The organism is Flavobacterium palustre, from assembly GCF_014639535.1.
In the GTDB taxonomy this organism is placed as follows: domain Bacteria; phylum Bacteroidota; class Bacteroidia; order Flavobacteriales; family Flavobacteriaceae; genus Flavobacterium; species Flavobacterium palustre.
The window spans coordinates 115,343-230,685 of sequence record NZ_BMGA01000004.1 but is presented as its reverse complement, the minus strand read 5'-3'; the positions used below and the strand labels follow the sequence as shown (position 1 = coordinate 230,685).

Below are 115,343 nucleotides of genomic sequence, written 5' to 3'. Positions count from 1 at the left end.
GGAGATTTCATTTCGATACCTTTGTATTTTTTTAAAGGCTATACTTTTACGAGTTTGCAATATTTAATCTTTACAATTCTGGCTATATACGGTTATTTTGAATGGAAGAAAATTTTAGCAAAACAAGACACAGAGAAGGAAGAAATGGTCGTTTTAGATTAGTAATTTTAGAATATTTGATTGCAATTACATGAGTGAAATAAAAGATTTGGTACAAGAGAAATCAATTGATGATTTAAATAAAATTAAAGCTATGGGATTGTCAGAACAGGATTTTGAACAAATCAGAGAACACGGAGTTTCATTAGAAAATATCAAAAAAGAATTGGCAATTTTTAAAAAAGGAATTGCTAAGATGGAATTGGTTGAAGCTGCAACTGTTGGGAACGGAATTTTGAGACTGACAGAAGAGGAATTTGTTGAAAATGCCAGTTTTTTTGATGATCATAAATCCAATTTAAAGTTATTAAAGTTTGTACCGGCATCGGGAGCGGCCAGCAGGATGTTTAAATTTCTAACGGCTTTCCTGAATGATTTTAATATTGAAAAAGAAAGTATCAATGCTTATATCAATAGAAAAAAGGAGACCAAACTGCCTGTTTTTATAGTAGGAATGGAGAAATTGCCTTTTTTTGAAATGATTTATAAAAAACTCAAAGAAGAGATTCAGGATTTTGACTCACTTTCACGTGATTATAAAAACTATTATTTTATCAAATTCATGTTGGATGCAAAGTATTTTGATTTTGCTTCAAAGCCAAAAGGGATTTTGCCTTTCCATAAATATGCGACTAAAATTGCTACACCAATTGAAGAGCATTTGTACGAATGTGGTTATTATTCAAGCACCAATAATAAATCTTATTTGCATTTTACGGTTTCTGAATCACATCAGGAACAGTTTGAGCAAATTATAGATAGTGAGAAGGCTAAGGTTGAAAATGAAACGCAAACCAGTATTGAGGTGACTTATTCTTATCAGGATAAAAGTACTGATACTATTGCGGTGAACATGAATGATAAGGCTTTTAGAACCCAAGAGGGTAAATTATTATTCAGACCCGGAGGTCATGGGGCGCTGATAGGAAACTTAAATCAGTTGGATGCAGATATTATCTTTATTAAAAATATTGATAATGTTATTTTGCATAACAATGAAAAAATTGCGCTTTATAAAAAAGCATTGGCTGGTGTTTTATTAGAATTGCAACAGCAAATATTTGCCTGCCTGAATTTAATTGATCTTTATACAGTTGAAGAAAATCAAATTGAGGAAATTAAAAAATTCCTTTCAGCCAAATTGAATGTGGAAGTTAAATCCGATTTTGATCTATATACTTTCGAAAATAAAATAAAATTTCTGAAAAATATTTTAGACCGTCCTATCAGAGTTTGCGGAATGGTTATCAATGAAGGTGAGCCCGGAGGAGGTCCTTTTTGGGTAAAGAATGGACAAAAAGAGGTTTCGTTACAAATTGTTGAGTCTTCTCAGGTGGATTTGAGCAATAAAAAGCAGGCTAAAATCATGGCTAATGCGACTCATTTTAATCCGGTAGATTTAGTTTGTGCGACTAAAAATTATAAAGGGGAAAAGTTTGATTTACATCAGTTTGTGGATGAAAACAGCGGTTTTATAGTGGAAAAAAATTATCAGGGAAAAGATATTAAAGGCTATGAATTACCGGGTTTGTGGAATGGAGCAATGGCAAACTGGCTGACTGTTTTTGTTGAAGTGCCTTTGATTACTTTTAATCCGGTGAAAACGGTCAATGATTTATTAAAAGAGGCACATCAGTCGTTGTAAATAATGGAAATCCAAAAAATCATATCGGAGCTGCAATTTAAAGCTGTGCGAAGCAGTGGTGCCGGCGGACAAAACGTAAATAAGGTTTCGTCTAAAGTGGTATTGTCTTTCGATTTGAAAAATTCTCAGGCTTTATCTGAAGAAGAAAAGTTACTGTTAGAAACCAATCTTTCGTCAAGATTAACTACTGATTTGGTTTTGATTCTGAATTGTGATGAAGACCGAAGCCAACTTAAAAATAAAGAAATTGTCACGAAACGTTTTTTAGAATTGATTAGAAAAGGACTTATTGTTCCCAAAATTAGAAAGGCTACAAAAGTTCCAAAATCAGTAATTAAAAAACGAATTAAAGACAAAAAGAATCTTTCCGACCTAAAACAATCGCGTAAAAAACCAAACTTGGATTAAAAACCAAAAAAATAAATTCCAATTTCCAATAAAAAATGTTTAAAAGTTAGGTTTTGGAATTTAATTTTTGGGATTTGTTTTTTAACATTATCTTTGCACCGTCTCAAAGGGGTGCTCTAAATAACGAGCTGAGATCATACCCAACGAACCTGAGCAAGTAATGTTGCTAAGGGAAAATGTGATAAATGAGTAGTAGTACTATTGATTTATTTTAGTTGAACAAATCTTTTATAATTTAACAAAAAGAATAATTGCCCCTTTTATTCGTAAAACAATTACGGATGAAACCATTAATTAAAATTTCAAATCTAAAATTCCAAATTCCAAAGACAGTAGGTAATCGATCTACACTATTCGTTATTGCTTTCTGTCTGTTGTCTTTTATATCTTTTTCTCAGGTAAAAGATACCACTAAGGTCAATCAACTCGATGAAGTTTTGGTTTCTGCCATTCGTGTTACAACAAAAACGCCGGTTAGTTTTTCTAATTTGGACAAAAAAGAAATTGCTCCACGCAATTTAGGTCAGGATATTCCGGCTTTGATGAATTTTATGCCATCGGTGGTGACAACGTCTTATGCAGGAAACGGAATAGGTTATGCTGGGATTCGTGTTCGTGGTAGTGATGCAACCCGTGTAAATATTACGGTTAACGGAATTCCGTATAATGATTCGGAAAGTCATGGAACTTTTTGGGTTAATATGCCGGATTTTGCTTCTTCGGTAGAGAATATGCAATTGCAAAGAGGAGTAGGGACTTCTACTAACGGATCGGGTGCTTTTGGGGCTAGTTTGAACTTATTGACTGATGCTTATTCGAAAATAAGTAGTGGAGAGATTTCTAATTCTTTTGGAAGTTTCAATACCAGAAAACACACTGTTAAATTCAGTTCGGGTTTAATGAACGATCATTTTGAATTGGCTGGACGTGTGTCGGCTTTAAAATCAGTTGGTTATGTGGACAGAGGAAGTTCTGATTTAAAATCGTATTTCCTGCAGGGAACTTATGTTGGAAAAACAACATTAATCAAGGCTTTGGTTTTTGGAGGAACCGAGAAAACATACCAAGCCTGGAACGGAATTGATGCGGCAACTTTAGCTTCAGACAGAACATTTAATTTTGGTGGAATTTATACAGATGAATCAGGTAATACCCGTTTTTATGATAACGAAACCGATAATTACCAGCAAGATCATTATCAGTTGCATTGGAATGAGAAATTGTCCTCTAGTTGGAATACCAATTTGGCTTTTCATTATACAAAAGGAAAAGGATATTATGAAAATTACAAAGAAGATGCTGATTTTGCTGATTATGGTTTGAATCCGGTAGGTTCGGAAGTAACAACTGATTTAGTGCGCCAAAAGTGGTTGGATAATGATTTTTACGGAACTACTTTTTCGGCAAATTATAAAAATGAAGAGTTGGATGTTATCTTGGGCGGAGGCTGGAATAAATATGAAGGCGATCATTTTGGTAAAGTTATTTGGGCACGATTTGCTTCTCAAAGTGAATTAGGAGATCGCTATTATGACGATTTTGCTTCAAAAAAAGATGGGAATGTTTTTGCAAAAATCAATTATCAGATTGGGTCTTTTGTTAATGTTTATGTTGATGCACAGCTTAGAAATGTACACTACCAGGCTAATAGCGCAGAAACGGGTTTGGTAAATGATAATTTTAATTTCTTTAATCCTAAGGCTGGTTTGAATTTTACCCTTAATAATAAAAATGCAATTTATGTTTCTTATGCCAGAGCTAACAGGGAACCTAATCGAACGGATTATGAAGGCGGAAATGTGAAACCGGAAAGAATGGATGATTTTGAATTGGGCTGGCGATTTGTAGCTCCAAAAACACAGCTAAACATCAATGGTTATTATATGAAATACAAAGACCAGTTGGTTTTAACAGGTGAATTGGACGATGTAGGGAATCCGGTTCGAACTAATGTGGGCGAAAGTTATCGTTTAGGTTTGGAAGTAGATGCCAGATTTCAATTGGATAAAAAATGGGCAATCCGACCTAATTTTACCCTGAGTGATAATAAAAATATTGATTTTGTATTGGATAACGGAAGCGGTACAGCCAATTTAGGAAATACCAATATTGCTTTTTCTCCAAAATTAATCGCTGCCAATAGTGTGGTGTTTTCTCCTGTAGCTAATTTGCAATTGAACTTGTTGTCTAAATTTGTTGGAAATCAATATTTAAACAATATTAATGACGGACAAGGAAAATTGAACGATTATTTTGTAAACGATTTTAATGCTACCTACACCATCTTTCCTAAAAGTGTTTTTAAGTCGATTACTATAAGTGTGTTAGCTAATAATATTGCCAATAAACATTATGTTTCTGACGGTGCTGATTATGGCGGAGGATATGTGTATTATTATCCACAGGCAGGAGCCAATTTCTTAGCCGGATTGACATTGAAGTTTTAATATCGTGTAGTTCTATATTTTAAAAGCCTGAGAAATTCAATTTCTCAGGCTTTTTGATTTTTAATTATAAACCCGCAGAATGTTTCCATTGAGTTCTGCACGATATTGTTTTAAGGGATATTTTAATTTTCCCTGTCCCGTAAATAAGCTGTATTGTTCGTCATCACAAGGGCATTGAAGATAGATGCCGTCGAGTGTCAAAGTTGAACAGCTGCTTAGTGCCTGATTAGGGCAGGCTGCATCAAAAGCATTGTAGCCGCTTCCGGTGTTAAATACATAAATGCCTTTAGGGCCTACTTCGGGACCGGAATAATAAATAGCATTGCTTACGTAATTAAGATTTGAATACTGAGGTAAACTCAGATTGAATGTTACTGAAAAAATATAGTTGGGGATGTAAGGATTGTTGTTGTTAAATCCGTTGTCTGAACACGAAAAAAACAAAAGACTAATCAGGAAAAGTGAGACAATTTTTTTCATGTTTTTTAATTTGTAAAAGTATTAGTGAAACAAATTTAATTTATTTACATTTGAAATAATAATGGTTAACATATAATTATACACTATAAAAAAATATATTATCTTTGTGGAAAGAAATCCCGTCCCGATGGGATTTTTTCTATTTTATAAAATGATGAAGTTATGAGTACAGTATCTTATTACACAGCAGAAGGACTTAAAAAATTAAGAGAAGAATTAGATTATTTAAAAACCGTGATGCGTCCTAAAGCATCTCAAGATATAGCCGATGCAAGAGATAAAGGAGATTTATCTGAAAATGCAGAGTACGATGCTGCTAAAGAGGCACAAGGAATGTTGGAAATGAAAATTGCCAAATTAGAGGAAATTCATGCCAATGCCCGTTTAATTGATGAATCCAATCTTGATTTGTCTAAAGTTTTGGTATTATCAAGCGTGAAAATTAAAAATCAGGCGAATGGTATGGAAATGAAATATACCTTAGTTGCCGAAAGCGAAGCCGACTTGAAAACAGGAAAAATATCTGTAACTTCTCCAATAGGGAAAGGATTATTAGGGAAATCAATAGGCGAAGTAGCAGAAATTAAAGTGCCTAACGGTGTTTTGAAATTTGAAATTCTGGAAATTACAAGAGAGTAATTATAAGTATTCAGTGTTCGGTTTTTTAGTGTTCAGTTAGAAAATACAAACTCTTTTGAATTTCCTCTATTCTAAACTCTTAAATCTAAATTCTAAAATCATTCCAATGAGCTCGATATTCACCAAAATAATAAACGGAGAAATTCCATGTTATAAAATTGCTGAAGATGATAACTATTTTGCTTTTTTAGATATTAATCCTAATGCCAAAGGACACACACTGTGTATCCCAAAAGTGGAAGTCGATAAGATTTTTGATTTGGACGAAGAAGTGTATTTAGGATTAATGCAGTTTTCGAGAAAGGTGGCTATAGCTTTGGAAAAAACCATTCCTTGTAACCGAATCGCGATTTCGGTTATTGGAATTGAAGTTCCGCATGCTCATGTGCATTTGATTCCGTTAAACACAATGGATGATATTCGCTTTCAGAAAAAGGTAGCTTTGAGCAAAGAAGAATTTGAAAACTTAGCTCAGGAAATTAGAGCTAATTTGTAGTTTTTATATTGAAATTAATATAAAAAAACGTTTAGAGATTAGTTTCTAAACGTTTTTTTATGATTTACTGTCTGAATCAGAGTTTTATATATTTGTAGAATTAATCTTAATTTATATATTTGGTGCAGTAAAGCTTTTTTTGCCATGAAATACACTTTTTTATTTTTTGCTTGTTTTTGTTCTTTTATGGTTTTGGCACAAAAGAAACAAAAGATTCAGAAAAATTATGATTTGATTGATGCTAGAATGGATAAAATGCCAGTAGGTTTTAATCAATCGATGGATAGTATTGGTAATTATATCAAAAGTAATTTTCAAACAGAAAATGATCGAATTCGTGCCGTTTTTTATTGGACAGCTTCTAACATTAGTTATGATGTGCCCAATATGTTTGCACCAAATCAATTGGAAACTGTTCAACAAAAAATAGAAAAAACATTAAAAACCAGAAAAGGAGTTTGTATTCATTATGCTGAAGTTTTTAATGATATTTCAAATAAAGTTGGAATTAAATGCCGAATAATTGAAGGTTATACCAAACAAAATGGGGAGGTAGATAATTTAGCTCATGCCTGGTGTGCCGCCCAAATAGACAATAAATGGGTTGTGTTTGATCCTACCTGGGGAGCAGGAGGTATAACGAATGGGAAGTTTGTAAAGAAGTTAAACAATACTTATTTTAAAGCAGAGCCTTCTAAAATTATTGCTTCGCATATGCCGTTTGATTATATGTGGCAATTCCTGAATTATCCTGTTACCAATGCGGAATTTTATGGAGGGAAAACGCAATTGGATAAAACCAAAAAATATTTTGATTTTGAGAAAGAGATTGCTCTTTATTATAAAATATCAGAGAACGATCAGTTGTTTGAATCGGCTGCGCGAATAGAAAAAAACGGTTTGAAAAATGCGATGATTTTAGAGTATTATAACATGACAAAAAAACAGTGGAATAATACAATGCAAAATGCCAATATTGATAAATTGAATGTTGTTGTAAATGAATACAATGAAGCATTACTGTTATTAAATGATTTTATAATGTATCGAAACAAGAAATTCAAACCTACTTTTCCGGATGAAAAAACCCAACAAATGATTCAAACTCCAAGAGAGAAATTGGCAAAATGCCAAAACGATATTTTTAAGATTGGAACAGTGGGTAGTGAAAATGCGTCCAATATGAGTTCATTAAAAAGAAATATTGCAGAAGCATTGATTCAGGCAGATGAACAGGCTTCCTTTGTAAAGGACTATTTGAGTAAGTCTAAATTGGTTAGAAAAACAATGTTTTCAAAAGTATCTTGGTTTGGAATACCATTAAACTAGACTAGTTTTTTCAAACTGATTTGCATAGTTGTTCCTTTTCCAATTTCAGAATGTAAAACTTTAATGCTGCCTTTGTGGTATTCTTTTACAATGCGTTTGGTTAAAGAGAGTCCCAGTCCCCAACCTCTTTTTTTAGTAGTGAATCCAGGTTCAAAAATAGTGTTAAATTGATTTTTGGGGATGCCGCTTCCTGTATCAGTTATGTTTATTTTTACAGTTACGGAATCTTCCTCAATACTAACAGTGATTTTTCCTTTTCCTTTCATGGCATCAATTGCATTTTTTATTAAGTTTTCGATTGTCCAGCTATGTAAAGTTGGGTTCAACATAGTGTATATTGCCGATTTTGGACTATCAAAAGAAAATTCAATTTGTTTGGAAAATCGGGATTGAAGGTAGTTATAGGTTTTTAAAGTTTCTTCTATAATGTTGCTTTTTTCTAAAACGGGTTCGGAACCTATTTTCGAAAAACGATCGGTAATAGTTTGCAATCTATCGATGTCTTTTTCGATTTCGATAGTGGTGGTTTCGTCAATGTTTTCGGTTTTTAGAATTTCAACCCAACCTATTAAGGAAGAAAGTGGTGTGCCAATTTGATGCGCTGTTTCCTTAGCCATTCCGGCCCAAAGTTTGTTTTGAGTAGCAATTTTAGTACTTCGGTAAAAATAATAAATCAGTGCTGAGAACAGGAAAATAATTAAAAGCAAAGCGATGGGATAATATTTCAATTTGTTCAGTAAAGCTGAGTTGCCATAATACCATTTCTGGTATTTGTCAGGCGCATATTCAATAATAATTGGATCGTTTTCCTTTTTTAACTGAGACAAAAAATCCATGGCTTTCGTTTTGTCTTTTAGTATTGCTTCATCAATATTGATGGTATTGATAATGCTGTCGTTTTCGGTAAGAATAACAGGGATAGAAGTATTGTTTTTAAAAATTTGCAACGGAAGTTCTACATCGGTATTTTCATCGGCATTGATGAGTGTTTTTTGAGCTTTCGCCAAAAGATTCATTTTTAGCCGTTCTTCGTTTTTGAAAATTTGAAAAAAAGTGTAGGTATTCCATAGAATTAAGGAAATGATAAGAAATGAAGCAAAAATAAGTATCCATCTTCCGGTACTTCTTTTATCAGAAAATTGCATAATTCATATTTTGAACCATAAATATAACCAAATATAAGTACTATTGCTTTGTTCGCTTTAAAGTTTTAGGTGGTTTCGCATAGGGAAAGTAATATCATTCACATTGAAATCTGCTTGTTTGACAAGGAATTAAAAATTAAAATTGAAATTGTAAAACAAACGTTATTGTCAGATAGAAGAAGTTGTTATATTTGTATATCAAATGTTTTTCTATTATGTTTTTGTATTCAATTGATTTTGAAGCTATAAAATTCAAAAGAAAAGCTTGTTATTCTGGTTTAGGAATACTTTTGAAAAAATAATAATTATATAACGATTAAAATAACGAAGATGGAAGTTACAGGGAAAATTAAAGTTGTTAATCCAGAGCAACAAGTTAGTGCATCATTTAGAAAAAGAGAATTAGTTGTAACTACAGAGGAACAATATCCTCAACATATATTGATTGAGTTTACACAAGATAAATGTGATTTGTTGAACAATTATAATATTGGTGAAGCAGTAAAAGTATCGATTAATTTAAGAGGAAGAGAGTGGGTAAATCCACAAGGAGAAACAAGATATTTTAACAGTATCCAAGGTTGGAGAATCGAAAAAATGGCTACTGAAGCTCCTGCTGCTGCACCTATGCCAGCTGCACCGGCATTTGCACCGGCAACCAATTTAAACGAAGACGAACCGGACGATTTACCGTTCTAATTCGACAGCATAAAATTATTTAAGCCTTGGATTAATTCAAGGCTTTTTTGTTTTTAAAACGAAGGTTTAATAACAGCTCCAATTCCTAATTGATTTCCTATTTGAGGATAAATAAACGCTGAGGTTTTATTCTTTTTCCCAAAATTAATTTTTTGAAAAGGATTATAATAAGAAACTAAAATCCCGGAAGCTAACCCAATTCCGGCTCCCGTCAATATATCTGAAGTATAATGTTTGTTATTAGCAACACGCAATATTCCGGTAGCAGTTGCAAATACAAATCCGCTGCTGGCATACCAAAAATTAGAATCTTTGTATTCCTGATATAAAAGAGCAGCATTAGTAAAAGCAAGAGCGGTATGTCCTGAAGGAAAACTAAATCTATCGGAGTCATCAGGACGGTTGGCTTTGACCGAATGTTTTATTGCTGTTACTATAACGTAGCTAAGGGTATTGGCTGTAGCCAAATCTATAGTTTGATGTTTAAACGTATTTCTAGGATTAAAACCTAAAAATTTCCCGGCGTAAATTTGTGCTGCAGGAACAAAAAGAGTAAAATCGTCAATTCGGGTATTAAAATTCGAACCAAAAAAAGAGTTCGCATCTTTTTGAATATTATTATTCAGTTGGCTATTGAATAAAATCACTCCTGAACCAATTAGAGCGGTAGGAATTATAAATGATTTATAGCTTAGTTTTTTGTGATTTGTAACTGAATCCAGTTGCTGCCCATTTACTTTTGGCATCAAAAAAAGCAGCATAAGTAGGAATAATATTTTTTTCATTAATTAGAAATTGAAAGTTTTAGTAAGCTAACTAAATAAAGTAAATTACATTTGTCAAATGTAAGAGTATATACTTTCAATTTAATAGTTATGTTTTATTTATCTGAAGATTTATTTTTTCCACCTGTTCACTTAGCTCATTCGTCAGGAATTGTAGGTTTGGGTGGCGATTTGTCTTCAGATCGATTACAATTGGCCTATAAAAGTGGCATTTTTCCCTGGTTTGAAGATGGAGAACCCATCACTTGGTGGTCACCTAATCCCAGAATGGTTTTGTTTTTAGATGAATTGATAATTTCTAAAAGCATGCGGAATATTCTCAATCGAAAAGTCTTTAAAGTCACTTTTAATCAAAATTTCAGAGAAGTGATTTCACATTGCCAAAATGTGAAACGCGAAGGTCAAAACGGAACTTGGATTACTAATGATATGATTGAAGCTTATTGCAAACTACATGATTTAGGAATTGCAAAATCTGTTGAAGTTTGGCAAAATGACGGACTCGTAGGCGGATTGTATGGTGTTGATTTAGGACATGTTTTTTGTGGAGAAAGTATGTTTTCTTTGGTTTCTAATGCTTCAAAAGTGGCTTTTATTGCTTTGGTAGAAAAATTAAGAAATGAGCATTACAAATTGCTCGATTGTCAGGTTTATAATTCTCATTTAGAAAGTTTAGGCTGCCGCGAAATTGAACGGGAAGAGTTTATGACGATACTAAAAAAAGATATTTAACCGTAAAGTAGGCAAAGTTTTTCGCAAAGATTCACAAAGAGAATTTTTAAGATTTCTCCAATCTGCGTTCCAAAAAACTAAAAACGTAATTTAGTAAAACTCCAATCTAAAGTTTTATACAAAATCAATTCATTATTCAAACTTGGCAAACCAATTATTAATTTCAAAGTCTCGTGTGCCATCATCGTACCAATCATTCCTGGCAAAGTTCCTAAGACTCCATTAAAACTACAATTAGGTACATCTTTAGGATTAGGCGGTTCAGGAAATAAATCTCTTAAATTTTTACTTCCCTGATGGTTGAAAACCGCAATTTGTCCTTCAAAACCCAGAATACTTCCATAAACCAAAGTCTTTCCTAAAGTAACACAAGTATCATTGACTAAAAACCGCGTACTAAAATTATCAGAACCATCCACTACAATATCAAAATCGGCAATGATTCTGGAAGCATTTTCAGCGGTTAGTTTTTCTTCGAAAGCTAAAACGGCAATTAACGGATTTAGTTTTTCAATGGTTGTTTTTGCAGTCAAAGCTTTTGATAAACCTATTTGGTCTTCGGTATATAAAATTTGGCGGTGGAGATTGTGGATTTCAATTTTGTCAAAATCAACAATTCCTATGGTTCCCACTCCGGCAGTGGCAATGTATTGCAAAATAGGACAACCTAATCCACCAGCACCAATTACAAGTACTTTGGCTTTTTTTAACTTGGCTTGTCCTTCATCACCAATTTCAGGTAAAATTACTTGTCGATTGTATCTTAAAAAATCTTGTACTATACTCATCACATCTGAAATCTAAATCGTTAATCTAAAATCTAAAATTTTTATCCCAGTCTTTCCAAACGGGTTCATAGCCTTTTTGCTGGATGATATGCGCAATTTCGGCAACCGAACGGTCATCACTAATTTCAAATTGTTCCAAAGATTGCGGATCGACAACATAACCTCCCGGATTAGTTTTAGAACCCGCACTCATGCTTGTGGTACCAATTGGGATAATATTGTTTCTGAATTTTTCATTTTCGCGGGTCGAAATCGAAATTTCTACATCTTCATTCCACAAACGATACGCACAAATTAATTGGGTTAAATCCTTATCGTCCATGATAAAATTAGGTTCAATAATGCCTTCAGCAGGACGCAGTCTTGGAAAAGAAACCGCATATTTTGTTCGCCAATAGGTTTTTTGCAAATAATCCAAATGCAAAGCATTAAAGAAACTATCGGTACGCCAGTCTTCCAATCCTAATAAAACACCCAAACCAATTTTATGAATGCCCGCTTTACCAATTCGGTCAGGAGTATCGAGTCTGAAATCAAAATTGGATTTCTTGCCTTTGGTGTGGTATTTTTTGTAAACTTCCTGATGATAGGTTTCCTGATACACTAAAACGGAATATACCCCGGCTTCATGCAATCGTTCATATTCTTCCTGAGAAAGTGGTTGCACTTCTACAGAAATGATTGAGAAATCGTTTTTGATTTGTTCAATTGCATTTAGGAAATAATTGATGTTTACGGTATAATTGGCTTCGCCTGTCACCAATAAAACATGATCAAAACCCATTTTTTTCAAAGCTTCGACTTCCTGTTTTATTTCGGAATCCGAAAGTGTTTTTCGCTTGATTTTGTTGTCCAGACTAAAACCGCAGTAGGTACAAATGTTTTGGCATTCGTTACTCAAATACAAAGGCGCATACATTTGGATGGTTTTTCCAAAACGTTTTTTGGTCAATTCATGACATTCCTGTGCCATTTGCTCCAAATAAGGCTGAGCAGCAGGAGAAATCAATACCAAAAAATCATCCAGATTTCTTTTGGCTTTCGCCAGACTAGCTTCAACCTCTTTTGAAGTGGTTTGATATATTTTTGATTGAATTGTATTCCAATCGTATTGTTCAAAAACCGATTTGAATGTTTTCATAGTTTTTAACGCCAAGAGCGCAAAGTTTTTTCGCAAAGATTATAAAGGCTTTGCGCTCTTAGCGTTTTTTACCTTTGTGTACTTTGCGGTTAAATAATTATTCGTATAAAAATGCAGTCAATGGACTCGAAGCCACTGCTTGCTTGGTTTGCTGTCCCAGTTTAGCTTCAAAGGCTTTTCTTCCTGCGATAACGGCTTCTTTGAAAGCCTCTGCCATCATTTTTGGATTTCCGGCTACGGCAATTGCAGTGTTTACCAAAACAGCATCGGCTCCTATTTCCATAGCTTTTGCAGCATCCGATGGTGCTCCAATTCCGGCATCAATAATTACAGGAACTTTACTTTGTTCTATAATAATTTCCAGAAAGTCAATCGTTTTTAGTCCTTTGTTACTTCCTATTGGTGAACCCAATGGCATTACTGCCGCAGTTCCCACATCTTCTAATCTTTTGCATAAAACTGGGTCGGCGTGGATGTAAGGCAATACAATGAAACCTAATTTTGCTAATTCTTCTGTAGCTTTTAAGGTTTCTATTGGATCGGGAAGTAAGTATCTTGGGTCGGGATGAATTTCCAGTTTCAACCAATTGGTTTCTAAAGCTTCTCTGGCCAGTTGTGCAGCAAAAATGGCTTCTTTAGCATTTCTTGCTCCCGAAGTATTGGGTAATAAATTGATTTTGGGATCTTTCAAATGCGACAAAATTGCATCCGTATCGGTTTCTAAGTCTACTCGTTTTAGAGCTACGGTCACTAATTCGCTTCCGGAAGCTAAAATGGCTTCTTCCATTTGGCTATTCGCACCAAATTTCCCTGTCCCTAAAAACAATCTTGATTCGAAGCTTTTATCGCCTATATTAAACAATGACGTTTCCATATAATTTTTCGTTAAGTTCGGTAATAAGTTGGGTTTTTGTCTCGCTTTCAGTAATTAATCCTGATACAGCGATGCCGTGAATTCCTGTTTTGATGATGGCTTCCACATCATCAGTTTGAATGCCTCCAATAGCGTAAACCGGAGTTGTAATTTGTGCTTGCTGCATTTTTGTCATTAGCTCAGCATAGCCTTCTAATCCTAAAATCGGGCTTAGTTTTTCTTTGGTTTTTGTAAAACGAAAAGGCCCCAAACCGATATAGTCACAACCATCATTGCTGTGTTTTTGGATGTTTTCAAAAGTGTTGGCTGTACCGCCAATAATTTTACTACTTCCCAGAATTTCTCTGGCTTTAGAGATTCTCATATCGCTTAATCCTAAATGGATTCCGTCAGAATCAATTTCGCTGGCCAGAGCTACATTATCGTTGATGATAAAAGTGGCTAAATATTCCTGACATAAGATTTTTACGGCTTCCGCCAAGGTAAAAGTATCTTCGGAAGTGGCATTTTTAAAACGCATCTGAATCCAGTCGCAACCATGATCCAAAGCCTGATGGATGTTGTACAGCTGTTCCTCAACTGTATTTCCTTGTGATATATATTGTAAGCGATTAAACATAGTGATTTCCTAATTGGGTTGGGTTGGACAATAAAAAGTTTTCGGTGTAACTTTTAGCATTTTTACAGGCATGCAGAAGGTTTTGTTTCAATGCCAGATTTGCTGTTATAGCCGCTGATAAAACACAGCCGGAACCGTGTTTTGGATATACTTTGGTGTTATTTGGCGAAAGCCTGAAAAACTGATTTTGCATATGTAAAAAATCAGTGCCAATTTCGGTAGGATGATGTCCTCCTTTTAGTAAAACAGCACAGTATTTTGAAAGCATTTCAATGCTAATTTCTACTTTTTTTTCTGTTGGAATCAATTTTAAAATTTCGTTGTAATTGGGAGTTATTAAATCGATTTGGTTTAAAATACTGATTAAGTCTTCTTGATTTTGAATGTTCAAAAAGTCAAATTCCGTAGTCGATTTTAAAACCGTGTCCCAAACTATTTTGGTTTTTGGCGAAAGTATTTTTATCAAAAAAACAATCGATTTTAAATAGTCCAGCGAAGGTATTATCCCAATTTTAACCGCCTTGATTTCATAAGCCTCAAATAAGGTTTCGATGGATTGCAATACAAAACTAAGTTCCGTCCATTGAATGGCAACAAACTCATTTTCGGTTTGAATAGTATTGGCGGTATTGATGGCAAAACCATATACCTGATGCTGCTCGAAAGTTTTGATATCAGCCAAAACACCGGCACCAGCTGAAGGGTCAAAGCCCGCAATACTTAAAACGAAAGGACGATTTGTTGACATGATTTGAAATTTTCTATTGGATTATTGCTGTTCCAAATGCTTCCTAAAAGCGCTACATTATTAAAACCTATTTCCATAGCCTGATGAATGTTTTCGGATTGAATTCCTCCTAAACCGATAAGTTTTGTTTTAAAATGAATTCTCTTTTCTATTTCAGTTGACCAGTTTACATTGGGCTCATAATTTTCTTTGGAAATACTTTTGAATACAGGACTCAAAAAAGCATAATCAAAATCTTCAGACAACGCATTGAATTCTTCGATTGAATGTGTCGAAGTAGATATTGAAAAACCTTCAGTTTTTTGAAAGTTATCAGGTCTGTTTGTTGAAGAAAAATGAAGACGCTTAATTCCAAATTCTTCAGCCAAATGATGATAACTGTGTAAAACCAAACGATTCCTATATTCCAATCCAATTGCAGTCACAAAAACTTTCATTTCTTCTTCAGAAAAGTCAGGCTTTCGAATATGAAATAATTCCATTCCATTTTCAAAAAGAGAATGGATGAGCTTGATTTCATTTGCTACCGCAGTTGGATTGGATATGATGATCATTTTTATGTGGTATCAAGATTTGAGTATTAAGAATTAAGAAATCTGAAATTCATTCAATCTTCATCTTAATACTTAATACTTTCATCTTAATTCTTTTTAGATATAAATCTCTTTTCCTTGCTCGATAAATTCCTCTGATTTCTCCAGCATTCCTTTTTTAGCTTCTTCCACATCACGGATTTCCTGTGATATTTTCATAGAGCAGAATTTAGGTCCGCACATAGAGCAGAAATGCGCTACTTTGGCTCCGTCAGCCGGTAAGGTTTCATCATGGAATTCTCTTGCTGTATCCGGGTCAAGTGCCAAATTGAATTGATCTTCCCAACGGAATTCAAAACGGGCTTTACTCAAGGCGTTGTCACGGTATTGCGCTCCCGGATGTCCTTTGGCAAGGTCGGCAGCGTGAGCCGCAATTTTATAAGTGATAACTCCGTCTTTTACGTCTTTTTTATTTGGTAAACCAAGGTGTTCTTTTGGTGTTACATAACATAACATTGCGCAGCCATACCAACCAATCATTGCTGCACCGATAGCTGAAGTAATGTGATCGTAACCCGGAGCAATATCAGTAGTTAATGGTCCAAGAGTGTAAAATGGAGCTTCTGAACAATGTTCTAACTGTTTGTCCATATTTTCTTTAATCATGTGCATTGGCACGTGACCAGGACCTTCAATAAATGTTTGAACATCGTGTTTCCAGGCAATTTTTGTCAGTTCGCCTAGAGTTTCTAATTCGGCAAACTGAGCAGCGTCATTAGCATCGGCAATAGATCCCGGACGTAATCCGTCTCCAAGAGAGAAAGCAACGTCGTATTGTTTCATGATTTCACAGATTTCCTCGAAATGCGTGTATAAGAAGTTTTCTTTGTGGTGGAACAAACACCATTTTGCCATAATCGAACCACCACGAGAAACAATTCCGGTAACACGATTAGCAGTTAAGTGAATGTAACGCAATAAAACTCCGGCGTGAATAGTGAAATAAGAAACTCCTTGTTCCGCTTGTTCAATTAAAGTATCACGGAAAACTTCCCAGGTTAAATCTTCAGCAATTCCGTTTACTTTTTCAAGAGCCTGGTAAATTGGTACGGTTCCAATTGGCACCGGAGAGTTACGGATAATCCATTCTCTGGTTTCGTGGATGTTTTTTCCGGTAGATAAATCCATAATCGTATCAGCTCCCCAACGACAAGCCCAAACGGCTTTTTCTACTTCTTCTTCGATAGAGGAGGTTACAGCACTGTTACCGATATTAGCATTGATTTTTACCAAAAAGTTACGTCCTACAATCATCGGTTCACTTTCAGGGTGGTTGATGTTGTTAGGGATTATCGCACGTCCTGCAGCAACTTCAGAACGAACAAATTCAGGAGTGATTTTAGATTTTGGCGTATTAGCACCAAAACTATGTCCAGCATGCTGACATTGCATTGCTTTTTGAGCAGTTTCTAATTGCTCGATACGTTGGTTTTCACGAATGGCAATGTATTCCATTTCTGGAGTGATGATTCCTTTTTTAGCATAATGCAATTGAGAAACGTTAGCTCCTTTTTTGGCACGCACCGGTTTGTGTAAATATTCAAAACGCAGGTGGTTTAGTTTTTCATCACTTAAACGCTCTTTTCCGTAATCAGAAGAGATTTCGGTTAATTCTTCTACATCATTTCGGTCTAAAATCCATTGTTCGCGAATTCGCGGCAATCCTTTTCTAACGTCGATTTCGATATTAGGATCGGTGTAAGGTCCTGAAGTATCGTAAACCGTTACAGCCGGATTTTTTTCTACACCGCCTTTAGCTAGTTTGGTGTCAGATAATTGGATTTCACGCATAGCTACTTTTATCGGGTGGATTTCACCATCGATGTAAACCTTAGTCGAATTAGGAAAAGGCTGTCTTGATATTTTTTCTTCGTTGTTCATATGTTTAATTATGAGTTGTGAGTTATGAATTATGAGTTGTGGAAGGTTTACTGAATACTGCGACTGAATATTGGAATCAACCGCCTTGAGTGGCAGAAATAATTAATATATCATCAGTTTCTTGTAGAATGTGGGAATTCCAGTTTAATTTTGGAATCACACGACTGTTAATGGCTACGGCAATGCCGTTTTGTTTTTGAGGAATTTCAATATCGAGCAAGGCTTGAATGCTTAGGGCATCTGCTTGAAATTGTTTTGTTTGGTTGTTGATTTTTAGTTCCATTCCGTTACAATTTAGTGTAAATTATACTTTAGGAATGGCTACAAAGTACCCATAAATGGGACTATGGAAGTCATCTTACTTTTCCCTACGCTAGTATTAACCAGATCAGGTTCAGAGGGTAAAATCTCAGCCTGCGATTGCAGACACCCCTAAAGTGTGCGACAAATGTAATCAAAAAGTTGGAAGTTGGATGTTAGAGATTAGAAGTTTAACAATTTTGTGCGGAATACTTCTAAACTAAACAGGGCTTACTGAGCTCTTGTCCAGCAACTTTCTATGTGGTCGTTAACCATTCCGGTGGCCTGCATGTGGGCATAGACTACAGTGGAACCAACAAATTTAAAACCGCGTTTTTTTAAATCCTTGCTGATGGCATCAGAAAGAGGAGTAGTCGCAGGAATGTCTTTTAGTGATTGGAGTTTGTTGTTGATAGGTTTTCCGTCAACAAATCCCCAGATGTATTTGGAAAAACTGCCAAATTCTTCCTGTACTTTCATAAAAGCTAAGGCGTTAGAAATGGTTGCTCTTACTTTTAATTTATTACGAATAATTCCCGGATTTAGTAATAATTCCTGAATTTTATCTTCGGAATAGTTTACAATTTTTTTATAATCGAAATTGTCAAAAGCTAAGCGGAAATGCTCTCTTTTTGCCAAAACTGTGTACCAACTCAATCCTGCCTGAAAGGTTTCAAGGGTTAAAAATTCGAATAATTTTGCGTCATCATAAACAGGAATGCCCCATTCTTCATCGTGGTATTTTCTGTATAAATCATCTTTTTCGCACCAGGCGCAGCGTGTTTTGTTTTCCATGATTATTTGTTATGAAGGTATTTTTCGATGAGGTGATGTCCAAGGTAAATCATTGGTGTCAATGCAATAGCCAAAATTAATTTGAAAGTGTAACCTGTTATAGACATATTGAGGTATTGGCTCGTTGTAATTTTTCCGGTTAACCAAAAAGCGATTCCCGAAACGATAAAACTGTCTATGAGTTGGGAAATCAGCGTAGAACCTGTGCTTCGAAGCCAAATCATTTTTTTGCCGGTTTTATTTCGTAAAAACCAGAAAATGGAAACATCAATTAATTGGGAAACCATAAAAGCAATAATACTGGCAACCATAATAAAAAGACCCTGACCGAAAACAGCATAAAACTGTTCGTCGTTGACGGTTTCTTTAGTGATAAGAGCAGGGATTTTTGTTCCAATGAAAAGAATAAGAATACAATAAGCAATAAGTCCCGCGGTAATAAAAGAGAGTTTTTTGACTCCTTCTTTGCCAAAATGTTCGTTGATAATATCGGTGGTAATGAAAACGATAGGCCAGGGAAGAATTCCAAGACTCATTATAAAAGGACCAATTTGAATGAGTTTTCCACCGATTAATTCGGCAACTACGGCATTGGTAATAAAAATTCCGGCGAGAATCAGGTAAACAGTGTCTTTTTTGGATTGAAACATTATTCTGAATTTATAAAATCAAATTTAGTTTCTTTATTTTGAATTTGACGATGCAGTGAAGGCAAAAAAACAAAAAAAATCCTATTCGAATGAACGAATAGGATTTTAGTATGTTGTAATCTAAATTAGATTAACCTAAAGTAACTCTTTTGAAACCTGTGATTTCAACGTTGAATCCTTTAACGTAATCACCAACTTTTTTACTGTCATCTTTGATGAAGTTTTGATCTAATAAAGCTTTTTCCTGATCTAAAGTAGTGTTGTCAGAGATAAAACGTTGTACTTTTCCAGGGATAATTTTGTCCCAGATTTGCTCTGGTTTCCCTTCAGCTTTTAATTCAGCTTTAGCATCTTCTTCAGCTTGTTTGATAACTTCAGGAGTTAATTGAGAGAAAGAGATGTATTTAGGAACATTTTTTAAAGTTTTTCCTAAACGTTTTGCTTCTTCATTATCTTTTTCGATTACAGCAATACGAGCAGCAAGTTCAGATTCAACGAAAGCAGGATCAAAATCTTTGTAAGATAATGTATCAGCTCCCATAGAAGCAACTTGCATAGAGATATCTTTTGTTAAAGTCTCAGCATTAGCGATTGGAGAAGAAATAGCTGTTAAAGCAGCGATTTTGTTAACGTGAACATAAGATCCAACGAAAGCACCTTCTAAGATTTCAAAACCACCAATTTCGATTTTTTCACCGATAACACCTGTTTGCTCGATTAATTTCTCAGCAACAGTGATTCCGTTGAAATCAGAAGCTAAAAATTCTTCTTTAGAAGAGAAGTTGATTGCTTTTTCAACTAATTCTTTAGCCAAAGTTACGAAAGCCTCATTTTTACCTACGAAGTCAGTTTCGCAGTTTAAAGTGATGATAGCTCCTTTAGTGTTGTCTGCATTGATGAAAGAAACAGCAGCTCCTTCAGAAGAGTCACGGTCAGAACGGTTAGCAGCAACTTTTTGTCCTTTTTCTCTAAGGTTTTGGATAGCTTTATCGAAATCTCCTTCAGCTTCAACTAAAGCTTTTTTACAGTCCATCATTCCGGCACCTGTAGCTTGTCTTAATTTGTTTACGTCTGCAGCCGTTATAGTTATAGTTGACATATTTTTTTATTTTTAAGGTTTAAAAGTAAAAATTCCAATCTTCAAATCCCAAATTCCAACGTTATCAGATGGTTAAAAATCTGATTTTGGAATTTGGAATTTAAAATTTGGAATTTAAAATTTGATTTATTCTTCAGTAGCAGGAGCAACCTCAGTTTCAGCAGCAGGAGCAGTTTCCTCAGCAGCTTCAACTTCTTTTTCAGAACCTCTTTCAGAAAGTCCTTCAACAACAGCAGCAGTTACTATAGATAAAATTTTCTCAATTGATTTAGAAGCATCGTCATTGGCTGGGATAACGTAATCTACTTCACGTGGATCAGAGTTAGTATCAACCATTGCAAATACTGGAATGTTTAATTTTTGTGCTTCTTTTATTGCGATGTGCTCAGCTTTGATATCTACTACGAACAATGCAGCTGGAAGTCTAGACATATCAGCGATTGAACCTAAGTTTTTTTCTAATTTAGCACGAAGACGATCTACTTGCAAACGCTCTTTTTTAGATAGCGTGTTGAAAGTACCATCTTTCTTCATTTTATCAATAGAAGACATTTTTTTAACTGCTTTACGGATAGTAACAAAGTTTGTTAACATTCCACCTGGCCATCTTTCAGTGATGTAAGGCATGTTTGCAGCTTTTGCTTTATCAGCAACGATGTCTTTTGCTTGTTTTTTGGTAGCAACGAATAATATTTTTCTACCTGATGCAGCGATTTTTTTCAAAGCTTCGTTAGCTTCTTCGATTTTAGCTGCAGTTTTATATAGATTAATGATGTGAATACCATTACGCTCCATATAAATGTAAGGAGCCATGTTTGGATCCCATTTTCTAGTCATGTGTCCGAAGTGAACACCTGCTTCTAGTAATTCTTTTACTTCTACTTTGTTTGCCATTTTTGTACTAGTTTACGTTCTGTTGATTAGCAATGTATAAATGGCGATTTCTCTGGCTTTATACATTTAGATGCTAAACTATATCCTACCTCGATAGGAGAGCAACAATAACTGTGTTTTTTAATTTCAATAAATAATTGATAATGTCTTGTCCCATCTGAACAAGACAGGTAATATTAACGTTTAGAGAATTGGAATCTCTTACGAGCTTTCTTCTGACCGAATTTCTTACGTTCAACCATTCTAGGGTCTCTGGTTAATAAACCTTCTGGTTTCAAAACTCCTCTGTTTTCAGCATTTACTTCACACATTGCGCGAGCGATTGCCATTCTTACAGCTTCAGCTTGTCCAGTTACACCACCTCCGTAAACATTTACTTTTACGTCAAAGTTAGATGCGTTTTCTGTCATAGACATTGGTTGCAAAACTTTGTACTGTAAAGTAGCTGTAGGGAAATAAGTTGCAAATTCTTTTTTGTTTACAGTGATTACTCCTGTTCCTTCTGAAACATAAACACGTGCAACAGCGGTTTTTCTTCTACCGATTTTGTGAATAACTCCCATTACTTAAGATCGTTTAGGTTAACAGTTTTTGGTTTTTGAGCCGCTTGTTTGTGCTCAGAACCAACAACAACATTTAAATTTCTGAAAAGTTCAGCTCCTAATTTGTTCTTAGGTAACATTCCTTTTACTGCTTTTTCTACTAAGGCTGCAGGGTTTTTAGCTTGCAATACTTTAGCAGTTAAAGTTCTTTGTCCTCCTGGATAACCTGTATGACGCATGTAAATTTTCTCGTCCATTTTGTTACCTGTAAGGTTGATTTTCTCTGCGTTGATAACAATTACGTTATCTCCACAGTCCACGTGTGGGGTATAGCTAGGCTTGTACTTTCCTCTTAAAATCATAGCGACTTTAGAAGCAAGACGTCCTAAGTTATGACCCTCTGCATCTACAACGATCCACTCTTTGTTAGAGTTTGCCTTTGTAGCTGAAATTGTCTTGTAGCTTAATGCGTTCACAATAAAAATTTTTTAATTAAACATTCCGTCCCCAATAAAGGGGTTGCAAAAGTACAATTAATTATTTTAAAACCAAATACCTTAAATGAATAATTTTTTTAGGTTTTGGTGCTGATAATCAATCGGATATTTAGATTGCTTTAAGCTACTTCTTTTTTGTATTTCTGTTAACCGCTTTGATTCTAAATTTATCATACATTTGATTTGAAAAATAAAATGATTATCTTGCAATCTTGCGATGTAAAGAATACGGATAAACAGGATTTATTTTTTAGATAAATCCGGGTGTTTTTTTAAAAAATAAGTCGCAGCTTTTCAAAAAATAAAGACAATACTATCCATATGAAAGTTAAAGCAACACTGAAGCAAATTGCTAAAGAATTGAATGTTTCTGTTTCTACAGTTTCTAAAGCACTGAATGACAGTCCGGAGATTAGTAATCAAACTAAGGTTAAGATAAAGGAATATGCTAAACTAAAAAACTATAAACCAAATATTATTGGTTTGAATCTAAAGAATAGAAAAACAAAAACAATTGGAGTTATTATTCCGAATATTTTAAATTCCTTTTTTGCTAAGGTTTTCAGCGGAATTGAAAAAGTAGCCGATGCAAAAGGATATAATGTGATTACTTGTATTTCGAATGAATCTTTAGTGAAAGAAATCAATACTTTAGACATGTTGAGCAATGGAACTACCGATGGTTTTATATTATCGGTATCACAGGAAGCTCAAAAACTTCAGGATTACTCTCATTTTAACGATATTATTAATGAAGGAACTCCAATTGTGATGTTTGATCGCATTGCAGATGAAGTTGAATGTGATAAAGTTGTTGTAGATGATTATGATTCGGCATTAAATGTTACCCAACGTTTAATTGATACCGGTTGCAAAAACATTGCTTTAATTTCTTCGGTTGATGATTTAAGTGTGGGGAAATTAAGAACCGAAGGTTATTTGAAAGCCTTGGCTGATAATGGCATTCCGGTAAATGAAAATATTATTCTTCGTACTAATTCTGAAGATGATATGAAGAAAAAAATTGAAGCTGTTTTCGAAAATAATACAATCGATGGTGTTTTTGCTTTAGACGAACGTGATTCAGTGGCAGCATTGAAACTGGCTATCAAGAAAGGCTATAAAATTCCTGAAGAGTTATCCATCATTGGTTTTGCTGATGGAATTTTAGCTTCCCGACGTTTGACACCAAGTCTGAGTACGGTGAGTCAGCACGGAGTAGAAATTGGAGAAGTAGCTGCCAAACTGCTTATCGACCGTTTGGAAGCCAATGAAGAAAACGAAGCGCCTTATCAAACCGTGGTAATTAAAACCAATTTGAAAGAAAGAGAATCTTCCAGAACAAAAAAATCCATCCCGAAAACTTTCGGGACTAAGAAATAAGAAATGGATTTTTTGTTTAAAGTAGTTTTTTTGAGTTTTACTTTTCTTGTAAAAATATTTTAAGAATGTTTTCAAATTGGATTTAAAAGTTAAATTTGATTTTTGAATTTCATTTCTTACATTATGACAAAACCTAGATTGTTATCCAACTTACCAATTGAAGATTTAACTTCTGAAACTGATTATTTAGGAATAATTGACAAAGGAGATTTAATTAAAGCTTTTTTAATTGGCAATAAAGACCAATTCAACGAGATTAAAATGTTTTCTCTTTACGGCGAATGGGGAAGTGGAAAAAGTAGTTTAATGAAATATCTTGAAAAGGAATTAAAATCTGATTTCAATACTTTTTTCTTTGAAGCATGGGAATTTGAAAAAGATGAAAATCTAGCAATGTCTTTGTTGGAATTCATAACTTCAAAAAATATAGATATTACAGAAGAACTATATTCTGAAATTCTTAAATATGGAGGAAGAATTCTACGCGGTTTAGGAAAATCGATAAAAATGAATATTCCTTTATATCCTAATGGTCCAGGAATTGAATTAGATCCTTCTGCATTTGTTCAAGAACTTTCGAAAAATGAAGAATTGACTTTCTATAATGCTTTAGAGAAATTTAAAACTGAATTCAGGCGTTTCGAAGATAAAATCACAAATGGTGAAAACCCTAAATATAATATTGTTTTTATCGATGATTTAGATCGTTGTGAACCGGAACAGGTTTTAAATTTACTATCGGCAATAAAACTCTTTTTTATTTACGGACAGAAAACTATTTTCTTTTGTGGAATTGATAAAAAAGCCGTTGGGCAAGCAATTAAAACTAAGTATGGAGAAATTGTAAAATCGAATGAATATTTAGAGAAAATATTTGATGTTTCTTTTTCCATGCCAGAACATGATGATGTTTTAAAATTAATAAGTGTTTATTTTGATAACAGGGAAATAAAACTTGATAAGTTTGAAGGGAAATTAAATAAAAAAATTGGAGAGTTTTTCATAGAAATGAAATTTACTAATCCTCGAAGATTAAAAAAGATATTGAATAAATATTTGATACTTTCAAATTTTAAAACCGTCTTAAAAGACAATCCAAAGCATGAAAATAGTATTCCAAATATTTTTATTAATGGTGATAATGAAGGGAATTTTTTTGAAACCATTCTAACTTTGTATTTTTTGTGTTTGTATGAGTATGAAAGAGATTCTTTTGAGCTTTTCAATAATATGAATTTAAAAAAGCAAGCTTTAAAGTTAGCAGTAGAAAGGTTTCATAGTCATAGTCAAAAAGAAATTTCCTCAACAGTAACAAATATTGTTGATGCAGTAAGATTTGAAGCTTATACTTTAAGTCTTAGTTCTTTAATGGGACGATATGTTAAAGGAGAAGAGCTGCGTGGTGGGCAGGATTTAACATCATATAGAAGAAATATAAAATTTTATTTCTTTATACAATTTATAGATGGCAATGGAGCTGAAATTGGATCAGGTAGATTTATAGATGGATATTCAGAATTTAGTTCATATTACAGGGTAACTACCAAAAAAATAGATTATTTCTTTAGTAGTTATTTGGTTAGAAATTTTGATAATTTAATTCAACAGGATAATTTTTCGAATTTTTCATTGTCAAAATATAAAGATATGATTGAAAAGCTACTCTGAATTTGAATGATTAGTGAAATATCATTGAAACTAAAAAATCCATTTCTAAGAAATAAGAAATGGATTTTTTAGTTTCTGTATACTGCTACTGAATACTGCATTCTAAAATCTGCATTCTAAAATCTGCATTCTGCAATCTAAAATCTTAATGGGCTTCCAGCCAGTCTTTCCCTATACCTAAATCAACAACCAAAGGGACTTCCAGTTTGAAGGCGTTTTCCATTTCAGCTTTAATCATCGGTTGGATTCGTTCTAATTCTGAATTATGGACATCAAACACAAGCTCGTCATGTACCTGCAATAACATTTTTGATTTCCAATTTTCGGAAACCAATTTATGATGAATGTTAATCATCGCAATTTTGATAATATCGGCAGCCGAACCCTGAATAGGAGCATTTACCGCATTTCGTTCGGCACCGCCACGTACCACAGCGTTTTGCGAGTTGATGTCTTTTAAATAACGACGACGACCAAGAATAGTTTGCACATAACCATGATCTCTGGCAAAATCAATTTGCTCATTAATAAAGGATTTCAATCTTGGGTAGGATTTGTAATAAGCATCAATCAATTCGGCGCTTTCAGAACGCGAAAGGTTGGTTTGGTTAGAAAGACCAAAAGCCGAAACCCCGTAAATAATCCCGAAGTTGACCGTTTTAGCATGGCTACGTTGTTCGCGGCTAACTTCTTCTAAAGGTACATTGAAAACCTTAGAAGCAGTCGATTTATGAATGTCTTCGTTGTTTTGAAAAGCCTTAATCATATTTTCTTCGCCGCTTAGTGCTGCGATGACACGCAATTCAATTTGAGAATAATCGGCAGAAACTAAGGTGTGATTTTCATCGCGGGCAATAAAAGCTTTACGGATTAATCGTCCTCTTTCGGTACGAATAGGGATGTTTTGTAGGTTCGGATTATTCGAACTCAAACGTCCTGTAGCAGCTACTGTTTGCATATAATCGGTATGAACACGACCTGTTTTTGGGTTGACCTGATTAGGTAAAGCATCAATATAAGTGCTTTGTAGTTTTACCATTTGGCGCCATTCCAGAATATCGCGTACAATTTCGTTATCATTGGCAAGATAACTCAGGACTTCTTCGCCAGTGGCGTATTGACCGGTTTTTGTTTTCTTTTGTTTAGCTCCGCCAATTTTTAATTTGTCGAATAAAATATCTCCGAGTTGTTTTGGCGAAGCCAAATTGAATTTTTCTCCGGCAGTTTCGTATATTTTTTGTTCCAGTGCCTTGCTTTCGGCAGCCATTTCGACCGACATGCTTTTCAAAAACGGAACATCGAGATTAATTCCTTCGGTTTCCATTGCAGCTAATACAGGAACTAGCGGAATTTCGATTTCGTCAAATAATTTTTGGGTTTCAGTCTTTTCAAGTTCAACTGCAAATAATTCTTTCAATTGAAAAGTGACATCGGCATCTTCCGCGGCATATTCTTTAATGTCTTCCAAAGCTACTTCGCGCATCGATTTTTGATTTTTGCCTTTCTTTCCAATTAAATCTTCAATTGATTTTGGCGAATATTTCAAATAGGTTTCTGATAAAATATCCATATTATGACGCATATCCGGATTAATCAGATAATGCGCAATCATCGTATCAAATAATTTTCCGGCTACGCGAATACCATAATTAGAAAGGATTTTTAAATCGTATTTGATGTTTTGACCAATTTTTTCAATTTCAGAATTCTCAAAAAACGGAATGAATTTTTCTGCCAAAGCTTTGGCTTCTTCCTGATTTTCCGGAAAGGGAACGTAAAAAGCTTTTCCTTTTTCATAAGAGAATGACATTCCAACGAGTTCTGCATGTAAAGCATCCAGTCCTGTTGTTTCGGTATCAAAACAAACAGCTGTTTGTTTTAGTAAATTTTGCAATAACAATCGAACGCCTAAATCGCCCTGAATAATCTGGTAGGAATGCGAGGTGTTTTCTAATGTATTGTAAAACTGATGATGCCCGCTTGTGGTTTCTTCATCTGCGATTGCACTCCCAAAAAGATCAAATTGATCTTCGTTTTTAGGCGACGGTTTTTTATATAATTTAGCTTCGTTAATTGGGGTTTCAACATTTTGAGAAGCCTGAGATGGATTTTTGAAGATGGCATCAAATTGCTCTGCCATTCTTCTAAATTCCAATTCGTTGAACAAAGCATCGGTTTTTTCTACATCAGGTTTCGAAAGTTCGTAGTCTTTCTCATCAAAAGTAACAGGACAATCCAGTAAGATGGTAGCCAGTTTTTTGGATAATAATCCCAGTTCGGCATTGGCTTCAATTTTGGTTTTGATAGCGCCTTTTAATTGGTCGGTATTCGCTAAAAGATTTTCCAGTGAACCGTATTCGGCTAAGAATTTTTTGGCGGTTTTTTCGCCCACACCCGGTAATCCCGGAATATTATCAGCAGAATCGCCCATCATTCCTAAATAGTCAATTACCTGTTCCGGTCTTTCGATTTCAAATTTTTCCAAAACTTCAGGGATTCCCCAAATTTCGATTCCGTTACCCATTCGGGCCGGTTTGTACATAAAAATATTTTCGGTAACCAATTGGGCAAAATCCTTGTCCGGAGTCACCATATACACCTGATAGTTTTGTTTTTCGGCTTGTTTGGCAATGGTTCCTATCAAATCGTCTGCTTCGTAACCGGCTACTTCAATAATAGGAATGTGCATCGCACGCAATAATTCCTGAATATAAGGAACAGCAATTTTTATCGCTTCGGGAGTGGCATCACGATTCGCTTTGTATTCCGGGAACCATTCGTTGCGCAAATTACTACCGCCTTTGTCAAAAGCTACCGCCAAATGATCTGGTTTTTCACGCTTAATTACATCCATTAGCGAATTCATAAATCCCATAATGGCCGATGTATCCATGCCTTTAGAGTTGATTCTGGGATTTTTGATAAAGGCATAATAGCCTCTAAAAATTAAAGCATAAGCATCGAGTAGAAAAAGACGTTTTTGAGCTGACATAGTGAAATAATTTGGACGTAAAAATAAACAAAGGTTTTTAAAATTGTCTTTTTTGAGAGAATGATTTAATTAAAGAGCGTGTCTTCAATAAAATACAAATTGAAAGCGAGTTAACAGTTGTGTTTGTTTTCTGGATGTTAAAAAGTAGTTTGAAGGCATTGGTAATTGTAATAATTTTCCCTGTTGCAATACTTTATTTAGAAAAAACACTTACATTTACAAGGATTATTTTGTTGTTGTTATGGGTAAAATACTACTTTTTATTTTCTTTTTATTTTCTTTCAATAGTTCTGCCCAGGGAGAAAGCAATATTTGGTATTTTGGAGAATTTGCCGGGCTAGATTTTAATAGTGGCAGTCCGGTAGCTCTCACAGATAGTAATATAAGTAATTTTTCAGCTGCTGCTAGTATTTGTAACTCGAATGGACAATTATTATTTTATACTGATGGAAATACTGTTTGGGATAAAAATCATCAGCTTATGCTTAACGGAACCTTTTTATTAGGTAGTACTTCAACTTCACAGGGGAGGACGATTGTTCCTAAACCTGGAACCTCAAATTTATATTATATCTTTACGATAGACTATCAAGGAGGTTCGAATGGGTTAAGATATTCAGTAGTTGATATGAATCTTAATGGAGGACTTGGAGCAGTTACGTCTGAAAAAAATGTATTGGTTTATACTCCTACTACCGAAAGGTTTTCGATAGTTAAACATGCTAATAATATTGATTATTGGATAGTTACCCATGCTGTCGGTAATAATACTTTTTACAGTCATTTACTTACTTATGATGGCTTGAGTTCTAATCCTGTAACGTCAAATATAGGTGCTTTTGAAGCTTCAAAAAATTCACAAGGGTATATGAAAATATCGCCTGATGGTTCGAAGTTAGCGATTTATCATAATTTACTGAGTTTTGAATTATTTGATTTTGACCAAGCTACAGGAGTGATTTCAAATCCTATAGTTTTAAGGACTGTAAGCGATATCGATGTAAGTGACATGTATGGAGTAGAATTTTCTCCCAATAGTAAGGTGTTATACCTTACTATTCATGAGACTGAATTAACTCAAAGTAGTGTAATCCAGTATGATTTAATTTCAAGCGATATTGTAGGGTCTGCATTTACGATTTTGACTCCAGGTATAAGACCAATGGCTCTCCAGCTTGGTCCTGATGGGAAAATTTATATAGCGCAAAACAGGAAATTAGGAGTTATTAATAATCCTAATCTTTTAGGTACAGCCTGTGATCTTAATATAAATGCTGTTGATTTAGCTGGAAGGAGAGCTCATAATGCTTTACCTCCTTTTGTTTCATCTTTTTTCTTTCAATCCGATATTGAAGCTGAAAATTTATGTTTTGGTCAAAATACTCAATTCAGCTTAAATAGTGGTCATATCATAACATCTGCTGCTTGGGATTTTGGAGATGGGAATACATCTAATGATTTGACTCCCAGTCATAATTATGCGACGACAGGGACTTACACAGTTTCAGTCATAGCAGCTAGTGCGGCTGATACAAGTACAAAAACAAGAGAAATAACTATTTCGCCAATTCCAACAGCAACTCAGCCTCAAGATCTTTTAGTGTGCGATGATAATAATGATGGTCTTTTTAGTTTTGATTTAAGTTTACAAAGTACAGCCATTTTAAACGGTCAAGATCCTAACTTATACAATATTAAATATTACGCCAATGCTGTAGATTACGGGAATAAAATCGCTATTCCATCTCCTAATAATTATATTAATAAAATGGCTTATCAACAAGAAACTATTACTGCAGAGGTTTCTAATAAAGTTAATGGTGAATGCAAAAGCACCACTACATTTACTATTGATGTATTTGATATGCCATTACCTAATTTGCCTTCAGCTATCCCAGATTTGACAAGTTGTGACAACAGTACAATAGGAACAGATGTTGATGGCAAAGTAATTTTAGATTTAACCCAAAGAGCTACAGCTATATTAAAGGGGCAATCAGCTGCTGAGTTTTTAATATCCTATTACAAAGATTCCAATTTATTACACCCAATTTTGACTCCTGAAGTTTATCAAAATGCAAATGCAACCGAAACGATATATGTAAAAGTCTTCCATAAAGACAATCCTGATTGTATGGCGACAACTTCATTTAAAATTGAAGTTTTTGCTTTACCTGTTATTGCTACGGTAGTTGACCTAAAACAGTGTGATGAAGATACAGATGGATTTAGTGTTTTTAATTTAGAAGAATCCATTAATAAAATAATAGCTAATGCTGCTACAGAGACAGTAGTTTTTTTTGAAACACTTTTAGACGCCCAAAACAATAGTAATCCTATTTTAAATCCAATAAATTATACCAATAAAATTGCTAGTATTGACCAAGTGTTTGTTAGAGTATCGAATGCAAATGGCTGTTTTAGAATTTCGCAATTGAATCTTGTAGTGTCTACCACCCAAATTCCTTTAACTTTTAAGAAAGATTTTAGGCAATGTGATGATGCAGTTTTGGGTACTAACACAGATGGGATTGCTGCATTTGATTTTAGTGAGGTTACCAATCAAATTTTAAATATATTTCCAAGTGGACAACAAGTTGATATTAGTTATTATAGAAATTTAACCGATGCACTTGCGGAAAAAGACCCTATTTTGGATATTTCAAACTACAGAAATATAGGATATCCCAACACGCAAAATATTTATATTCGGGTAGATGATCGATTGAATAACGATTGTTTAGGATTGGGGAATTACATAACCCTTACTGTAGAACCTATTCCTATTGTAGCACCAATGACAATCAATCATTGCGACGACAATCAAGATGGAATCTATGCTTTCGATACTTCGGTGATTCAAGCTAATTTATTGAGTGGACTGACTAATGTTACGGTTTCTTATTTTGACCAAAATAACACTCCGTTGCCAAGTCCGTTGCCAAATCCCTTTACGACAGCTTCCCAAAGCTTAAAAGTAATCGTTACAAATATCACTACAACGGTTTGTTCATTTGAGACTACTTTACAGTTTATTGTTGATGATTTGCCTGAAGCTTTTCCTATTGCTGCATCCGTGACATCTGCTTGCGATGATGAAACTGATCCTCTTTTGCAAGACGGAAAATATGCTTTTGATACATCAGGATTTCAAACAGTAATATTGGGGGGTCAAACAGGAGTAAAAGTCGCTTATTTTGACGAAAATAACAATCCATTACCAAGTCCTCTACCCAATCCTTTTGTAACTGCAACGCAAGACGTAAAAGTAGAGGTTGTAAATATTATAAACCCATCTTGTAAGGCTACTACAGTTATTTCATTTGTGGTTCATTCAGTTCCAAGTATTCAGTTAATGGGGAGTGATTTAGTTTGCAGTGATTCACCTACGTTTACTAAAATCATCAATGCAGGCTTAATCGATGAGACTCAAAAAGGTAATTTTACTTATTTATGGTCATTAGATGGAAGCCTAATAGAAAACGAAACAGATTATGAATTAACAGTCAACAAAAAAGGGGATTATCAAGTAGAAGTAATCAATAATCAAGGTTGTTCTAGGACAAGAACCATTACTGTTAATGCCTCTGATAAGGCTACTGTAAATATTGAAATTGTAGATTTGTCTTCCGAGAATAGTATTAAAGTTTTGGCAATAGGGGCAGGTAATTATGTTTTTTCTCTAGATGATGAAAACGGATCTTTTCAAAGCAGTAATGAATTTGTAAATGTTCCGGCAGGGATACATACTGTTTATGTAAAGGATTTAAACGGTTGTGGAATTGTTTCTGAAGAAGTAGCGGTTTTAGGTATTCCAAATTATTTCACTCCTAATCAGGATGGGTATAATGACAGCTGGAATATAAAAGGGGTTAATGCTGATTTTAATGTTAAAACAAAGGTGCAGATTTTTGACAGATATGGCAAATTGATGAAAGAAATCACTCCGTCAGGAAATGGTTGGGATGGTAGTTATCAGGGAATTCTAATGCCTTCTTCAGATTATTGGTATGTTATTCGACTTGAGGATGGAAGGGTTTTCAAAGGGCATTTTGCATTGAAGAGATAGATTAGTTTAGACTTCAGGAATTCTTTAATTTTTGATTTAAGCATTAAGAAAAAGTTTTCAAATAAACATAGAAATAACTTTGTCTAGTTAAATTTTAATTAACAGATTCTAAATTAAGCGGTAGAAGTTGTTATTTTGTGTAAAAATGTATTACAATGGGTTTTAGGTTGCTGTTTTTTATTGTTTTATTGTTAGTTGTTGAAATCTATGCTTTTCAGGCTGTTAAAACGAATGTTAAGGATAAATGGTTTTTAGTGACGTATGGTTTGCTGAGTTTGGCTGTTTTGGTTTACATAGTTTATGGTTTTTTTAGTTTTGACCGTTCGGTGGGGCAAACTAAGTTTACTTTGTTTACAATGGGACTGATGCTAGTGGTTTATCTTCCTAAGATGGTGCTGGCTGTTGTATTGTTGTTGGAAGATGTTTTCAGGATAGGAGCGGGTGTACTTAATTATTTTGCAGAAAATGACAATGAAGATTTTCTGAATTCAAGGCGTAAATTTGTTAGCCAAATTGGTTTAGGCTTGGCGGCAATTCCGTTTTTTTCCTTGCTTTATGGAGTTACTATAGGGAAATACAATTATAAGGTTTTCAAACAGCAAATTTTCTTTCCTGATCTTCCGGATGCTTTTGATGGTTTTACGATTACTCAAATTTCAGATGTGCATTCAGGAAGTTTTGATAATCCGGAGAAGATTAATTACGCAATTGATTTGATTAATGAGCAAAATTCGGATATGATATTGTTTACGGGCGATATTGTTAATACACATGCCAAAGAAATGCACCCTTGGATTGCTACTTTTAACCGAATTAAAAAACATGAATACGGAAAGTTTTCTGTTTTAGGGAATCACGATTATGGCGAGTATGTGGCCTGGCCTTCTGAAGCTGAAAAAAGACAAAATTTCAATGATATCAAAAAATTATATGGGCAAATAGGTTTCGATTTATTATTGAACGAGCATACTTTTGTTGAAAGAGGAAATGATCGAATTGCTGTTGTAGGAGTAGAAAACTGGGGGCATAATTTTAAGAAAGCCGGCGATTTGAACAAAGCTTCTGAGGCTTTGAATGAGAAAGATTTTAAGATTTTGATGAGTCACGATCCGAGTCATTGGGATCATGAAGTTAAAAATCACGACAGAAATTTTCATTTAACTTTTTCGGGTCATACACATGGAATGCAGTTTGGAATCGAAATTCCGGGGTATTTTAAATGGAGTCTGGCGCAATATGTTTATGCGCAGTGGGCAGGTTTGTATGAGCATTTAGGGCGCTATGTGTATGTAAACAGAGGTTTTGGTTTTCATGCTTATCCCGGTAGAGTAGGAATTATGCCTGAAATTACGGTTATTGAACTAAAAAAAGGTGAGAAAGTAGCATAATTCGTTAAAAATGCTACATTTGTATTAAAGAAACACGATTTTTTATTAGATTTAGAAAAAATAATTCGTTGGTTTATGTCAAAATTTGGAGAACTTATAAGTGCAAAAGTGCCTGTGTTAATTGATTTTTACACAGACTGGAATGAATCTTCTGTTGCTATGCACGAGGTGATTAGAGATGTTGCAGCTGCCTTAGGAGATAAAGCAAAGGTGATAAAAATTGATGTTGATAAAAACCAGGAACTTGCCGATGCACTACGAATTAAAGGTTTGCCTACTTTAATGGTGTACAAAGAAGGTCAGATGGTTTGGAGAAAATCAGGAGAACTAGATGCTAATTCTTTGATTACTATTGTACAGGAACTGCTGGTTTAGTCTGTTATAACTTCAAATGAAAAGTGGTTTTCGGCTAAATGCCGGAGTACTTTAGGGAGTACATATTCCAGATTTTTGAATGCTTTTACGCTGTCGTGAAATACAATGATACTTCCCGATACAGTGTTAGACAGTACATTGTTTAAGCATTCTTCTTTAGAAATGTTTGGGTCAAAATCGGCGCTCAAAACATCCCACATAATTATTTTATATCCTTTTTGTCTGAGCTTTTTAGCCTGGGCTGATTTTATTTTGCCGTAAGGCGGACGGAAGATTTTTGATTTTAGTTCCGAAGCTTCGGAATTGATTTCAGATTTTTGATTTGAAATGACTACTTCACATAATTTAAGATTTTCCAGATATTCATCAGTAGTTGTTTTCCATCCATTCAAATGGTTGTAGGTGTGATTACCTGTGCTGTGTCCTTTTTGTATAATTCGATTAAAGATTTCAGGGTGAGCTGCTATGTTTTTGCCGATGCAAAAAAAAGTGGCTTTGGCGTTGTATTGTTCTAATTGATTGAGAACCCAATTGGTGATTTCGGGCGTAGGACCATCATCAAAGGTGAGATAGATTTTATTTTCTTTGTTTGGGATGTCCCAAATAAAATTAGAAAATAACATTTTAATGATGCGGTTAGTCTTAATCCAATAAGGTTTCATTTGAATTGAATTTGATATTAAAGATAAAAAAAATGTAGCAATCTTTATTGTGTTAGGATTGCTACATTTTTTATGAAATAGATTGTTTGTTATTCTTTATCGCGTCCAAAACGTTGGAAGATATCAATATAAGTATTGAATGTCACTCGGTTCTTTTGAAAGAAAGCGGTGTCGTTATTTTTCTTCATTACTTCCAGTAAAGCTCTGTATCTTTCGATGTCAGTAACAATATCTATTGCTATGTCTGACTGATCAGATGCGCTCATTTTACTGTAGTAGTTTAGGTTTTCTTTGTACTTGCCAATTAGTTTATCAAGGAGTTCGTGCGCTTTTGCTTTTTCACCTACTTGATAATAGTTGTTGGTAAATGGTTCCAGTAAAGAGTAGTAACCAAATTTGTCAAATGGCATTTTTTGCATAGCCAACTCAATTACCTTTTTGGCTTTTTCTATTTTGTTTTCTTTAATCAGTTGGTCGGTCAATCTGGATAGATTGGTTCTGTAAGTGATGCTTTCTCTGCGTGTTTCCGGATCATGGTATATGTTTCCGTCGCTGTTACCCCAGTCCCATTTCATAATGATGTTGTACATTTTATCCGCATCGATTTGTCCCATTTCCATAGGATTTCCGTCTTTAGGAATGCTTGTTTTAACAGGGATTAATTTGTAAACCATACCGTCTAGTTGCAGGTAATCTTTCATCCATAAATATTCTTCATCTTCAAAAGCACCACCGCTGAAATAAATAGGTCTTTTCCAGTTGTTGTTAGCAATAAGATCTAACATCATCAGTCGGTTTTTGTACAAAGCACTTCCTTTGATGTCAATATCGATATAAGGAACAATCGAGTCGTAATCTTTTGCGGCGACCATTTTGCTTTTGATGATGCTGTTTTTGTCCACCGGAATTCTAACCTGATTTGTAGGGTAGAAATGAATGGTCTGACCATTGGCCATATCAACAGTAGATTTAGGATGTTTTATAAAGTCCATAAAACTTTTTACAGTCCATCGGCTTTTTATTTTTGGAATACTTACTACATAGTCTAGTTTGTCTCCTACATATTGATCGTGTGTAAACGAAATAGGTAACGGTTCTGACTCGTAGGTTTTCGTTTTCATTTGATCGATGTACCAGTCTGTCATAAAAAGACTGGTGTTGACGATTTTTATATCGGTCCTGATGCCTTCAATTTCTTGTGCATACCATAGCGGGAAGGTATCGTTGTCTCCTATGGTGAACAAGATGGCATCTTTATCACAAGAGTTTAAATAGTTCTTTGCCATGGCAAGAGCAGTGTATTTGCCTGAACGGTCATGATCGTCCCAGTTTTGTGCAGCCATTAAAACAGGAGCCGTCAATAAAGAGGCTGCTATAATAGCTGGTCCGGCAATTTTTGGGTTTACATATTTTTTGGCGCTTTCATATAATGAATAAACGCCTAGTCCAATCCAGATAGCAAATACATAGAATGAACCTACTAAGGCATAATCTCGCTCACGAGGTTCAAAAGGTCTTTCGTTTAGGTAAATTTTTAATGCTATTCCGGTAAAAAGGAATAAAACAGCTAATACATAAAAACTTTTTAGGTTTTTGCTGGCGTGGTGCATTAGTCCGATAAGCCCAAGAATAAAAGGAATAAAATAATAAACATTGCGACCTTTATTGTTTAAAGCGTCAGTAGGTAAGTTGTCTTGTGAGCCTAAATGAATTTCGTCAATAAATTTAATTCCGCTTAGCCAGTTTCCATCCTCATTCCCGTATCTTCCCTGATTGTCACTTTGACGTCCTACAAAATTCCACATTAAGTATCTCCAGTACATATAGCCAAATTGATATTCGACCATGAAACTAAGATTGTCGGTCATGGCAGGTTTTTCAATGATTAAGTAATCGCTGTAGCTGCTTAAGAATTTGACATAGCCTTCGTTGTCTATTTGTTTTTGAGCATAAGCCTGTCTGAATTCTGAGACTGTTTTTTCTACTTCGTTTTTTAATTGAGCTATAGCACGATTGTAATCTTCTTCAGAGAGTTTACTGGCATCAATACCGTATTTTACCAAATCATTTTCGTAAGGATAGTTAGGATTGATGGTAAACTGTGGTGGGTTTGTAAAATTAATGTAGTTTTCAATATTGCCTGTACTCCACATTCTTGGTAAAAATGATTTCTGAGCATCGTCACTGTTCTGTTCGGCATTTTTATAATTGTTTACAATAACATATTTTCCTGTTTTGTAATCTCTTTCGTAGTTAGGTGCTTTGTCGCGGTAAGGGTTTTCAGGATCCAGTCCGGCAAAGGCTTCTGTGTATTGTGGGCCGTAAAACAATGGGTTGGAGCCATATTGTTCACGGTTGTAGTAAGCTAGTACTTCTCGTGCATCTGAAGGTTTGTTTTCGTTAATAATTACATTGGCATTGGCACGAATAGGCAACATTAACCAGGTAGAGAAACCAATTAAGATGAATAATATGCAAAGTATAAGTGTGTTGTAAGTTACCAAACCTTTGTTTTTGGTGTATTTTAATCCAAAATAGAAAGCAGCTATTAATGCTAAGGCAGCTAGAATAGTTCCTGAGTCAAAAGGCATTCCAAGGCTGTTTACGGTGAAAACCTCTGTTTTGGCAAAAAATGCCATTGTTAAAGGGAGTAATAATTTGAAAATAAATAACAAAACTGAAATTACTACTACATTGGCAATGATGAAGTTTTTTACAGTTATCGTTTTGTAGTTTTTAAAATAATATAAGAATCCTATTGCCGGGATGGTTAATAATGCCATAAAGTGAACACCAAATGATAAACCGGTTACTAAGCAAATAATGAGTAGCCATTTGTTGCCTCTTGGTTTGTCCATATCCTGTTCCCAGCGCAGTCCCAGCCAGAAAAGTAAAGCGATGAGTAAGGATGCCATAGCGTAAACCTCGGCCTCTGTGGCATTGAACCAAAAACTATCGGAAAAAGTGTAGGCTAAAGCACCTACGAGTGAGCTTCCTAAGATTGCGATATCATTGTTTTTGTTTGGTTCTTCATCGTTATCGACTATTTTTTTTAAAATAATAGTTGATGACCAAAACATAAAAAGGATTGTAAAAGCACTGGAGAAAACGGAAGTCATGTTGACCATCAGGGCGATGTGTTCTGCACTTGAAGCAAACATGGCAAAAAAGGCACCAATCATTTGGAATAAAGGAGCTCCCGGTGGGTGACCTACTTCTAGTTTTGCTGCTGTGGCAATGTATTCTCCACAATCCCAAAAACTCATTGTGGGCTCAACAGTAAGAGAATAGGTTATTAATGCGATTCCAAAAGCAATCCATCCTATGATTGTATTCCATCTTTTGAAATTGAAAGACTCCTTGTTCATGTAGTAAAATTTAGTTAATTTTTCGAGTTACAAAGAAAATGTTTTTTTATTTAAGGTTGTAGGCATTAACAAAATTTTCTAGAAAACAAATGGGATTTTTAATGTGTTGATTTTGAGTATGGTTTTTGTTTTTTGAATTTTTTTTCGAAAAAAAACCAAAAAAAATTTGCGGAAACTAGAAAATGCTCTAAATTTGCACTCGCTAAACAAAACAACAGTGATGTAAGGCAAATAAGGAATGGCCTATGGTGTAATGGTAACACTACGGTTTTTGGTGCCGTCTTTCTAGGTTCGAGTCCTAGTAGGCCAACAAAAAAGTCCCGATTTAATCGGGACTTTTTTTATGCGGTAAACTTTTGTTTTATATTTTTAATACTAAAAGAGGTTTGGATGCGTGATTGGCCAGGTCTTCGCTGATACTTCCTGTAAAGAAATGAGAAAGACCTGTTCTTCCGTGTGTGCAGAGACTGATTAAATCGGTGTTGATGTCTTTTGCAAAATGAATGATGCCTTTTTCTATGTTTAAATCGTTGTAAATATGGAATGAATAGTTCTTTACTTCAAATTTACTAATAAATTCATTTAGTATTTTATTGGCGATAGCGGTGGTTTTAAAGCTGTTCGGGGTGCATATTGTTACCAGATTTAGTTTGGCGTCAAATAATTTAGCAAAATCAAGGATTTTTTGGAATGGTTTTTTTATTTCTTCCGAAAAATCAGAAGCGAAAACTATATTAGTCGGATTGAAATCATTGATTTCTTCCTTAATAACAATTACGGGAACCGGAGATAGTCGGACTACTTTTTCAGTATTGGATCCTAGTATAAGTTCTTCAATTCCTGAAACGCCATTAGATCCCATAACAACTAAGTCTATTTCTTCTTTGTTGATAAAGGATAGGATGCCATGAGAGGCCTTTTCTAATTGAATAAAATCGATTACAGTGATTCCTTGCAGGTAGTTTTTTTCTTTAATGAACTGCATAGTTTCTTTTGCTTTTTGTAGAAACAACATGATTTCCGGAATGGCAGCTCCTCCTGTGATGGCGTCATTCATTTGGCTTGGTATTTCCAGCATGTGCAAAAGGTGAATTTCGCAATTGTTCTTTCGGGCTATTTGAGCTGCTGCTTTTAAAGCGTTTTCAGCTCGTGTTGAGAAATCGGTAGGTACAAGGATTCGTTTCATGGTTTTGCTCTTTGGAAGGGTTTAGAAGTTGGGTTTTTAAAGTAATAATAAAGGTAAGGAATAATTTTACAGCAATCAATTATTTTTGGTTTATAAAAATAAACACTATATTTGTGCCGTTATTTATTAAAATCTAGATAATGAGGGGACTAAATGTCCCCTCTTTTTATAAAAAATATGACATTTAAAGAGAAAGTAAATACGTTATTGGAGAAGGCTCTTGAAGAAAGACCTACGCTTTTTTTGATAGATCTTACTATTACTGACGCATTTAAAGTTATGATAACTTTAGATGATGATAATGGTGTAATTTTGCAGGACTGTATTGATATTAGTCGGGCAATAGAGAGTAATCTGGATAGAGAAGAGCAGGATTATTCTTTAGAGGTGGCTTCGGTAGGTGTAGGATCTCCATTAAAGATGGTTCGTCAATACGTGAAAAATATTGGTAGAACCCTGATTGTGACTACAAATACTGAAAAAATTGAAGCTGAATTAGTTGATGCTAATGAAGATTTCATAATTTTGTCTTGGAAAGCAAGAGAGCCTAAAAAAGTAGGGAAAGGAAAAGAAACAGTACAGAAAGAACAACAAATACCTTATACAGAAATCAAAGAGGCAGTTGTTACAGTAACATTTTAATTAAAGAATTCGCATGGAAAATTTAGCATTAATCGATTCATTTTCAGAGTTTAAAGATGATAAACTTATTGATCGTGTAACGCTTATGGCAATTTTAGAAGATGTATTTAGAAATGCATTGAAGAAAAAATACGGTTCAGATGATAATTTCGATATCATTATCAATCCTGATAAGGGAGATATGGAAATTTGGAGAAGAAGAGTAATCGTTGCTGATGAAGATTTAGATTTCGAAAATGAAGAGATTACTTTAACTGAGGCTAGAAAAATCGAAGCAGATTTTGAAATTGGAGAGGAAGTTTCTGAAGAGGTAAAATTGATTGATTTGGGAAGAAGAGCTATTTTGGCATTGCGCCAAAACCTGATTTCTAAAATCCATGAACATGATAATACAAATCTTTATAAGCAATTTAAAGATTTAATTGGTGATATTTACACCGCCGAAGTACACCACGTAAGACCAAGAGTTGTTATTCTTGTGGATGATGAAGGAAATGAAATTGTTTTGCCAAAAGAAAAACAAATTCCATCTGATTTCTTCCGTAAAGGAGATAATGTACGCGGAATTATTGAAAGCGTTGAATTGAAAGGAAACAAACCTCAGATTATTATGTCCAGAACTTCTGAGAAGTTTTTGGAGAAATTATTTGAGCAGGAAATTCCGGAGGTTTTCGACGGTTTGATTATGATTAAAAAAGTAGTGAGAATTCCGGGTGAAAAAGCAAAAGTAGCTGTGGATTCTTATGATGACAGAATTGATCCGGTAGGGGCTTGTGTGGGAATGAAAGGTTCCCGTATTCACGGAATTGTACGTGAATTAGGAAATGAAAACATTGATGTTATCAATTATACTAATAATATTCAATTGTTTATTACAAGAGCATTGAGTCCTGCAAAGGTTTCTTCGATTAAAATTAATGAAGAAGCTAAAAGAGCTGAGGTGTTTTTAAAATTAGAAGAGGTTTCAAAAGCTATTGGTAGAGGAGGACACAACATTAAATTAGCAGGTTTGTTAACAGGTTATGAGTTGGATGTTATCAGAGAAGGAGATGTTGAAGGAACTACCGCAGATGAAGATGATGTTGAATTAACAGAGTTTTCAGATGAAATCGAAGAGTGGATTATCGAAGAATTTGCAAAAATCGGATTGGATACTGCAAAAAGTATTTTGAAACACGATGTAGAAGATTTAGTAAGAAGAACTGATTTAGAAGAGGAAACAATTCTGGATGTAATGAAAATATTGAAAGAAGAGTTCGATAGTTAGTCCTATGTACTTCTAGCAACACAACGAAAATAGGTAATATTAAAAAGGTTATATGTCTGAAGAGAGAGTAATAAGAATAAACAAAGTTTTAAGGGAATTGAATATTTCTTTAGAAAGAGCTGTGGATTATCTTAAAGATAAAGGGATTGCGATAGAGTCCAATCCGAACACAAAAATTTCTAATGAAGTGTACGATGTCTTGTGCGGTCAGTTTGCGGGTGACAGAGGGAAAAAAGAGGCTTCGAAAGAAGTGAGTGAGGAGAAAAGAAAAGAAAAAGAGGCTTTACGTATTGAGCGTGATAAAGAAGTAGAAGAGAAACGTAAGCAAGAGGAAGAATTACAAAGACAACAACAGGAGGTAATTAAAGCAAGAGCTGTAATTTCAGGACCTGTACAAGTTGGCAAAATTGATTTGAATCCTATAAAAACTACTCCTCCTGTAGTTGAAGAAAAAACAGTAGCTCCTAAACCTGAAGTTGCAGAAGATAAACCAGCTGCTAAAACTAGTTCTCCGGAGAAAATCGAATCAGACAAAAAAGAAGAAAAACCTATCGTTGCTGAAGCTGCTAAGGCTGTTGTAGAAAATGTGGCTCCTAAAGAGGAACCTAAAAAAGAAGAGAAAGAAAATTTAGCTAAGCCGCAACTTAAAGAAACAGTTAAAGTTGAGAAAGAAACTCCAAAAACTGACGAAGCACCGGTTGAAGAAGCAATAGCTACTCAATACCAAAAACTTTCAGGTGCTACTCTTACAGGTCAGGTAATCGATTTGTCTCAATTCAATAAACCTAAGAAGAAAAAAGAAGATCCTAAAATAGCTGCCAACAAGCCGGGTACTCCTGGTGCTGCCGGAGCTAATGCAAATAAAAATAAGCGTAAGAGAATTGCGCCTAAGCCGGGAACTCCAACTGCTCCTAATACATCCAATGCTCCCAGAACTCCGGGTGCTCCAAATCCAAATAAAATAACACCTAACACAGGTGGTGGATTTAATGCTAATAGAGGAGACAGAGGTGCCAGACCGGGATTTGTAAAAGGAAATCGTCCTGCTATTGTGGCTAAGGTTGAGCCGACAGAAGAGGAAGTTAAAAATCAAATTAGAGAGACTTTAGAAAAACTTCAGGGTAAAAAAGGAGGAAAATCTAAAGCGGCTAAATACAGAAGAGATAAAAGAGATACACACCGTCAGAAATCAGATGACGAACAAAGAGCTTTAGATGAAGAAAGTAAAATTCTTAAAGTAACTGAGTTTGTAACTGTAGGTGAAATCGCTATCATGATGGATGTGCCTATTACGAAGGTAATTGGAACTTGTATGTCTTTAGGAATCATGGTTACGATGAATCAACGTTTGGATGCGGAAACATTAACAATTGTTGCAGACGAGTTTGGTTATGATGTTGAGTTCATTACTGTAGATATCGAAGAAGCTATCGAGGTTGTTGAAGATAAAGAAGAAGACTTAGTAAACAGAGCACCGATTGTTACGGTAATGGGTCACGTTGACCATGGTAAGACTTCCTTGCTGGATTATATCCGTAAAGAGAATGTAATTGCTGGTGAGTCAGGTGGTATTACACAGCATATTGGAGCTTATGGAGTAACTTTGGATAATGGTCAAAAAATTGCTTTCTTAGATACACCAGGTCACGAGGCGTTTACAGCGATGCGTGCCCGTGGAGCTCAGTTAACGGATATTGTTATTATTGTGATTGCGGCTGATGATGACATCATGCCACAAACCAAGGAAGCAATTTCTCACGCTCAGGCTGCTGGTGTGCCAATTATTTTTGCAATTAATAAAATAGATAAACCAAACGCGAATCCAGATAAGATTAAAGAAAGATTAGCTGGTATGAACTTGCTTATCGAGGAATGGGGAGGTAAAATCCAATCTCATGATATTTCTGCTAAAACAGGTCTTGGTGTAAAAGATCTTTTGGAAAAAGTATTGTTAGAGGCTGAAATTTTGGATTTGAAATCAAATCCTAATAAACCTGCCCAAGGAGCTGTAGTAGAGGCATTCTTAGATAAAGGAAAAGGATACGTTTCTACTATCATGGTACAACATGGAACTTTAAAAATTGGAGATTATTTGCTAGCAGGTAAACATCATGGTAAAGTGAAAGCGATGCAGGATGAACGCGGACATGTGATTACTGCAGCGGGACCTTCAACTCCGGTATCTATTTTAGGTTTGGATGGAGCACCTACAGCCGGTGATAAGTTTAATGTATTTGAAGACGAAAAAGAAGCAAAACAAATTGCTGCTAAACGTTCTCAATTAATGCGTGAGCAGTCAGTACGTACACAACGTCATATTACGCTTGACGAAATTGGACGTCGTATCGCATTAGGTCAATTTAAAGAATTGAACGTAATCCTTAAAGGAGACGTGGATGGTTCTGTTGAGGCATTGTCTGATTCGTTCTCTAAATTGTCAACTGAAGAAATTCAAATTAATATCATTCATAAAGGAGTTGGTGCCATTACCGAAACTGACGTTATGTTAGCTTCTGCTTCAGATGCCATCATTATTGGATTTAACGTTCGTCCTGCCGGAAATGCAAGACAGCTTGCTGATAAAGAAGAAATCGACATCCGTTACTACTCAATTATCTATGCGGCAATTGATGACTTGAAAGATGCAATGGAAGGAATGCTTGCTCCTGAAATGAAAGAGGAAGTATTAGGAACTGCTGAAATTAGAGAGATTTTCAAAATTTCTAAAGTTGGTTCTATTGCAGGATGTATGGTTACCGATGGTAAAATTACACGCCAGGCAAAAATTAGAGTTATCAGATCCGGAGTGGTAGTTCACGAAGGTGAATTAGTTGCATTGAAACGTTTTAAAGACGATGTGAAAGAAGTAACCAAAGGTTACGATTGTGGTATTCAGATTAAAGGATTCAATGATATTGAAGAATACGATGTTATTGAAGCTTACCACGAAGTAGCAATCAAGAAAAAATTGAAATAATATTTCAATCATATATAAATTCATAAGAAAATCCCGATTCTTCGGGATTTTTTGTATTTTAGACTTTTTGTAAAGTTTTTGTTGATGAGTGATGTTGTAAACTTTACAAATTGGTATATAAAATAAGATGTGTCACACGAAAGGATTCGTGCGGCAGCGAATTGTTAGTCAATTTTTGTTGAGCTTATCAATACTAATAGTTGTGTAAAATATAATGTAGGTTAAGAGAAGTTGTTTGCTAGTTTAAAAGAAGCTGCTAAAATGAAAAAAATATTAAGTGTAATCAGTGTTTTATTTGTAATAGTTTTTTCCTCCTGTAATAATACAGAAGTTGTTAGAGAGAAAAATATTTATTACAAATTGTATTCTGAAAAGGATAGTTTGATTGGATTTTCTTTAAGAAAATATATATTTAGTCAAGATACAATTAAGGAAAAATATTTGACTATTGACTTGAAGGGGAAAAAGACATATGATCATAAACGGTCATTTTATAAAAAAGAAGGAGATTTTTTTATTTTTTCAAACATAAAAAATGATAACGCTAAATTTTTATATTTTTCTCCTGCTAAAAAAGATACTTGTTTTCATGTGAATAGGAGGATAGAAAAATTTTATCTATGTAATAAAGGAAAAGTAAAATTCAAAAATTATAAAAATGCCTATAAAGTTTATTACGATGAGAGAGGTTATGATTCTAGAAAAGAGACTTTGATATTAGATAGTGATTATACAGTATTGGCTAGGTTTGAAGATTGCTATGACTATAGAAAAGAAATTATTGTAGAAAATAATGATATAAGCGAAGATGTAAAATTAAAACTTGAAAGTGCTAGTAAATTAATTTTATGGTGGTAGTTAGTTTTTTATCCAATTTTTGCGAGGTGGCTTAGCTTGTGTTGATGAAATGAATAATTTAGGTTTTGAACAAGGTTTGAGTGTTTTATGATTTATTGAAATGTTGAAGCTAATAAAAACAGCCTGAATAAACTCAATATTGAGTTTATTCAGGCTGTTTTTTATAACAAAAAGTGTTGAAATTTATTTTTTGGGCTTAATCAAAAAAGCATTTGGGTAGCTTTTTTTGAGTTCGGTCAAATTTCGTTCTGCGTCAATTCTGGTTTTAAAATTGCCAATCCAGACTTTATAATTGGGCGTGTTGAATACAATGGTTCCGTCTAAGTTGGGAAAATTTAATTTGCAGTCATTTAATGCTTTTTTTGCTTTTTCACTTACACCACTGAAAATTTGAATTTTATATCGCTCATTTACAGCTATTGAGGGGTTTGTTTTTCTTTTTTCGTTTAATAATTGTTCAAATTTAGGATTTTGCTGAATGTTAATTTTTGTTTCCTGAGCGGATACTTTAAGGCTAAAAATACTTAGATAGGCAATGCAAAAAATGCTGTTTCGAATAGTTAAAATTCTCATAATGTGAAGATTTTTAAGTAAAATTACTAATTATATACTTAATGTGAAATAAAAAACTTATTTAGAATTGATATAAATTGTTGTTTGGGTTGTTTTAGGGTTTTGAGAATAGTTCTTAAGTCGTATTTTTGTGGCTGTTTAAAATAAAGGGACGTTTTTATATGAAATTGTTGTATAAAAAATTGTGCCAATTTTTAGTAGATAATCATTATACTTTATGAAAAAGGTGGGTAACCATAATTCGAACTCAAGGAAAATGTTTTTAAGTTTAGCGATGATGCTGGCTTTTTCCTTCTCTTCATTTGCGCAAGATGCTGCTCCTGCAGCTCCAACCGAGGCTGCTCCTGCAGCTGCTACAGCTGGTGGTGATCCGGTAAAAGGTAAAGCGCTTTTTAATTCTAATTGTGCTGCTTGTCATAAGCTTGATGCTAAATCAACAGGGCCTGCTTTAAGAGGGGTTGCTGATAAGCATGATGCAGAATGGCTTTACAAGTGGATTCATAACAGTTCTGACATGATTAAGTCAGGTGATGTTGCTGCTGTTAAATTATTTGAAGAAAATAATAAGGCTGTGATGACCTCTTTTCCTCAATTATCTAATGAGGATATTGATAATATTATAGCATATACTTCAGAGCCAAAAGCAGAGCCTGCTGCTGGTGCTGCAACCGGTGCTGCTACTCCTCCAGGAACTGATGTTAGCGGAGGTAGTTCTAATAATATGATATTAGGAGTGCTTGCTTTGGTTTTAGTTGTTTTAGTAGTGATGTTGTTTATGGTAAACAATGTGCTGAGAAAAGTAGCTAAAGCAAATGGTATTGAAGTTGCTGCTGTTAAAGAGCGTACTTCAATTTGGAAAGCTTTTGTTAAAAATCAATTTCTAGTATTGGTTTCCTGTATCTTCTTATTGCTTGCCAGTGGTTATTTTGTGTATGGCTATTTGATGCAGGTGGGTGTTGATCAGGATTATGCTCCAATTCAGCCAATTCACTATTCTCATAAAATTCACGCTGGTGATAATGAGATTAACTGTAAATATTGTCACTCTGCTGCCAGAGTTAGTAAAAATGCAGGTATTCCTTCTTTGAATGTTTGTATGAACTGTCATAAGAACATTTCAGAGGTTGCTGAAACTACAGCTACTCCTGAGTACAGCAAAGCTTTCTATGATGCTCAGATTCAAAAATTATACGATGCAGTTGGTTGGGATAAAACGACTCAGTCTTATACTGGAAAACAGCAACCAGTTAAATGGGTTCGTATTCATAATTTACCTGATTTCGTTTATTTCAATCACTCACAACACGTAACAGTGGGTGGTATTGAATGTCAAACTTGTCACGGTCCTGTTGAGACTTATGAGATTCAAAAACAATTTGCTCCTTTAACTATGGGTTGGTGTATTGATTGCCACAGAAAAACCGATGTTAAAATGGAAGGAAATGGGTATTATACTAAGATACATGAAGAACTTTCTAAGAAATATGGTGTGGATAAATTGACTGAAGCACAAATGGGAGGTTTAGAATGTGGAAAATGCCACTATTAATCAAATTATTAAGATTTTAATATATATATACAATGTCATCAAACAAAAAATACTGGAAAAGTGTTGAGGAACTAGAAAATGGTTCTATTGTTGAGGCGCTTAGAAATAACGAGTTTGTCGAAGAGATTCCTGCGGATGAATTTTTAGGGAATGCTGATGCAATGGCATCGTCTTCAACATCAAGACGTGATTTTCTAAAGTACGTTGGGTTCAGTACTGCAGCAGCTACACTTGCAGCATGCGAAGGGCCTGTGAACAAGTCGATTCCTTATGTATTACAACCGGAGCAAATCATTCCTGGAGTAGCTGATTATTATGCAACTTCTGTATTTGATGGTTTTGATTTTGCAAATCTACTTGTTAAAACACGTGAAGGGCGTCCTATTAAAATAGATAATAATACTATTTCGGGAGCTAAATTTGCTGCAAATGCCAGAATTCATGCCTCAATATTGTCATTGTATGATAATATGCGTTTGAAAGAACCAAAAGTTGAAGGTAAAGATTCAGTTTGGTCTGTAGTGGATTCAAAAATTAAATCAAGTGTTGCTGAAGCGAAAGCTAAAGGTGGTCAGGTGGTTTTCTTGACGAATACTTTAGCGAGTCCTTCAACAGAAAAATTAATTGCTGATTTTATTGGAGCAAATCCAAACGCAAAACATGTAATTTATGATGCTGTTTCTTCTTCTGAAGCTTTAGATGCTTTTGAAGCTGTTTATGGAGAAAGAGCTTTAGTAGATTATGATTTTTCTAAAGCGTCACTTATTGTTTCTGTAGGAGCTGATTTTCTTGGAGATTGGCAAGGTGGAGGATATGATGCAGGTTATGCTCAGGGCAGAGTTCCTAAAAACGGAAAAATGTCCCGTCACTTCCAGTTAGAAGCTAATATGACATTGTCTGGTGCAGCTGCTGATAAGCGTTTGCCTATGTCAGTTGCTAATCAAAAACAAGCATTAGTACTTATATATAATATAGTAACAGGTTCTTCTGTTGCTGTAAATTTAGCACCTGAATTAAAAGCGGAAGTTACTAAAGCGGCTCAGCAATTGAAAGCTGCTGGTTCTAAAGGACTTTTGGTTTCTGGTATTCAGGATAAAAATGCACAATTATTAGTTTTAGCTATTAACCAAGTGTTGGCTAGTGAAGCTTTTACTACTGTAGGTGCAAGACAAATAAGAAAAGGTTCTGATGCAAATGTAGCTCAGTTGATTAATGATATGAAAGCAGGTAGCGTTCATACTTTGATTATGAGCGGAGTGAATCCGGTTTATACTTTGGCTGATTCGGCTTCTTTTGTTGAAGGTCTTAAAAAAGTAAAAACTTCAGTTGCTTTATCTTTGAAAGAAGATGAAACGGCTTCTGTTGCAACTATTGCTGCTCCGGTACCTCATTACTTAGAGGCTTGGGGAGATTTAGTTTTGACTAAAGGAACTTATAGTTTAACACAGCCAACTATTCGTCCATTGTTTAAGACAAAACAATTTCAGGATGTTTTAATGTCTTTAAATGGTCTTACAGGAACTTACTACGATTATTTAAAAGCTTATTCTTCATCATTTATTGCAGGTTCAACTTGGAATAAGGTTTTACATGATGGAATATTTGTTGGAGCTCCTGTTGCTTTGTCTGGTGGTACAGCTGATTATGCCGGTGCTGCTGCTGAATTAGCAAAATCAAAAGCTGCTAACGGATTAGAATTGGTATTATATACTAAAACCGGAATGGGAGATGGTCAACAAGCTAATAACCCATGGTTACAAGAGTTTCCTGATCCTATTACAAGAGTTTCCTGGGATAATTATGTTACTGTTTCTAATGCTGATGCAAAAACATTAGGATTGTCTAATGAAATTGTTGCTAACGGAGGTTTGAATGGAAGTTATGCTACTATTACAACTACTGATGGTGCTAAATTAGAAAATGTTCCGGTTATTGTTCAGCCAGGACAGGCGGTTGGTACTGTAGGTTTAGCTTTTGGATACGGTCGTAAAGCGGCTTTGAAAGAAGAAATGCAGGTAGGTTTAAATGCTTATACTTTATATAAAGGTTTTAATGATGTTCAGTCTGTTGAATTAGTTAAAGCAGCTGGAGAGCATGAGTTTGCTTGTGTTCAGGGTCAAAAAACTTTAATGGGTAGAGGAGATATTATTAAAGAAACTACTTTAGAAATCTTCAATACTAAAGATTCTAAAATTTGGAACGAAACTCCAAAAGTATCTTTAGATCATAAAGAAGTTGAAGCTACTTCAGTTGATTTATGGGAATCTTTTGATCGTTCAGTAGGTCATCACTTCAATCTTTCTATTGATTTGAATGCTTGTACAGGTTGTGGAGCTTGTGTAATTGCTTGTCATGCTGAAAACAATGTACCTGTTGTAGGTAAATCAGAAGTAAGAAGAAGCCGTGATATGCACTGGTTGCGTATCGACAGGTATTATTCTTCTGAAGAAACTTTTGAAGGAGATAATGAAAGAAAAGAAGGAATTGCAGGTTTGTCAAGTTCTCTTTCTACTTTCAATGAAATGGAAAAAGCTTCAGATAACCCACAAGTTGCTTTCCAACCAGTAATGTGTCAACACTGTAACCACGCACCTTGTGAAACAGTTTGTCCGGTTGCTGCGACTTCTCACGGTCGTCAGGGTCAAAACCACATGGCTTACAACAGATGTGTTGGTACTCGTTATTGTGCTAACAACTGTCCTTATAAAGTACGTCGTTTTAACTGGTTCTTGTACAACAAAAACAGTGAATTTGATTACCACATGAATGACGATTTAGGACGTATGGTCTTGAATCCGGATGTAAACGTACGTTCTCGTGGGGTTATGGAAAAATGTTCTATGTGTATCCAAATGACACAAGCTACAATCTTAAACGCTAAGAAAGAAGGTAGAGAAGTAGTTGATGGTGAATTCCAAACGGCTTGTTCTGCAGCTTGTTCTTCAGGAGCAATGATATTTGGTGATGTTAATAATAAAGAAAGTAAAGTAGCTAAATTAGTTGCTGACGAAAGATCTTACCACTTATTAGAGCATGTTGGAACTAAACCAAATGTGGTTTATCACGTAAAAGTTAGAAACACTTAAGAAATAAATTTAAAATCAATATAAAGGAATATGTCTCATATATACGACTCTAGTATTAGAAAGCCTTTAGTTATAGGTGATAAATCTTATCACGATGTAACAGTAGATGTGGCAGCGCCTGTCGAAGGTTTGGCTAATAAACATTGGTGGATTGTATTTTCAATCGCTTTAGCAGCCTTTCTTTGGGGAATAGGATGTATAGTTTATACGATATCTACAGGTATTGGAACATGGGGATTAAATAAAACAGTTGGTTGGGCTTGGGATATCACTAACTTCGTTTGGTGGGTAGGTATTGGACATGCCGGTACACTTATCTCTGCAGTATTATTGTTGTTCCGTCAAAGATGGAGAATGGCAATTAACCGTTCAGCAGAGGCGATGACAATCTTCTCAGTTGTACAGGCAGGTTTGTTCCCAATTATTCACATGGGTCGTCCTTGGTTAGCTTACTGGGTATTACCTATACCAAACCAATTCGGATCTCTTTGGGTTAACTTCAACTCTCCATTACTTTGGGACGTATTTGCAATCTCTACTTATTTATCGGTATCATTGGTTTTCTGGTGGACTGGTTTATTGCCTGACTTTGCAATGCTTAGAGATAGAGCGATTACTCCATTTAATAAAAGAGTTTATTCAATCTTAAGTTTTGGATGGAGCGGAAGAGTAAAAGACTGGCAGCGTTTTGAAGAAGTATCTTTGGTACTTGCAGGTTTAGCAACTCCACTTGTACTTTCTGTACACACGATTGTATCTATGGACTTTGCTACTTCTGTAATTCCTGGATGGCATACTACAATTTTCCCTCCTTACTTCGTTGCAGGAGCAGTTTTCTCAGGATTTGCGATGGTTAATACCTTGCTTATTATTATGAGAAAAGTTTCTAACTTAGAAGCTTATATTACTTTACAGCACATCGAATTGATGAACATTATCATCATGATTACAGGTTCTATTGTAGGTGTGGCTTATATTACTGAGTTGTTTGTGGCTTGGTATTCAGGTGTAGAGTATGAGCAATATGCTTTCCTGAACAGAGCAACAGGACCTTACTGGTGGGCATATTGGGCAATGATGACTTGTAACGTTTTCTCTCCACAATTTATGTGGTTTAAAAAATTAAGAACAAGTATCATGTTTTCATTCGTAATTTCGATTGTTGTAAACATAGGAATGTGGTTTGAGCGTTTTGTAATTATTGTAACTTCTTTACATAGAGATTATTTACCGTCTTCTTGGACAATGTTCTCTCCAACATTTGTTGATATTGGAATTTTCATTGGAACAATAGGTTTCTTCTTTGTGTTGTTTTTATTGTATTCAAGAACTTTCCCTGTAATTGCTCAGGCAGAGGTAAAAACAATTCTAAAAGCAACAGGAGATAATTACATTAGAGAAAGAGAAGCAAATAAAGATTCACACCATGAGTAGTAATAAAGTAATTTACGCCATTTATAATGACGATGATATATTGATGAATGCTGTTAAAAAAACCAGAGCAGCACACCATCATATTGAAGATGTTTTTTCTCCATTCCCTGTTCATGGTTTGGATAAAGCTATGGGAATAGCGCCTACACGATTAGCAATTTGTGCATTCTTATACGGATGCGTTGGTATTTCTGTTGCTACATTTATGATGAGTTATATTATGATTCATGACTGGCCGCAGGATATAGGTGGTAAACCTAGTTTTAGTTATATTCAAAATATGCCATCTTTTGTGCCAATTATGTTTGAGATGACTGTATTTTTTGCTGCTCACTTAATGGTTATTACTTTTTATATGAGAAGTAGATTGTGGCCTTTTAAAGAAGCTGAAAATCCTGATGTAAGAACTACTGATGATCATTTCTTAATGGAAGTAGCTATTAAAGACAATGAGGAAGAATTGGTTTCTTTTTTCAAAAGTACAGGTGCTGTAGAAGTTAAAGTAATAGAAAAGAATTAATTTAGATATGAAAAGGGTATATAAAATAACACTATTATTAGGCATAACTATTTTAGTAGCTTCATGTCATAATGATAAAGAGCCGAATTATCAGTATTTTCCAAATATGTATGAGTCTGTAGGCTATGAAACTTATTCAGAATCTAAAGCTTTTCCTGATGGTAAAGAAGGTTTGCTTCCTGCTCAAGGAAGTATTAACAGAGGTTTTGAACCTTATGAGTATCCAAATACTACGGAAGGTTATGAATTAGCTAAAGCAAATTTAAAATCGCCGCTTGATTCTTTAGATAGAAACTCTGATAAAGGAAAAGAACTTTTCGATATCTATTGTATTAGTTGTCATGGTGCAACTGGTAATGGTAAAGGAAAATTAGTTGAGAGAGAGAAATTCCTGGGAGTACCTAGTTATGCTGACAGAGAAATCACTGAAGGAAGTATATTTCACGTTCAGACTTATGGTTTAAATTCAATGGGTTCTCATGCCAATCAATTAAGTGTTCATGAACGTTGGTTAATTGCTGACTATGTTCTTAAACTTAAAAGCCAATTATAATTGTTGAACAAACTGATCGTAATAGATATGTACACATTTTCAAGTAAATTAAAAACTTTTTCTATCATCTTAATGGCCGTTGGTGTATTAGGTATAGCTTATGGTTTTTTAAACGCACCAAAAGATATTCATGAAGTTGAGAAAATCCTCGCTGCTGAATCTCACGGAGGTCACGGAGAAGCGCATCATGAAGAAGCTAAAGCAGAAGGAGCTCACGCTGCTGTAGCTCATGGAGAAGAAGCTCATAAGGCTGTTTCTCATCATGCTAAGGCATATGAAGCTAAAGAAGCATCGGAGCACGAAGAGCATTTAACTCACGTTTTGCACCAATTGCAAAATAAACCTTGGGCAGCTTTATATGTTGCTTGTATTTTCTTTATGCTTGTTGCAATGGGAACTTTAGTTTTTTATGCAATTCAGCAGGTAGCTCAAGCTGGATGGTCTCCGGTATTATTTAGAGTTATGCAAGGCATTACAGCTTACCTTCCTTATGGTTCTGTAATATTCTTTATTATATTAGTTTTATGTGGTCTTCATTTTAATCATTTGTTCACTTGGTTGGCTGATGGGGTAACTGATCCTAAAAGTGCTAATTATGATGAATTGATTGCCGGAAAATCAGGTTATTTAAATTTTGGTTTTTGGATTGTAAGAGCAGCTATTTTCTTATTAGGATGGAATTTATACCGTCACTATTCTCAAAAGAACTGTTTGGCTCAAGATGAGGCTAATGATAATACTTTTTACAAAAAGAACTTTAAATTATCAGCTGGATTCTTAGTTTTCTTTATCGTTTCTGAGTCTATTATGTCTTGGGATTGGATTATGTCATTTGATCCACACTGGTTTTCTACATTATTTGGATGGTATGTATTTGCAAGTTTCTTTGTGAGCGGTATTACTATGATTGCTATGGTAACTGTTTATTTGAAATCAAAAGGATATTTAGAATATGTAAATACTAGTCATATCCATGACTTAGCTAAATTTATGTTTGGAATTAGTATCTTTTGGACTTACTTATGGTTTTCTCAATTTATGTTAATCTGGTATGCTAATATTCCTGAGGAGATTACTTATTTTGTAACTAGAATTAACTTATACAATCTTCCATTCTTTGGAGCTGTTGTTATGAACTTTGTTTTCCCGATATTGATTCTTATCAATACTGATTTCAAAAGAATTACATGGGTAATTGTTATGGCAGGTATTGTAATTTTAGCAGGTCACTATATTGATTTCTTTAATATGATTATGCCTGGTACTGTAGGAGATCAATGGTTTATTGGTGTTCCTGAAATCTCATCAGTTCTTTTCTTCCTTGGATTGTTTATTTTTACTGTATTTACAGCATTAACTAAAGTTCCTTTATTAGCAAAAAGAAATCCTTATATCGAAGAAAGTAAACATTTTCATTATTAATTTTTAAAGAGATAAACAGATGACAAGTTTGTTGGTAATTATAGTTTTAGTTTTATTAGCTGTTGCTTTATGGCAATTGACTAAAATATTCGACCTTACTCAAGTGGGTTCTTCTTCAGATAGTTCTCAGGTAGCTAATGATAAAGACAATAATATTCAAGGATATTTGATGTTTGGTTTTTTAGCATTCTTATATGTATTTACAATATATGGTTTGTTAGCCTGGGGTAATTTACCTCTTCATACTCCTGCTTCTGAACACGGGACAGAAGTGGACAGATTAATGAATATTACCTGGGTTTTAATTTTTACTGTTCAGGCAATTACTCAGGTGTTATTACATTATTTTGCTTTTAAATATAAAGGTAAAAAAGATCAAAAAGCTTTGTATTTTGCTGATAATAACAAGTTAGAAGCTCTATGGAGTATTATTCCTGCAATTACATTAGCTGGTTTGATTCTTTACGGATTGTATGCCTGGACTAATATTATGTTTGTTGATGAAGATGAGGATACTATCGTAATCGAATTATACGCTCAACAATTTAAATGGACAGCAAGATTAGCTGGTGAAGATAATGTTTTAGGTAAGGCTAATGTTAGATATATTGAAGGTGTAAATGCTTTAGGTGTTGATTTAGCTGATCCAAATGCACAAGATGATATTGTGGTTTCTGAATTACACATACCAAAAGGTAAAAAAGTACTTTTTAAGTTCCGTTCTCAAGACGTATTGCACTCAGCTTATTTTCCACACTTTAGAGCACAAATGAACTGTGTGCCTGGTATGGTTACTGAATTTGCTTTTACTCCTACTTACACGACTGCTGAGTATAGAGAGTTACCTTATATGATTGAAAAAGTGGCTCATATCAATGAATTAAGAGCGAAGCAAAGTGTTGAGTTAATTGCTAAAGGTCTTCCGGGTTTAGATCCTTATACTTTTGATTATTTGTTGCTTTGTAATAAAATTTGTGGTTCTTCTCACTACAATATGCAAATGAAAGTTGTGGTTGATACACCTGAAGATTACAAAAAATGGTTAGCAGATAAAACTACTTTAGTTAATGAGGTGAAAGCTTCATTAGAAAAACCTGCTGATGACGCATCAGGAGAAGCTAAAAGCAATGATACACTAGCAGCTGCTGCTAATGAAGTTGCTGTTAAATAATAATTTATTAAGAAAATTTAAAGTTTAATATATGTCAGCAGAAGGTCACGATCACGCTCACGATCACGAACACGAACACCACCATAAAGAGACATTCATTACTAAATATATCTTTAGTATTGATCATAAAATGATTGCTAAACAATACCTTATTACAGGTATTATTATGGGAGTTATTGGTATTAGTATGTCTTTGCTATTTAGAATGCAATTAGCATGGCCAGAAGAATCTTTTAAAATTTTCAACGTTTTATTAGGTGATAAATTTGCTCCGGAAGGTGTTATGGCTAACGATGTTTATCTTGCCTTAGTTACTATTCACGGTACCATCATGGTATTCTTTGTATTGACAGCCGGACTGAGTGGTACTTTTAGTAACTTATTGATTCCGCTTCAAATTGGTGCCCGAGACATGGCATCCGGGTTTATGAATATGATTTCTTACTGGTTGTTTTTCTTGTCAGCCGTAGTAATGTTAAGTTCATTGTTTGTAGAAGCTGGTCCTGCATCAGCAGGTTGGACAATTTATCCGCCATTAAGTGCTTTACCACAGGCAATTCCTGGATCAGGTGCTGGTATGACACTTTGGTTAGTATCGATGGCTTTATTTATCGCATCATCTTTGATGGGGTCTTTAAATTACATCGTAACTGTTATCAACTTAAGAACTAAAGGAATGTCTATGACAAGACTTCCTCTTACAATCTGGACATTCTTCGTAACAGCTATTATTGGTGTTATTTCGTTCCCTGTATTATTATCTGCAGCATTATTGTTGATTTTCGATAGAAGTTTTGGTACTTCATTCTTCTTATCTGATATTTATATTGCTGGTGAAGTTTTACACTACCAAGGAGGTTCTCCGGTATTGTTTGAACATTTATTCTGGTTCTTAGGTCACCCTGAGGTTTATATTGTAATCTTGCCTGCGATGGGTCTGGTATCTGAAATTATGGCTACCAACTCTCGTAAACCAATCTTTGGTTACAGAGCGATGATTATGTCAGTTCTTGCAATTGCGTTTTTATCTACAATTGTTTGGGGTCACCACATGTTTATTTCAGGTATGAATCCATTCTTAGGATCTGTATTTACATTTACTACATTATTAATTGCAATTCCATCTGCTGTAAAAGCGTTCAACTGGATTACAACTTTGTGGAAAGGTAACTTACAATTAAATCCTGCTATGTTATTCTCTATTGGAATGGTTTCTACTTTCATTACCGGAGGTTTAACAGGAATCATTTTAGGAGATAGTACTTTAGATATTAACGTTCATGATACTTACTTTGTAATTGCTCACTTTCACTTAGTAATGGGTATCTCTGCACTTTACGGAATGTTTGCCGGTATTTACCACTGGTTCCCGAAAATGTACGGTAGAATGTTAAATAAAAATTTAGGTTACGTTCACTTTTGGATTACCGCTGTTTGTGCTTATGGAGTTTTCTTCCCAATGCACTTTATTGGATTAGCTGGTTTACCAAGACGTTACTATACAAACACTAACTTCCCGTTATTTGACGATTTGCAAAATGTTAACGTGTTAATTACAACATTTGCATTAGTTGGTGGAGCTTTCCAATTAGTATTCTTGTACAACTTCTTTAGCAGTATTTTCTACGGTAAAAAAGCAGTACAAAATCCATGGAAATCTACTACTTTAGAATGGACTACTCCTGTAGAACACATTCACGGTAACTGGCCAGGTGAAATTCCTGAAGTTCACAGATGGGCTTACGATTACAGTAACCCTGAGCACGAAGAGGATTTTGTTCCTCAAACTGTTCCAATGAAACCAGGTGAATCAGTTTTACACCACTAAAAATATTTTAAAAAGACCTTCTGAAAAGAGGGTCTTTTTTGTTATTCCAAGAAATAAAAAATAGTAATGTTTTAAATTCCAAATTCAAATGATGTTTAGTTGTACATTGAGATTTGGAATTTTTTATTTGAAATTTAACTGTTTTACAAACTGATTACTTTGTCTATCTTTGTTACATGAATGAAAATTTAGACCCAACAAACAAACGATTTAATTCGGAAGAGCTTGATCTTGAAAAAAGATTAAGACCGCTTTCTTTTGATGATTTTGCAGGACAAGATCAGGTTTTAGAAAATCTCAAAGTTTTTGTGGCTGCGGCTAATCAACGTAATGAAGCTTTAGATCATGCTTTGTTTCATGGACCTCCGGGACTAGGGAAAACGACTTTAGCAAATATTTTAGCTAATGAATTAGGAGTTGGAATCAAGATAACTTCTGGTCCTGTATTGGATAAGCCTGGAGATTTAGCAGGTTTACTGACTAATCTTGAAGAAAGAGATGTTTTGTTTATTGACGAAATCCATCGTTTGAGTCCTGTAGTCGAAGAATATTTGTATTCGGCTATGGAAGATTTTAAGATTGATATTATGATTGAATCGGGGCCTAATGCGCGAACGGTTCAAATTAATCTGAATCCATTTACCTTAATTGGAGCTACAACCCGTTCAGGTCTTTTGACAGCACCTATGCGTGCACGTTTTGGTATTTCTTCCAGATTACAATATTATACAGTAGAATTATTGACTACGATTGTACAGCGAAGCGCTTCTATTTTGAAAATGCCTATTTCTATGGAAGCGGCTATTGAAATTGCAGGAAGAAGCAGGGGAACACCGAGGATTGCCAACGCTTTGTTGAGAAGAGTTCGTGATTTTGCCCAAATAAAAGGAAACGGTACTATTGATATCGAAATTTCGAAATATGCCTTAAAAGCATTGCACGTTGATGCCCATGGATTGGACGAAATGGATAATAAAATCCTGAATACGATTATTGATAAATTCAAAGGTGGGCCTGTGGGATTGACTACTCTGGCAACCGCAGTTTCCGAAAGCAGTGAAACGATTGAGGAAGTTTACGAGCCCTTTTTAATTCAGGAAGGTTTTATCATGCGTACTCCACGTGGACGTGAAGTTACCGAGAAAGCTTATAGGCATTTAGGAAAAGTCAGGGCAAATATTCAGGGAGGGCTTTTTTAAAGAACCAATTTATTTATATCATAGACTTAAGAAACAAATATTCACAGCTTATAAAATCCGAAGCCAAACGCCTCGGATTTTTATCTTGTGGTATATCTAAGGCAGGTTTTTTAGAAGAGGAAGCACCAAGATTAGAAAACTGGTTGAATAAAAACCTAAATGGCAAAATGAGTTATATGGAAAATCATTTTGACAAACGGCTTAATCCTACTTTACTTGTTGATGATGCTAAAAGTGTGGTATCTCTATTACTGAATTATTATCCGGAAAAAGAACAAATTTCCGATTCGTATAAGATCTCCAAATATTCTTATGGCAAAGATTATCACTTTGTCATAAAGGAAAAATTAAAAGAACTTCTTTTCTCAATTCAAGAAAATATAGGTGAAGTTTCGGGTCGTGCGTTTGTGGATTCTGCGCCAGTTTTAGACAAGGCCTGGGCTGCCAAAAGCGGTTTAGGCTGGATTGGGAAAAACAGTAATTTATTGACTCAAAAAGTAGGTTCTTTTTATTTTATAGCCGAATTAATTATCGATCTAGATTTAGAATACGATCATCCTGTCACCAATCATTGTGGCAGTTGTACTGCTTGCATCGATGCCTGTCCTACACAAGCCATTATTTCTCCTTATGTTGTTGATGGCAGCAAATGTATTTCTTATTTTACAATAGAACTCAAAGAAAATATTCCTAACGAAATGAAAGGGCATTTTGATGACTGGGTCTTTGGATGTGATACCTGTCAGGATGTTTGTCCTTGGAACCGATTTTCAAAAAGTCATAATGAGCCTTTGTTTAATCCTAATCCGGCTTTGCTTTCAATGACTAAAAAAGATTGGGAAGAAATGACGGAAGAAACCTTTAAAATCGTTTTTAAAGACTCAGCAGTTAAGCGAACTAAGTTTCAAGGTTTGAGTAGAAATGTTAATTTTTTAAAAGAATAATAAAAATACCCCTTTAAAATTAAATTATTCTCGAACGGTTTTTTGTTAATTTTTTTTAAATTTATTATTCTAAAAATTTTCAATATGACTGTAAATCAAATATTAAGCACGAAAGGGGATACAGTGTATTCAATCGTTTCGACTATTAGCGTTTATGATGCTGTTAAGATAATGGGTGAGAAAAACATAGGTGCAATACTCGTTATTGAAGATGATTTGTTAAAAGGTATTTTGTCTGAGAGAGATTATGCCAGAAAAATTGTTCTTAAAGGAAAATCTTCCAAGAGTACTTTGGTTCAGGAAATCATGGTAAGCAAAGTGATTACTGTGAAACCTACAGACGATTTAGATTATTGTATGGAATTGATGAGTTCTAATAAAATTCGACACCTTCCTGTTGTGGATGATAATAGAGTCATAGGATTGATTTCTATTGGAGATGTTGTGAAAGTGATTATCGAAAAACAGAAAGAAACAATTCATTTATTAGATTCTTATATTAATGGAAGTCAGGTTTAGTTTTAATTTTGTAAATAAAAGATCTTTAGCCACAATTTTGTGGCTTTTTTTATGTTATCATTTTTTAGATTCTTATAAAAGAATTATGAAAATGTTAACTTTTTAAGTTAAGACTTCTATCTTTGTATATAAGATAAAACTGCTATAACCGCAAGTGGGAAACTAGCAGAAAATTAGGAAGAGGAATTTAAAATATATTTTACAAAAAAATATTAGATGATTGCACATTTACAGGGGAAGTTGGTAGAAAAATCGCCAACACAAATTGTTATTGATTGTGGAGGTGTGGGTTATGAAGTTCACATATCATTACATACTTATTCTTTACTTCCTGCGTCAGATTTTATAAAAGTGTTTACTCATCTTCAGATAAAAGAAGATGCACATACTATATTTGGTTTTGTTGAGAAGTCAGAAAGAGAGATTTTTAAATTACTGATTTCGGTTTCGGGTATAGGTGCAGGAATTGCAAGAACCATGTTGTCATCATTAGATCCAAAACAAATTACTAATGCAATAGCATCGGGTGATGTGAGTACGATTCAGTCTATAAAAGGAATTGGAAGTAAAACAGCGCAAAGAGTAATTTTAGATTTAAAAGACAAGGTGTTGAAATTGTATGATTTGGATGAAGTTTCAGTTATGCAAAATAATACCAACAGAGATGAAGCTTTATCAGCATTAGAAGTTTTAGGATTTGTTAAAAAATCTTCAGAAAAGCTTATCGATAAAATCATAAAGGAGAATCCGGAGGCATCTGTAGAATCTATTATCAAACAAGCATTAAAAAGCTTATAAAGCATAGTAAAAACCAATTGTATGTATAAAATCTGTATTTTTTTAGCGGTTTTATTATGTGGTTTTGTATCACCGGCTCAAGTAAATGAAGTCGTTCAGGATACAACAAAAAAAGGCTATTCATTAGGTAAAATTGAAATCAAAGACCCTAAGAGTATCCTGTCGGCATATACTTATGATCCTAAAACAGATCGCTATATTTACACCAGTTCAGTCAATGGATTTTCAATTAAATATCCTTTAATATTAACGCCCAAAGAATATGAAAATTTGGTTTTGAAAGAATCAATGAAAGATTATTTCAAAAAGAAATCGGATGCTATTGACGGAAAAAAAGAAGGAAGTGAAGCTGCTAAGAAAGATTTATTGCCCCGATATTATGTGAAATCGGGCTTGTTTGAATCTATTTTTGGAAGTAACACCATTGATGTTAAACCGACAGGTTCTGTTGAAATGGATATGGGTGCACGTTTTACCAGACAGGATAATCCCTCGTTTTCACCCAGAAACAGATCCAATCTGGCTTTTGATTTTGATCAAAGGATTAGTATGAGTTTGATGGGAAAAGTAGGGACAAGGTTGAATGTAAATGCTAATTACGATACCCAATCTACTTTTGCTTTTCAAAATTTATTAAAACTGGAATATGCTCCAACAGAAGATGATATTATTCAAAAAATAGAAGTTGGAAATGTAAGCATGCCTTTAAATAGTTCTTTGATTAGGGGGGCACAGAGTTTGTTTGGGGTCAAAGCCCAATTGCAATTTGGAAAAACGATGGTTACAGGGGTTTATTCCGAACAAAAATCACAAACTAAAACGGTAGTTTCTCAAAACGGAGGAACTGTTCAGGATTTTGATATTTTTGCTTTAGATTATGATAATGACAGGCACTTTTTCCTGTCTCAGTACTTTAGAAACCGATATGATGCTGCGTTAAAAAGTTACCCTTTTATAGACAGCCGGGTGCAAATTACAAGAATTGAGGTTTGGGTAACCAACAAACAAACACGTTTGAATACAACTTCTAACAATCTTAGAAATGTTATTGCGCTTCAGGATTTGGGTGAATCACAACTAACCGGATTGGCTGATAGTGAAGTAGTGGTTTTGGATCCTTCAACAGGAATGTTTAATAATCCGGCCGATTCGCCTTCGGATAACTCCAATAACAGATACAATCCGGCTCAAATTCTAACAGGTGGCGGCTTGTTGAATTCTAATATCCGTGAAATGGCAACTTCAAGTTCCGGATTTAATGCTACCGTAATAGAAGGACAGGATTATTCGAAATTAGAAAATGCCCGAAAGTTAACTACTAATGAGTTTACATACCATCCGCAGTTAGGTTATATTTCTTTGCAGCAAAGATTGTCTAACGATGAAATTTTGGCGGTGGCTTATGAATATACCATCGGAGATCAGGTGTATCAGGTTGGGGAATTTGGTAATGACGGAGTAGATGCTACCTTAGTTACCGGAACGCCACAATCGACTCAGGCGGTGATTACACAAAGTTTGATTTTGAAGATGCTGAAAAGTAATTTGACAAATGTTAAAAATCCGGTTTGGAATTTGATGATGAAAAATATTTATCAGATTCCCGGAGCTTATCAAATCAAGCAGGAAGATTTTAGATTTAATATTCTTTTTACCGATCCTTCGCCTTTAAATTATATCTCTCCGGTTCCAGGGAGTTCTTTTCCTTCAAATCCTTCTCCCGAAAATAAAGTGGCAGAAACGCCTTTGTTGAATGTTTTTAATTTGGATAAATTAAATTATAATAATGACCGTCAAATAGGTGGTGATGGTTTTTTTGATTTTGTTCCGGGCTTAACGATGGATGCACAAAATGGACGTATTATTTTTACCGCTAAGGAGCCATTTGGAGAATTGTTGTTCTCTAAATTAGCTAATCCAAATTCTGCGGAAGATTATAATAATTCTACAACTTACAATCCTAATCAGGCAAAATATGTATTCAGAAGTATGTACAGAAATACACAATCAGGAGCATTGCAGGATAGTGAGAAGAATAAGTTTTTGTTGAGAGGAAGGTATAAATCTTCTGCCGGAGACGGAATTCCTATTGGTGCATTTAATGTTCCGCAAGGTTCGGTTGTAGTTACAGCCGGAGGTAGAATTTTAGTTGAAGGTGTGGATTATAGTGTGAACTATCAATTGGGAAGAGTTCAAATTTTGGATCCTTCATTACAGGCATCGAATACGCCAATCAATGTTTCGCTAGAAAACAATTCGATTTTTGGTCAGCAGACCAGACGATTTATGGGGGTGAATGTAGAGCATAAATTTTCGGATAAATTTACCTTAGGCGGGACTTTCTTAAAAATGACCGAGAGACCATTTACACAAAAATCCAATTATGGTCAGGAATCGGTTAATAATACCATTTTTGGGTTCAATACTAATTTCTCAACAGAAGTTCCTTTTTTTACCAGATTAGCTAATATGCTGCCTAATGTTGATACGGATGTTCCATCAAATTTATCCATCAGAGGGGAAATTGCTTTTTTAAAACCTGATACGCCAAAAGCAGATCAATTCAATGGTGAATCAACTTTGTATGTAGATGATTTTGAAGGTTCTCAATCTACTATTGACATGCGTTCGGCTTATGCCTGGAGTTTAGCATCAACACCGGAGGAAAACACCAATAGTGCTTATAATTTTAATGCCAAAGCCAATGATTTGACTTATGGGCATAAAAGATCCAAATTAGCCTGGTACACCATAGATCCTGTTTTTTATGTGCAGCGACCATCGGGGATTTCCAATGATGATATTTCGTTAAACGCTACCAGAAGGGTTTATAGCAGAGAATTGTATCCAACATTGGATATTGCACAAGGACAAACTCAGGTGATTAATACTTTAGATTTGACTTATTATCCGTCTGAGAGAGGGCCGTATAATAATAATCCGAGTTTTAATTTGAATCCAAAAGAAAATTTTGGAGGTATTATGCGTTCAATTAGTTCAACTAATTTTGAGCAGGGGAATGTCGAATACATTCAGTTTTGGGTATTAGATCCTTATGTGGGTAATGGAAGTGCGGCATCTACTAATACCGGTAAAATTTATTTTAACTTAGGAGAAATATCAGAAGATATCTTAAAAGATGGTCGAAAACAATACGAGAACGGTTTAGGGCCAGATCAGGTTTTGGTGAACCCAAGACCAATATGGGGAGATGTTCCTGCATCACAATCTTTGATTTATACATTTGATGCAAATACCCAAAACAGGAAAAATCAAGACGTTGGATTAGATGGTTTGTCTAATAATACTGAAGCGGTTGTTTATGATAATTTTAATTCCGAACCCGATCCGGCTGCTGATGATTATACTTTTTATCTTAATGCTTCTGGAGGAGTAAAAGAGCGTTATAAAAACTATAACGGAGTTGATGGTAATTCAGCTGTTGATATCAATGATCCTAATAGGGGAGCAACTACATTTCCGGATGTTGAGGATGTTAACAGAGATAATACGATGAATACGATTAATGCGTATTATGAATATAGTATTGATATGAAGCCGGGAATGCAAGTAGGACAGAATTTTGTAACCGATGTCAGAGAAGCCGATGTGACCTTACCTAATGGAGGAACTACTACAGCCAGATGGATTCAGTTTAAGATTCCTGTTTCGCAGCCTCAGAATAAAATAGGTAGTATTGAAGATTTCAGATCCATTCGTTTTATGCGAATGTTTATGACAGGATTTGAAGATGAAGTAACCATGCGTTTTGGAGCCCTGGATTTAGTGCGTGGTGAATGGAGAAGATATGTTACAACATTAGATCCTAATGACCCTAATGTGGATGATGATAATACCGAGTTGGATGTTACTGCGGTAAATGTTCAAGAAAATGATACAAGATGTCCGGTAAATTATATTACGCCTCCGGGAGTGCAAAGGGAGCAGTTGTACAATAACAATACTTTGATCAATCAAAACGAACAATCGTTGTCTTTGAGAGTAGCCGGAGACGGTCTTGAGGTTGATGATTCCAGAGCTGTATTTAAAAATGTAAGTGTAGATATGCGTCAGTTTAAGAAACTGAAAATGTTTTTACATGCCGAATCTTTAAAAGGAGAAATTCCGTTAGCCGATGATCAAATGGTTGGTTTTATTCGTTTTGGTAATGATTTTACACAGAATTTCTATCAAATTGAGATTCCGTTAAAAGTTACCGAAACAACAGATGGTGTTTGTAAATATACAGCAGATGGTGTTTGGCCTGAAGCCAATGAAATTGATTTGTCATTATCCTTGCTTACTCAATTAAAAGTACAGGCAATGTCAGTAGATGCCAGTACGCTGCCATTGGATGGAATTTATTATAAGAACGAAGATGAATTAGACGGAAGTTTAGCTAATAAAAGCAATAAATTACGATTAGGAATCAAAGGAAATCCTAATTTTGGTTTGGTGCGTACTTTAATGGTAGGTATAAAGAGCAATGAGTCTCATCAGAAAATTAAAGGGGAAGTATGGTTTAATGAACTTCGTCTGGCCGAAATGGATAATCGCGGAGGTATGGCTGCGGTGTTGAATGTAGATACTAATTTTGCTGATTTAGCCACTATTTCTGCCACCGGAAAAATGAGTACTGTAGGTTTTGGTACTATCGAACAAGGACCAAATGAAAGAAGTCGTGAAGACATTCAGCAATATAATATTGTTACAAATATCAATTTAGGGAAGTTGTTGCCTAATAAATGGGGTATTAACTTACCTTTTAATTATAGTGTGGGTGAAGAAACAATTAAGCCGGAATACGATCCGTTTAATCAGGATATTAAATTAAAGCAGCTATTAAGTGAAACCAGTAATGCCGATGAAAGAGCTAATTTGAGAAATCGGGCCATTGATTATACAAAGCGTACCAGTATTAATTTTATTGGGGTAAGAAAACAAAGAGCAGCAGAACAAAAACCACATATTTATGATCCTGAGAATTTTACTTTTTCTCAGTCGTTCAATAAAGTAGAACATCATGATTATGAGGTTGAGGATTATCTGGATCAGCAGGCCAGTACTTCGGTGGATTATGCTTACACTTTCGAGAACAAAGCGGTAGAGCCTTTTAAGAAAACGAAGTTCATGAAAAAAAGTGCTTATTGGAAATTATTAAGTGATTTTAATTTTAACTTTTTACCTTCTAACGTTACCTTTAATACTAATATTAACAGGCAGTACAATCGTCAGCAGTTCAGACAGGTAGAGAATGTTCCCGGTCTGGAATTGAATCCGTTGTACCGCAGAAATTTTGGGTTTAATTATAATTATGGATTTAATTACAATTTAACAAAATCTCTGAAATTCAGTTATGCGGCTTCTACCAATAATTTAGTAAAGAATTATTTGGATCAGGATGATCAGCCTATTGACAGTTTTTCTATTTGGGATAGCTATTGGGATATAGGAGATCCTAACCGCCATACCCAGCAGCTAATTGTGAACTACGATATTCCTATTAATAAAATTCCGTTGTTTGGTTTTGTTAAAGCAAATTATTCTTATACGGGAGATTATAGTTGGCAAAAATCAGCCAATGCGCTGTCTGAAATTGAAGTAGGAGGTACTGCATACAACTTAGGAAATACGGTTCAAAATGCCCGTACCAATAATTTGAATGCTACTTTCAATATGGATATGTTGTACAAATATTTAGGTTTGTCCAAAAAACCAAAAATAGCTGCCAGACCTACAGTTGCTCCAAGGCCAGGGCAAAAAATCACGAGTGTTCCGGTTAAGCCACAAGCTCAGGCTAATCCATTTGTTGATGGATTGCTGGGAGTTTTGACTAGTGTTAAAAACATTCAGATTAATTATTCTGAAAATAGTGGTACATTGTTGCCTGGTTATATGCCAAGTATAGGTTTTCTGGGTTCTTCAAGACCGTCATTAGGATTTATTTTTGGAAGTCAGGATGATGTGCGTTATGAAGCGGCTAAAAATGGCTGGTTGACCACTTATCAGGAATTTAATCAAAATTATACTCAGGTAAGTAATAAGGTATTGCGTGCTACGGCTAATGTGGATTTATTTCCTGATTTTAAAATTGATTTAACCATGGATCGATCGCTTTCGGAAAATTATTCGGAGCAATACGATGTTGCTACTAATGGAGTTTATAATTCGCGTTCTCCTTATAATTATGGAATGTTTTCTATCTCTACGGTGTTGATTAAAACTGCTTTTTCTCAAAGTAATGAGTTTTCTTCGGCAGCTTTTGATGATTTTAGATCCAACAGGCTTTTAGTTGCAAATCAATTAGCCGCTGAAAGATATGGAAGTATTGTCCCGAGGTATGATGCGGCAGCACTTCCGGCAGAGAATACGAGTGCTCCTGAAACAGATTTGGCGAATCCGAATAATCCGGAAAGGAAAAAAATCATTACTAATGATGGATTTCCAATTGGTTTTGGAAAAAGTAATCAGGCTGTATTATTGCCGGCTTTTATAGCTGCTTATTCAGGTGCCGATGCTTCAAATGTTTCTACCAGTATTTTTAGAAACTTTCCTATTCCTAACTGGACGGTTAAATACAATGGTTTGATGCGTTATAATATGTTTAAAAAGACATTTAAAAGATTCTCTTTGCAGCATAGTTACAGAGCTTCTTATACAATCAATCAGTACCGTTCTAATTTTGATTATGATAAAGATCCGGGAGGAACGGATGATAATGGTAATTTTTTCAATAAAACCATTATGTCTAATGTGAATTTAGTAGAGCAGTTTAATCCGCTTCTTCGAATGGATTTTGAATTGAAAAACTCGCTAAAAGTACTTACAGAGATTAAAAAAGACCGTGCTTTATCAATGAGTTTCGATAATAATTTATTGACCGAAGTAAAAGGTGTTGAATATGTTGTAGGTTTGGGTTATCGATTTAAAAATGTGGTTTTCTCTTCAAGACTGGCTGATAATCCTACCGGAGTGATTAAAGGAGATATTAATCTGAAGGCTGATTTGTCGTATCGAAATAATCAAACTATTGTGCGTTATTTGGATTATGATAATAACCAATTGGCAGGCGGGCAAAATTTATGGTCTTTGAAAGTCACGGCTGATTATTCGTTTAGTAAAAATCTAACGGCTATTTTTTATTATGATCATTCGTTTTCTAAGGCTGTAATTTCGACCTCTTTTCCTATCACTAATATTCGATCCGGATTTACACTTCGATATAATTTTGGGAATTAATTCTAAAATGGCAAAAGATTTAATTTGAAGATTGTTACATTTGCCAAAAAATAATAATTATCATATTTCAATTACTATTACTATGAATATACCAGCAAATTTAAAATACACTAAAGATCACGAATGGGTTAGCCTGGAAGGAGATGTTGCAACGGTAGGGATTACACATTTTGCACAAAAAGAGTTGGGAGATATTGTTTATGTTGAAGTGGAAACTTTAGATCAAACACTTGATAAAGACGAAGTTTTTGGTACCGTTGAAGCAGTAAAAACCGTATCTGATTTGTTTCTTCCTTTATCAGGAGAAATTATTGAGTTCAATACTGGTTTAGAAGATGCTCCTGAATTAGTGAATTCAGATCCTTATGGAGACGGCTGGATGATAAAAGTTAAGGTTGCTGATTTAGCTGAATATGAAACTTTGTTAACTGCTGAAGGTTATAAAGAATTGATTGGTGCTTAAGAAAATTTGTATTGGAGCTGCGCTGTGTTGGACAGTCAATATTTTATATCTCTGTTTGATAAGAATAAGTGAACTTCCTGAAATAAAGATTTCTTATATCGATAAATACATTCACGCTTTTTTTTATTTTGTATTTAGTGTGTTGTGGTTTTATGCGCTCCGGTTTTATTTAAAAAAAACAAATAGTACAAAGCTTTTTGTTATTGTTTTTTTAATGGCTTTTGTGTTAGGGGTAGCAATAGAATTGTTTCAAACTTTTTTAACAAGCAGCAGAAGTGGTGATGTTGTCGATGTGGTGGCTAATACATCAGGTTCTTTGTTGGCTATTTTGTTCATTAAGCTTTTAGGTGAAAATCGGTTTTTAATAAAATTCAAGAATAAATAGTAATCCTGCTTCGGCGGGATTTTTTATTGTTTTTTGGATGTCTGTTTTTTCGAAGATGTTTTATGACGGATAATTATTAACAATACATTAATAGCCAAAACTAATTTTGGAATAGTGTTTAGTTAGTTTTTAATTTCTAAATTTGCATAGTGTTTAAGGAATTAAAGACTTTAAATTTATAAACTTTAAATAAAGAAATATGGCATTAGCAATAACAGACGCTACTTTTGAAGAAGTAGTTTTGAAATCAGACAAACCGGTTATGGTAGATTTTTGGGCAGCATGGTGTGGACCTTGTAGAATGGTTGGGCCAATCATTGACGAACTAAGCAACGAATACGACGGTAAAGTTGTTGTAGGAAAAGTTGATGTGGATGCTAATCAGGAATTTGCTGCTAAATACGGAGTGAGAAACATACCTACGGTATTGGTTTTTCATAACGGAGAAGTCGTAGGAAAGCAAGTAGGAGTTGCTCCTAAGCAAACTTACGCAGATAGTTTAGACGCTTTGTTGTAATCGTAAGATTATGATTTATATGAGAAAAAGGTTTGACGTGAGTCAAGCCTTTTTTTGTTTAAAATAATTTAGAAAATCGATTATTTTTTTCTTGTTTCTTTTCTCTATTATTTTTTAATCTTTTAATACATTTGAGAGATGAAGATTGAATCACAAATAGGGAAAATTTCCAGTTTTCAGCATTTGGAGTTACTAGCTAACCAGGTGGTGGAAGGGTTTATTTCGGGTATGCACAAAAGTCCTTTTCATGGATTTTCGGCTGAGTTTGCCGAGCATAAGGTTTATAATACAGGCGAAAGTACCAAGCATATCGACTGGAAGTTGTTTGCTAAAACAGATCGATTATATACCAAACAGTTTGAGGAAGAGACAAATTTGCGCTGTCATATTATTATCGACAATTCTTCGTCAATGCATTATCCTAAATTAAAATCGAATCAAAATTTTTATGAAAACAAAATCGGGTTTTCTGTTTTGGCTTCTGCGGTTCTGATGAATCTTTTAAAGAAACAACGCGATGCAGTTGGTTTAAGTGTTTTTTCGGATACTTATGAGTATTATGCTCCCGAAAAAGGCAGTGATCGTCATCATAGGATGGTATTGAATGCTTTGGAAAACTTATTGAAAGAGCCATTAGTCAAGAAAAGTACCGATACCATTACTTTTTTACATCAGATTGCAGAGAAAATTCACCGTCGTTCGATGATTATTTTGTTTACTGATATGTTTCAAACGGGAGAGGAAGAGCGTTTGTTGGCTGCTTTACAACATTTGAAGCACAATAAGCATAAAGTTGTTTTGTTTCATGTGGTAGATGGAAAAACCGAACTTAATTTTGATTTTGATAATGCGCCGCGTAAATTTATTGATGTAGAAACCGGGGAAGAAATAGTTGTTTTTGCGGATAATGTGAAAGAAGAATATGAAAAACAAGCTGCTGTTTATTTCAAAAAGCTCGCTTTGAGTTGTGCTCAAAACAAAATTAAGTACGTTCCGGTGAGTGTAAGGGAAAGTTTTGAAAAAATATTATTGACTTATTTAGTTGAAAAACAAAACTTTGGTTGATTTGCTGAAAAAAATATTATTATTTTTAATAAAAACACTTGTGTAAATAGAAATCTGTTGTATCTTTGCCACCGCAATAAAGCAGAGGTTTGGTAGTTCAGTTGGTTAGAATACATGCCTGTCACGCATGGGGTCGCGGGTTCGAGTCCCGTCCAGACCGCTAATATTGGGAAAGCCTTTCGTAACAGAAAGGCTTTTTTTTCCACTATACGGTATCTAAAGTTAGTTGTGTTGTTGGGTCGGCCTAGTTAGCTGACCTCGGTTTAGTAGTTAAACCAATGAAAAGCTTTTCACTTAAATGTGAATGGCTTTTTTGATTTTAAAGCCGTTTTAAAAAAATTACATTTTTTATTTAAAAGGCTTGTTTTTAAAAGAAATTATATTGTATATTTGCACTCGCAATAAAGCAGAGGTTTGGTAGTTCAGTTGGTTAGAATACATGCCTGTCACGCATGGGGTCGCGGGTTCGAGTCCCGTCCAGACCGCAAATTTGCAAGAAGCCTTTCTTAACGGAAAGGCTTTTTTTTATGGGTGAATTTTATTTAGTTGAAAAGGGTCGCTTTGTATTTCCAGACAATTGAAATAAATATCCCAAAGTAAATCATACAAAGCATAAACTGTATAAAACTGGAAGCTAGGATTCCTAAAACCGATCCTGTAGCTGCTCTTACTGCTTGTTGTACGTTTTTAGTATCAAAGACTATTTCACCAATTAAAGCGCCCAGAAACGGACCAATAATAAATCCGAATGGAATTGGAGTCAATAAGCCTATAATAAGTCCAATATTAGTTCCCCAAATCCCGGCTTTACTGCCGCCAAAGTGTTGAGTTCCTTTGGAAGGCAAAACATAATTGGCAATAGAAAAAAGTACAACTACTAAAAAAGTGGTTCCTAAAATCCAATAATTAAGCGGTACAGCATTAGTAAAATAAAGCAGAACAATTCCTAACCAACTAATACTAATGCCGGGTAATACTGGTAAAAAGCTTCCCAGTACTCCAATAAACATGCAGGCTAAGCCAAGAATGAAAAGTAAAATATCCATAAATTAATTTTTATTAATTTTGAAAAATAAATTACAGAAAGTTAGGAAGATTATTTGCTTTCTGGAGTATCTCAAAAAAATAATTGTATTTTTATACCATATTGGTCGAATTCAAAAACACAACCTTGAAGCAGTATTACTTTTTTCTAGTTTTCGGTATTTTTACTTCTTGTCAATATTTTGAGAAGCAAGTGCCCTCTGAAAAAGAATTATTGCAAAAGGAATTGAAAGCAATCAATTGGAAAGAGGTGGATGAATACCCTTCTTTTGTGGATTGTGATAAATTAGATGAAAAAATCCAACGCCAGCAATGTTTTTTTGATAGTCTGACTCAGTTAATACAAGAAAAATTAGAAATAGATACGCTTTCGGCTCTTTATCCTGAATTAGATACTATTGAAGTTAAAGTAACCGTATTTCCCAACTCCAGAATGCAATTCGAACCTCAGTTTCCTAAGGATTCTGTGGCTTATGATACCATTAAAATTGACAGTATTCTCCACGCCCGATTAGTGAATTTTCCAAAAGTAAATCCGGCTTTGAAACAAGGAATTCCGGTAAAAACACAGTTTATTCTTCCGGTTATTGTTAAGGTGGAGTAGTTTTCTAATTCGCATTCGACAGCCTAAAACCATCTTCCTTTCCATTCGTATTTTCCTAACACAGCGTACAAAGCTACCGTTGCGCTGAAAAAAGGATACAGTAAACTGCTTAATAAAAAAGATTGTGTTCTGATTTTTAAGAATTGATTCGTTTTGTAAATCAATATAAAGTCAATCAAAGATTTTGTAATTATAAAAAATAGTAAAGAATAAAAATCTCCTATTCTGAACAATAGACAACAAACAATAAACAACAAACTAATATTGCCTCCAAAAACGACCAAACCTAATAATTTTCCAAAATTACTTTGGTAAGAACTCGTTTTTGATGCCCAGCGTACTCTTTGGTAAAATAAGGATTTCCAATCATCCAGAGGTTTTGTATTTACTATAGTATTGTTTGATTTTAAATAATGTATCTTTTCGGTCCCGAAACTTCGGGAGGCAATCGCTTTTTGCAAAAGAAAAACATCATCGCCGCTGGCAATAGTGTTGTTTCCTTCAAAACCGTTTAATTCCTGAAAGAGTGATTGGGTGTAAGCTAAATTTGCACCATTGCACATAAATCCTTTTCCAATTCCGAAACTGCCAATGGTTGCACCTTGCAAACTGGCTAAATCTAATTGTTGGAAATGATGTAAAAAGGAATCGTTCCCACTATGGGTTACCGTACTGGCAATCATTGAAACTTTATGAGTCTGAATGTAATTATCCAAAGTCAAAAGCCAGTTTTTGGAAACGACGCAATCGGCATCAGTGGTGATAATCCATTCGTTTTTTGCCAAAGGAATTGCGGTTGTAATGGCGTCTTTTTTTGGGGATTTTGAAATCCGGATATTGTTTATAATCGAAATTTGGAATTTGGAATTTGGAATTTGGAACTTATCTGTTGATGCGTCATCCACCAAAATTACCTCGAATAAATCTATTGGATAATTCAATTTTGAGAAGCTTTCTAAAAGTAAAGGCAGATTCCCGGCTTCATTTCGAAAAGGAACTACAATTGTGAAGGCTGTTTTTGGCGTTAAGCCAACAGAATTAAAGTTTTTTATTTTTGAAAAACCATAAATCAAAAGTAAAATAGTTGTAAAATAAATGGATAATATGATGATTAGAAATAGCATCATGCGATTTCTTTAGTTTTAAAATTCAGTACATAATAGCTCCCAATGACAACAGGAATTACTACATTAAGAAACCACATCAGGGTTGAAATAAAAACAACAATCCATTCATTAACGCCCAGAATTCCAAAAAAATAAATGGCTACGCTGCCTTTTACAGCAAAATCCAAAAACTGGAAAGTAGGCAGGGAAGAGGCTAAGAAATAAACGGAAGCAATGGCTGCCATTAATGTGAAATAAGGTAAATCGACATCAAAAGCTAGGAATAAAAAATAATATTGATGCGAGAAAACCAAATAACGACAAATGCCCAGAACAATATTTCGTTGATGAATGTTTTTGGGGATTTCGTTAATCTTTTGAATCAGTTTTTCGATGGAATAACCTTTGATGTCTATTTTCTTCGAAAAAAATACAATCACAAAAAGCAGAAAACAAATTCCAAACAGAATCAAAACTGTTTTAGATGTAATAATATGGAATTGCGTATTGAAATACAGTAAGCCAAATATTCCGAAAATAATCGTTACAACCATTTGAATTCCGTTGCAAATCAGGTTTAGGAAGATTACTTTTTTAGTTTCAGTTTTTTTAAAAAACAACGCTTTTCCTGCATATTCGCCTACGCCGTTAGGTGTAAATAAACCGGCTGTTAAAGCGGCTAAAACCTGTTTTGTAGATTCAGAAACCGTGATTTTATGAATGTGCTGAACTAGATTTTGCCATTTCAGAATTTCGAAATACCGATTCAAAACGCTTAACAGTAAAAGGAATAGAATTCCAGAAATTGATTGGTTTTTTCGGAATAAAACAATGAATTTCTGCCAATCGAGCTTATCGTTATTAGCCAGTTGGTTATAAATAAAATAAAACGCACCAACTACAATCAAAACTTTGATTAGAAGTATTAGGAATTGCTTAGTTTTGTGAGGAATTGAAATCATAACGAAGAACTATTGCGCAAAGAAACGCAAAGACTCACAGAGTTCCGCAAAGAATTTTAAATTTTTAAAAGCTTTGTGTAGCAAAAAAAGTATTTCGCAAAGATTCACAAAGAAATCGTGAAGAGACGCTAAGATTTTAAATTATTTTTGCGAATCTCTGTGTCTTCTTTGAGAGACTTTGTGTAATAAAGAAAAGCGTATTAAAATAAATATGGCAAACGAACGCATCATATTAGGAATTGACCCCGGAACCACTATTATGGGGTTTGGTTTGATACGTGTTATCAATAAAAAAATGGAGTTTGTACAATTGAACGAATTACAATTATCCAAATACGATAATCATTATCAAAAACTAAAAATCATATTTGAGCGCACTATTGAGTTGATTGATACACATTGCCCGGACGAAATTGCGATTGAAGCGCCTTTTTTTGGTAAAAATGTACAATCGATGTTGAAGTTAGGGCGCGCACAAGGTGTGGCTATGGCTGCCGGATTGTCGCGCGGAATTCCTATTACCGAATACGAACCTAAAAAGGTAAAAATGGCGATTACCGGAAACGGAAACGCTAGTAAAGAGCAGGTGGCTAAAATGTTGCAACAACTTTTAGCTTTAAAAGAATTACCTAAAAACCTGGATTCTACCGATGGTTTGGCGGCTGCAGTTTGTCATTTTTTCAACTCTGGAAAAACGGTTGTTGGTAAAAGTTATTCGGGTTGGGATGCTTTTGTGAAGCAAAATGAAGAGAGAGTTAAGAAATGAGCGGAATCTACATTCATATCCCTTTTTGCAAACAGGCTTGTAATTACTGCGATTTTCATTTTTCGACTTCGTTGAAGAAGAAAGACGAAATGGTTTTGGCTTTGGCCAAAGAAATTACCATGCGTAAAAATGAGTTTGTAAATAACGTCATAGAAACCATTTATTTCGGCGGAGGAACGCCGAGTAGATTGACCATTAATGATTTGAAATTGCTGATGGATGCCGTTTTTGATAATTACAGCATTTCTGAAAATCCCGAAATTACTTTGGAAGCTAACCCAGATGATTTATCTGAAGAGTATTTAATTTCATTAAAGCAATTAGGAATTAATCGTTTGTCTATTGGGATCCAGTCTTTTTTTGAAGATGATTTGCAAATGATGAATCGGGCGCATAATTCGGCGGAAGCCAAAAAATGTTTAGAAATTGCTACAAAATATTTCGATAATATCTCTCTGGATTTAATTTATGGTATTCCGAATATGAGCAACGCCAAGTGGAAACAGAATATAGAAACCGCTTTGAGTTTTGGTATTCCTCATATTTCGAGTTATGCTTTGACTGTGGAATCTAAAACGGCTTTGGATAAATTGATTCAAAAAGGACAAATCGCTGAGCCTAAAGATGAGGTGGCTTCGGAACATTTTATGATTTTGGTGGAAACGCTTGAAGCCAATGGATTTGTGCATTACGAATTGTCGAATTTTGGTAAACCGGATTATTTTTCCAGAAATAATTCTGCCTATTGGTTGGGTAAAAAATACATCGGAATTGGCCCTTCGGCACACAGTTATGACGGGATTTCAAGAAGTTGGAATGTGGCTAATAATGCAATTTATTTAAAATCCATTTCGGAAAACAAACTTCCAAATGAAATCGAAATACTTTCTGTTGCAGACCGTTATAATGAATATATTATGACCGGATTACGAACGATTTGGGGTGTTTCTTTGGGACGAATTCAATCTGAATTTGGACAAAAATATCTGGATTATTTGATGAAACAATCACAGAAATTTTTAAATGATGATTTGCTTTTTATCGAAAATAATATCCTGAGACCAACAAAAAAAGGAAAGTTTTTAACGGATGGAATTGCGAGTGATTTGTTTTATTTAAATTTGGAATAATGAATTAACCACAGAGTACGCAGAGTTTTTCCGCAAAGTATCAAAGAAAAGCTTGGTGAACTCTTTGCGGTAAAAAAAACTATAAAAGCGATAAACAACAACTTTGAAGTTGATTTGTCAAAACTTATTTTATATAAAATATGATTAGCGTTTCTACTGATAAAACCAAATTAGATATTCCTTTTATTCATAATTTTTTAAAAGATATTTATTGGGCAGCACCCAGAACGATTGAAGAAGTCGAAATTTGTATTGCTAATTCTTTTTGCTTTGGAATTTATTTGGATGGTAAACAAATAGGTTTTGCAAGAGTAATTACTGATTATGTGGTTTTTGCTTATTTAATGGATGTTTTTATTGATGAAAATCATCGTGGAAATGGTTATTCGTCTTTACTGATTGATGCCATGATGAAAGAGCCACAGTTACAATTGGTTAAAATCTGGCGATTGGCCACTACTGATGCACATTTTTTATATCAAAAATTTGGTTTTAAATTATTGGCTCATCCGGAAAAATTAATGGAAAAAGTATTGTTATGAATTTAGAAGAGTTTTATGAATATTGTATTTCTAAAAAAGGAGTGACTGAACATTTTCCTTTTGATCAGGATATATTGGTTTTTAAAGTGGGAGGCAAAATATTTGCTTTGTCGTCTTTAAAACAATGGGAACTAGGTCAGCCTTCGGTGAATTTAAAATGCAATCCCGATTTGGCTAAAGAATGGCGAGTTCAGTTTGAAGCTGTGCAGCCGGGTTTTCACATGAATAAAAACCATTGGAATACAGTGGTTGTGAATTCGGATGTTGCTGCTTCTTTTTTGAAAGAAATGATAGATCATTCTTATGATTTGGTTTTTAATAGTTTAACTAAAAAAATACAGCAGGAAACTTTGGATTTATCTTAATTTTAAATTCTTCGGTTATTTTATTTGTAGTGTTTTATGTGGGTTTTGTTAGAATTAAAAAACAAAAGTGCCTAAAATTTGTTTTTTAAAATTTAATTCCTCACATTTGTCATGTAAACGTTTACATTTTATAAAATTGTCAAATCTAAAAGCAGTTGCAGAGCATTCGAAGGTTTCTATAGCCACGGTATCTAGGGTAATTAATAATGATCCTAAGGTAAGTAAGGATACTATGCTTAAAGTTCAGGCTTCGATAGCGGCTTTGGAGTACAAGCCCAATCGCGTAGCGCAACGATTAAGAAGTACCAGTAAAAAAACTAAATTATTAGGTTTGGTTATTCCCGATATTCAAAATCCTTTTTTCGTTGATGTGGTTAGAGGTGTCGAGGATTATGCCTACCAGAATAATTTTGCGGTTATGATTGGTAATTTTGGTCAGGACGAGAAAAAAGAAAAATTATACCTAGATATTTTACAATCTGAAAATATTGATGGTTTGATTGTAGCTCCTATTCACGGAAAAGATAAAGGAGTTGAGAATCTGGTAAAAAAGAATATTCCTGTTGTTTGTATAGACAGAGGATTAACTGATATTGATGTTGATGTAGTAAAGGTGGATAATGAACAAGGTGCTTTTAATGCTATTGATCATTTGTTGAGTATAGGACACAAACGGATTGCTTATATTTCCGGAAATTTTAAAATCCCTACATATATTGAGCGTCTTGCAGGATATAAAAGAGCTTTAAATGATTACGGAATTCCTTATGATGAGAGTTTGATTTTTGCAAGAGATACCGATTATAAAAGTGGATTTGAAATTGCCAGTAAAATTTTAGAATTAAAAGAGCGTCCAACGGCAATTTTTTCAGGAAATAATCTGTTGACTTTGGGAGCACTTGAGGCCATACATGCTAAGGGTATAAAGATTCCTGAGGAAATTTCGATTATCGGTTTTGATGATATGCCATGGTCTATTTCGTTGAATCCGCCATTGAGCGCTGTTCGTCAGCCGGGTTTTGATATGGGACGCAAAGCAGCCGAGATGTTGTATGAAAGGATTTTAAATCCAAATAGTATAAAAGAAAAAGTGATTTTGAAAACAGAATTAATGTTGAGAAAATCGACTACTCGTATTGAGTAGTTTTTTTATTGGCAAAAATGTAAACGTTTACATTTTTACCAATAAAAGAGAATAAACACTAAAAGCTTCTAAATTAGATTATAAAAAAATGAAAGAGATTGTAATTTTAAATCCTAATCGTGTCGTTTTCGGGGAGGGAAGTATGCAGCGATTTGTAGATGATTTTTTGGAAAAAGGTTTTAAGCGAATGTTTTTACTGAGTATTGTAGAACTTCAAACTACTTTGACACCTTTTTTAGAAAAATTAAAATCACAAGGAGTTGAAATTGCTACTGATGAATCGATAGTAGGAGAACCTACTTTTGAAGATTTTAATCAGGTTTTGAAAAAAGCTCAGGTTTTTCAGGCTGATAGTGTTGTGGGTATTGGAGGCGGAAGTGTCTTGGATGTAGCCAAATTAGTGGCTGCTCAATTAAAAAATACGCAAACACTGGAGGAAATTAAGGGAATAGGAAATCTTAAGGAAAGACAAATTTATGTGGCCTGTATTCCTACTACTTCCGGAACGGGGAGTGAGGTTTCACCTAATGCTATTTTTGTCAACGAATTAGGAGAGAAAGTGGGAATTATTAGTCCGTATTTAGTGCCTGATGCCGCTTATATTGATTCTGTTTTGTCGGTTTCCCTGCCTAAAAGTGTTACTGCAGCTACAGGAATTGATGCTTTAACGCATTGTTTAGAAGCTTATACCAATAAATTTGCACATCCTTTTGTGGATTTGTATGCTTTAGAAGGCGTGCGATTGATTGCAAAATATTTAAAAAGAGCCTGTGATAACGGAGCTGATTTAGAAGCCAGAAGTCAGGTGGCCTTAGGAAGTATGTATGGAGGTATGTGTCTGGGACCTGTAAATACAGCAGCCGTTCACGCACTTTCTTATCCTTTGGGAGTAGAATATCATATTCCTCATGGTTTGTCCAATGCGTTGTTGTTGCCTTATGTTATGGAGTACAATATTGAAGCCGATGCGACTAAGTATGAACGAATAGCTGAGGTTTTAGGTGCTGAAAAGAAAGCAACTCCAAGAGAAACCGCTTTAGAAGGAGTGAGAATTATGAAACAATTGATTGCCGATTGTGGATTGCCGCTAACTTTAGGGCAGGCTGGGGTAAAGGAAGAATCTATTCCTCTTTTGGCCGAAGGAGCAATCAAAGTACAACGATTGTTGAAAAATAATATTAGAGAAATTGCTGTAGATGATGCGGTGGCGATTTACAAAGCCGCTTTTTAGTTAAAATAAAATGAAAAATAGTAAAAAATATAGCGGAGTAGTTGTGCCAATGGTGACGCCATTGAGTACCGATTTAAATATTGATTTAGATGCTGTAGGCGTTCTGGTAAACCATTTAGTAGAGGGAGCTTGTCATCCTTTTGTGTTAGGGACTACAGGAGAATCGAGTTCGATTTCTTTCGAAAGTAAAGTCGCTTTGGTTAAAAAAACGGTTGAAGTAGCTAAAGGAAAAGCCACTGTGTATGCCGGAATTTCGGGAAATTGTTTTCAGGAATCTCTGGATCAGGCTAAGGTTTATGCCGATTTAGGAGTGGATGTTCTTGTAGCTCACGTTCCCTATTATTACCCGTTGCATCAAAATCATATTTTGAATTATTTCAATGAGTTGGCTTCGGCAGTTACGTTGCCATTAATTATTTATAATATGCCAATGACAACCAACATGTCTATTGATTTAGAAACAGCTGAGGCATTGAGTAAACACCCCAATATTGTTGGTTACAAAGAATCAGAAAGAGGAGAAGAACGTATGGCAAAAGCTATCGGACTATGGAAAGACCGTGAAGATTTTGCTTATTTATTAGGTTGGGCAGCTAAATCGTATGAAGGTATGTTGCTTGGAGCAGACGGATTAGTGCCAAGTACCGGAAATTTAACACCGCAATTGTACAGTACAATTTACCAAAGTGTACTGGAAGGAAATAAAGATACAGCGCAAAAAGCACAGGAAAAAACGGATGTTATTTCTAAAATATATCAGGAAAATCAAATTGTGACCAATGCCATACCGATTTTAAAAACGATGCTGGCACATTTTAATCTTTGCAGTAATGAAGTTTTATTGCCAATGTTAAAAGTAGATAAGATTAAAGAACAAGAAGTAAAAACACAAATTGCTGATTTAGCTAAGGATTTAGAAAGCTTAAATACGATATAATGATGGAGAACAGAAAGCCAATATTAGGAATCACAATGGGTGATCCCGCAAGTATAGGACCCGAAGTAGCTGTAAAAGCCTTATTAGATTCCAGAGTTTATGAGGTGAGCCGCCCTGTTTTAGTGGGTGAAGCTGATGTTTTTGAACAAGCCATTCAGTTTTGTGGATTGGATTTAAAAGTGAATCGAATTTCAAAAATTGCTGATGCCAAATTTGAAAAAGGTACAGCAGATGTTTTTGATTTGAAATATATGAATATCGCCGATTTGAAAATGGGTGAAATCACAGCAGAAGCAGGGGATGTTTCTTTTAGAACCGTTGTTAAAAATATCGAATTGGCTCTGGCCGGAGAAATAGACGGAACGGTTACCGGGCCCATCAATAAAGAATCCATTCAAAAAGCAGGACATATTTTTGCAGGTCATACCGAAATTTATGCACATTATACCGATACTAAAAAATACGGAATGTTATTAGTAGAGGAAAATCTAAGAGTAGTTCATGTTTCAACACACGTTTCTTTGAGACAAGCCTGCGATTTGGTTAAAAAAGAGAGAATCTTAGATACCATATATCTTATTGATGATGCCTGTAAAAAATTGGGAGTTATTAATCCTAAAATTGGTGTAGCCGGATTAAATCCGCATGCGAGTGATGGAGGCCTTTTTGGTTGGGAAGAAGAGCAGGAAATACTTCCGGCTGTTCAGGAAGCTTTAAAAAGAGGCTTTAATGTTGAAGGGCCAATTCCTGCCGATACACTTTTTCCAAAAGCAATTGGTGGCGTTTATGATGGTTGTGTGGCTATGTACCACGATCAGGGACATATTCCTTTTAAAACCGTAGGCTTCAACTGGGATCAGTCCAAAGGACAAATGAAAAGTGTAAGAGGAGTGAATATAACATTGGGATTGCCAATTATCAGAACTTCGGTGGATCATGGTACAGCAATGGAAATTGCAGGAAGAGGAATTGCCAGTCCGGATGCTATGGTGCTTGCCATAGAATATGCGGCTAAATTGCATAAAAGTAAAAAGGACAATCAATAGATAGGGAGATGATAGCGGTTATATCAGATGATTTTACAGGAGCTGCCGAAATAGGCGGAATTGCACTTCGCAACGGATTTAGCGTTACGATAGATACCTGTGTAAATGCAAATTACGACTGTGATGTTTTGGTAATCGCAACAAATACGAGGTCTTTGTGTAAAATTGAGGCTCAAAAACAAATCAAAGAAGTTACAGAAGAATTACTTAAATTACAACCCGATTTTATTTATAAAAAAACCGATTCGCTGCTTCGGGGAAAGATAGGAGACGAATTAGAAGTGCAATTAGCTGTTTCGGGTAAGAAAAAGGTTTTGTTGGTTCCAGCTAATCCGGCAATGAACCGAACCATTGTTGATGGCATTTATTATGTGAATAAAATCCCGTTGATGGAATCTGATTTTTGTGGTGATGAGTATGAAACAGGGACAACTTCCAGTGTTTTAGATTTAATTGGGGTGGATTACAAAGCGCAGTCTTTTTCTGTTTCTTTAGGACAAAAAATACCTCGTGAGGGTTTTATTATAGGCAATACACCCACAAATGAAGATTTGATGGGCTGGGCTAATGTAATTGATGATACGATGTTGCCCGCAGGCGGAGCGAGTTTTTTCAATGCTATTTTGAGAAAAATAAAAAAAGAAAATACAACAGCGGTTAAAACAATGTCTTTTGGTAAAAAAGCATTGTATGTATGTGGAAGTAATTACGAGCCAAGCAGGGAAGTAGTACGAAAAGCCAAACAAGCCGGAGGAACTGTTTTGTATATGCCCGAAAATATTTTATGTATTGGGGATTGCGAGGAAATGATTGAAAATTGGGCAGGTACAATTGTTGAAGCTATTGAAAAAAACGACAAAGTGATTATTGCTATTGATACACTTAAGTGTGATGAAGTAGCTGCTGTTTCTTGTAAAATAAAAGAAATATTGGCTTCGGTAGTAAAAAAGGTGTTGGGCAAAGTAAGTTTGGAAGAGTTATTGATAGAAGGAGGGGCAACAGCTTATTCGATTATAGAGCATTTAGAATATAAAAAGTTTTACCCTGAACAGGAATTAGCTCAGGGAGTAATAAGAATGAAAATTGACCAAAAAAAAGAAATGTATTTAACCCTAAAACCAGGAAGTTATCAATGGACTGAGTCTATCTGGAAATTTTAATCTTTTTAACTTATGAATGGAGCCTCGTTACATTTTATTGATTATTTAATTATTGTTTTATCACTTATCGTTACCTTTTGGTTTGGGGTTCGGTTTTCAAAAAAAAACACCAGTACAGATCAATATTTTGCAGCAGGTGGAAATATTCCGGCCTGGGCAGTTGGAATGTCAATATTTGCAACCTTAATCAGTAGTGTAACATTTTTAGCTTATCCGGGAGAAGGTTATAAATCCAACTGGATTCTTCTTATTCAGGGATTTATGGTACCCGTTGTACTTCTTTTTTCAATACGGTTTATTGTGCCTTTGTACCGAAATGTAATTGGTTTGAGTGCTTATGAATATTTTGAAAAAAGGTTTGGATACCTGGCTCGTGTGTATGGTTCCTTAGGATTTATTTTTGCTCATTTTTCTAAAATGGGTTCGGTATTATTTCTGTTGGCTTTGGCCTTGTCTTCAATGACCGGTGTTGATACATTAACAATAATCTGGATAATAGGAATTGCCATTGTTTTCATTACGCTTTTTGGAGGAATGGAAGCGGTAATTTGGTTAGATGTTATTCAGGGTTTTTTACTGATTTTAGGAGGTATCGTTGCTATTGTCGTTATTCTTTTAAAAACCGACGGAGGACTTGGAGCTATTGTAAATTATGCTGTAGATCGTGATAAAATAGGTTTTGGACCTTATGATTTTGATTTTGTTAACCTTACTTTTTGGGTTATGGTTATCAATGGTGTTTTTTACGCTATTCAAAAATATGGAGCCGATCAGACTATTGTACAGCGTTATCTTACTGCAAAATCAGATAAGGATGCCATAAAAGCAGCAGTTCTAGGAATTGGAATTACAGTGCCTGTTTGGATTGCTTTTATGTTTATAGGAACAGCTTTGTTTTCTTTTTATGGTTTAAATCCGGTTGAATTACCTCAGGGGATTAAATCAGATGCGGTTTTTCCTCATTTTATTACAACACAATTGCCACCGGGTTTAATAGGTCTGATTTTATCGGCATTGATTGCAGCGGCAATTTCCAGTTTGGATGCCGATTTGAATTGTTTGGCAGCTGTAGGAGTTGATGATTATTACAAGCGATTGTATCCTAAAAGCTCAGGAATGGACCAACTTCGAATGGGGAAAATCCTGGTTGTGGTAGCCGGGTTAGCAGCTATTTTAGTAGCCAGTTTTTATGTTTTTGCAGGCGAAAATGATGGAATTTTATCAACGGTTTTTATGTTGTATGCTATCTTTTCGGGAGGAATTGCGGGGATGCTGTTGTTAGGGCTTTTTGTCAACAGAGCAAATAAAAAAGGTTTGAATGTAGGGCTTGTGGCCTGTATTTTGTTTACAGGATATGCGTTATTAACTTCTACTTCAACAGGCAATGGTGCGGGCAGACATCTTTTGTTAGATATGGGTAGCTATAATTACACTCACCATAAATATATGTTGGGGGTTTACAGCCATTTAGTATTGTTTTTTGTGGGATGGATTGCCAGTTATTTTTTCCCTAAAACCGAGGTGCCTAATAATTTGACGTATTATGGTTATTTAGAGAAAAAGCGAAAAGGATTGATTTAGTCTTTAATTTATTTTTGAAAAGCCTTAGTTGTTTACATAATAACTAAGGCTTTTTTTAGTTTTGGAAATAAAGTAGTAATAAAACTAGGATAATTAACTCCTATTTAAGAAATTAGACTTTAATTTTGTAAGGTCTAAAAAGACTATTTAACCAAATATAAAATAAATTCAGCCACATAATGAAAGATCAAATTAAGAAATTTTTAAACGAGGAACAAGATCCGAAAGCCATTGAAAAAATCACTTCAAAGCTGAATGATTTATTAATGAAAAATGAGGAAATTGGATATATAGGAGTTCAAAAAAAACCGGCACTTACGGTTTTTCCCGACAGTATTGTTTTGACCAATAAACGAATTATTATCTGTCAGCCTAAAAACCTGGGGCTTTCGATGGATTTTACTGATTATACCTGGGATCAGATTGAAGGAACCTTTGTTAAGGAAAATATTTTAGGTTCGGAATTCTCATTTTCGACCAAGACCGATTTGACGGTTTCTATTGATTACATACCAAAAATTCAGGCAAGAAAGATTTATACTTTTGCTAAGGAGCAATTGGATATTCTAAAAAGTGGAGCAGTTCAAAACACAGCAACAATTGCTGAAGAATTTAATGAGGAAATGGAAGAAATAGAAACCGAAGAAGTAACTCATTATGCCGAAATTTTGCCGGCTGTTCCCAGTTATACTGAAGCTATTCCTGAAAATGCAGTTCCATCCTCAGAAAAACAGCTAAGTGAATTAACTCAGGACGAACTTTTTGCTAAACTTCAGAATTATAAAAAACTCCTCGACAACGGATTGATTTTACAGGGAGAATATGACGCTTTCAAAAAAGAGATTTTGAGTATGATGTAAGTTGAATTTTACATCTTTGTTATAAAAATAAAAACCCCGACAATTCAATTTATCGGGGTTTATTATTTCAACTAAACGTTATTTTTTAGTATGCACCTAAATAAAAACTACCAGTAGCTGTTTTTAACTGAGCTCCTTTTTTGATTGTTTTAGCTTTTGTATCTACAATGTAAATGTTTCCATCTGCACCAGCCGGAGTTAAAGGTAGATATACATTATCGCCAATTACACCAATATTTTGGTATTGACCTAAGGTAGTATTTAAACCAGCATTTGTTTCAATTTCTGTAGCTAATTTAGTTGCAGTTTTATCATTTAAGTTTATTAAAGCAATATAACCACCATTAGTTCCTGAAATAGTATAAAGTACTACTGCAATACCATCCTTAACATATCTCCATGCTCTAATTTGAGCACCAGTTATTCCTAAAGCAGTGTTTAAGTTAAAGTGGTAATTTGCATCATAGTTATAAGTTGTTTTACTGATACGTAAGATATCAGCACCTGATGTAGCAGTTGCCTGGTAAACATGACCATCAGTTCCCACATGTTGTGTCATAGTACGGTATCCGTGATTGTTAACTTTTGTTAAGGTAGAAGTAAGAACTCTTGGGTTTCTTAATGATGGATAATCTACTACCAATGTTTTTGTACCATCAATATTAGCAGCATCACTTGGCCATGTAGGAATTCCTGAAGTATTTATTGTAGGTGTTCCGGCAGGATTATATTTACTTACATTACACCCGATGTAGATTCTGTCTTTAGCAGCGTTCAATACAGGAACATCAATACGTCCTACATAATAACCAGCAGCTTTTTCTGCATCGGTGAATGGGAAATTGAATACAGCAGTATTAGCAATAAAGGTGTTGTCTAAATTGATTGTTGCAATTTTAATTTCACTTTCTCGCTTTTTGAAAACAAAATTTGGAGCTGTGCCTTCATATTCTATATCTAAAGCACTAGCATAAACCCCTACTCCGATTCCTTCGGCAGCTTTTACCCAACGAGGAGAAGTGCCAAGGATTGTAGCCGTGTTTATTTCAGAACCTACTTCTTTGTAGTCTCCTCCACCATTAACCTGGTATTTGTTGAAAACACCACCTTCGGTTCCGGTGTATTGAATGTTGTATAAATATTTTCCATCAGCAGATGCTTGTACACGGGCAGTACGTTCTGATTTTAAAGCAAAACCATTTACATATTTTTGATTTTCCATTTTAAATAATTCAACAACATAGTTGGGATCAGCTGCGTTTTCTTCGGAAATTGCATAGGCACGCGTACCACCATTACCTGCAGTTCCGCCTTCATCTGGAAATGATCCTGTTAGAGAAATCCAACGTTTTCCGTCATTTCCGGAATTATTTTCAGAATCGTTGTTATTGTCATCATTGCTACAGCTTCCTAATGTGAGAGCTGCTAAAGCCATACTAAACAATCCTATTTTAAATAGATTTTTTTTCATGATATTGATTTATTTGATTATTAAAAATTATTTAAAGTGTAATTCAATTTGAAATAAATGCCCCGACCCGGTTTTTGAATTTGAAAATTGTCATAGACTTCGGCATTAAAGATGTTTTTAACATCTAAGCTGGCAATCAGTTTTTTCGAAGGAAAGCGATAACTTAGCCCTAAATCATGAGGAAGTTGGTTGGGGGTTTTTGACCATTCCGCCTGTCCTCTGGCGGTATAATATTCACCTACAAATCCTACAGTATAATAAGTATTCAGTACAGATCCTTTCTGGAATAGGTCTCTAAAACCATATTGTGTATTTAAATTCATAGTAAAAAAAGGTTCGTTAGCTACCTGATGCCCATAATAATCATTTGGATCACCGTCACTATCTAATTTACTTTTATCGAGGTTATTGAATTTTGAAATATTAAAAGAAGTATTCAATCGATTATTATAGATGTAAATAATCTCGGCTTCAAAACCTTTGGCTTGTGTATGATCCATATTCACATACTGAGTTACCTGAATATTCGCTTCGGCTTCGTTTTCGATTTCATTGTCAGCTACTGTTCGTTGAACAATTTTATCATAACCATTACGCCAGAAAGCATTTGCATATAATGAAATTCTGTGTTTTCCAAAATCAGAAGGTCCCCATCGGAATCCTATATTATAGTTAATGTATTTTTCAGGTTTTAAACCTACATTAGGCAGAATATTTCGCTCAGGAGCTCCAAATAATTGCTCGTCACTGGGCATGATAGGCGAATTTTCAGTAGAGCCAATAAGATATAAACTAGAGAGAATATTATAGGAAACTGTTGCGCCATAGCCAAAATTATTATTGATAGAAGCTGTATCTTTTTTTACAATCGAATTGACTCCGTCAACAGTAGCAATCTCGTATTTTGTTTGATCGTTTCGGTTATTGGTGTATTTGCCCAGAATATTGGTTCGGAGTTTTCTGTTGAAGGTTTCAGCTTCATAATTCATCGAAATTATATTCTTGGTAATCTTACTTATGGTTGCAAAATCAGTTTTAGATGGATTCAAAAGATCTTCATCTTTTCTGTCAGTGGCTTCTAATTTGTGATTGAATGAGAGGCGGTGACCATCTACAATCATGTATCCTAAATTAGAACGGATATTAGTAATTTTTCTATCGGTATTCGTTATGGTTTTTACTCCTTGTTGTCCTCCTCGAAGTGTTTTTAAGAGAATTAATCTTTCTTCAGTTGCGATGATGGGTTCACCCGTTTCTGGTCTGTATTTAATATTGCCATTTTCATCTCTATCATATATAGGGTTTCCATTTTCGTCATAAAGATCTACATGTATTGGTGTTTGTCTAATTTTTCCATCCCAGTTGTAAGCATAGCCCACAGTATCCTGAAGATAGGTACTACGATAGCTACGTGTACCATTAACATTTAAAGCTAAATTCTTTACTAAGAAATTTTTCTTGCTATAATTTAAAAGTAGCACATTTGATTTCATTTTACTAAATCGGCCTACATAAGGAGTTGACATTGTTATTCCATGCGGAATTTCAGTGTAATTACTGGATCCATTATAGCCAATAAAAAACTGATCGGCCCATTTGGTATCGGTAAAACCGGCTTCAATTCGCCCACCAATATTTTTATAGGTATTGTTGAAGCGTTTCGCTCTATAATATGGGTCTATATCGCCGCCAGGATTTACGTAAGTGCTGGATTTTCCCCAAGTTTCATAACTGTTATCGGTATAGGTGTAAAAACCGGAACCTCTAACAGAAAGCCCTGTTTTTTTGTCTCGATAGGTTCCGCCAAGATCCGATTGAAAAGTATTAAATGAACCATAAGAAGTAGCCAGAGTTAAACTATTTTTAGAAACATCTTTTTTCAATACCACATTGATGGCTCCACCTACATAATCACCGGTTAAATGCGATGGCAATACTCCTTTGTAAACCTCAATGCGTTCAATCATCGCAGGAGGAATGTTATTTAAATTGAATGACGAACCGTAAGTAGAAGCTTCTATTCCATCAATAAAAATTCCAATAGTACTTCCTGACATACCGTTAAGGTTGTACTCCACATTGGAACCGATTCCTCCATTTTGTCTTACACGCACACCTACTGATCTGTCCAGTAATTCATTGGTAGTTAAGTTTCTTAGAGATGCTTCTTTGGTTTCGATAATGGCTACTGCAAAACCGGAAGTTTCTACCTTTTGTTTTTTTGATTTTCCCTGAATACTAACCGTTTTTAGTGTTTCAATCTTTTCTTCTTTTTTTAGTTTCTTTTCTGTAGCGGGAACTTTTGTAACAGTAGCTACTTTTTCGGCTGTTTCATCTTGCTGTGAAAAGGCTGAAATAGTTAGTAAAAGAAACAGCAGATTGTAAAATGGGTGAGTAGTCATTTCTAAATTTCGATATTTTTTTGAAAAAATTATTTTTAATTAGATTTATTATAAATAAATTTGTCGCAAAAATACTATCACAACACAAGAAACAAATAGGGAAAAACGGATTATTACTTTGTAAAAACGGATTATTATTTTGAAACTTACATCTGCAATTTTAGGTCAGCCGCAAGCTTTTATTTCGATAGAAACGGATGATTTGTATCATTCAAAGAGCCTTTTTGTGGAGGAAAATACCATTGTAAAATATGATGAAGATGATACAATTACAATCCGTAATCAAATTACGGAGGGAATTTTAATTTTGGATACCCAAATGTATTTTTCAAAACCGCAAACCATTCAAACCAAAATTACCGGAGAATCGATAGTGATGAATTTTATTTGTTCCAATAATTTAGAAACCCACGTTGATCAATTGGAAAAGGAATCCTTTTCAATTGAAAATACTCATAATATTCTGTACGCTTCTCAGCTAAAAGCTACTTTTAAAATTCCTGCTTTAGAAGAAATAAATTGTCTGTCCATTATTTTATCTCCCGATTTTTATTCGAAATTGATTAACGAAGACTGGGAGCTGCACCAGAAATTTTCCAAAAATATCTGCCAAAAGAAAACCGGATATCTTACTCCTAAATATGCTCCTTTTAACTCCGGAATTCAATGGGTGCTACACGAAATTAAGAATTGTAAATACGAAGGTTCAATAAAGAAAATGTATTTGGAAGCTAAAATTAAAGAATTGCTGATTTTTCAATTGGATTCTTTAATGGAAAAAACCGAAAACAAGCCTCAAATAGATGAGGAAGATGTAAGCAAACTTTTGATGGCTAAATCAATCTTAGAAAAAAACTTTACTAATGCGCCTTCTCTTGCTGAACTTTCCAGATTAGTTTCACTTAACGAGTTCAAACTCAAAAAAGGCTTTAAATCCTGTTTTAAAACCACCATAAAAAGTTATGTTACCCAACTCAGGATGGAATATGCTAAGGATTTATTTAAAAATGAATCCTCTAATGTGGGCGAAGTAGCTTATAAATGCGGCTATAAAGATGTCTCACATTTTTCGGCAGCATTTAAAATTTTCTATGGATTTACTCCGGCGAGTTTCCGAAAAATTAATCTGGGAGCAAAAATGTATCTTTTGTATTGGGATTTTTTTGATGTTCTTTATTTGGATTTTCTTTCCATTGATTATTGTTTGATTTAAGAATCTGGTCCAAAATTCATCAAAATTACATCTTTTAGTGCGATGTAATTAAGTTAAATAAACCACCCCGCCTTTCAGGCACCCCTCCAAAGGAGGGGAAGTCGTCTGATTTCCCCTCCTTTGGAGGGGTGCCCAGCGGGCGGGGTGGCTTTTCTATATTTGGGAGCTCGCACTTTTTAGTAGAATTAGTTCTTAACTTTTTGAGATTACTTTTAGGGATTGGGGAAATAAAATTTATTTTAAACATACCCTATGTCTTTCCTAAGTTCAATCCAAAATGTTTCTTCATTTCAAATATTACCTTATTGTAAACAGACATTTTTTAAAGCTATGATTCATAACAATAGCTTAATTTTTTTCAGGGTTTAAATTAATGAATGGCGTCTAGTTTTGCCTCAAATTAATTAAAACAAGAACAATGAAAAAAAATTATTTAGTCGTGATGTTTTTTTTACTAGCATTGGCAACTTATGCTCAAAAAGGGGTAATATCCGGAAAAGTGCTGGATGCCGATGATAAAATGCCCTTGCCGGGTGCAATGCTGCAGCTGGAAGGAATGAATAAATATACCATTTCTGATTACAATGGACGTTATGAATTTTTAAATATACAGGAAGGTTCTTATACCGTAAAAGTATCTTATATAGGCTATGCGGCCGCTTCAGCTAATCTTGTGGTTGCTAAAGGTGCAAATGCAGTTCAGAATTTTGCTCTTAAAGTTTCAGGAACGCAATTAAACGAAGTAGTTATAGGTGATGTTTTGAAAGGGCAAGCTAAAGCTTTGAGTCAACAAAAACACAACAAAAATATTGGAAACGTAATTTCGTCAGATCAGGTAGGGCGTTTTCCGGATGCTAATATTGGAGATGCTTTAAAACGTGTTCCGGGTGTTACTATGCAAAATGACCAGGGAGAAGCCAGAAACATCATCATCAGAGGTTTGGCACCATCATTGAACTCTGTGACTTTAAACGGAGACCGAATTCCGTCAGCTGAAGGAGATAACCGTAATGTACAAATGGATTTAATTCCGTCGGATATGATTTCGACTATCGAAGTCAATAAAACATTAACTTCAGATATGGATGCCGATGCGATTGGAGGTTCGGTGAATTTAATTACCAGAGCCACTCCAAACGGAGAGAGAATCTCGGCTACAGTAGCGGGAGGTTATTTGCCTATTCGTGAAAAAGCATCTTATACTGCTGGTTTGGTTTACGGAAATCGTTATTTCAATGATAAATTTGGTGCGGTGATAAGCGGTTCGTATAATAATGTAGATTACGGTTCGGATAACGTAGAAAATGAATGGACGAAAGATGAATTTGGAAATGAATTTCTACAGGCTGCCGAAATCAGAAAGTACGATGTACAACGTATTCGCTGTAGTGCTTCGATTGCTTTGGATTACAAATTCAATGAAAACAATACCATTTTTGCCAATGCAATTTACAACTGGAGAGACGATAGAGAAAACCGTTTCAGAACTACGTATGACGATATTGAAGCGATTTATGATGGTGAAGACATCATTGGTTTTGAAGGTCGTGTAAAACGTCAGACTAAGGGTGGAATTGATAATAACCGAAATAAAAACAGAAGGTTAGAAAGACAAACGGTTCAAAATTATTCCCTTCGCGGAGAACATTTAATCAATTCGAAACTGGATTTAGACTGGTCAGCTAATTATGCTAAAGCCAGAGAATTCCGCCCTGAGGAACGTTATATCGAATACCGTCAGAAAGGGCTGGATATTTTTCAGGATTTTTCAGAAAACAAATTTCCTTTAGTAACAGCAGCCGGTGAGGCATTGGACGAATTAGAATTGGATTCCGTTTCTGAAAATACCGATGATACTTCTGAAAGTGAATTTGGTGCAAAAGTTAATATTCGTGTGCCTTTTACTATTATTCCTGCTGAAAAAGGAAGATTGAGAACCGGTCTTAGATTGCGAATGAAAGAGAAAATGAGAAACAATATTTTCTATGCTTACGAACCAATCAATGATGATATGGCTTTGTTATCGGATGTTCCAACGAGCTTTTTTGATGGAAAAGGATTCAATCCGGGAGATAAATATGTGCCTGGAACTTTTGCTTCGGCTAACTTTTTAGGGAATTTAGATTTAAACAATGCTGCTTTATTTGACAAAGAAGCTGATCCGGCTGAGTTTTTAGCAGTAAATTATAATGCTAAAGAAAACATCTATGCGGCTTATGTAAGATGGGATCAGGATTTTAATGATAAATTATCGATGGTTTTAGGTTTCCGTTCCGAAACTACTCATATCAATTACACAGGAAATCGTGTTCTTGACGAAGAAGAATTAGAAGGCGAAATCACTACAAAAAATACCTATACGAATCTTTTGCCAAGTATTTCATTACAATATAACGCCACAAAAGATTTGATTTTAAGAGCAGCGGCAACTACAGCTTTAGCCAGACCTAATTACTATGCTTTGGCTCCGTATGTAAACAACATTGCTTCGGATATGGAAATTACTGCCGGAAATCCGGATTTGGACGCTACGTATTCGTATAATTATGATTTCATGGCCGAGAATTATTTCAAATCGGTTGGTTTGATTTCAGGAGGTGTTTTCTACAAAAGATTAAATGATTTTATCTACAATTACAGCGATAACCAATACACAACTACTAAGTTTGCTGCTGATTTTCCAGATCAAAGTAATCCAATCCCAACAGGTGAAAACTGGTCGTTTGTACAATCCAGAAATGGGAAAAGTGTAAATGTTTACGGATTTGAAGTCGCTTTACAACGTCAGTTGGATTTCTTTGAAAGTAAATTTCTAAAAGGATTCGGAGTGTATTTGAACTATACATACACCAAATCAGAAGCCAAAGGAATAGCTGATGAAGATGGAAACGAAAGAGATAATGTAAGTCTTCCAGGTACTGCACCTCACATGTTTAATGGATCGTTATCATGGGAAAACAAACGTTTTTCAGCCAGAGTTTCTACTAATTTTGCTGCGGATTATTTAGACGAATTAGGAGCTGATGATTATCAGGACAGCTATTATGACAAACAATTTTTCTTAGATGCTAATGCGGCTTACAAAATCACGCCAAACATTCGTCTTTTTGCGGAAGCGAATAATTTAACCAATCAGCCGTTGCGTTATTACCAGGGAATTGAATCGAATACGAAACAAGTAGAATACTATCAGGCACGTTTTAACTTTGGTTTGAAATTTGACTTTTAATAAAAAATCATTGTTGTCCGGTAAAAAACATAAATGAAATTTTGAATTCAGTATTTATGGCGCTTACTTACAGGTCGCTCCTCTGGAGCTTGTTTTTGTCGATTCTCTTTTTCTACAAACGGAACAGTCCCGATGGGACTAAATAGCTCCAGAGGAGCGAACTGTTTATAGTAAAAAATAGATGTTTTTAATAAAGCTACAGAGTAGCGATCTGTTGATTATGTATAAAATTTAATCGGACAACGATAATAAAAAATAATAATTTAAGATAAGTTGACAGGATTATTAGATCCTGTCACTTTTTCGTTTAAAAGAAATAAGATGAAAAATAAATCTATCGTTGCAGCTGTAATTGCAGCATTAACATTAAGTTCTTGTGGGAGTTCTTTAGCACCTGTTCGAAAAGATGCTTTGAAACCGGCAGTAGTAACACAAGCATTACCGCATGATACCGATGATCCTGCTATTTGGATTAACCCAACAGACGCTACAAAAAGCATTGTTATTGGTACAGATAAAGATACCGATGGCGGATTGTATGCCTTTGATTTACATGGAAAAATCATCAAAAAATCCATTGTATTACAAAGACCCAATAATGTGGATATTGCTTACGGATTAATGATAAACGGCAAAAAAGTGGATGTTGCCGTAACCACCGAAAGAGAAAATAATAAAATCAGAGTGTTTGGTCTGCCTGATTTAGAACCCATTGACAACGGAGGAATTCCGGTTTTTGAAGGGGAAACAATGCGTGACCCAATGGGGATTGCATTGTACACTCGTCCAAGCGACCAGAAAATTTTTGCTGTTGTAGGCAGAAAAGAAGGTCTTTCGGGAAGTTATTTATGGCAATACGAATTGACCGATTCCGGTAATGGAAAAGTAGATGGAACTGTAGTGCGAAAATTTGGAAATTACAGCGGGAAAAAAGAAATAGAAGCCATTGCGGTGGATAACGAATTAGGAACTATTATTTATTGTGATGAGCAATTCGGAATCCGAAAATATGTGGCTGATCCGGCTGCTAAAAATGATAACGAATTAGCTCTTTTTGGTCAAAAAGACTTTAAAGCTGATCATGAAGGAATTGCGATTTACAAAAAAACAGCAACCGAAGGTTATATTTTAGTGTCGAATCAGCAAGCCAATACTTTTATGGTCTATCCAAGAGAAGGAGTAAATGGAAATCCGAATGAATATCCGTTATTGGCTGAAATTCCAACTTCAACCATAGAATGTGACGGAGCCGATGTTACGAGTGTAAACTTAGGCGGTGTATTTCAAAACGGACTTTTTGTAGCCATGAGCAACGGAATGACTTTTCATTATTACAGCTGGGATAGTATTCAGCAATTGATTGATGCAGCTAAAAAGTAAATTAGTTTTTAACCGCAGATTACACAGATTAGCACAGATTCTTTTTCTATGCTTAATTTTTAATTCGTGAAATCTGAGCTTTAAAAATCAATAGAAATGGCTTTTAAGCCATTTTAAAATTAAAGTTTTCCATAGGCTTTAGCCAAAATCTAAATACGGATTTGGCTAAAGCCGGACGCAATTGAAAAAACTTTATTTTTTGTAGGATTTATTTATATATTTGAGAAAAATAATTTATGACAGTTATCAGACTAAGCGATCCAAAAGAGGATGGCTTTGTATGATTCTATCATACATATAAATGATTTGGCAGATATTTTGTAAAAACGAAACAGAAAATATGATATTAAAAAAAATTATAGCAAAAAATTATAGAAGTTTAGAAGATATTGAAATTGATTTTAATCCATATTACAATGCATTATCCGGCAAAAATAACTCAGGAAAATCAAACATTATTAAAGCCGTTTTATCATTTTTGACTCATAATTACAGGTTTTTTTCTAATATGAGTGGTCCAATTGATTACAACTCCGACTTTCCATATTGGAAGAAAAAAGATAAAGTAAATGACTCAATTTATATTGAATTGGTACTACAACTAGATAAGAATAATGATGCTGGTTTATACAAATTTATAAATGAACTTATATTTAAAGATATAGAATCAAATGATACTGATGTTTCACTCTTAATAATTAAAGCAACTAATCTGCCTGACAAAAATGCAACAAACATTGAGTTATTTTTTGATGGTCATAAAATAGATGATGAATATAAAAGAGAGGAATTATTAAATAGAATACGAAGTTCTGAAAGTATATTTTTTCATAATTCAACAGAAAACGAACCTTATTTTTTATCTCAAAGACGAAGAGATTCATTGTCATCTTATTTAACTAATGAGGATTTAGATTTAATAACAAAAAAGAAAGATATTCTAGAAAAAGAAGTGAAGAAAACACTAAAAAAACATCAAACGGAATTCAGTTCTTTATTAGGAAGACTTTCTGAAAAGTATGATGTTTCTTTAGGTATTCCGAATCTTAATATTGATAGAGAAAGTATTGAAATATCTTTAAAAGAAAAAGGAATAGAAGTCTCATTAGAAGATTGGGGTTCAGGAACAAAAAATAGAACTTTAATTCTATTAAATTTAATGAATGCGAAACGTATTCAAGAATCAACAAATTTAAATAAAAGATTAACTCCAATAGTTATCATTGAAGAACCAGAAAGTTTCCTTCATCCTTCTGCACAAGCAGAGTTCGGAAGAATACTTCAAGATATTGCATCTGACTTTAAGATACAAATTTTAGTTGCAACACATAGTCCTTATTTGTTAAGTCATAAAGAGCCAAAAGCAAATATTCTTTTGGAAAGGGATTTAAATTTGAACAATAAAGGTTCAAGATTAATAGACACATCGGGTGAAAAATGGTACGAACCATTTGCACTTTCGCTAGGAATAACTGGTGAAGATTTCGGACCATTAAAATCAACTATATTTAGTGGAAAAAATGACATTATTTTAGTTGAAGGGAATTCTGATAAAGAATATTTTGAACTTTTAAAAGAAAAGTATCACGGAACAAATAAACTTAATTTTGATGGTGAAATTTTTCCATATGGTGGTGCAGGTAATATAAAAAACAATATCTTATTAAGATTTATTAAAGAAAGGTTTAAAAGATTTGTCGTTACTGTGGATTTAGATAAATATGGAGATACAAAGAGTACTTTTCAATCACTAGGCTTGACAGAAAATAAAGAATTCTTGATAATTGGTAAAAACGAAACTGGTAAAAAATGTATTGAAGGCTTAGTTCCAAGTTCATTATTAGCAAAAGTTTACGCAGAGAATGTCAGTTTAGTTCAAGAAACTATGGAGAATTCTGAAGATGGTAAAAGAGCGAGGACAAAAATGAAACAAAAAGTATTGGAAGCATTTAAAAAAGAAGAAGAAAATAAAGATACTACACTTTTTACTGAATTTTATCCAATCGTAAAAAAATTAAATAATGTTTTTAAGTAGAAAAACATTTGCCAACAGTGGTTTCCGCGGCTAGCGCAAGCGTCCCGTTTGTGCCCGTAAAGCAAAACCATTAAAAAGATGTCTTGTAAGTACAAGCGTAACGCTTGCGCTAGCTTTCGTAAACAAGTATTCAGCTAAAAAACGCAAACCCGAAACTTTCCAGTTATCGGGTTTTATGTTTTATAAAGTTTTCTTCTGTTTTTCTAAAAAATTATTGGATTGCAGTTCCAGTAAATCAGTAGCGTTTTTTCGTTGCAATTCATATAGTTTCTTGTCTTCGGCAATATCCTGATAAACCTTGTCGTGCATGGCGGCACTGGTTTTTACTAATAATTCACGTTGGTATTTATCCTGACTTAATGTGGCTTTCAAAGCCGTTTCTAAATCTTCCAACTTGTAATCGTATTCGCCTTTTGGAGAAAGTAATTTGGCAATGATAGGAGAAGTTTCAACGGCTAAAAACAGCAGCATAATAAAAAAAGAAGGTAAAAAAGGCAATTTACTCAACGCATTGATTCGTGCCATCAGACCATCAAAACCATCAATGATGGGTTGGGTTTCGGTTACTTTTTGGTCTAAATCGGCTTGGAGTTGCTTGTTCAGACTTTCTTTTTCGGCAATTTTTGCCAGATTGTTTTTTCTAATCGTATCTAATTCGGCGGAAGCCAGATTGTGTTTGGCAATTTTTTCTTTAAAAACAGGGCCTTTTCCTATTCTCATCGTGCCTTTAGTTCCTTCGGCTTCGGTAATATAGGTTTCGTATAAGCTGTTGACTTCTTTTTCTTTTTGGGTAATTTCATTTTTTAAAGTCGCAATTTCAGCCTTGTTTTTATCCAAATCCGTTTTGAAATAAGTAGTTACTTCTTTTTTGTTGTTCAAAGCCATCGCATTTTTTTCTTTCAATAAAACGGTATTGATTTCCTTTTCGAAAATTTTAATTTCCAATGGTTTCGAAATAACGATAGCAATGATGATTGCCAAAATAATTCGGGGAGTAGCTTGTAGCAATTCACTTTTAAAATGGTCTCTTTTTCGAATGGTGGAAACAATAAAACGATCCAGATTAAAAATAAGCAAACTCCAGATTATCCCAAATGCAATAGCGGGATACACATTGTCAAAAATGGTAAACAGCGCATAAGCACTGGCGATGAAAGCCATGACAGCGGTGAAGAAAACTGTCGCACCAATACCTACATATTTTGTTTGTTCCCCTTCAGAGCAACCTTCGAGAAGGTTTTTGTCAGCTCCGGAACAGAGGATAAAAAATGATTTTAACATGATTGATTTTTTAGCTTGTGTATTGATTACAAATTTAACGCCAAAAAATGAATATTGGTGTAAATAATTGATATGTATTTGGTTATGGTATTTTGGGTGAGAAAAGTTGTTATTATTTTCGATGATAATTTTCGTGTGTCCTTAGCTTCCGCAGTCGAGTGTCAAATGTTTGAAGAATGCGTAAAAAGAAAAGTTGTTTGAGTCCCGAAAGCTTTCGGGGCGAGTTCTTTTCTTTTAGCATTCGAAAACTAATTTGACCGACGAGAAAGCGCAAGACTTGATTTTTTTGTTTCTTTTTTGATCAAGCAAAAAAGAAAATTAATAAATCTAATTTTTCTCTCTACTTCATTATGCAAAAAAAAAATACCATTGGTGTTTTTATTTAAAAATGGTTCTCGATACAAATTTTCAGAAAAAGCTATGGCATTTTCTGAAAATTCACTCGAACTGACGTTTTGATAATTTCATCCAAAAAGTTATTTTACACTTCCGGTGCGCCTTCTAAAATTTCATCATTAGCAAATGATTCAAATTTTATAAAATTCGCTTTGAATTTTTGGGCTAGTTCGCGGGCTTTTGTATCGTATAAATCTTTGTCTTCCCAGGTGTTTCTTGGATTTAAAATTTCGCCGGGAACATTAGGGCAACTCTTAGGAATAGCCATTTTAAAAACTGCATGATTGTGGTAATTTACAGTGTCCAATTCGCCATTCAAAGCCGCAGTAATCATAGCACGAGTGTATTTTAATTTCATTCGGCTACCGGTTCCATAAGGACCGCCGGTCCATCCGGTATTGATTAACCAAACTTTTACATCGGCATCTTTCATTTTTTGACTCAGCATTTCGGCGTATCTGGTTGGGTGCAAAGGCATGAACGGTGCACCAAAACAAGCCGAGAAATTAGGTTGTGGTTCGTTGATTCCGGCTTCGGTTCCGGCAATTTTTGCGGTGTAACCCGAAATAAAATGATAAGCTGCCTGACCGGGCGTTAGTTTTGCTATTGGGGGGAGGATTCCAAAAGAATCCGCAGTTAGGAAAAATATGTTTTTTGGATTTTCCCCAATAGAACCCGGTTGAACATTGTTGATGTGTTCAATTGGGTAGCTCACTCGGGTGTTGGGCGTGATGGAAATATCAGTATAATCGACTTCGTTAGTTCCTTTTTTGAAAACGATATTTTCTAATAATGCACCTCTTTTTATTGCATTAAAAATATCAGGTTCATTTTCTTCGCTGAGGTTGACTACTTTGGCATAACATCCGCCTTCAAAATTAAAAACAGTGTTTTCGCTGGTCCATCCGTGTTCGTCATCGCCAATTAATTTTCGGTTGGGGTCGGCAGAAAGAGTTGTTTTTCCGGTACCGGACAATCCAAAGAAAATAGCGGTTGCTCCATCTTCGCCCACGTTGGCACTACAGTGCATTGGTAAGGTATTTTTAAAAACCGGCAGCATGAAATTTAATGCCGAGAAAATGCCTTTTTTCATTTCACCTGTATAAGCTGTTCCGCCAATGATGATGGTTTTTCGGCTAAAGTTTAAGATGGCAAAATTTTCCTGACGGGTTCCGTCGGTTTTAGGATCGGCTTGGAAACTGGGTGCGCAAATTAAAGTCCAGTCGGGTGAAAATTGTGCCAGTTCCTGTGCTGTTGGTCTGAGAAACATATTGTAGGCAAATAAGTTTTCCCAAGGCGTTTCGGTAATCACGCGAACGTTTAATCGGTAATTAGGGTCGGCACATACAGCTGCATCTCTGACAAAGATTTCTTTATTGGATAAATAGTCGGTTAGTTTGTTGTATAAAGCATCAAATTTTGCGGCTTCAAAAGGAATATTAACAGCTCCCCACCAAACTTCGTTCTCAGTAATGTGGTCTTTAACAATAAAACGATCCTGTGGTGAACGACCTGAAAATTTCCCCGTATTGATAGCTAAAGCTCCTGTGGATGTTGCGTTTCCTTCCCGGCGTTGCAGCGTCAAATCGTGCAGTTGTCCGGGACTTAACTGATAATGTATGTTGGCGTTTTTAATTCCGATATTTTCAAGTGAAAACGTAGTGCTCTCATTCATAAGACGGCTTGTTTAGTGGTTTTGTATCTGATACATAAAGATAAAACATATATTTTAGTTCCACTTTTGAATCCTTAATTTTTATCGGACTTTTTTGTGATATTATAGAACAAAACCGCCCAGGCGCTGATTAATAAAAATCCGCCAATAGGCGTTACAAAACCAATTGTTTTGAAGTCAAAAAACGGAGTAAGTTCATTGGTTGCCAATAAATAAATCGAACCTGAAAATAACAGCACGCCTGAAAGCACCAGATTATAAATGATTTTTTTTGTTTTCGAACTTAAAACAGGGATGAGTCCAATGAAAACTAAAAATAAAGCATGATACATTTGGTAGCGCACACCCGTTTCAAAGGTTATTAATTGTTCTGCGTTCAATACTTTTTTTAGTGCATGAGCGCCAAAAGCCCCCAGAATTATTGCAATCATTCCCAGTAAAGCCGCTGTTGAAATTGTTTTCTTGTCCATTTTTGTTCTGTTTAGGTTTCACACAAAAGTATTCGAAATCAAAGGAAACCAAAAGCTTTTTGGCTGATAGTTTGCCGTAATTTGTGCTAAAGTTTTGTGAAATTTTATTCGAGAAGATTCGATTATTGTTTGGCTGTCCTTAGCTTCCGCAGTCGAGTGTCAAATGTTTGAAGAATACGTAAAAAGAAAATCTGTTTGAGCGTAGCGAGTTATTTTCTTTTAGTATTCGAAAACTCATTTGACCGACGAGGAAGTATAAGACTTGATTTTTTTGTTTCTTTTTTGATCAAGCAAAAAAGAAAATAACTATAATTTTTAAATGATTGTCTCTTGTCTTCCCACAAACATTTCCTTATTTTTGAGTACTATTTTCCAGCTATGAGAGAAATTCTAATTATTGGTGCAGGCCGTTCCGCTTCTTCGTTGATTCAGTATCTTTTAGATCAATCTGAATCCGAGCAATTGCAGCTTGTTATTGCCGATTTGTCTTTGGAACTGGCTCAGAAGAAAACCAATAATTATCCTAACGCTACCGCGATTGCTCTGGATATTTTTAATGAAAAGGAGCGAAGAGCAGCTATTGAAAAAGCTGCTATCGTAATATCGATGTTGCCGGCGCATTTGCATATCGAAATTGCTAAAGATTGTTTGCTGTTCAAGAAAAACCTAGTTACCGCTTCTTACATAAGCGATGCAATGCAGGCACTGGATGCTGAGGTGAAAAAGAACAATTTGATTTTCATGAACGAGATAGGTTTAGATCCGGGAATTGACCACATGAGTGCAATGAAAGTGATTAATGAAATCAGGGAAAAAGGCGGAAAAATGCTGTTGTTTGAATCCTTTTGCGGCGGACTCGTAGCTCCTGAATCCGATACGAATCTTTGGAATTACAAATTTACCTGGGCACCGCGTAATGTAGTGTTGGCGGGTCAGGGCGGTGTGGCCAAATTTATTCAGGAAGGTACTTATAAATACATTCCGTACACCAGCTTGTTTCGCCGTACTGAATTTCTGGAAGTAGAAGGTTACGGCAAATTTGAAGCTTATTCCAACAGAGATTCTTTAAAATACCGAAGCATTTATGGACTGGAAGATATTCTCACGCTCTATCGCGGAACGATTAGAAGAGTAGGCTTTTCCAAAGCCTGGAATATGTTTGTGCAATTGGGCATGACTGATGATTCTTATGTCATGGAAGATTCCGAAAACATGAGTTACCGCCAGTTTATGAATTCCTTTTTGCCGTATCATCCCACGGATTCAGTGGAAATAAAAACCCGTTTACTGCTCAAAATCGATCAGGACGACATTATGTGGGACAAATTGCTGGAATTGGATTTATTCAACGATAATAAAATAGTCGGACTCAAGAATGCGACTCCTGCCCATATTCTGGAGAAAATTCTCAGTGACAGCTGGACGCTAGAGCCCGATGATAAAGATATGATTGTGATGTACCATAAATTTGGCTACGAACTCAACGGCAAAAAAGTCCAGATGGATTCCCAAATGGTTTGCATAGGACAAGACCAAACTTATACCGCTATGGCTAAAACCGTAGGATTGCCGGTTGCTATGGCAACTTTATTAATCCTGAACGGAAAAATTAAAACCTACGGTGTGCAACTTCCTGTCTTGAAAGAAGTGTACTTGCCGGTTTTAAAAGAACTGGAAGTCTACGGTATTCACTTCATAGAAAAACCAATGCCTTATTTGGGGTATAAGTATAGTTGATTTTTTTTTTGGGCGTTCCCCATCTCCATTTCATTACGCCGGGTCAGGCTGTACGCTCTATCTTTTGCTTTTTAAAGAAAATAGCAAAAGTATAATGATTTCATTTTAATAATACTGATTGATTTGTAATAAATAGTTTATATATTTGAGTTGTTTATAAAATGATAATTTTAATTATAAGAGTTTGGTATGAAAGAATACTGTTATGATTATGAGAGAAGTGATTTACCTAGGATTTTAGAAATAAAGATATAATGATTAAACTTTTAGAAGAAGAATATAAGAAGCTTGAAAATAAGGATTTTACATATACGGGTAAGAGTAATGTTTTAAATAATATTGTTCAAATAAAATTAAGTGAAACAGAATTATATAATTATAAAAATCATATTTCTGTAGATATAAAAAAATACTTAATTTCTATAATTGAAGTAGCAGAACTTGGTCCTATAAAATATGATGAAATTAGGGAACGAAAAATAATTGAATTATTAAATAAGCTTGAAAATAAAGAAAAATTGTATTATCTGAATTTTTTAATAAGACAATTGCAAAAAAGTTCTTTTGAAGATGAAATTAAAACCTTTCAAAAAATACGTATTAAAACAATATTAGAAAATTCAAAAAATGATTTTATGAATTTTAGATCAATTTTAAATGTTTTAGTATATTTTCCTTTGTATAGTTTATTTACACTTTTTATAACGTTATTTACTGTAGCGCTAATTTCAGGATTAATACTTATGCCTGCTCAATTAAGTTGGATGTCATTATTTGATTTTAAACTTACCTATTTAGGAGTTTGTAATAATTATTTTTTTAATCATTTTATCAATGTTTTTTCATCATTGTTGGGAGTTAATGAAGATTTCAAAATTAGGCCTAATGATGAATTTTCAATGATTGCATTAATGATTGGAAAAATATTTTTGTTTTTATATGTGCTTGTTTTTATTTTTAATAAGCTTAGTGATTATTTAAAAAGATAATATGACTTTACAAAAATTTACAAATAAAACCCTTAGTATTTTTTTTAGATTAATTATTATACTTTTTGGTATATACATTATCAATTATAAAGATAATTATTTTGAGTGTTATTGGTATTATCTAGCTATAATTCCATATTTATTTATATATGTTAATACAGTTTTTAATGATGGATTTAGTTCGAAAATTCGATTAGTAAATGATTATTTATTCATTGTATTTTTAATTTATGGTAAAGATTTAGATATAGTGACAGCAACTTTTTTGCTTTTACCTGTAATAAATTCACCAAATCATTCTGGAGATAAGAAGTCAATTATGCTTTATGTTTTATTTGTATTCTCCATTTTTTTATTAAATAATTATAAATTTTCTTGGACATTTATAATTGTGACATTTGCATTTAGAATAGTAAATTTTATAACTGATAGTAGGAATAAATATTTTGAAAATATTTCTAAACTAAATAAAGAGATTGAACTTTTTCTTGAAAAGGAACTTGAATTAAGAAAAAGTTATAAAGTTTACAATGGGATTCTAGATGTTTTAAATAATATAAAGTTTTTAAAATTTTACAGACCAACTTTTTCTAAAATTATTTGTTTTAAAATTGATAAAAGAAAAATAATTATTGAGAACAGTTCTGTTTTTGTTTGGTCATATACAATTGATGATGAATTTATTCAAGAAGTAATAAACGCAAAAGATTTAGAAGCTCTTTCATATTCAAATATTAATTTAGAGATTAATGATGTTAATTGTAGTAAAAACTTTTTTCTCGTTAATCAAACAAAAAACAATAGATACATTTTTGTATTTGTACTTGAAGATTTTTCAAATAGATTATTCAATACATATTATATCAGTTTACTTCAGTCTATAACGGCTAGAATCTCAAAAGTGATTGGAATAGAGAATTCAATAAAAAATGAGAATAAGAAAATGCTAATGGATTTCAGGAAAAAATATTTTCATATCCAAAATGCTGAAAAAGCTATGCATTTTATCCGTAATAGATTTAATACACTGGATAATTTTATTGAAATGTCTAAAGATAACATTAATGGGAAAATGGATGGAGACGATTTGAAACTTTATTCAACAGAATTAGATAGATTAGAAAGAAGTTATAAACTCTTGATGGATAGAGTTAAAGCAATATTAGATAAGTCAGACAAACCTTTTTCTGCTACAAAACTTGAGGATAAGACATTGAATTTTCTTTTTGGTTCAATACGCGAAATTTGGTTAGACTTTTTTGAAACTTTTAACGTTGAAATAGATGTTGACGTAAATTTAATAGATAAATTTACAGTAAAATTAAATAGTGATGGTTTGTATATTTTAATTTTAGATTGGATTGCAAATTTAAAAAAGTATTCTGAAAAAGACGAAATAGTTGTTTTTAGTGAAACTCAAACACAATATTTAATATCATTTAGGAATCAATTCAAAATAGAAGATAAAAAAGATATTTTAGAATTAAGAGATGATTTTAATTCTACTGAAAGAGATAAGATTTTGCAGAGAACATCACATGGGATATTGATTATGAAGTCTATATTAGAAGAAATGTGTGTTTCAGGTGTCATAGAAGTTGATGGGAATATTATTGAATTAAAATTATCATTTAAAAAAGAAGAAAATGAAAATAGCGATTTTTGAAAACGAATATGATACTGTTGAAATTGCATTTAAATATTTGAATAAAAAATATTTCAATTATTCATTGAAATTAGAAAATTATCCTAGTAGCGATAGCTTTCCTGATCTCAAAAAACTTCAAGATTATTCTTTAATAATTATTGATTTAGACTTATCCTCTCAAAGCAGTTTGGATGGGTTTGGTTTAATAAAAAAAATTGAGAAAACACTTGTTGAGCCCATAAAAATTTTAATTTTAACGGGTCAAGCATTAAGTGATAAATATGATGTAGAAAATGGTCTGAATAAAAAATATCCAGTATTGGAAAAACCAATAAATTATAATAAACTAAATAATCAATTTGAAAAATTAGGAATTAAATACATTGGTTGATTACTGTTTGATATTTTAGAGATTTGAATATGATTTAATGCAAACATTAAGTAAGATATTGAATAATAATTTTCTCTAGTGAAAGTTTCATAAAAACTCCGTTTACTCTAAAGAATAAACGGATTTTGTTTCTTTTAGCTTAGCGAACTTTGCGAAAAACTTTGTGTCCCGATAGCTATCGGGATTGCGGTTAAATCACTTTGATAACTCCACAAAATACTTATAAAACAGCGGAATAGTTTCAATTCCTTTTAAGTAATTGAAAATCCCAAAATGTTCATTTGGCGAATGAATGGCATCGCTGTCGAGGCCAAATCCCATTAGTATGGTTTTGCTTTTCAATTCTTTTTCGAATAAGGCTACAATAGGAATGCTTCCGCCGGAGCGTACCGGAATGGCAGGAATTCCAAAGGTTTCGGTGTAAGCCATATTTGCGGCTTGGTAACCAATGCTGTCAATTGGCGTCACATAACCCTGACCACCGTGATGCGGAGTTACTTTTACGGTAACTGCTGCGGGAGCAATATTGGTAAAATGCTTGGTGAATAATTCGGTGATTTCTTCCCAGTCCTGATTAGGAACCAGTCGCATCGAAATTTTGGCGAAAGCCTTAGATGGAATAACCGTTTTAGCACCCTGACCGGTGTAACCGCCCCAGATTCCGTTGACGTCCAGCGTAGGGCGGATGGCGTTTCTTTCATTGGTCACATAGCCTGCTTCGCCATAAACATCTTTTAAATCCAATGCTTTTTTATAATCTTCAATATCGAAAGGGGCTTTGGCCATTTCGGTTCTTTCTTCCAAAGATAATTCTTCTACTTTATCATAAAATCCCGGAATAGTAATGCGATTGTTTTCGTCGTGTAAGGAAGCAATCATTTTGCTTAGGATATTGATAGGATTTGCAACGGCACCACCATACAATCCTGAATGTAAATCACGGCTAGGTCCTGTAACTTCCACTTCTACATAACTTAGGCCTCGCAAACCAGTAGTGATAGAAGGTTGTTGGTTAGAAATCATTCCGGTATCGGAAATTAAAATCACATCGTTTTTAAGTTTTTCGGTATTGTTTTCAACAAAAGTTTTTAGGTTCACGCTGCCTACTTCTTCCTCGCCTTCAATCATGAATTTAACGTTGCATGGCAGGCAGTTGTTGCTAACCATGTATTCGAAAGCTTTTACGTGCATGTACATCTGACCTTTGTCGTCACAAGCACCACGGGCAAAAATAGCGCCTTCGGGATGAATGTCGGTTTTTTTAATAACGGGTTCAAATGGAGGCGAAGTCCACAGTTCAACAGGATCCGGTGGCTGTACATCATAATGACCGTAAACTAAAACAGTTGGTAAATTCGGGTCGATTATTTTCTCGCCATAAACAATTGGGTAGCCGTTAGTTTCGCATATTTCGACTTTGTCGCAACCTGCTTTTTCGAGACTGATTTTTACAGCTTCGGAAGTGTCAATAACATCCTGAGAGTAAGCGGAGTCGGCACTTACGGAAGGGATTTTGAGTAATTCGATTAATTCGTTGATGAAACGTTCTTTGTTTTGTTGGATATAATTATTAATGTTTTCCATTGATTGGGCTGTCTTTTGATACTTTCAAAAATACAAAAAACAGAATAATAATTTTTTTTAATTTTTTGCTTTGAATATTGGAAAGTATCCTTATATTTGCACCCACAATTAAGCGGATATGGCGAAATTGGTAGACGTGCCAGACTTAGGATCTGGTGCCGCAAGGCGTGTAGGTTCGAGTCCTATTATCCGCACAAAAAGCTTCTCAATCGGGAAGCTTTTTTTATGTCTTTATTTTTTTTGCTTAACTTAAGCAAGAAGGATCTCATTAAAAAATTAAATGTATTTTTGTCTTTCAACTACAAATGCTGAAAGGAATACATGGATATTAGACCTTTTATAGATTCCACTTATTTAAAAACAGCTTCACAGGCGGCTCTGGATGAAATTCAAAACCGGACTGTGGTGGAGACTTTTGTTAGAGAAGCTGTTGAGGAGCGTTTTAAACTTATTATGATTCGACCGGAAATGGTTGCTTTGGCTAAAAAAATAATTTCAGAAGCGGAATCGAATGTTCAAATAGGAACCGTGATTGATTTTCCCGAAGGACAATCCGGTATTGAAGAAAAATTGCGTGAAGCCCGTCAGGCGATCGCTGATGGGGCTGACGAATTGGATTTTGTATGCAATTATCAGGCTTTTAAAAATGGACAAATTGATTTGGTAAAAGAGGAGATTTTAATAGGAACTCAGTTAGCATTAGAACATAATAAAATCATCAAATGGATTATTGAAGTTGCTGCGCTGACTGACAGACAAATTATTCAGTTATCGGCTTTGATAAAAAATGTGGTACTGAGCCATTTTAAAGAAGCCGATTATGCTGCAGTTTTTGTGAAATCTTCCACCGGATTTTATCAGACTAAAAATAATGAACCTAACGGGGCTACAATCCCCTCGATTATTATGATGCTTGAAAACGCATCGCCACTTTCGGTAAAAGCGGCTGGTGGGGTGCGTAGCTATGAAGATGCGGTGGAAATGATAAAATTAGGTGTGAAGCGTATTGGGACATCGGCAGCAAAAGCAATTGTAAAAGGTGAAAAGAATCAAAAAGAATATTAAAGGCTGATTATAAAGAATATGAAAAAAATATTGCCAGTTTTGGTGTTGTGCTTTTTTACGAGCTTGGGTTTTGCCCAAAGTCAGGATTTTAATTCCGGAGTTGAGCTGAATTCGCAACGTTTTCCTGTTTTTCCAACATGTGAAAATCTGGAAGCATCGGCATTAGAAAATTGTTTTTATACAGAAGTGCAGGAATTTGTTTTTGAAAATTTTGTGGTTCCGGAAAATTTGGTTCAGAATAATTTCAAAGGAAATGTCAAAGTGCTTTTTGAAGTAGATGCCAATGGTGTTTTTAAAGTAATTTATGTAAATGCGGTTGATGAAAGTTTGATAGCTGAAACCAGACGTGTTTTTGCAAAATTTCCCAAAATTACTCCGGCTACTTATAACGGAAAAGCGGAATATTCGAAATACAATATTACGATTGCTATACCTTTAAAAAGTGCTGCAACTTTGGCGGCTGAGAATTTGGCTAAAGCGGATATTCTTAGAAATACTACGCCGCAGTTGACCGAATTAGACAATATTGTTTATAAAAAATACAATAATCCGGAGTTTGAAAGTCATTTGAATATTCCGTTTTCGCACAGTTATTATGCGCAATTTGATGCTGCTGTAAATCAGCTGGGAAGTAACAATCATACGGCTTCAAAACCTTATACTTATGCCGAAGTGGCTAAGTATTACAATTTTAAACAGGAAAATGAAAAATTGAAAAGAAATGCTTCCGACTGGTGGACCCGAAAATTATGGAATGAAAACATGGTTGAAATCAGAGGGGAGGATTATTGGTTTACGCTGAATCCGGTTTTGGATTTGCAATTAGGGAAGGCATCCGGAAATACTTCGATAAATACTTTTGTCAATACACGTGCGATTAATTTTAGAGGAGGTTTAGGAAATAAACTTTATTTTTCAACGACTTTATTTGAAAGTCAGGGGCGTTTTGCGGATTATTACAATCGTTATGCTGAGTCGATATTGCCTTCGGGAGGAAATCCTGCGATTATTCCCGGAATAGGAATTGCAAAAAGATTTAAAACCGATGCTTATGATTTTCCTTTGGCGGAAGCCAATATTACTTTTACTCCCAATACATTTATGGATATGCAATTGGGGTATGGTCGAAATTTCATAGGAGATGGTTATCGTTCTTTGCTGGAAAGTGACGGAGCCAGTCCGTATCCTTATTTTAAGTTGAATACCAAGTTTTGGAAAATAAAATATACCAATACCTATATGTGGTTAAAAGATGTGCGTCCGGACGTTACGGTGGATAAGACCTATGCTACCAAGTTTATGGCGAATCACTATTTGAGTTGGAATGTTTCTAACAGACTGAATTTAGGTTTCTTCGAATCGGTGGTGTGGACTAATAGTAATGACAGAGGATTTGATGCTAGTTTTGTGAATCCGATTGTTTTTTACCGTTCGGTTGAATTTGGCTCTTCTTCTAAGTCGGGGAATGCACTTTTGGGATTGACTTTTAAATACAAATGGGATAATCAAATTAACTTTTACGGACAGTTTATCTTAGATGAATTTTCGTTGAATGATGTTAAAGAAGGTGATAATAGTTGGAAAAATAAATACGGCTATCAATTAGGGGCGAAATATTATAATGCTTTCAATGTGCCTAATTTATTGTTGCAACTGGAGTACAACCGTGTGCGTCCTTATGTGTATTCGCATTCAGAACCGATTACGAATTACGGGCATAACAATCAAAGTTTAGGACATCAGTGGGGTGCTAATTTTGGCGAATTCATTGCTATTGCCCGCTACCACCAGGGAAGATGGTTTGCTGATTTTAAATTAACATCTGCGGTAAGAGGTTTTGATTTTGCTGCTACGGGGGCGAATTCTAATTATGGTACTAATATTTATCGTGATTACGATTTGGATCGTTTTGCGAATTCGGGAGTGAAAGTAGGACAGGGGAATAAAACCAAATTTTTCATGACAGACATTCAGGGAGGTTATTTGATTAATCCTTCTACTAATTTGAAACTTTTTGCCAGTTATATTTACAGGGATTTTAATCCAAAGGAAAATACTGCAACGGTTTTTAAAGAAAGTACCAATTGGTTTTCTATAGGTTTACGCTCGGATATTTTTAACTGGTATTTTGATTATTAGTAGAAATAAAAAGCTGAAAATAAACAATTTACAAACTGTAATAACGCCACAATTCATCTGAGTTGTGGCGTTTTATTTTGCAAATGGTTTTATGAAATTTAAATTGATGTTTGAACATTTGGAGGAGCGAAAAAAAGTTTTGTAACGATTTGTTGTAAATAAAAATAGAATAGCAGTATCTTTGCAAAGAATAAGTCTAAATAAGAATAATTGTGTTCTGTCTTTGTTAACTATTTTAAAAATGAATTTTAAATTACTTTTTTTCTACCCCTTTTTAGTGTTATTTACAACAGTTTTAAATGCACAATCGCTTCGCTTAAAAATTGAAAATGAATCGAAAAAACCAATTGCGAATGCTTCAATTATATCAAACAATAAGGTTGTTGGAACAACTAGTCTTTCAGGTGAAGCTATAGTTTTGAGCAGTCAAATTGAAAGTAAGACCATTTTGATTTCGGCTCAAAATTACCAACCGCTTTCTTATGTTTTTTCGAATTTAGAAGAGAAAAATGTAATCAAAATTGTTTTGAGTAATGAAAATCAACTACAGGAAGTAGTGATTACAGCCGGTAGAAAACAAGAAAATATAGCTACGATTCCTTCTTCGGTTACGATTATGAGCCAGAAAGAAATTCAGCAGCAAAGCAGTATTAATACCAATTTGGCTTCTATTTTAGGAAATGTGATTCCGGGATTAGGAACAACAACAAACAAAGCAACAAGTTCCGGACAGACATTGCGTGGAAGACAGGTTTTGGTTTTAATAGATGGAATTCCACAATCGACACCGTTAATGAATGGAGCTCGTGATTTACGTACAATCGATGCTAATGCTGTTGAGCGTATTGAGGTAATTAAAGGTGCGACTTCTATTTACGGAAATGGTTCAGGAGGAGGTATTATTAATTATATTACTAAAAAAGCGCCTTTAGTGAATAGTTTTGAAGGTGTAACTACAGTAGGAACAACTTTTAACCCACTCCATAGTAAAGAAACTTTTGGTTACCGTGTTTCTCAGTTTTTTAATGGAAGAAAAGATAAATTTAGTTATGTTCTTGGAGGATCTTATGATTATACTGCGCTTCAAAGAGATGCCAAAGGAAGACCGTTAGGGCAAACGGATGGTTTGTCTAATTCTCATCAGGCAAATGCTTTTGTGAAATTAGGTTACAATATGGATGAACATACTAATTTCAATGTAGTATACAATTTTTACGGAAGTACTCAAAAAGCTAAATATATTAGTCAGGCTGGTGTGTATGGTGAGACTCCAACTATTGGTGTTCGCGGAACAGAGCCAGGTGAAAATGCAGGAACACCGTTCAATCATAATTTCATGTTCACTTTTTCGAAAAATAATTTGTTTAATACAACACAATTGGATGTTTCGGCATATTTGAATTCCTTTCAGTCAATGAATCGTTATGTGGCTGCTGGAACGGCTTGGTATGGTCCGGGGCAAACAATGATTAATTCGAATAAAAACGGAACACGGATTAACTTGAATACGCCATTTACAATTGCTTCATTGCCTTCTGAAATTACTTATGGTATTGATGTTTTGAATGATGTTACTTTTCAGGATTTAGTGGATGGACGTGTGTATATTCCTAAAATGGATATGTTGAATATTGCTCCTTATGCGCAATTGAAAGTAGATGTGTTAGAAAATTTAATTTTCAAAGGAGGAGTTCGTTATGAAAATGCAACTGTTCGTGTTAAAGATTACAATACGATAGCAACAGGGCCTAATAATACAGGAAGTATTTTTGTAGAAGGAGGTAAGATTCCGTATAATGCTACGATGTTTAATGCCGGTTTACGTTTTAATAAATATGAATTTTTTAATCCATTTGTAAGTTTTTCACAGGCATTTGCTATTAATGAATTAGGTCGGATTTTACGTAGAGCTACAGCAAATACTATTGCAAGCTTAGAAACTGATCCAATCATTACTAATAATTATGAAGCTGGTTTTTCTAGTAAATTTTACGATTTTAACTTAACGGCAGCTTACTATATCAGTACTTCAAAATTAGGTGCGAATCTTGTTGATGTAGGCGGTTATTTAGTAGCGCAACGCGAACCTGAAAATGTAAAAGGATATGAGATTACATTAGATTACAGATTTTCAAATCAGCTTAATGTAGGAGGAAGTTATTCTTATGTAGATGGGAAAGCTAAATTTGATGATGGAAGTAGTGTTTACTTAAACGGATCACGTATTGCTCCGCCTAAAGCAACGGGTTTTATTACGTATAAGCCAACTTCTGACTGGAACTTACAATTATCTTGGGTGCATACAGGATGTCGTGACCGTTTTGCATTAAATAGTACAGGGAAATATAATAATAGCGAAGGGCCTATTTCGACAGTGAATTTGGTTAATTTTGCCGGAAGTTATTCGTTTAATAAAAACTGGTCATTAAATTTAGGTGTTGAAAATTTATTAAACAACAGTTATTACACTACTTTAAGTCAATATCGTGCTGTAAATGCAGATTATGTAATGGGTACAGGTATGATGACCAGCTTAAATTTGCGTTATAAATTTTAATGATGTTCAAAAAAAAGATTTTATGGTTACATAAATGGTTGGGTTTAATTTCGGGACTTGTAGTTTTGATTGTTAGCCTTACCGGATGTCTTACTGTTTTTCAGGATGAGTTGCAATTGATGACTCATCCTGAAAAATTTTTTATTGAACAGCCAGTTGAATCTTCTTCTAAGCCGATTGCTTTAACCCAACTTATAGCGATCGCCCAAAAGCAATTAAATACAGGTGAGAAAGTAAGTCGTGTTGAAGTTTTTCCTCAAAAAGACCGAACCTGGATTTTTAGAGCAGTAAAAACGAATAAAGATGCTTTTTTGTACTCGGATTATTTTGTTTATCACAAAAGGGTATTCGTAAATCCATATACCGGAAAAGTACTAGTGGTTGAAAATACTAAAATGAATTTTTTTCAAATTGTGCTTCAGCTGCACATGAATTTACTTTTAGGAAAAAACTATGGTCATTTTATAGTTGGTTTTTCGACTATCTTTTTTGCTGTTTTGTGTCTGACAGGAATTGTTTTATGGTGGCCAAAAAAATGGAAACCTAAAACAATTAAAAATAGTTTTTCGATAAAATTTAAGGCAAGTAAAAAACGATTCAATTATGATTTACATAATGTTTTAGGTTTTTACAGTTTGTTATTTGCCTTATTGTTTGCTTTCACAGGTTTGATGTTTGCTTTTCCTGCTTTTAAAAAAGCTATTTCGAATCAATTGAATTCCTTAGATAATGAAGAAAAAGAAGTTTCACTTCCGTTTGTACCTCAAAAATCTGCGACAGTTTTAGATAACGGATTGAATTATGTGCTGACAAAACATTCTAGTGCTGACCAGCTTTCTATTCGATTAGAAAAAGATGTTAAAGAACCTCAGGGAATTCAGGTACGAATTGAAAAAAACAGAACAGGTGTTTTTTACTGGTATTATTTTGATCAGTTAAGCGGACAGCTGGATAAGTTGAAATCTTCTAATAATTTACAATTAGGAAGCCGGGTTGCTTCACTTAATTATGATTTGCATGTAGGAAGTATAGGTGGGATTTATACAAAGATTTTAGCTTTTTTTGCTTCTTTGGTTTGTGCTTCTTTACCAATTACCGGATTTATAATTTGGTGGAACAAATATAAAAAGTCAAATGCCAAAAAGGCAAAATGATTTTATATTCTTAATCGAAATGATGGTGTTTAGTCGGATAGCAAAAATCTATTTTTTGTTTAGTATTTTCTTCAACAATATTTTATGATTAGTTTTTTGTCAATTCCCTTTCGATGCGTTACTTTTGCAGCAGTTTTACAAAAACCTAACGAAAACGGCATTGAGCACAACTACAACTACAGTTTCCCTGAAATCTATTTTTACCGATTTTAAAGAAATCACTAAGGCCGGATTGGCCATTAGTGTGTTGTTTTCGTCTATTGCGGGTTATCTTCTGGGTTTTAGTGATTCACAGCCTTTTGAATGGTCGGTTTTGTTGATGCTTTGTGTGGGTGGTTATTGTATGGTAGGAGCTTCAAACGCATTCAATCAGGTAATTGAGAAAGATATTGATGCTTTGATGGATCGTACTAAAAACCGTCCGGTGCCGTCAGGAAGAATGTCTCCTAATTTAGCTCTGGTGGTTGCCAGTTTGCTTACGGTAATTGGACTTGTGTTATTGTATTTGATTAATCCTAAAACAGCCATGTTTGGGGCAATCTCTATATTTTTATATACCAGTGTTTATACTCCGCTTAAAACGATTACTTCATTATCGGTATTTGTGGGGGCTTTTCCCGGAGCGATTCCGTTTATGTTGGGCTGGGTGGCTGCCACAGGTAATTTTGGGATTGAAGCAGGAACTTTGTTTTTAATTCAGTTTTTCTGGCAGTTTCCTCATTTTTGGGCAATTGGCTGGTTTTTGTATGAAGATTATGAGAAGGCAGGAATTTTTATGTTGCCAACAGGGAAAAAAGATAAAGGAACGGCTTTGCAGGTTATTTTATACACTGTTTGGTTAATTGTTGCTTCGTTGTTGCCGTCCATTGGATATACGGGAAAGTTATTTATTTCTGAAATAGCGGCTGGTATTGTTCTTTTACTGGGGCTTTGGATGTTGTATTATGCAGTTCGTTTGTATAAGCTTAGAACAGCAAAAGCCGCCAGAACATTAATGTTGGTGAGTGTTTCGTATATTTCATTATTGCAGTTGGTTTATATAATTGATAAATTTTTAAGATAGTTATGGAAGTTACAATGACAGCTGAAGAGCAAAAAGAAAGAACGGCAAGGTCTTATAAGTTGATTTTGTTGTTTGCAATGATTAGTATGACTATGATGTTTGCGGGATTGACCAGTGCTTTTGTGGTGAGTAAATCAAGGGTGGATTGGTTAAAGGATTTTGAGTTGCCAATAGCTTTTTATATTAGTACTCTTGTGATAATTGGTTGTAGTGTGACTTTTTATTTGGCAAAGAAAGCAATTCAAAAAGACAATAAATCTCAAACTACAATAATGCTTTTAGCTACTTTGGTTCTTGGAGTGTTGTTTGTGGTTTCTCAATTTGTAGGTTTTGGGCAAATCATAGAAAGGGGTTATTATATGACAGGAGAGGGAAGTTCTATTACGGTAACTTTTCTTTATATTATTGCCTTTATGCACTTATTGCACCTGGCGGGAGGCTTAATTTCACTTTTAATTATAATTTATAATCATTTTAAACAAAAATACAATTCGACTCAAA

92 protein-coding genes, 4 tRNA genes and 1 riboswitch (2 of these 97 running past the window's edge) are annotated in these 115,343 nt (G+C 34.5%); of the genes, 65 read left to right on the top strand and 31 right to left on the bottom strand.

Annotated features, from left to right (window positions below; genetic code table 11):
* The 4 genes from pnuC to IEV84_RS10135 all read left to right on the top strand — a co-directional run.
* Nucleotides 1–162: the 3' portion of a nicotinamide riboside transporter PnuC gene (pnuC, locus tag IEV84_RS10150; protein WP_188494170.1), read on the top strand. It extends 483 nt beyond the left edge of the window; only the last 162 of its 645 coding nucleotides appear in the window; its start codon lies off the left edge, out of view; its stop codon occupies nucleotides 160–162.
* 28 nt (nucleotides 163–190) lie between these two features.
* A complete protein-coding gene (locus tag IEV84_RS10145; protein ID WP_188494169.1) occupies nucleotides 191–1,804 on the top strand; it encodes a DUF4301 family protein in 1,614 nt (537 codons plus the stop codon).
* A 3-nt stretch (nucleotides 1,805–1,807) separates the two neighbouring features.
* Nucleotides 1,808–2,212, top strand: coding sequence for an alternative ribosome rescue aminoacyl-tRNA hydrolase ArfB (arfB, locus tag IEV84_RS10140; protein WP_188494168.1), 405 nt, complete (start codon nucleotides 1,808–1,810; stop codon nucleotides 2,210–2,212).
* Nucleotides 2,213–2,493: 281 nt separating this feature from the next.
* Nucleotides 2,494–4,659: a TonB-dependent receptor gene (locus IEV84_RS10135; RefSeq protein WP_188494167.1), complete on the top strand. Its 2,166-nt coding sequence runs from the start codon at nucleotides 2,494–2,496 to the stop codon at nucleotides 4,657–4,659.
* Nucleotides 4,660–4,719: 60 nt separating this feature from the next.
* On the opposite strand, the gene IEV84_RS10130 is transcribed toward IEV84_RS10135, so the two are convergent.
* Complete coding sequence (locus IEV84_RS10130; protein WP_188494166.1) at nucleotides 4,720–5,139, bottom strand: Rieske (2Fe-2S) protein; 420 nt, start codon at nucleotides 5,137–5,139, stop codon at nucleotides 4,720–4,722.
* 162 nt (nucleotides 5,140–5,301) lie between these two features.
* On the opposite strand from IEV84_RS10130, the gene greA reads away from it, so the two are divergent.
* The 3 genes from greA to IEV84_RS10115 all read left to right on the top strand — a co-directional run bounded on the left by greA (nucleotide 5,302) and on the right by IEV84_RS10115 (nucleotide 7,603).
* Nucleotides 5,302–5,778 (top strand): transcription elongation factor GreA, encoded by a 477-nt coding sequence (gene greA, locus IEV84_RS10125; RefSeq protein WP_035656904.1) that lies wholly within the window; start codon nucleotides 5,302–5,304, stop codon nucleotides 5,776–5,778.
* A 106-nt stretch (nucleotides 5,779–5,884) separates the two neighbouring features.
* Nucleotides 5,885–6,274, top strand: coding sequence for an HIT family protein (locus tag IEV84_RS10120; protein WP_188494165.1), 390 nt, complete (start codon nucleotides 5,885–5,887; stop codon nucleotides 6,272–6,274).
* Nucleotides 6,275–6,418: 144 nt separating this feature from the next.
* On the top strand, nucleotides 6,419–7,603 hold the full coding sequence (locus tag IEV84_RS10115; protein ID WP_188494164.1) for a transglutaminase domain-containing protein: 1,185 nt from the start codon (nucleotides 6,419–6,421) through the stop codon (nucleotides 7,601–7,603).
* Here IEV84_RS10115 and IEV84_RS10110 read toward each other — a convergent pair.
* Nucleotides 7,600–8,748, bottom strand: coding sequence for a sensor histidine kinase (locus IEV84_RS10110; protein ID WP_188494163.1), 1,149 nt, complete (start codon nucleotides 8,746–8,748; stop codon nucleotides 7,600–7,602). The genes IEV84_RS10115 and IEV84_RS10110 overlap by 4 nt on opposite strands.
* Before the next feature lie 330 nt (nucleotides 8,749–9,078).
* Here IEV84_RS10110 and IEV84_RS10105 point away from each other — a divergent pair, with 330 nt between their 5' ends.
* Nucleotides 9,079–9,447, top strand: coding sequence for a DUF3127 domain-containing protein (locus IEV84_RS10105; protein ID WP_188494162.1), 369 nt, complete (start codon nucleotides 9,079–9,081; stop codon nucleotides 9,445–9,447).
* A 53-nt stretch (nucleotides 9,448–9,500) separates the two neighbouring features.
* On the opposite strand, the gene IEV84_RS10100 is transcribed toward IEV84_RS10105, so the two are convergent.
* The gene (locus tag IEV84_RS10100; RefSeq protein ID WP_188494161.1) at nucleotides 9,501–10,232 is read right to left on the bottom strand and encodes a phosphatase PAP2 family protein; all 732 of its coding nucleotides are present in this window, start codon (nucleotides 10,230–10,232) and stop codon (nucleotides 9,501–9,503) included.
* Nucleotides 10,233–10,322: 90 nt separating this feature from the next.
* Here IEV84_RS10100 and aat point away from each other — a divergent pair, with 90 nt between their 5' ends.
* Nucleotides 10,323–10,964, top strand: coding sequence for a leucyl/phenylalanyl-tRNA--protein transferase (aat, locus tag IEV84_RS10095; RefSeq protein ID WP_188494160.1), 642 nt, complete (start codon nucleotides 10,323–10,325; stop codon nucleotides 10,962–10,964).
* A 77-nt stretch (nucleotides 10,965–11,041) separates the two neighbouring features.
* On the opposite strand, the gene IEV84_RS10090 is transcribed toward aat, so the two are convergent.
* From IEV84_RS10090 to rplM, 14 genes are all read right to left on the bottom strand, one after another.
* A complete protein-coding gene (locus IEV84_RS10090) occupies nucleotides 11,042–11,752 on the bottom strand; it encodes a HesA/MoeB/ThiF family protein (RefSeq protein WP_188494159.1) in 711 nt (236 codons plus the stop codon).
* Between the two features lie 25 nt (nucleotides 11,753–11,777).
* A complete protein-coding gene (thiH, locus tag IEV84_RS10085; protein WP_188494158.1) occupies nucleotides 11,778–12,893 on the bottom strand; it encodes a 2-iminoacetate synthase ThiH in 1,116 nt (371 codons plus the stop codon).
* A gap of 97 nt (nucleotides 12,894–12,990) precedes the next feature.
* On the bottom strand, nucleotides 12,991–13,767 hold the full coding sequence (locus IEV84_RS10080) for a thiazole synthase (RefSeq protein WP_306451815.1): 777 nt from the start codon (nucleotides 13,765–13,767) through the stop codon (nucleotides 12,991–12,993).
* On the bottom strand, nucleotides 13,748–14,386 hold the full coding sequence (locus IEV84_RS10075) for a thiamine phosphate synthase (RefSeq protein WP_188494157.1): 639 nt from the start codon (nucleotides 14,384–14,386) through the stop codon (nucleotides 13,748–13,750). Before IEV84_RS10075 ends, IEV84_RS10080 begins: the two co-directional genes overlap by 20 nt.
* Complete coding sequence (locus IEV84_RS10070) at nucleotides 14,379–15,134, bottom strand: hydroxymethylpyrimidine/phosphomethylpyrimidine kinase (protein ID WP_188494156.1); 756 nt, start codon at nucleotides 15,132–15,134, stop codon at nucleotides 14,379–14,381. The genes IEV84_RS10075 and IEV84_RS10070 overlap by 8 nt, the downstream gene beginning before the upstream one ends.
* Complete coding sequence (locus IEV84_RS10065; RefSeq protein WP_188494155.1) at nucleotides 15,107–15,688, bottom strand: thiamine phosphate synthase; 582 nt, start codon at nucleotides 15,686–15,688, stop codon at nucleotides 15,107–15,109. Before IEV84_RS10065 ends, IEV84_RS10070 begins: the two co-directional genes overlap by 28 nt.
* Nucleotides 15,689–15,784: 96 nt before the next feature.
* Complete coding sequence (gene thiC, locus IEV84_RS10060; protein ID WP_188494154.1) at nucleotides 15,785–17,608, bottom strand: phosphomethylpyrimidine synthase ThiC; 1,824 nt, start codon at nucleotides 17,606–17,608, stop codon at nucleotides 15,785–15,787.
* A 76-nt stretch (nucleotides 17,609–17,684) separates the two neighbouring features.
* Nucleotides 17,685–17,891: a sulfur carrier protein ThiS gene (thiS, locus tag IEV84_RS10055; protein ID WP_188494153.1), complete on the bottom strand. Its 207-nt coding sequence runs from the start codon at nucleotides 17,889–17,891 to the stop codon at nucleotides 17,685–17,687.
* 65 nt (nucleotides 17,892–17,956) lie between these two features.
* A riboswitch (TPP riboswitch) is annotated at nucleotides 17,957–18,052 on the bottom strand.
* Between the two features lie 87 nt (nucleotides 18,053–18,139).
* Entirely contained in the window at nucleotides 18,140–18,703 is a 564-nt protein-coding gene (locus tag IEV84_RS10050) for a DNA-3-methyladenine glycosylase I (RefSeq protein ID WP_188494152.1), read from the bottom strand.
* A gap of 2 nt (nucleotides 18,704–18,705) precedes the next feature.
* Nucleotides 18,706–19,353, bottom strand: coding sequence for a queuosine precursor transporter (locus IEV84_RS10045; RefSeq protein WP_188494151.1), 648 nt, complete (start codon nucleotides 19,351–19,353; stop codon nucleotides 18,706–18,708).
* A 130-nt stretch (nucleotides 19,354–19,483) separates the two neighbouring features.
* Nucleotides 19,484–20,452: a translation elongation factor Ts gene (gene tsf / locus IEV84_RS10040; protein WP_188494150.1), complete on the bottom strand. Its 969-nt coding sequence runs from the start codon at nucleotides 20,450–20,452 to the stop codon at nucleotides 19,484–19,486.
* 126 nt (nucleotides 20,453–20,578) lie between these two features.
* Nucleotides 20,579–21,346 (bottom strand): 30S ribosomal protein S2, encoded by a 768-nt coding sequence (gene rpsB, locus IEV84_RS10035; RefSeq protein ID WP_188494149.1) that lies wholly within the window; start codon nucleotides 21,344–21,346, stop codon nucleotides 20,579–20,581.
* 176 nt (nucleotides 21,347–21,522) lie between these two features.
* Nucleotides 21,523–21,909, bottom strand: coding sequence for a 30S ribosomal protein S9 (gene rpsI / locus IEV84_RS10030; protein ID WP_071184711.1), 387 nt, complete (start codon nucleotides 21,907–21,909; stop codon nucleotides 21,523–21,525).
* Nucleotides 21,909–22,364, bottom strand: a complete 456-nt coding sequence (gene rplM / locus IEV84_RS10025) for a 50S ribosomal protein L13 (RefSeq protein WP_188494148.1) — start codon at nucleotides 22,362–22,364, stop codon at nucleotides 21,909–21,911. Before rplM ends, rpsI begins: the two co-directional genes overlap by 1 nt.
* Nucleotides 22,365–22,706: 342 nt before the next feature.
* On the opposite strand from rplM, the gene IEV84_RS10020 reads away from it, so the two are divergent.
* Together IEV84_RS10020 and IEV84_RS10015 are read left to right on the top strand one after the other, a co-directional pair.
* Nucleotides 22,707–23,768 carry a LacI family DNA-binding transcriptional regulator gene (locus IEV84_RS10020; RefSeq protein ID WP_188494147.1) on the top strand — a complete coding sequence of 354 codons (1,062 nt, stop codon included), beginning with the start codon at nucleotides 22,707–22,709 and terminating at the stop codon, nucleotides 23,766–23,768.
* Between the two features lie 123 nt (nucleotides 23,769–23,891).
* Entirely contained in the window at nucleotides 23,892–25,436 is a 1,545-nt protein-coding gene (locus tag IEV84_RS10015; RefSeq protein WP_188494146.1) for a KAP family P-loop NTPase fold protein, read from the top strand.
* Nucleotides 25,437–25,581: 145 nt separating this feature from the next.
* Here the strand turns inward: IEV84_RS10015 and polA are convergent, their stop codons facing one another.
* Nucleotides 25,582–28,428: a DNA polymerase I gene (polA, locus tag IEV84_RS10010; RefSeq protein WP_188494145.1), complete on the bottom strand. Its 2,847-nt coding sequence runs from the start codon at nucleotides 28,426–28,428 to the stop codon at nucleotides 25,582–25,584.
* 241 nt (nucleotides 28,429–28,669) lie between these two features.
* On the opposite strand from polA, the gene IEV84_RS10005 reads away from it, so the two are divergent.
* From IEV84_RS10005 to IEV84_RS09995, 3 genes are all read left to right on the top strand, one after another.
* Nucleotides 28,670–32,497, top strand: a complete 3,828-nt coding sequence (locus IEV84_RS10005; RefSeq protein WP_188494144.1) for an FIDD domain-containing protein — start codon at nucleotides 28,670–28,672, stop codon at nucleotides 32,495–32,497.
* A gap of 155 nt (nucleotides 32,498–32,652) precedes the next feature.
* Complete coding sequence (locus IEV84_RS10000; protein WP_188494143.1) at nucleotides 32,653–33,885, top strand: metallophosphoesterase; 1,233 nt, start codon at nucleotides 32,653–32,655, stop codon at nucleotides 33,883–33,885.
* Nucleotides 33,886–33,960: 75 nt separating this feature from the next.
* On the top strand, nucleotides 33,961–34,260 hold the full coding sequence (locus IEV84_RS09995; protein WP_188494142.1) for a thioredoxin family protein: 300 nt from the start codon (nucleotides 33,961–33,963) through the stop codon (nucleotides 34,258–34,260).
* Here the strand turns inward: IEV84_RS09995 and IEV84_RS09990 are convergent.
* Both IEV84_RS09990 and IEV84_RS09985 read right to left on the bottom strand, forming a co-directional pair.
* Entirely contained in the window at nucleotides 34,257–34,922 is a 666-nt protein-coding gene (locus tag IEV84_RS09990) for a polysaccharide deacetylase family protein (protein ID WP_188494141.1), read from the bottom strand. The two genes, IEV84_RS09995 and IEV84_RS09990, sit on opposite strands and share 4 nt — an antisense overlap.
* Before the next feature lie 89 nt (nucleotides 34,923–35,011).
* A complete protein-coding gene (locus tag IEV84_RS09985) occupies nucleotides 35,012–38,290 on the bottom strand; it encodes a glycosyltransferase family 117 protein (protein WP_188494140.1) in 3,279 nt (1,092 codons plus the stop codon).
* Between the two features lie 239 nt (nucleotides 38,291–38,529).
* Between IEV84_RS09985 and IEV84_RS09980 the strand changes: the two genes are divergently transcribed.
* Nucleotides 38,530–38,600, top strand: a tRNA-Gln gene (locus IEV84_RS09980).
* A gap of 51 nt (nucleotides 38,601–38,651) precedes the next feature.
* Here the strand turns inward: IEV84_RS09980 and IEV84_RS09975 are convergent.
* Complete coding sequence (locus tag IEV84_RS09975) at nucleotides 38,652–39,476, bottom strand: universal stress protein (protein ID WP_188494139.1); 825 nt, start codon at nucleotides 39,474–39,476, stop codon at nucleotides 38,652–38,654.
* Between the two features lie 177 nt (nucleotides 39,477–39,653).
* Here IEV84_RS09975 and rimP point away from each other — a divergent pair, with 177 nt between their 5' ends.
* The 4 genes from rimP (at nucleotide 39,654) to IEV84_RS09955 (ending at nucleotide 45,220) form a co-directional block, all read left to right on the top strand.
* A complete protein-coding gene (gene rimP, locus IEV84_RS09970; RefSeq protein WP_188494138.1) occupies nucleotides 39,654–40,118 on the top strand; it encodes a ribosome assembly cofactor RimP in 465 nt (154 codons plus the stop codon).
* A 13-nt stretch (nucleotides 40,119–40,131) separates the two neighbouring features.
* Nucleotides 40,132–41,385: a transcription termination factor NusA gene (gene nusA, locus IEV84_RS09965; protein WP_188494137.1), complete on the top strand. Its 1,254-nt coding sequence runs from the start codon at nucleotides 40,132–40,134 to the stop codon at nucleotides 41,383–41,385.
* A gap of 52 nt (nucleotides 41,386–41,437) precedes the next feature.
* Nucleotides 41,438–44,362, top strand: a complete 2,925-nt coding sequence (infB, locus tag IEV84_RS09960) for a translation initiation factor IF-2 (RefSeq protein ID WP_188494136.1) — start codon at nucleotides 41,438–41,440, stop codon at nucleotides 44,360–44,362.
* Nucleotides 44,363–44,623: 261 nt separating this feature from the next.
* A complete protein-coding gene (locus tag IEV84_RS09955; RefSeq protein WP_188494135.1) occupies nucleotides 44,624–45,220 on the top strand; it encodes a hypothetical protein in 597 nt (198 codons plus the stop codon).
* A gap of 183 nt (nucleotides 45,221–45,403) precedes the next feature.
* Here IEV84_RS09955 and IEV84_RS09950 read toward each other — a convergent pair whose 3' ends face one another.
* Entirely contained in the window at nucleotides 45,404–45,793 is a 390-nt protein-coding gene (locus IEV84_RS09950) for an SPOR domain-containing protein (RefSeq protein ID WP_188494134.1), read from the bottom strand.
* 217 nt (nucleotides 45,794–46,010) lie between these two features.
* On the opposite strand from IEV84_RS09950, the gene IEV84_RS09945 reads away from it, so the two are divergent.
* From IEV84_RS09945 to IEV84_RS09855, 19 genes are all read left to right on the top strand, one after another.
* A complete protein-coding gene (locus IEV84_RS09945) occupies nucleotides 46,011–47,342 on the top strand; it encodes a c-type cytochrome (RefSeq protein ID WP_188494133.1) in 1,332 nt (443 codons plus the stop codon).
* A 32-nt stretch (nucleotides 47,343–47,374) separates the two neighbouring features.
* Nucleotides 47,375–50,428: a TAT-variant-translocated molybdopterin oxidoreductase gene (locus IEV84_RS09940; RefSeq protein ID WP_188494132.1), complete on the top strand. Its 3,054-nt coding sequence runs from the start codon at nucleotides 47,375–47,377 to the stop codon at nucleotides 50,426–50,428.
* Nucleotides 50,429–50,458: 30 nt separating this feature from the next.
* Nucleotides 50,459–51,862 carry an NrfD/PsrC family molybdoenzyme membrane anchor subunit gene (gene nrfD / locus IEV84_RS09935; RefSeq protein ID WP_188494131.1) on the top strand — a complete coding sequence of 468 codons (1,404 nt, stop codon included), beginning with the start codon at nucleotides 50,459–50,461 and terminating at the stop codon, nucleotides 51,860–51,862.
* The gene (locus IEV84_RS09930) at nucleotides 51,855–52,382 is read left to right on the top strand and encodes a DUF3341 domain-containing protein (RefSeq protein WP_188494130.1); all 528 of its coding nucleotides are present in this window, start codon (nucleotides 51,855–51,857) and stop codon (nucleotides 52,380–52,382) included. Before nrfD ends, IEV84_RS09930 begins: the two co-directional genes overlap by 8 nt.
* 7 nt (nucleotides 52,383–52,389) lie before the next feature.
* On the top strand, nucleotides 52,390–52,935 hold the full coding sequence (locus IEV84_RS09925; RefSeq protein ID WP_188494129.1) for a c-type cytochrome: 546 nt from the start codon (nucleotides 52,390–52,392) through the stop codon (nucleotides 52,933–52,935).
* Between the two features lie 27 nt (nucleotides 52,936–52,962).
* Nucleotides 52,963–54,357: a quinol:cytochrome C oxidoreductase gene (locus IEV84_RS09920; protein WP_188494128.1), complete on the top strand. Its 1,395-nt coding sequence runs from the start codon at nucleotides 52,963–52,965 to the stop codon at nucleotides 54,355–54,357.
* Between the two features lie 19 nt (nucleotides 54,358–54,376).
* Nucleotides 54,377–55,528, top strand: a complete 1,152-nt coding sequence (locus tag IEV84_RS09915; RefSeq protein ID WP_188494127.1) for a cytochrome c oxidase subunit II — start codon at nucleotides 54,377–54,379, stop codon at nucleotides 55,526–55,528.
* A 31-nt stretch (nucleotides 55,529–55,559) separates the two neighbouring features.
* A complete protein-coding gene (locus IEV84_RS09910) occupies nucleotides 55,560–57,356 on the top strand; it encodes a cytochrome c oxidase subunit I (RefSeq protein WP_188494126.1) in 1,797 nt (598 codons plus the stop codon).
* Nucleotides 57,357–57,532: 176 nt separating this feature from the next.
* Nucleotides 57,533–58,555 (top strand): Holliday junction branch migration DNA helicase RuvB, encoded by a 1,023-nt coding sequence (gene ruvB / locus IEV84_RS09905; protein WP_188494125.1) that lies wholly within the window; start codon nucleotides 57,533–57,535, stop codon nucleotides 58,553–58,555.
* Between the two features lie 20 nt (nucleotides 58,556–58,575).
* The gene (gene queG, locus IEV84_RS09900; protein WP_373282907.1) at nucleotides 58,576–59,499 is read left to right on the top strand and encodes a tRNA epoxyqueuosine(34) reductase QueG; all 924 of its coding nucleotides are present in this window, start codon (nucleotides 58,576–58,578) and stop codon (nucleotides 59,497–59,499) included.
* An 84-nt stretch (nucleotides 59,500–59,583) separates the two neighbouring features.
* Nucleotides 59,584–60,018: a CBS domain-containing protein gene (locus IEV84_RS09895; protein WP_188494124.1), complete on the top strand. Its 435-nt coding sequence runs from the start codon at nucleotides 59,584–59,586 to the stop codon at nucleotides 60,016–60,018.
* Between the two features lie 216 nt (nucleotides 60,019–60,234).
* On the top strand, nucleotides 60,235–60,816 hold the full coding sequence (ruvA, locus tag IEV84_RS09890) for a Holliday junction branch migration protein RuvA (RefSeq protein ID WP_188494123.1): 582 nt from the start codon (nucleotides 60,235–60,237) through the stop codon (nucleotides 60,814–60,816).
* Nucleotides 60,817–60,837: 21 nt separating this feature from the next.
* Nucleotides 60,838–68,055 (top strand): T9SS outer membrane translocon Sov/SprA, encoded by a 7,218-nt coding sequence (gene sov / locus IEV84_RS09885; RefSeq protein WP_188494122.1) that lies wholly within the window; start codon nucleotides 60,838–60,840, stop codon nucleotides 68,053–68,055.
* A gap of 82 nt (nucleotides 68,056–68,137) precedes the next feature.
* Nucleotides 68,138–68,518 (top strand): glycine cleavage system protein GcvH, encoded by a 381-nt coding sequence (gene gcvH / locus IEV84_RS09880; protein ID WP_188494121.1) that lies wholly within the window; start codon nucleotides 68,138–68,140, stop codon nucleotides 68,516–68,518.
* Entirely contained in the window at nucleotides 68,511–68,903 is a 393-nt protein-coding gene (locus IEV84_RS16610; protein ID WP_373282905.1) for a VanZ family protein, read from the top strand. The genes gcvH and IEV84_RS16610 overlap by 8 nt, the downstream gene beginning before the upstream one ends.
* A 199-nt stretch (nucleotides 68,904–69,102) precedes the next feature.
* Nucleotides 69,103–69,420: a thioredoxin gene (gene trxA / locus IEV84_RS09870; RefSeq protein WP_071184740.1), complete on the top strand. Its 318-nt coding sequence runs from the start codon at nucleotides 69,103–69,105 to the stop codon at nucleotides 69,418–69,420.
* Nucleotides 69,421–69,558: 138 nt separating this feature from the next.
* Nucleotides 69,559–70,485: a DUF58 domain-containing protein gene (locus IEV84_RS09865; RefSeq protein WP_188494119.1), complete on the top strand. Its 927-nt coding sequence runs from the start codon at nucleotides 69,559–69,561 to the stop codon at nucleotides 70,483–70,485.
* An 86-nt stretch (nucleotides 70,486–70,571) separates the two neighbouring features.
* A tRNA-Asp gene (locus IEV84_RS09860) sits at nucleotides 70,572–70,645 on the top strand.
* Between the two features lie 251 nt (nucleotides 70,646–70,896).
* Nucleotides 70,897–70,970: transfer RNA gene (locus tag IEV84_RS09855), tRNA-Asp, on the top strand.
* Between the two features lie 57 nt (nucleotides 70,971–71,027).
* Here the strand turns inward: IEV84_RS09855 and IEV84_RS09850 are convergent.
* Nucleotides 71,028–71,531: a DUF456 domain-containing protein gene (locus IEV84_RS09850; RefSeq protein ID WP_188494118.1), complete on the bottom strand. Its 504-nt coding sequence runs from the start codon at nucleotides 71,529–71,531 to the stop codon at nucleotides 71,028–71,030.
* Nucleotides 71,532–71,656: 125 nt separating this feature from the next.
* Between IEV84_RS09850 and IEV84_RS09845 the strand changes: the two genes are divergently transcribed.
* Nucleotides 71,657–72,133 carry a hypothetical protein gene (locus tag IEV84_RS09845; protein ID WP_188494117.1) on the top strand — a complete coding sequence of 159 codons (477 nt, stop codon included), beginning with the start codon at nucleotides 71,657–71,659 and terminating at the stop codon, nucleotides 72,131–72,133.
* Nucleotides 72,134–72,156: 23 nt separating this feature from the next.
* Here the strand turns inward: IEV84_RS09845 and IEV84_RS09840 are convergent, their stop codons facing one another.
* Both IEV84_RS09840 and IEV84_RS09835 read right to left on the bottom strand, forming a co-directional pair.
* A complete protein-coding gene (locus tag IEV84_RS09840; protein ID WP_188494116.1) occupies nucleotides 72,157–73,260 on the bottom strand; it encodes a glycosyltransferase family 2 protein in 1,104 nt (367 codons plus the stop codon).
* The gene (locus tag IEV84_RS09835; RefSeq protein WP_188494115.1) at nucleotides 73,257–74,201 is read right to left on the bottom strand and encodes a hypothetical protein; all 945 of its coding nucleotides are present in this window, start codon (nucleotides 74,199–74,201) and stop codon (nucleotides 73,257–73,259) included. Before IEV84_RS09835 ends, IEV84_RS09840 begins: the two co-directional genes overlap by 4 nt.
* Before the next feature lie 211 nt (nucleotides 74,202–74,412).
* Between IEV84_RS09835 and ruvC the strand changes: the two genes are divergently transcribed.
* The 11 genes from ruvC (at nucleotide 74,413) to IEV84_RS09780 (ending at nucleotide 84,963) form a co-directional block, all read left to right on the top strand.
* A complete protein-coding gene (ruvC, locus tag IEV84_RS09830; protein ID WP_188494114.1) occupies nucleotides 74,413–74,967 on the top strand; it encodes a crossover junction endodeoxyribonuclease RuvC in 555 nt (184 codons plus the stop codon).
* Nucleotides 74,964–76,097 carry a radical SAM family heme chaperone HemW gene (hemW, locus tag IEV84_RS09825; protein WP_188494113.1) on the top strand — a complete coding sequence of 378 codons (1,134 nt, stop codon included), beginning with the start codon at nucleotides 74,964–74,966 and terminating at the stop codon, nucleotides 76,095–76,097. The genes ruvC and hemW overlap by 4 nt, the downstream gene beginning before the upstream one ends.
* A 140-nt stretch (nucleotides 76,098–76,237) precedes the next feature.
* Complete coding sequence (locus IEV84_RS09820) at nucleotides 76,238–76,639, top strand: GNAT family N-acetyltransferase (RefSeq protein ID WP_188494112.1); 402 nt, start codon at nucleotides 76,238–76,240, stop codon at nucleotides 76,637–76,639.
* Nucleotides 76,636–77,004, top strand: a complete 369-nt coding sequence (locus tag IEV84_RS09815; RefSeq protein WP_188494111.1) for an MmcQ/YjbR family DNA-binding protein — start codon at nucleotides 76,636–76,638, stop codon at nucleotides 77,002–77,004. Before IEV84_RS09820 ends, IEV84_RS09815 begins: the two co-directional genes overlap by 4 nt.
* Before the next feature lie 136 nt (nucleotides 77,005–77,140).
* Complete coding sequence (locus IEV84_RS09810; RefSeq protein ID WP_188494110.1) at nucleotides 77,141–78,148, top strand: LacI family DNA-binding transcriptional regulator; 1,008 nt, start codon at nucleotides 77,141–77,143, stop codon at nucleotides 78,146–78,148.
* 88 nt (nucleotides 78,149–78,236) lie between these two features.
* On the top strand, nucleotides 78,237–79,379 hold the full coding sequence (locus IEV84_RS09805; protein ID WP_188494109.1) for an iron-containing alcohol dehydrogenase: 1,143 nt from the start codon (nucleotides 78,237–78,239) through the stop codon (nucleotides 79,377–79,379).
* A 10-nt stretch (nucleotides 79,380–79,389) separates the two neighbouring features.
* Nucleotides 79,390–80,316, top strand: a complete 927-nt coding sequence (locus tag IEV84_RS09800; protein ID WP_188494108.1) for a dihydrodipicolinate synthase family protein — start codon at nucleotides 79,390–79,392, stop codon at nucleotides 80,314–80,316.
* Entirely contained in the window at nucleotides 80,316–81,362 is a 1,047-nt protein-coding gene (pdxA, locus tag IEV84_RS09795; RefSeq protein WP_188494107.1) for a 4-hydroxythreonine-4-phosphate dehydrogenase PdxA, read from the top strand. Before IEV84_RS09800 ends, pdxA begins: the two co-directional genes overlap by 1 nt.
* 8 nt (nucleotides 81,363–81,370) lie before the next feature.
* The gene (locus IEV84_RS09790; protein ID WP_188494106.1) at nucleotides 81,371–82,522 is read left to right on the top strand and encodes a four-carbon acid sugar kinase family protein; all 1,152 of its coding nucleotides are present in this window, start codon (nucleotides 81,371–81,373) and stop codon (nucleotides 82,520–82,522) included.
* Between the two features lie 12 nt (nucleotides 82,523–82,534).
* Nucleotides 82,535–84,103, top strand: coding sequence for a sodium:solute symporter family protein (locus tag IEV84_RS09785; protein ID WP_188494105.1), 1,569 nt, complete (start codon nucleotides 82,535–82,537; stop codon nucleotides 84,101–84,103).
* Nucleotides 84,104–84,282: 179 nt separating this feature from the next.
* Nucleotides 84,283–84,963, top strand: a complete 681-nt coding sequence (locus IEV84_RS09780; RefSeq protein WP_188494104.1) for a PH domain-containing protein — start codon at nucleotides 84,283–84,285, stop codon at nucleotides 84,961–84,963.
* 85 nt (nucleotides 84,964–85,048) lie between these two features.
* Here the strand turns inward: IEV84_RS09780 and IEV84_RS09775 are convergent, their stop codons facing one another.
* Nucleotides 85,049–86,434: a DUF4374 domain-containing protein gene (locus IEV84_RS09775; protein ID WP_188494103.1), complete on the bottom strand. Its 1,386-nt coding sequence runs from the start codon at nucleotides 86,432–86,434 to the stop codon at nucleotides 85,049–85,051.
* A gap of 20 nt (nucleotides 86,435–86,454) precedes the next feature.
* Entirely contained in the window at nucleotides 86,455–88,836 is a 2,382-nt protein-coding gene (locus IEV84_RS09770; RefSeq protein WP_188494102.1) for a TonB-dependent receptor plug domain-containing protein, read from the bottom strand.
* A gap of 139 nt (nucleotides 88,837–88,975) precedes the next feature.
* Between IEV84_RS09770 and IEV84_RS09765 the strand changes: the two genes are divergently transcribed.
* The 4 genes from IEV84_RS09765 (at nucleotide 88,976) to IEV84_RS09750 (ending at nucleotide 96,693) form a co-directional block, all read left to right on the top strand.
* Entirely contained in the window at nucleotides 88,976–90,049 is a 1,074-nt protein-coding gene (locus IEV84_RS09765; protein WP_188494101.1) for an AraC family transcriptional regulator, read from the top strand.
* A 418-nt stretch (nucleotides 90,050–90,467) separates the two neighbouring features.
* Entirely contained in the window at nucleotides 90,468–93,278 is a 2,811-nt protein-coding gene (locus IEV84_RS09760; RefSeq protein ID WP_188494100.1) for a TonB-dependent receptor, read from the top strand.
* A 321-nt stretch (nucleotides 93,279–93,599) separates the two neighbouring features.
* The gene (locus IEV84_RS09755) at nucleotides 93,600–94,658 is read left to right on the top strand and encodes a phytase (RefSeq protein WP_188494099.1); all 1,059 of its coding nucleotides are present in this window, start codon (nucleotides 93,600–93,602) and stop codon (nucleotides 94,656–94,658) included.
* Between the two features lie 301 nt (nucleotides 94,659–94,959).
* Entirely contained in the window at nucleotides 94,960–96,693 is a 1,734-nt protein-coding gene (locus IEV84_RS09750; protein WP_188494098.1) for an ATP-dependent nuclease, read from the top strand.
* A 180-nt stretch (nucleotides 96,694–96,873) separates the two neighbouring features.
* Here the strand turns inward: IEV84_RS09750 and IEV84_RS09745 are convergent, their stop codons facing one another.
* From IEV84_RS09745 to IEV84_RS09735, 3 genes are all read right to left on the bottom strand, one after another.
* A complete protein-coding gene (locus tag IEV84_RS09745; protein ID WP_188494097.1) occupies nucleotides 96,874–97,974 on the bottom strand; it encodes a DUF4407 domain-containing protein in 1,101 nt (366 codons plus the stop codon).
* Nucleotides 97,975–98,455: 481 nt separating this feature from the next.
* Nucleotides 98,456–100,045 (bottom strand): phosphoenolpyruvate carboxykinase (ATP), encoded by a 1,590-nt coding sequence (pckA, locus tag IEV84_RS09740; protein ID WP_188494096.1) that lies wholly within the window; start codon nucleotides 100,043–100,045, stop codon nucleotides 98,456–98,458.
* A gap of 74 nt (nucleotides 100,046–100,119) precedes the next feature.
* Entirely contained in the window at nucleotides 100,120–100,515 is a 396-nt protein-coding gene (locus IEV84_RS09735; protein ID WP_188494095.1) for a DUF423 domain-containing protein, read from the bottom strand.
* Between the two features lie 378 nt (nucleotides 100,516–100,893).
* On the opposite strand from IEV84_RS09735, the gene IEV84_RS09730 reads away from it, so the two are divergent.
* The 4 genes from IEV84_RS09730 (at nucleotide 100,894) to IEV84_RS09715 (ending at nucleotide 105,280) form a co-directional block, all read left to right on the top strand.
* Nucleotides 100,894–102,252 carry a saccharopine dehydrogenase family protein gene (locus tag IEV84_RS09730; protein ID WP_188494094.1) on the top strand — a complete coding sequence of 453 codons (1,359 nt, stop codon included), beginning with the start codon at nucleotides 100,894–100,896 and terminating at the stop codon, nucleotides 102,250–102,252.
* 254 nt (nucleotides 102,253–102,506) lie between these two features.
* On the top strand, nucleotides 102,507–103,241 hold the full coding sequence (locus tag IEV84_RS09725; protein WP_188494093.1) for a hypothetical protein: 735 nt from the start codon (nucleotides 102,507–102,509) through the stop codon (nucleotides 103,239–103,241).
* Between the two features lies 1 nt (nucleotide 103,242).
* Nucleotides 103,243–104,907: a hypothetical protein gene (locus tag IEV84_RS09720; RefSeq protein ID WP_188494092.1), complete on the top strand. Its 1,665-nt coding sequence runs from the start codon at nucleotides 103,243–103,245 to the stop codon at nucleotides 104,905–104,907.
* Nucleotides 104,888–105,280, top strand: a complete 393-nt coding sequence (locus tag IEV84_RS09715) for a response regulator transcription factor (protein WP_188494091.1) — start codon at nucleotides 104,888–104,890, stop codon at nucleotides 105,278–105,280. Before IEV84_RS09720 ends, IEV84_RS09715 begins: the two co-directional genes overlap by 20 nt.
* A gap of 195 nt (nucleotides 105,281–105,475) precedes the next feature.
* Here IEV84_RS09715 and IEV84_RS09710 read toward each other — a convergent pair whose 3' ends face one another.
* The gene (locus IEV84_RS09710; RefSeq protein ID WP_188494090.1) at nucleotides 105,476–106,864 is read right to left on the bottom strand and encodes a dipeptidase; all 1,389 of its coding nucleotides are present in this window, start codon (nucleotides 106,862–106,864) and stop codon (nucleotides 105,476–105,478) included.
* Between the two features lie 112 nt (nucleotides 106,865–106,976).
* Here IEV84_RS09710 and IEV84_RS09705 point away from each other — a divergent pair.
* The 7 genes from IEV84_RS09705 to IEV84_RS09675 all read left to right on the top strand — a co-directional run.
* A tRNA-Leu gene (locus tag IEV84_RS09705) sits at nucleotides 106,977–107,058 on the top strand.
* A 127-nt stretch (nucleotides 107,059–107,185) separates the two neighbouring features.
* Nucleotides 107,186–107,929, top strand: a complete 744-nt coding sequence (deoC, locus tag IEV84_RS09700) for a deoxyribose-phosphate aldolase (protein ID WP_188494089.1) — start codon at nucleotides 107,186–107,188, stop codon at nucleotides 107,927–107,929.
* 18 nt (nucleotides 107,930–107,947) lie between these two features.
* Complete coding sequence (remB, locus tag IEV84_RS09695; protein ID WP_188494088.1) at nucleotides 107,948–110,068, top strand: gliding motility outer membrane protein RemB; 2,121 nt, start codon at nucleotides 107,948–107,950, stop codon at nucleotides 110,066–110,068.
* A 241-nt stretch (nucleotides 110,069–110,309) separates the two neighbouring features.
* A complete protein-coding gene (locus IEV84_RS09690) occupies nucleotides 110,310–112,625 on the top strand; it encodes a TonB-dependent receptor (RefSeq protein ID WP_188494087.1) in 2,316 nt (771 codons plus the stop codon).
* A complete protein-coding gene (locus tag IEV84_RS09685) occupies nucleotides 112,625–113,779 on the top strand; it encodes a PepSY-associated TM helix domain-containing protein (protein ID WP_229732652.1) in 1,155 nt (384 codons plus the stop codon). The genes IEV84_RS09690 and IEV84_RS09685 overlap by 1 nt, the downstream gene beginning before the upstream one ends.
* Nucleotides 113,780–113,939: 160 nt before the next feature.
* On the top strand, nucleotides 113,940–114,842 hold the full coding sequence (gene cyoE, locus IEV84_RS09680) for a heme o synthase (protein ID WP_188494086.1): 903 nt from the start codon (nucleotides 113,940–113,942) through the stop codon (nucleotides 114,840–114,842).
* A 2-nt stretch (nucleotides 114,843–114,844) separates the two neighbouring features.
* On the top strand, nucleotides 114,845–115,343 hold the 5' portion of the coding sequence (locus tag IEV84_RS09675) for a cytochrome c oxidase subunit 3 (RefSeq protein ID WP_188494085.1). Its footprint extends 89 nt past the window's final position; 499 of the gene's 588 nt are visible here — the first part of the coding sequence; it begins with the start codon at nucleotides 114,845–114,847; its stop codon lies off the right edge, out of view.

Coding starts and splice junctions, on each gene's coding strand:
- IEV84_RS09710 (WP_188494090.1), bottom strand. CDS start 106,864: ATGGAAAACATTAATAATTATATCCAACAAAACAAAGAACGTTTCATC.
- remB (WP_188494088.1), top strand. CDS start 107,948: ATGAAAAAAATATTGCCAGTTTTGGTGTTGTGCTTTTTTACGAGCTTG.
- IEV84_RS09745 (WP_188494097.1), bottom strand. CDS start 97,974: ATGTTAAAATCATTTTTTATCCTCTGTTCCGGAGCTGACAAAAACCTT.
- IEV84_RS10075 (WP_188494157.1), bottom strand. CDS start 14,386: ATGTTTAATCGCTTACAATATATATCACAAGGAAATACAGTTGAGGAA.
- IEV84_RS09940 (WP_188494132.1), top strand. CDS start 47,375: ATGTCATCAAACAAAAAATACTGGAAAAGTGTTGAGGAACTAGAAAAT.
- thiS (WP_188494153.1), bottom strand. CDS start 17,891: ATGGAACTAAAAATCAACAACCAAACAAAACAATTTCAAGCAGATGCC.
- polA (WP_188494145.1), bottom strand. CDS start 28,428: ATGTCAGCTCAAAAACGTCTTTTTCTACTCGATGCTTATGCTTTAATT.
- IEV84_RS10100 (WP_188494161.1), bottom strand. CDS start 10,232: ATGAAAAAAATATTATTCCTACTTATGCTGCTTTTTTTGATGCCAAAA.
- IEV84_RS10105 (WP_188494162.1), top strand. CDS start 9,079: ATGGAAGTTACAGGGAAAATTAAAGTTGTTAATCCAGAGCAACAAGTT.
- rimP (WP_188494138.1), top strand. CDS start 39,654: ATGACATTTAAAGAGAAAGTAAATACGTTATTGGAGAAGGCTCTTGAA.
- IEV84_RS09950 (WP_188494134.1), bottom strand. CDS start 45,793: ATGAGAATTTTAACTATTCGAAACAGCATTTTTTGCATTGCCTATCTA.
- hemW (WP_188494113.1), top strand. CDS start 74,964: ATGAGCGGAATCTACATTCATATCCCTTTTTGCAAACAGGCTTGTAAT.
- IEV84_RS09820 (WP_188494112.1), top strand. CDS start 76,238: ATGATTAGCGTTTCTACTGATAAAACCAAATTAGATATTCCTTTTATT.
- IEV84_RS09720 (WP_188494092.1), top strand. CDS start 103,243: ATGACTTTACAAAAATTTACAAATAAAACCCTTAGTATTTTTTTTAGA.
- IEV84_RS09850 (WP_188494118.1), bottom strand. CDS start 71,531: ATGGATATTTTACTTTTCATTCTTGGCTTAGCCTGCATGTTTATTGGA.
- IEV84_RS10145 (WP_188494169.1), top strand. CDS start 191: ATGAGTGAAATAAAAGATTTGGTACAAGAGAAATCAATTGATGATTTA.
- IEV84_RS10120 (WP_188494165.1), top strand. CDS start 5,885: ATGAGCTCGATATTCACCAAAATAATAAACGGAGAAATTCCATGTTAT.
- IEV84_RS10110 (WP_188494163.1), bottom strand. CDS start 8,748: ATGCAATTTTCTGATAAAAGAAGTACCGGAAGATGGATACTTATTTTT.
- thiH (WP_188494158.1), bottom strand. CDS start 12,893: ATGAAAACATTCAAATCGGTTTTTGAACAATACGATTGGAATACAATT.
- greA (WP_035656904.1), top strand. CDS start 5,302: ATGAGTACAGTATCTTATTACACAGCAGAAGGACTTAAAAAATTAAGA.
- IEV84_RS10015 (WP_188494146.1), top strand. CDS start 23,892: ATGACAAAACCTAGATTGTTATCCAACTTACCAATTGAAGATTTAACT.
- IEV84_RS09800 (WP_188494108.1), top strand. CDS start 79,390: ATGAAAAATAGTAAAAAATATAGCGGAGTAGTTGTGCCAATGGTGACG.
- IEV84_RS09895 (WP_188494124.1), top strand. CDS start 59,584: ATGACTGTAAATCAAATATTAAGCACGAAAGGGGATACAGTGTATTCA.
- nusA (WP_188494137.1), top strand. CDS start 40,132: ATGGAAAATTTAGCATTAATCGATTCATTTTCAGAGTTTAAAGATGAT.
- IEV84_RS09975 (WP_188494139.1), bottom strand. CDS start 39,476: ATGAAACGAATCCTTGTACCTACCGATTTCTCAACACGAGCTGAAAAC.
- rpsB (WP_188494149.1), bottom strand. CDS start 21,346: ATGGCAAACAAAGTAGAAGTAAAAGAATTACTAGAAGCAGGTGTTCAC.
- IEV84_RS10135 (WP_188494167.1), top strand. CDS start 2,494: ATGAAACCATTAATTAAAATTTCAAATCTAAAATTCCAAATTCCAAAG.
- IEV84_RS10130 (WP_188494166.1), bottom strand. CDS start 5,139: ATGAAAAAAATTGTCTCACTTTTCCTGATTAGTCTTTTGTTTTTTTCG.
- ruvC (WP_188494114.1), top strand. CDS start 74,413: ATGGCAAACGAACGCATCATATTAGGAATTGACCCCGGAACCACTATT.
- rpsI (WP_071184711.1), bottom strand. CDS start 21,909: ATGGGAGTTATTCACAAAATCGGTAGAAGAAAAACCGCTGTTGCACGT.
- IEV84_RS09925 (WP_188494129.1), top strand. CDS start 52,390: ATGAAAAGGGTATATAAAATAACACTATTATTAGGCATAACTATTTTA.
- IEV84_RS09730 (WP_188494094.1), top strand. CDS start 100,894: ATGAGAGAAATTCTAATTATTGGTGCAGGCCGTTCCGCTTCTTCGTTG.
- gcvH (WP_188494121.1), top strand. CDS start 68,138: ATGAATATACCAGCAAATTTAAAATACACTAAAGATCACGAATGGGTT.
- IEV84_RS10005 (WP_188494144.1), top strand. CDS start 28,670: ATGGGTAAAATACTACTTTTTATTTTCTTTTTATTTTCTTTCAATAGT.
- IEV84_RS10000 (WP_188494143.1), top strand. CDS start 32,653: ATGGGTTTTAGGTTGCTGTTTTTTATTGTTTTATTGTTAGTTGTTGAA.
- IEV84_RS09690 (WP_188494087.1), top strand. CDS start 110,310: ATGAATTTTAAATTACTTTTTTTCTACCCCTTTTTAGTGTTATTTACA.
- IEV84_RS10070 (WP_188494156.1), bottom strand. CDS start 15,134: ATGTCAACAAATCGTCCTTTCGTTTTAAGTATTGCGGGCTTTGACCCT.
- IEV84_RS09775 (WP_188494103.1), bottom strand. CDS start 86,434: ATGAAAAAAAATCTATTTAAAATAGGATTGTTTAGTATGGCTTTAGCA.
- IEV84_RS09840 (WP_188494116.1), bottom strand. CDS start 73,260: ATGATGCTATTTCTAATCATCATATTATCCATTTATTTTACAACTATT.
- IEV84_RS09715 (WP_188494091.1), top strand. CDS start 104,888: ATGAAAATAGCGATTTTTGAAAACGAATATGATACTGTTGAAATTGCA.
- pdxA (WP_188494107.1), top strand. CDS start 80,316: ATGATGGAGAACAGAAAGCCAATATTAGGAATCACAATGGGTGATCCC.
- tsf (WP_188494150.1), bottom strand. CDS start 20,452: ATGTCAACTATAACTATAACGGCTGCAGACGTAAACAAATTAAGACAA.
- IEV84_RS09985 (WP_188494140.1), bottom strand. CDS start 38,290: ATGAACAAGGAGTCTTTCAATTTCAAAAGATGGAATACAATCATAGGA.
- IEV84_RS09780 (WP_188494104.1), top strand. CDS start 84,283: ATGAAAGATCAAATTAAGAAATTTTTAAACGAGGAACAAGATCCGAAA.
- IEV84_RS09910 (WP_188494126.1), top strand. CDS start 55,560: ATGTCAGCAGAAGGTCACGATCACGCTCACGATCACGAACACGAACAC.
- IEV84_RS09835 (WP_188494115.1), bottom strand. CDS start 74,201: ATGATTTCAATTCCTCACAAAACTAAGCAATTCCTAATACTTCTAATC.
- IEV84_RS09995 (WP_188494142.1), top strand. CDS start 33,961: ATGTCAAAATTTGGAGAACTTATAAGTGCAAAAGTGCCTGTGTTAATT.
- IEV84_RS09750 (WP_188494098.1), top strand. CDS start 94,960: ATGATTTGGCAGATATTTTGTAAAAACGAAACAGAAAATATGATATTA.
- ruvA (WP_188494123.1), top strand. CDS start 60,235: ATGATTGCACATTTACAGGGGAAGTTGGTAGAAAAATCGCCAACACAA.
- sov (WP_188494122.1), top strand. CDS start 60,838: ATGTATAAAATCTGTATTTTTTTAGCGGTTTTATTATGTGGTTTTGTA.
- arfB (WP_188494168.1), top strand. CDS start 1,808: ATGGAAATCCAAAAAATCATATCGGAGCTGCAATTTAAAGCTGTGCGA.
- IEV84_RS10050 (WP_188494152.1), bottom strand. CDS start 18,703: ATGGAAAACAAAACACGCTGCGCCTGGTGCGAAAAAGATGATTTATAC.
- IEV84_RS10115 (WP_188494164.1), top strand. CDS start 6,419: ATGAAATACACTTTTTTATTTTTTGCTTGTTTTTGTTCTTTTATGGTT.
- aat (WP_188494160.1), top strand. CDS start 10,323: ATGTTTTATTTATCTGAAGATTTATTTTTTCCACCTGTTCACTTAGCT.
- IEV84_RS09805 (WP_188494109.1), top strand. CDS start 78,237: ATGAAAGAGATTGTAATTTTAAATCCTAATCGTGTCGTTTTCGGGGAG.
- IEV84_RS09915 (WP_188494127.1), top strand. CDS start 54,377: ATGACAAGTTTGTTGGTAATTATAGTTTTAGTTTTATTAGCTGTTGCT.
- IEV84_RS09785 (WP_188494105.1), top strand. CDS start 82,535: ATGAATGGAGCCTCGTTACATTTTATTGATTATTTAATTATTGTTTTA.
- IEV84_RS09990 (WP_188494141.1), bottom strand. CDS start 34,922: ATGAAACCTTATTGGATTAAGACTAACCGCATCATTAAAATGTTATTT.
- IEV84_RS09735 (WP_188494095.1), bottom strand. CDS start 100,515: ATGGACAAGAAAACAATTTCAACAGCGGCTTTACTGGGAATGATTGCA.
- IEV84_RS09955 (WP_188494135.1), top strand. CDS start 44,624: ATGAAAAAAATATTAAGTGTAATCAGTGTTTTATTTGTAATAGTTTTT.
- IEV84_RS09815 (WP_188494111.1), top strand. CDS start 76,636: ATGAATTTAGAAGAGTTTTATGAATATTGTATTTCTAAAAAAGGAGTG.
- IEV84_RS09945 (WP_188494133.1), top strand. CDS start 46,011: ATGAAAAAGGTGGGTAACCATAATTCGAACTCAAGGAAAATGTTTTTA.
- IEV84_RS09920 (WP_188494128.1), top strand. CDS start 52,963: ATGTACACATTTTCAAGTAAATTAAAAACTTTTTCTATCATCTTAATG.
- IEV84_RS10065 (WP_188494155.1), bottom strand. CDS start 15,688: ATGATCATCATATCCAATCCAACTGCGGTAGCAAATGAAATCAAGCTC.
- IEV84_RS09790 (WP_188494106.1), top strand. CDS start 81,371: ATGATAGCGGTTATATCAGATGATTTTACAGGAGCTGCCGAAATAGGC.
- IEV84_RS10080 (WP_306451815.1), bottom strand. CDS start 13,767: ATGGAAACGTCATTGTTTAATATAGGCGATAAAAGCTTCGAATCAAGA.
- IEV84_RS09725 (WP_188494093.1), top strand. CDS start 102,507: ATGATTAAACTTTTAGAAGAAGAATATAAGAAGCTTGAAAATAAGGAT.
- IEV84_RS09760 (WP_188494100.1), top strand. CDS start 90,468: ATGAAAAAAAATTATTTAGTCGTGATGTTTTTTTTACTAGCATTGGCA.
- IEV84_RS10045 (WP_188494151.1), bottom strand. CDS start 19,353: ATGTTTCAATCCAAAAAAGACACTGTTTACCTGATTCTCGCCGGAATT.
- trxA (WP_071184740.1), top strand. CDS start 69,103: ATGGCATTAGCAATAACAGACGCTACTTTTGAAGAAGTAGTTTTGAAA.
- IEV84_RS10090 (WP_188494159.1), bottom strand. CDS start 11,752: ATGAGTATAGTACAAGATTTTTTAAGATACAATCGACAAGTAATTTTA.
- pckA (WP_188494096.1), bottom strand. CDS start 100,045: ATGAATGAGAGCACTACGTTTTCACTTGAAAATATCGGAATTAAAAAC.
- thiC (WP_188494154.1), bottom strand. CDS start 17,608: ATGAACAACGAAGAAAAAATATCAAGACAGCCTTTTCCTAATTCGACT.
- infB (WP_188494136.1), top strand. CDS start 41,438: ATGTCTGAAGAGAGAGTAATAAGAATAAACAAAGTTTTAAGGGAATTG.
- IEV84_RS10020 (WP_188494147.1), top strand. CDS start 22,707: ATGAAAGTTAAAGCAACACTGAAGCAAATTGCTAAAGAATTGAATGTT.
- IEV84_RS09755 (WP_188494099.1), top strand. CDS start 93,600: ATGAAAAATAAATCTATCGTTGCAGCTGTAATTGCAGCATTAACATTA.
- IEV84_RS09930 (WP_188494130.1), top strand. CDS start 51,855: ATGAGTAGTAATAAAGTAATTTACGCCATTTATAATGACGATGATATA.
- IEV84_RS09770 (WP_188494102.1), bottom strand. CDS start 88,836: ATGACTACTCACCCATTTTACAATCTGCTGTTTCTTTTACTAACTATT.
- IEV84_RS09865 (WP_188494119.1), top strand. CDS start 69,559: ATGAAGATTGAATCACAAATAGGGAAAATTTCCAGTTTTCAGCATTTG.
- ruvB (WP_188494125.1), top strand. CDS start 57,533: ATGAATGAAAATTTAGACCCAACAAACAAACGATTTAATTCGGAAGAG.
- deoC (WP_188494089.1), top strand. CDS start 107,186: ATGGATATTAGACCTTTTATAGATTCCACTTATTTAAAAACAGCTTCA.
- IEV84_RS09685 (WP_229732652.1), top strand. CDS start 112,625: ATGATGTTCAAAAAAAAGATTTTATGGTTACATAAATGGTTGGGTTTA.
- nrfD (WP_188494131.1), top strand. CDS start 50,459: ATGTCTCATATATACGACTCTAGTATTAGAAAGCCTTTAGTTATAGGT.